Origin of the sequence: Micromonospora sp. HK10 (assembly GCF_000982955.1) — a bacterium.
In the GTDB taxonomy this organism is placed as follows: Bacteria; Actinomycetota; Actinomycetes; order Mycobacteriales; family Micromonosporaceae; genus Micromonospora.
In genome coordinates this window covers 1-82,264 of record NZ_KQ058830.1, presented here as the reverse complement: position 1 = coordinate 82,264, position 82,264 = coordinate 1, and the positions used below count along the sequence as shown (strand labels likewise).

Annotated in this window: 62 protein-coding genes, 2 pseudogenes and 1 riboswitch; of the genes and pseudogenes, 40 read left to right on the top strand and 24 right to left on the bottom strand. The window is 72.9% G+C overall.

What is annotated here, in order from left to right:
* Positions 1-99 precede the first annotated feature (99 nt).
* Positions 100-1,146, bottom strand: coding sequence for a FecCD family ABC transporter permease (locus LQ51_RS17210; protein ID WP_046566973.1), 1,047 nt, complete (start codon positions 1,144-1,146; stop codon positions 100-102).
* A gap of 124 nt (positions 1,147-1,270) precedes the next feature.
* On the opposite strand from LQ51_RS17210, the gene LQ51_RS17205 reads away from it, so the two are divergent.
* A complete protein-coding gene (locus tag LQ51_RS17205; RefSeq protein ID WP_046567003.1) occupies positions 1,271-2,203 on the top strand; it encodes a MerR family transcriptional regulator in 933 nt (310 codons plus the stop codon).
* 36 nt (positions 2,204-2,239) lie between these two features.
* Positions 2,240-2,599: a YciI family protein gene (locus LQ51_RS17200; RefSeq protein ID WP_046566971.1), complete on the top strand. Its 360-nt coding sequence runs from the start codon at positions 2,240-2,242 to the stop codon at positions 2,597-2,599.
* Positions 2,600-2,616: 17 nt separating this feature from the next.
* Here LQ51_RS17200 and LQ51_RS17195 read toward each other — a convergent pair whose 3' ends face one another.
* Positions 2,617-3,090 carry a cytidine deaminase family protein gene (locus LQ51_RS17195; RefSeq protein WP_046566969.1) on the bottom strand — a complete coding sequence of 158 codons (474 nt, stop codon included), beginning with the start codon at positions 3,088-3,090 and terminating at the stop codon, positions 2,617-2,619.
* A 161-nt stretch (positions 3,091-3,251) separates the two neighbouring features.
* Here LQ51_RS17195 and hrpA point away from each other — a divergent pair, with 161 nt between their 5' ends.
* Entirely contained in the window at positions 3,252-7,292 is a 4,041-nt protein-coding gene (gene hrpA, locus LQ51_RS17190) for an ATP-dependent RNA helicase HrpA (RefSeq protein ID WP_046566968.1), read from the top strand.
* 3 nt (positions 7,293-7,295) lie between these two features.
* Here hrpA and LQ51_RS17185 read toward each other — a convergent pair whose 3' ends face one another.
* Entirely contained in the window at positions 7,296-8,228 is a 933-nt protein-coding gene (locus LQ51_RS17185) for a LysR family transcriptional regulator (protein ID WP_046566967.1), read from the bottom strand.
* Between the two features lie 29 nt (positions 8,229-8,257).
* On the opposite strand from LQ51_RS17185, the gene LQ51_RS17180 reads away from it, so the two are divergent.
* The 6 genes from LQ51_RS17180 (at position 8,258) to LQ51_RS17155 (ending at position 15,582) form a co-directional block, all read left to right on the top strand.
* Positions 8,258-8,989: a succinate dehydrogenase cytochrome b subunit gene (locus tag LQ51_RS17180; RefSeq protein WP_197087808.1), complete on the top strand. Its 732-nt coding sequence runs from the start codon at positions 8,258-8,260 to the stop codon at positions 8,987-8,989.
* A gap of 1 nt (position 8,990) precedes the next feature.
* Positions 8,991-10,925 carry a fumarate reductase/succinate dehydrogenase flavoprotein subunit gene (locus LQ51_RS17175; protein ID WP_046566965.1) on the top strand — a complete coding sequence of 645 codons (1,935 nt, stop codon included), beginning with the start codon at positions 8,991-8,993 and terminating at the stop codon, positions 10,923-10,925.
* Positions 10,922-11,683: a succinate dehydrogenase/fumarate reductase iron-sulfur subunit gene (locus LQ51_RS17170; RefSeq protein WP_046566964.1), complete on the top strand. Its 762-nt coding sequence runs from the start codon at positions 10,922-10,924 to the stop codon at positions 11,681-11,683. The genes LQ51_RS17175 and LQ51_RS17170 overlap by 4 nt, the downstream gene beginning before the upstream one ends.
* Before the next feature lie 558 nt (positions 11,684-12,241).
* Positions 12,242-13,426, top strand: a complete 1,185-nt coding sequence (locus LQ51_RS17165; RefSeq protein WP_046566962.1) for a zinc-dependent alcohol dehydrogenase — start codon at positions 12,242-12,244, stop codon at positions 13,424-13,426.
* On the top strand, positions 13,423-14,367 hold the full coding sequence (locus LQ51_RS17160) for an SDR family NAD(P)-dependent oxidoreductase (RefSeq protein ID WP_046566960.1): 945 nt from the start codon (positions 13,423-13,425) through the stop codon (positions 14,365-14,367). The genes LQ51_RS17165 and LQ51_RS17160 overlap by 4 nt, the downstream gene beginning before the upstream one ends.
* Before the next feature lie 66 nt (positions 14,368-14,433).
* Positions 14,434-15,582, top strand: coding sequence for an MBL fold metallo-hydrolase (locus LQ51_RS17155; RefSeq protein ID WP_046566959.1), 1,149 nt, complete (start codon positions 14,434-14,436; stop codon positions 15,580-15,582).
* 14 nt (positions 15,583-15,596) lie between these two features.
* Here LQ51_RS17155 and LQ51_RS17150 read toward each other — a convergent pair whose 3' ends face one another.
* Entirely contained in the window at positions 15,597-17,108 is a 1,512-nt protein-coding gene (locus LQ51_RS17150) for a deoxyguanosinetriphosphate triphosphohydrolase family protein (protein ID WP_046567000.1), read from the bottom strand.
* Positions 17,109-17,262: 154 nt separating this feature from the next.
* Between LQ51_RS17150 and LQ51_RS17145 the strand changes: the two genes are divergently transcribed.
* The 8 genes from LQ51_RS17145 (at position 17,263) to LQ51_RS17110 (ending at position 28,016) form a co-directional block, all read left to right on the top strand.
* Positions 17,263-19,731: a Tex family protein gene (locus tag LQ51_RS17145; protein ID WP_046566958.1), complete on the top strand. Its 2,469-nt coding sequence runs from the start codon at positions 17,263-17,265 to the stop codon at positions 19,729-19,731.
* Between the two features lie 151 nt (positions 19,732-19,882).
* Positions 19,883-20,317 carry a hypothetical protein gene (locus LQ51_RS17140; RefSeq protein ID WP_197087807.1) on the top strand — a complete coding sequence of 145 codons (435 nt, stop codon included), beginning with the start codon at positions 19,883-19,885 and terminating at the stop codon, positions 20,315-20,317.
* 558 nt (positions 20,318-20,875) lie between these two features.
* Complete coding sequence (locus LQ51_RS17135; protein WP_046566955.1) at positions 20,876-22,792, top strand: nucleoside-diphosphate sugar epimerase/dehydratase; 1,917 nt, start codon at positions 20,876-20,878, stop codon at positions 22,790-22,792.
* Between the two features lie 258 nt (positions 22,793-23,050).
* On the top strand, positions 23,051-24,184 hold the full coding sequence (locus tag LQ51_RS17130; protein ID WP_046566953.1) for a DegT/DnrJ/EryC1/StrS family aminotransferase: 1,134 nt from the start codon (positions 23,051-23,053) through the stop codon (positions 24,182-24,184).
* Positions 24,181-25,233, top strand: coding sequence for a lipid II:glycine glycyltransferase FemX (locus tag LQ51_RS17125; RefSeq protein WP_046566951.1), 1,053 nt, complete (start codon positions 24,181-24,183; stop codon positions 25,231-25,233). Before LQ51_RS17130 ends, LQ51_RS17125 begins: the two co-directional genes overlap by 4 nt.
* A gap of 28 nt (positions 25,234-25,261) precedes the next feature.
* Positions 25,262-25,906, top strand: a complete 645-nt coding sequence (locus LQ51_RS17120) for a sugar transferase (RefSeq protein ID WP_046566950.1) — start codon at positions 25,262-25,264, stop codon at positions 25,904-25,906.
* A 215-nt stretch (positions 25,907-26,121) separates the two neighbouring features.
* Positions 26,122-26,697: a GNAT family N-acetyltransferase gene (locus tag LQ51_RS17115; RefSeq protein ID WP_197087806.1), complete on the top strand. Its 576-nt coding sequence runs from the start codon at positions 26,122-26,124 to the stop codon at positions 26,695-26,697.
* A gap of 20 nt (positions 26,698-26,717) precedes the next feature.
* Positions 26,718-28,016 carry a glycosyltransferase family 4 protein gene (locus tag LQ51_RS17110; RefSeq protein ID WP_197087805.1) on the top strand — a complete coding sequence of 433 codons (1,299 nt, stop codon included), beginning with the start codon at positions 26,718-26,720 and terminating at the stop codon, positions 28,014-28,016.
* Between the two features lie 85 nt (positions 28,017-28,101).
* On the opposite strand, the gene wecB (LQ51_RS17105) is transcribed toward LQ51_RS17110, so the two are convergent.
* On the bottom strand, positions 28,102-29,214 hold the full coding sequence (gene wecB / locus LQ51_RS17105; RefSeq protein WP_255352239.1) for a non-hydrolyzing UDP-N-acetylglucosamine 2-epimerase: 1,113 nt from the start codon (positions 29,212-29,214) through the stop codon (positions 28,102-28,104).
* A 230-nt stretch (positions 29,215-29,444) separates the two neighbouring features.
* On the opposite strand from wecB (LQ51_RS17105), the gene LQ51_RS17100 reads away from it, so the two are divergent.
* The 4 genes from LQ51_RS17100 to LQ51_RS33420 all read left to right on the top strand — a co-directional run bounded on the left by LQ51_RS17100 (position 29,445) and on the right by LQ51_RS33420 (position 34,232).
* Positions 29,445-30,491 carry a polysaccharide biosynthesis protein gene (locus LQ51_RS17100; protein WP_156313132.1) on the top strand — a complete coding sequence of 349 codons (1,047 nt, stop codon included), beginning with the start codon at positions 29,445-29,447 and terminating at the stop codon, positions 30,489-30,491.
* Between the two features lie 40 nt (positions 30,492-30,531).
* Positions 30,532-31,425, top strand: coding sequence for a dTDP-4-dehydrorhamnose reductase family protein (locus tag LQ51_RS17095; RefSeq protein WP_046566944.1), 894 nt, complete (start codon positions 30,532-30,534; stop codon positions 31,423-31,425).
* Positions 31,426-31,467: 42 nt separating this feature from the next.
* On the top strand, positions 31,468-32,868 hold the full coding sequence (locus tag LQ51_RS33425) for a hypothetical protein (protein WP_046566943.1): 1,401 nt from the start codon (positions 31,468-31,470) through the stop codon (positions 32,866-32,868).
* A 116-nt stretch (positions 32,869-32,984) separates the two neighbouring features.
* Positions 32,985-34,232 carry a lipopolysaccharide biosynthesis protein gene (locus LQ51_RS33420; RefSeq protein ID WP_197087804.1) on the top strand — a complete coding sequence of 416 codons (1,248 nt, stop codon included), beginning with the start codon at positions 32,985-32,987 and terminating at the stop codon, positions 34,230-34,232.
* 1 nt (position 34,233) lies between these two features.
* Here the strand turns inward: LQ51_RS33420 and LQ51_RS17080 are convergent, their stop codons facing one another.
* From LQ51_RS17080 to LQ51_RS34575, 3 genes and pseudogenes are all read right to left on the bottom strand, one after another.
* A complete protein-coding gene (locus LQ51_RS17080; RefSeq protein WP_082159491.1) occupies positions 34,234-35,613 on the bottom strand; it encodes a glycosyltransferase in 1,380 nt (459 codons plus the stop codon).
* A 95-nt stretch (positions 35,614-35,708) separates the two neighbouring features.
* Positions 35,709-36,587, bottom strand: a complete 879-nt coding sequence (locus LQ51_RS17075; RefSeq protein WP_082159490.1) for a D-glucuronyl C5-epimerase family protein — start codon at positions 36,585-36,587, stop codon at positions 35,709-35,711.
* A pseudogene (locus LQ51_RS34575) lies at positions 36,577-36,915 on the bottom strand (D-glucuronyl C5-epimerase family protein); the annotation flags it as partial. The gene LQ51_RS17075 and the pseudogene LQ51_RS34575, both read right to left, overlap by 11 nt.
* A gap of 589 nt (positions 36,916-37,504) precedes the next feature.
* Here LQ51_RS34575 and LQ51_RS17070 point away from each other — a divergent pair.
* Entirely contained in the window at positions 37,505-38,434 is a 930-nt protein-coding gene (locus tag LQ51_RS17070; RefSeq protein WP_046566940.1) for an NAD(+)/NADH kinase, read from the top strand.
* A gap of 156 nt (positions 38,435-38,590) precedes the next feature.
* Here LQ51_RS17070 and pgm read toward each other — a convergent pair whose 3' ends face one another.
* Together pgm and glgC are read right to left on the bottom strand one after the other, a co-directional pair.
* Positions 38,591-40,234 (bottom strand): phosphoglucomutase (alpha-D-glucose-1,6-bisphosphate-dependent), encoded by a 1,644-nt coding sequence (gene pgm / locus LQ51_RS17065; protein ID WP_046566939.1) that lies wholly within the window; start codon positions 40,232-40,234, stop codon positions 38,591-38,593.
* 31 nt (positions 40,235-40,265) lie between these two features.
* Entirely contained in the window at positions 40,266-41,498 is a 1,233-nt protein-coding gene (gene glgC / locus LQ51_RS17060; protein ID WP_046566937.1) for a glucose-1-phosphate adenylyltransferase, read from the bottom strand.
* 95 nt (positions 41,499-41,593) lie between these two features.
* On the opposite strand from glgC, the gene glgA reads away from it, so the two are divergent.
* The 5 genes from glgA (at position 41,594) to glgB (ending at position 48,487) form a co-directional block, all read left to right on the top strand.
* Positions 41,594-42,802 carry a glycogen synthase gene (gene glgA / locus LQ51_RS17055; protein WP_046566993.1) on the top strand — a complete coding sequence of 403 codons (1,209 nt, stop codon included), beginning with the start codon at positions 41,594-41,596 and terminating at the stop codon, positions 42,800-42,802.
* 60 nt (positions 42,803-42,862) lie between these two features.
* Entirely contained in the window at positions 42,863-43,417 is a 555-nt protein-coding gene (locus LQ51_RS17050; RefSeq protein WP_231605782.1) for a Uma2 family endonuclease, read from the top strand.
* 84 nt (positions 43,418-43,501) lie between these two features.
* On the top strand, positions 43,502-44,230 hold the full coding sequence (locus LQ51_RS17045) for a class I SAM-dependent methyltransferase (RefSeq protein ID WP_046566933.1): 729 nt from the start codon (positions 43,502-43,504) through the stop codon (positions 44,228-44,230).
* A gap of 70 nt (positions 44,231-44,300) precedes the next feature.
* A complete protein-coding gene (locus tag LQ51_RS17040) occupies positions 44,301-46,397 on the top strand; it encodes an alpha-1,4-glucan--maltose-1-phosphate maltosyltransferase (protein WP_046566931.1) in 2,097 nt (698 codons plus the stop codon).
* The gene (gene glgB / locus LQ51_RS17035) at positions 46,385-48,487 is read left to right on the top strand and encodes a 1,4-alpha-glucan branching protein GlgB (protein WP_046566930.1); all 2,103 of its coding nucleotides are present in this window, start codon (positions 46,385-46,387) and stop codon (positions 48,485-48,487) included. The genes LQ51_RS17040 and glgB overlap by 13 nt, the downstream gene beginning before the upstream one ends.
* A 342-nt stretch (positions 48,488-48,829) precedes the next feature.
* Here glgB and LQ51_RS17030 read toward each other — a convergent pair whose 3' ends face one another.
* Complete coding sequence (locus LQ51_RS17030; RefSeq protein ID WP_046566991.1) at positions 48,830-49,870, bottom strand: App1 family protein; 1,041 nt, start codon at positions 49,868-49,870, stop codon at positions 48,830-48,832.
* Positions 49,871-49,999: 129 nt separating this feature from the next.
* On the opposite strand from LQ51_RS17030, the gene LQ51_RS17025 reads away from it, so the two are divergent.
* The 4 genes from LQ51_RS17025 (at position 50,000) to LQ51_RS17010 (ending at position 54,524) form a co-directional block, all read left to right on the top strand.
* Positions 50,000-51,610 carry a hypothetical protein gene (locus LQ51_RS17025; protein WP_046566929.1) on the top strand — a complete coding sequence of 537 codons (1,611 nt, stop codon included), beginning with the start codon at positions 50,000-50,002 and terminating at the stop codon, positions 51,608-51,610.
* A gap of 21 nt (positions 51,611-51,631) precedes the next feature.
* Positions 51,632-52,429 (top strand): peroxide stress protein YaaA, encoded by a 798-nt coding sequence (gene yaaA / locus LQ51_RS17020; protein WP_046566989.1) that lies wholly within the window; start codon positions 51,632-51,634, stop codon positions 52,427-52,429.
* Positions 52,430-52,524: 95 nt separating this feature from the next.
* Positions 52,525-53,196 carry a hypothetical protein gene (locus LQ51_RS17015; protein WP_046566928.1) on the top strand — a complete coding sequence of 224 codons (672 nt, stop codon included), beginning with the start codon at positions 52,525-52,527 and terminating at the stop codon, positions 53,194-53,196.
* A gap of 356 nt (positions 53,197-53,552) precedes the next feature.
* Positions 53,553-54,524: a TAXI family TRAP transporter solute-binding subunit gene (locus LQ51_RS17010; RefSeq protein ID WP_046566926.1), complete on the top strand. Its 972-nt coding sequence runs from the start codon at positions 53,553-53,555 to the stop codon at positions 54,522-54,524.
* 259 nt (positions 54,525-54,783) lie between these two features.
* On the opposite strand, the pseudogene LQ51_RS17005 reads toward LQ51_RS17010, so the two are convergent.
* A pseudogene (locus tag LQ51_RS17005) lies at positions 54,784-56,145 on the bottom strand (sensor histidine kinase); the annotation flags it as partial.
* 10 nt (positions 56,146-56,155) lie between these two features.
* Entirely contained in the window at positions 56,156-56,824 is a 669-nt protein-coding gene (locus LQ51_RS17000) for a response regulator transcription factor (protein WP_197087802.1), read from the bottom strand.
* 108 nt (positions 56,825-56,932) lie between these two features.
* Here LQ51_RS17000 and LQ51_RS16995 point away from each other — a divergent pair, with 108 nt between their 5' ends.
* Both LQ51_RS16995 and LQ51_RS16990 read left to right on the top strand, forming a co-directional pair.
* Positions 56,933-57,271 carry a DUF952 domain-containing protein gene (locus tag LQ51_RS16995; RefSeq protein ID WP_046566925.1) on the top strand — a complete coding sequence of 113 codons (339 nt, stop codon included), beginning with the start codon at positions 56,933-56,935 and terminating at the stop codon, positions 57,269-57,271.
* A 153-nt stretch (positions 57,272-57,424) separates the two neighbouring features.
* Positions 57,425-57,976 carry an acyltransferase gene (locus LQ51_RS16990; RefSeq protein WP_046566924.1) on the top strand — a complete coding sequence of 184 codons (552 nt, stop codon included), beginning with the start codon at positions 57,425-57,427 and terminating at the stop codon, positions 57,974-57,976.
* A gap of 107 nt (positions 57,977-58,083) precedes the next feature.
* Here LQ51_RS16990 and LQ51_RS16985 read toward each other — a convergent pair whose 3' ends face one another.
* The 4 genes from LQ51_RS16985 to LQ51_RS16970 all read right to left on the bottom strand — a co-directional run bounded on the left by LQ51_RS16985 (position 58,084) and on the right by LQ51_RS16970 (position 64,308).
* Positions 58,084-59,367 (bottom strand): nucleotide sugar dehydrogenase, encoded by a 1,284-nt coding sequence (locus LQ51_RS16985; RefSeq protein WP_046566923.1) that lies wholly within the window; start codon positions 59,365-59,367, stop codon positions 58,084-58,086.
* A gap of 4 nt (positions 59,368-59,371) precedes the next feature.
* The gene (locus tag LQ51_RS16980; RefSeq protein ID WP_046566920.1) at positions 59,372-60,940 is read right to left on the bottom strand and encodes a glycosyltransferase family 2 protein; all 1,569 of its coding nucleotides are present in this window, start codon (positions 60,938-60,940) and stop codon (positions 59,372-59,374) included.
* Positions 60,937-62,508 (bottom strand): glycosyltransferase, encoded by a 1,572-nt coding sequence (locus LQ51_RS16975; RefSeq protein ID WP_046566983.1) that lies wholly within the window; start codon positions 62,506-62,508, stop codon positions 60,937-60,939. Before LQ51_RS16975 ends, LQ51_RS16980 begins: the two co-directional genes overlap by 4 nt.
* Before the next feature lie 180 nt (positions 62,509-62,688).
* Positions 62,689-64,308 carry a glycosyltransferase family 4 protein gene (locus LQ51_RS16970; protein ID WP_231605780.1) on the bottom strand — a complete coding sequence of 540 codons (1,620 nt, stop codon included), beginning with the start codon at positions 64,306-64,308 and terminating at the stop codon, positions 62,689-62,691.
* A 388-nt stretch (positions 64,309-64,696) separates the two neighbouring features.
* Here LQ51_RS16970 and wecB (LQ51_RS16965) point away from each other — a divergent pair, with 388 nt between their 5' ends.
* The 3 genes from wecB (LQ51_RS16965) to LQ51_RS16955 all read left to right on the top strand — a co-directional run bounded on the left by wecB (LQ51_RS16965) (position 64,697) and on the right by LQ51_RS16955 (position 67,783).
* Complete coding sequence (gene wecB, locus LQ51_RS16965; RefSeq protein WP_046566918.1) at positions 64,697-65,785, top strand: non-hydrolyzing UDP-N-acetylglucosamine 2-epimerase; 1,089 nt, start codon at positions 64,697-64,699, stop codon at positions 65,783-65,785.
* A gap of 190 nt (positions 65,786-65,975) precedes the next feature.
* Positions 65,976-67,220 carry a glycosyltransferase family 4 protein gene (locus tag LQ51_RS16960; protein ID WP_231605778.1) on the top strand — a complete coding sequence of 415 codons (1,245 nt, stop codon included), beginning with the start codon at positions 65,976-65,978 and terminating at the stop codon, positions 67,218-67,220.
* Positions 67,217-67,783: a hypothetical protein gene (locus tag LQ51_RS16955; protein ID WP_046566916.1), complete on the top strand. Its 567-nt coding sequence runs from the start codon at positions 67,217-67,219 to the stop codon at positions 67,781-67,783. The genes LQ51_RS16960 and LQ51_RS16955 overlap by 4 nt, the downstream gene beginning before the upstream one ends.
* Positions 67,784-67,856: 73 nt before the next feature.
* Here the strand turns inward: LQ51_RS16955 and LQ51_RS16950 are convergent, their stop codons facing one another.
* From LQ51_RS16950 to LQ51_RS16935, 4 genes are all read right to left on the bottom strand, one after another.
* Entirely contained in the window at positions 67,857-70,466 is a 2,610-nt protein-coding gene (locus LQ51_RS16950) for a glycosyltransferase family 4 protein (protein WP_046566914.1), read from the bottom strand.
* A gap of 85 nt (positions 70,467-70,551) precedes the next feature.
* Positions 70,552-71,598 (bottom strand): Gfo/Idh/MocA family protein, encoded by a 1,047-nt coding sequence (locus LQ51_RS16945; protein ID WP_046566912.1) that lies wholly within the window; start codon positions 71,596-71,598, stop codon positions 70,552-70,554.
* Positions 71,595-72,704, bottom strand: a complete 1,110-nt coding sequence (locus LQ51_RS16940; protein WP_046566910.1) for a DegT/DnrJ/EryC1/StrS family aminotransferase — start codon at positions 72,702-72,704, stop codon at positions 71,595-71,597. The genes LQ51_RS16945 and LQ51_RS16940 overlap by 4 nt, the downstream gene beginning before the upstream one ends.
* 85 nt (positions 72,705-72,789) lie before the next feature.
* Positions 72,790-73,425, bottom strand: a complete 636-nt coding sequence (locus tag LQ51_RS16935) for a TetR/AcrR family transcriptional regulator (RefSeq protein WP_197087809.1) — start codon at positions 73,423-73,425, stop codon at positions 72,790-72,792.
* Between the two features lie 192 nt (positions 73,426-73,617).
* Between LQ51_RS16935 and LQ51_RS16930 the strand changes: the two genes are divergently transcribed.
* From LQ51_RS16930 to LQ51_RS16915, 4 genes are all read left to right on the top strand, one after another.
* Positions 73,618-74,514, top strand: a complete 897-nt coding sequence (locus tag LQ51_RS16930) for an ABC transporter permease (RefSeq protein WP_046566906.1) — start codon at positions 73,618-73,620, stop codon at positions 74,512-74,514.
* A complete protein-coding gene (locus LQ51_RS16925; RefSeq protein ID WP_046566904.1) occupies positions 74,507-75,322 on the top strand; it encodes an ABC transporter ATP-binding protein in 816 nt (271 codons plus the stop codon). Before LQ51_RS16930 ends, LQ51_RS16925 begins: the two co-directional genes overlap by 8 nt.
* A gap of 100 nt (positions 75,323-75,422) precedes the next feature.
* Positions 75,423-76,958: a bifunctional cytidylyltransferase/SDR family oxidoreductase gene (locus tag LQ51_RS16920; protein WP_046566903.1), complete on the top strand. Its 1,536-nt coding sequence runs from the start codon at positions 75,423-75,425 to the stop codon at positions 76,956-76,958.
* A 26-nt stretch (positions 76,959-76,984) separates the two neighbouring features.
* Positions 76,985-78,694, top strand: a complete 1,710-nt coding sequence (locus LQ51_RS16915; protein ID WP_046566902.1) for a CDP-glycerol glycerophosphotransferase family protein — start codon at positions 76,985-76,987, stop codon at positions 78,692-78,694.
* Positions 78,695-78,710: 16 nt separating this feature from the next.
* On the opposite strand, the gene LQ51_RS16910 is transcribed toward LQ51_RS16915, so the two are convergent.
* The 3 genes from LQ51_RS16910 to LQ51_RS16900 form a co-directional block, all read right to left on the bottom strand.
* Complete coding sequence (locus tag LQ51_RS16910) at positions 78,711-79,463, bottom strand: alpha/beta fold hydrolase (RefSeq protein WP_046566901.1); 753 nt, start codon at positions 79,461-79,463, stop codon at positions 78,711-78,713.
* A gap of 157 nt (positions 79,464-79,620) precedes the next feature.
* The gene (locus tag LQ51_RS16905) at positions 79,621-80,466 is read right to left on the bottom strand and encodes a C39 family peptidase (RefSeq protein WP_197087800.1); all 846 of its coding nucleotides are present in this window, start codon (positions 80,464-80,466) and stop codon (positions 79,621-79,623) included.
* 198 nt (positions 80,467-80,664) lie between these two features.
* Positions 80,665-80,807, bottom strand: a riboswitch (cyclic di-AMP (ydaO/yuaA leader).
* 288 nt (positions 80,808-81,095) lie between these two features.
* Positions 81,096-81,869: a hypothetical protein gene (locus LQ51_RS16900; RefSeq protein ID WP_046566975.1), complete on the bottom strand. Its 774-nt coding sequence runs from the start codon at positions 81,867-81,869 to the stop codon at positions 81,096-81,098.
* Positions 81,870-82,264 lie beyond the last annotated feature (395 nt).

Sequence of the window (82,264 nt, the reverse complement as noted above, 5' to 3'; positions counted from 1 at the left end):
CCTGCCCGACCCGGCGACCGGGCCGGCGCGGCCCGCCCCGGGGCGCCGTCGCCCGATTGCCTCGGGCGGCACGCGCCCGCTCGCGGGGGCCGGCGGCGGTCACGCGGTCACCACCTTGGCGCGGCGGACCAGGAAGGCGAGCAGCGGCGCGCCGATCAGCGCGGTGATGATCCCGGCCGGGACCTCCCCCGGCGGGGCGACCAGCCGGCCGGCGATGTCGGCCGCGAGCAGCAGGGCCGGTCCGAGCAGCGCGGCGACCAGCAGGGTCCACCGGTGGTCCGCGCCGACCAGGGCACGGGCCAGGTGCGGCACGGCCAGCCCGACGAAGGCGATCGGCCCGGCGGCGGCCACCGCCGCGCCGGTGAGCAGCACGCCACCGAGGCCGGCGCCGAGGCGGACCAGCGCGGTCCGGTGGCCCAGCCCGGTGGCCACGTCGTCGCCGAGGGCGAGCGCGTCGAGCCCGCGGGCCACCAGGGCGGCCAGCAGGACCCCGGCGAGGACGAACGGGAGCACCTGGACGGCGACCCCGGTGTCCCGGCCGGTCAGCCCGCCGACCACCCAGAACCGGTACTCCTCGAAGGTGCGGGCGTCCATGGTGAGCAGCGCGTACACGACGGCGCCGAGGCTGGCGTCGAGGGCGGCGCCGATCAGCGCGAGGGTGACCGGGCTGGCCCCCTCGCGGGTGCGGTTGGCGACGGCGAAGACCAGCAGGCCGGCCAGCAGCGCCCCGGCCACGCCGAACCAGACGTACCCGGTGAGGGTGGTGACGCCGAACACGGCGATGGCCAGCACCACGCCGACGGACGCCCCGGCGCTCACGCCGAGGATGCGCGGTTCGGCGAGCGGGTTGCGGGTGACCGCCTGGAACAGCACTCCGGCCAGGGCGAGGGCCAGCCCGACCACCAGGCCCAGGGCGGTACGCGGCAGCCGCAGCTCGCGGACGATGGTGGTGGCGTCGCCGCCGTCCGGGGCGACCAGGGCGCCCCAGACCTGGCCGATGTCGAGCGGACGGCTGCCCAGCGCCAGGCTGGCGAGCAGCACGAGGAGGAGCACCAGCCCGGCCGTCAGGGCGACGGCGAGGCGGCGGCCGATACCTCGGCGGCTCGGCGTGCCGGCCCGCGCGGGCCGGACGGCGACGGTGGTCACGGGTCGGACGTCCCTCTCGAATTAGGTTCGCCTTACCTTATCCGAGCTGGTCAGGGTCGCCTAACCAGCGACCGTCGATCCCCGGGTTGCGCCTCCACCGAGGGGAGGCGCGAAGGTGGGCGGCATGAACGGTGAGACCCGCTACTCGATCGGTGACCTGGCCCGGCGGACCGGGCTGACCGTCAAGACCATCCGGTTCTACGCCGACCGGGGGATCGTGCCGCCGACCGGCCGCGACCCGAGCGGCCACCGGCGCTACGACGCGGCCGCCGCCGCCCGCCTCGACCTGGTGCGTACGCTGCGCGATCTGGGACTCGACCTGGCCACGATCCGCGCGGTGGTGGACCGGGAGGCGGACCTGCCCGAGGTCGCCGCGGCGCACGCCGACGCGCTGGCGGCGCAGATCCGGGTACTGCGGCTGCGGCGCGCGGTGCTCACCGTGCTGGCGCGGCGGGCGGCGACCCCGGAGCAGGCGGAACTCCTGCACCGGCTCGCCCGGCTCTCCGCCGAGGAGCGGCGGCGGCTGGTCGAGGAGTTCCTGGACGACACCCTCGGCGACCCGGCGGCCGACCCGGCGTTCGCCGGGATTCGGAACTCACTGACCCCCGAGCTGCCCGACGACCCCGAACCCGAGCAGGTCGAGGCGTGGCTGGAGCTGGCGGAGCTGACCCGCGACCCGGACTTCCGCGCCGGCCTGCGGCGGCTGGCGGAGCAGCACGCGGCCGACCGCGCCGGCCGTACGGGCGTCCACCGGGATGCCGTGGCGCTGGTCCGCGACGAGGCCGCACCGGCCCTGGCCGCGGGCGTCGACCCGGCCTCTCCGGCGGCCGATCCGGTCGTCGCCGCGGCCACCGCCCGGTACGCCCGGCTCTGCGGGCGGCCCGACGACGCCGACCTGCGGCGGCGGCTGCTGACCCGGCTGACCGCCGCGAACGACCCGCGCCGCGAGCGGTACCTGCACCTGCTCTGCGTGGTCAACGGCTGGTCGGTCGGCGAGAGCCTGGGCCCGGTGCTGGACTGGTCGATCCGCGCCCTGCGGGCCCGCACCGCCGGTTAGCCCTTGTGTGCCGGTTCGCGCCCCTACCCTGGCAGCATGCGATTCGACCAGCACACCGTGGTGCTCCTGGGTCGGCCGGACGATCCGCCCGAGCTGCCGCTGGACGCCGCCGACCGGATCCAGCAGGCGCACCTGGCCCACCAGGCCGGGCTCGTGGAGCAGGGCGCCGTCCTGGCCGCCGGCCCCTTCCTCGACGGCGACGACCCCCGGTTCACCGGCTTCGCCGTGCTCTCGGTGGACCCGCAGATGGCCCGTGAGCTCTACGCCAACGACCCGGCGGTGAGCGCCGGCCAGCTGGTTGCGCGGGTGCTGAGCTGGCAGGTGCCCGAGGGCGTGCTCCGGTTTGCGGAGGTGCCGGTGCCGACCGCCATGCTGGAGACCGCCTCCGGCGACTGACCGACGGCCGAGCGGGCTCAGTCCTCGGCGGCCTGCCGGCTGCCCGGCACCACCGGCATCGGCCACACCCCGGTACGCGGCGCCGCCGGCACCTCCACCTGGTGGTCGGACCAGACGTACGTCTCGGGCAGCAGGTCGGTCACCGGGACGGGGCGCAGCGCGTCCGGCGGCCCGACGATCACCTTGATCGACGGGAAGTAGTCGAGGAGCACCTGCCGGCACCGGCCGCACGGCGGGATGACGCCCCGACCCCGGTCGCCGACGGCGACGATCGCCTCCAGGTCGCCGGCGCCCGCCGTTGCCGCGGCGCCGATGGCGACCACCTCGGCGCACGGTCCGCCGGTGAAGTGGTAGACGTTCACCCCGCTGAAGACCCGCCCGTCGGTGGTGCGCGCGGCGGCCGCGACGGTGTGGTTGTCGCTGCGGCAGCGCAGCTTCGCGACGGCGGTGGCGGCCTGCACGAGCGCCCGGTCGATGTCCCGCATGCTCATCCCGTCCCCTCGTCGACCCCGGTCGGCCGAACTGTAGCCGGTCCGGCCCGCGACACCGCTCAACCGGGCCGGGCACGCCGCCCGTACGCCCGCATCCCGGGTCGGACCGCGCGGTAACCCACGGGCGGCGGGGCGGCCGGCTGCCTATCCTTGGCGACGACATGCAGAATCCAGCCGCACCCGCCGCCCCCGAGACCGCCCGCGACCTGCACCGCCGCCTCTCCCCGCTGATGTTCCGCGACCAGCGGCGGCTCCAGCGACGGCTGGACGGGGTGCGCAAGCTACGCGACCCGCAGCGCCGGGACGCGGCCCTGGCCGAGATCGCGGGCGAGGTGAGCCGGGCCGAGGCGCGGCTGGTGTCCCGGCGGGCCGCCGTCCCGGCCATCACCTACCCGCCGCAGCTGCCGGTCAGCGAGCGCAAGGACGACATCGCCGCCGCGATCCGCGACCACCAGGTGGTGATCGTCGCCGGCGAGACCGGTTCCGGCAAGACCACCCAGCTGCCCAAGATCTGCCTGGAGCTGGGGCGCGGCATCACCGGACTGATCGGGCACACCCAGCCCCGCCGGCTGGCCGCGCGGACGGTGGCCGACCGGATCGCCGAGGAGCTCGGCACCGAGCTGGGCGACGTGGTCGGCTACAAGGTGCGCTTCACCGACCAGGTGGGCGAGCACAGCCTGGTCAAGCTCATGACCGACGGCATCCTGCTGGCCGAGCTGCAGACCGACCGGATGCTGCGCCAGTACGACACGCTGATCATCGACGAGGCGCACGAGCGCAGCCTCAACATCGACTTCATCCTCGGCTACCTCAAGCAGCTCCTCCCCCGCCGGCCCGACCTGAAGGTGGTCATCACCTCGGCGACCATCGAGACCGACCGGTTCGCCAAGCACTTCGCCGATGCCGAGGGCAACCCGGCGCCGGTCGTCGAGGTGTCCGGCCGGACCTACCCGGTGGAGGTGCGCTACCGGCCGCTGGTCGAGGTCACCGGGGCCGACGAGGAGGACGAGGCCGACGAGGAGAACGTCCGGGACCAGATCCAGGCCATCGGCGACGCGGTCGAAGAGCTGGCCGCCGAAGGGCCGGGCGACATCCTGGTCTTCCTCAGCGGCGAGCGGGAGATCCGGGACACCGCCGACGCGCTGGGCAAGCTGGTGCAGTCCAAGCGGTCGCTGCTCGGCACCGAGATCCTGCCGCTGTACGCCCGGCTCTCCACCGCCGAGCAGCACCGGGTCTTCGCCGCGCACGCCAACCGCCGGGTGGTGCTCGCCACGAACGTGGCGGAGACCTCGCTGACCGTGCCCGGGATCAGGTACGTGGTGGACCCGGGCACCGCCCGCATCTCCCGCTACTCCAGCCGGCTCAAGGTGCAGCGGCTGCCCATCGAGCCGGTCTCCCAGGCGTCGGCCAACCAGCGCAAGGGGCGCTGCGGTCGTACCTCCGACGGCATCTGCATCCGCCTCTATGACGAGCAGGACTTCGAGAACCGCCCCGAGTTCACCGACCCGGAGATCCTGCGCACCAACCTGGCCTCGGTCATCCTCCAGATGACCTCGATCGGGCTCGGCGACATCGCCGCGTTCCCGTTCCTCGACCCGCCGGACCGGCGCAACATCACCGACGGCGTCAACCTGCTGCACGAGCTGGGCGCGCTCGACCCGGCCGAGAGCGACCCGGCGAAGCGGCTCACCCCGCTGGGCCGGCGGCTGGCGCAGCTCCCGGTCGACCCCCGGCTGGCCCGGATGGTCCTCGAGGGCGAGCGCAACGGCTGCGCCACCGAGGTGGTCGTGATCGCCGCCGCGCTCTCCATCCAGGACCCGCGCGAGCGCCCCGCCGACAAGCAGGCCCAGGCCGACCAGGCGCACGCCCGCTTCGCCGACAAGGAGTCCGACTTCGTCGCGTACCTCAACCTGTGGCGGTATCTGCGCGAGCAGCAGCGGGCGCTCTCCTCCAGCGCGTTCCGCCGGATGTGCAAGGCGGAATACCTGAACTACCTGCGGGTCCGCGAGTGGCAGGACATCGTCAGTCAGCTGCGCCAGGTGCTCCGTACCCCTGAGGCGGGCGACGGGCGGCGGGGCCGGCGCGGCGCGACCGACGCCGGCGGCGACGGCGGCCGGCGCGGTGCCGGCGCGGACCTGCCGGAGGAGATCGACACCCCGAAGGTGCACCAGTCGCTGCTGCCCGGGCTGCTGTCGCACCTGGGGCTCAAGGACGCCCAGAAGCACGAGTACCTGGGCGCGCGCGGCGCGAAGTTCGCGATCTTCCCCGGCTCGGCGCTGTTCAAGAAGCCGCCGCGCTGGGTGATGGCCGCCGAGCTGGTGGAGACCTCCCGCCTCTGGGGCCGGGTCGCCGGGCGGGTCGAGCCCGAATGGGTCGAACCGCTCGCCCAGCACCTGGTCAAGCGCAGCTACAGCGAGCCGCACTGGGAGAAGAAGCAGGCCGCGGTGATGGCCTACGAGAAGGTCACCCTGTACGGCATCCCGATCGTCACCTCCCGCAAGGTCAACTTCGGCCGGATCGACCCGGCGCTGAGCCGGGAACTGTTCATCCGGCACGCCCTGGTGGAGGGCGACTGGCAGACCCACCACCAGTTCTGGCGGGACAACCAGCGGCTGCTGACCGAGGTCGAGGAGCTGGAGAACCGGGCCCGGCGCCGGGACATCCTGGTCGACGACGAGACCATCTTCCAGTTCTACGACCAGCGGATCCCGGCCGACGTGGTCTCCGGCCGGCACTTCGACTCGTGGTGGAAGCAGACCCGCCGGGAGCGGCCGGAGCTGCTCACCTTCACCCGCGAGCTGCTGGTCAACGCCGGTCGGGGCGGGGTGGACGAGGCCGACTACCCGGACGAGTGGCGCGCCGAGGGGGTGACCCTGCCGCTGACGTACACCTTCGACCCGGGTACGCCGACCGACGGCGTCACCGTGGACATCCCGCTGCCGCTGCTCAACCAGGTGCCGGCGGAGAGCTTCGACTGGCAGGTGCCGGGGCTGCGCGAGGAACTGGTGATCGCGCTGATCCGGTCGCTGCCCAAGGCGATCCGGCGCAACTTCGTGCCGGTACCCGACTACGCCCGGGCGGCGCTCGCCCAGATCACCCCCGGCGAGGAGCCGCTACTCGACGCGCTCACCCGGCAGCTGCGCCGGATGACGGGGGTGACCGTCCCGCCGGACGCGTGGGACGTCGGCAAGCTGCCGCCCCACCTGCGGGTCACCTTCCGGGTGCTCGGCGAGGACGACAAGCCGGTCGCCGAGGGCAAGGACCTGCCCGCGCTGCAACGCGAGCTGCGCCAGGAGGTACGCCAGGTCGTCGCCGCCGCCGCACCGGACGTGGCCCGGACGGGCCTGCGTGACTGGAGCATCGACGTTCTTCCTCGCACCATCGAGCAGGTACGCGCCGGTTACGCGGTGACCGCGTACCCGGCCCTGGTGGACGAGGGCGCCACCGTCGGGGTGAAGGTCTTCGACTCCCCGGGCGAGCAGGAGGCGGCGCACTGGGCGGGCACCCGCCGACTGCTCCGGCTCACCGTGGCCTCCCCGGCGAAGTTCCTGCAGGGACGGCTGAGCAACGAGGCCAAGCTGGCGCTGAGCCGCAACCCGCACGGCGGGGTCCAGGCGTTGATCGAGGACGCCACCGGCGCGGCGATCGACAAGCTGATGGCCGAGGCGGGCGGCCCGGCCTGGGACGCCGAGGGCTTCGCCGCGCTGCGCGACCGGGTCCGCGCCGACCTGGTCGACACCGTGGTCGAGGTGATGAACCGGGTCCGGCAGGTGCTCGCCGCCGCGCACGCGGTGGAGCAGCGGCTCGGCGCGACGAGGAACCTGGCCGTGGTGGCCGCGCTGGCCGACATCCGCAACCAGCTCGGCGGCCTGGTGCACGCCGGCTTCGTCACCGAGGCCGGCTACGCCCGCCTGCCCGACCTGCTGCGCTACCTGACCGCGATCGAGCGCCGGCTGGACCGGCTGCCGGGCAACCCGCAGCGGGACAAGTCTCAGCAGGACCGGATCGCCGTGGTGCAGAAGGAGTACCAGGACCTGCTGGCCGCGCTGCCGCCCGCGAAGCGGCAGTCCGCGGCGGCCCGGCAGATCCGCTGGATGATCGAGGAGCTGCGGGTGAACGTCTTCGCCCAGGCGCTCGGCACCCCGTACCCGGTTTCCGAGCAGCGCATCTACCGGGCCATGGACGACGCCGAGGGGCGCTGAGGGTCAGAGCGGCTCGACGCCGGCGGGGAGCTGGTCGGTGGTGGTGGCGTCGTGGACGTACTCCAGCAGGATGCGGCGCAGCTCGCGGCCGGCGTGGGTGGGGACCACGTCGCGGCGGCGGGCCACCGCGATGGTCCGGCGGACGCCGGGCGGGACGAGTCGGGTGACCCGGATGCCGGCCCGGCGGGCCACCACGATGCCGGGGACCAGCGCCACGCCCAGTCCCGCCTCGACGAAGCTGAGCACGGCGTCCATCTCCCCGCCGTCCACCGACAGGGTCGGTTCGAAGCCGGCCGCCCGGCAGGCCTGCAGCGTGGCGTCGCGCAGGTCGTAGCCCTCCCGGAACATCACCAGGGGCTGATCGCGCAGGTCGGTGATGCGCAGTTCGCCGTCGCGCGCCCCGGGCAGCGGGTCGACCGAGGCGACCACGAGGCTCTCCCGCAGGATCGGGTCGGCGCGCAGCCCGGGGTCGGTGCCGGCGGACGGTTCGATGATCAGGGCCAGGTCGAGGTCGCCGCGGAGCAGGTCGCGGACCAGGTCCTGGGAGCCGCCCTCCTCCACCCGCAGGTCGACGGTGGGGTGGGCGTCGCGGAACCGGCGCAGCACCGGGGGCGCCAGCGAAGTGGCCAGGCTGGGCGTGGCGCCGAGCCGGACCCGGCCCCGGCGCAGGCCGACCAGTTCCTGCACCTCCCGGGTGGCGGTCTCCACGTCGGCGAGGATCCGCTTGGCCAGTGGGAGCAGCACCTCTCCCGCGGCGGTGAGGGTGATGTTGCCTCTTACCCGCTCGAAGAGCGGGGCCCCGAGGTCGGTCTCCAGGGCGTGAATTTGCTTACTCAACGATGGCTGGGTGATGCCCACCAGATCGGCAGCTTGGGTGAAATGTCGTACTTCTGCGACCGCGACGAAGTACCGGAGCTGATGGAGCTGCATCTCTATAGCTTATAGCTATCAAGACTGCGAAGTCGATGCATTGGACGCCTGATCGAACTGCTCCTAGCGTCGGTCAGGTGGTAATCACGAAAACTCGGTCGCCCATCCGCTCCAACGTCGGCCTCAAGGTCGTCATGGCGGTGACGGGCATCATCCTGGTGCTGTTCCTGGTCGCGCACATGCTCGGCAACCTCAAGATCTTCACGGGCGAGACCTCGTTCGACCACTACGCGCACTGGCTGCGCGAGATCGGCACGCCGCTGCTGCCGTCGACCTGGTACCTCTGGATCCAGCGCGCGGTCCTCACTGTGGCCGTGCTGGCGCACATCGCCTCGGCCACCGTGCTCGCCGTGCGGGCCCGGGCCGCCCGCCCGGTGGCGTACGCGCACCGCAGGAAGATCCACGTGAACTACGCGGCGCGCACCATGCGCTGGGGCGGCGTGATCATCCTGCTCTTCGTGATCTACCACATCCTGGACCTGACCAGCGGCCACCTGAACCCGCAGGGCGACCCGGCCAACCCGTACGGCAACGTGGTCGCCGACTTCGCGCCGGAACGCTGGTACGTCACGCTCTTCTACACCCTCGCCCTGGTGACCCTCGGTTTCCACCTGCGCCACGGCGCGTTCAGCGCGTTCCGCAGCCTCGGCCAGCAGACCCCGGCGGGCGAGCGCCGGGCCCGCGCCGCCGCACTGGTCTTCGCCGTCGTGCTCGTCGGCGGCTACCTGGTGGTCCCGTTCGCCGTACTCACCGGATTGGTGGCCTGACATGGATCTCTACACCGACGGCGACCCGATCGCCGACACCCGGGCCCCGGACGGCCCCATCGAGACCCGGTGGGAGCGCCACCGGTTCGAGATGAAGCTGGTCAACCCGGCCAACCGGCGGAAGCTCACGGTCATCGTGGTGGGCACCGGCCTGGCCGGCGGCTCCGCCGCCGCGACCCTCGCCGAGCAGGGCTACCAGGTCAAGTCCTACTGCTACCAGGACAGCCCGCGGCGGGCCCACTCGATCGCGGCGCAGGGCGGCATCAACGCCGCCAAGAACTACCGCAACGACGGCGACTCGGTGCACCGGCTCTTCTACGACACGGTCAAGGGCGGCGACTTCCGCTCCCGGGAGTCGAACGTGCACCGGCTGGCCGAGGTCTCGGTCAACATCATCGACCAGTGCGTGGCGCAGGGCGTCCCGTTCGCCCGCGAGTACGGCGGCCTGCTCGACACCCGCTCCTTCGGCGGCGCGCAGGTGCAGCGCACCTTCTACGCCCGGGGCCAGACGGGCCAGCAGTTGCTGCTCGGCGCGTACCAGGCGCTGGAGCGGCAGATCGGCCTGGGCAACGTGGAGATGAACGCCCGCCACGAGATGCTGGAACTGGTCGTCGTCGACGGCCGGGCCCGCGGCATCGTGGTGCGTGACCTGGTCACCGGTGAGATCAGCACCGAGATGGCCGACGCGGTCGTGCTCGCCTCCGGCGGCTACGGCAACGTCTTCTACCTCTCCACCAACGCCAAGGGCTGCAATGTCACCGCCTCCTGGCGGGCGCACCGCAAGGGCGCGTACTTCGCCAACCCCTGCTACACGCAGATCCACCCGACCTGCATCCCGGTCTCCGGCGACCATCAGTCGAAGCTGACCCTGATGAGCGAGTCGCTGCGCAACGACGGCCGGGTGTGGGTGCCCAAGGCCAAGGGCGACCAGCGCAGTCCCCGGGACATCCCGGAGGACGAGCGGGACTACTACCTGGAGCGGATCTACCCGTCCTTCGGCAACCTGGTGCCCCGGGACATCGCGTCGCGGGCCGCCAAGAACGTCTGCGACGAAGGGCGCGGCGTCGGCCCGGGCGGGCTCGGCGTCTACCTGGACTTCGCCGACGCGATCAACCGACTCGGCCGCAAGGCCATCGAGGCCAAGTACGGCAACCTCTTCGAGATGTACGAGCGGATCACCGGCGAGGACCCGTACGAGGTCCCGATGCGGATCTACCCCGCGGTGCACTACACGATGGGCGGCCTCTGGGTCGACTACGACCTCCAGTCGACCATCCCCGGCCTGTTCGTGATCGGGGAGGCCAACTTCTCCGACCACGGCGCCAACCGGCTCGGCGCCTCGGCTCTGATGCAGGGCCTCGCGGACGGCTACTTCGTGCTGCCCAACACCGTTGCCAACTACCTGGCGGGCGCCGGCGCGTTCGAGAAGATCGACGCCAGCCATCCGGAGGCGGTGGCGGCGCGGACGGCCGTCGAGCAGCGGATCCAGCAGCTGCTGGCGATCAACGGTGACCGGACGGTGGACTCGTTCCACCGCGAGCTGGGCCAGATCATGTGGGAGCACTGCGGCATGGAGCGCTCCGAGGCCGGGCTGCGCAAGGCGATCGACGAGATCCGGACGCTGCGCGACGAGTTCTGGCAGCGGGTCCGGGTCCTCGGCGACGGCGAGGGGCTCAACCAGTCGCTGGAGAAGGCCGGCCGGGTGGCCGACTTCTTCGAGCTGGCCGAGCTCATGTGCATCGACGCCCTGCACCGCGAGGAGTCCTGCGGCGGCCACTTCCGGGCCGAGCACCAGACCCCCGACGGCGAGGCGCAGCGCGACGACGACCGGTTCGCGTACGTGGCGGCCTGGGAGTACACCGGCGACCAGCCCGTGCTGCACAAGGAAGACCTGACCTTCGAATACGTCCACCCCACGCAGCGGAGCTACAAGTGAATCTGACCCTGCGCATCTGGCGCCAGCGGGGCCCTCAGGACAAGGGCCGGATGGTGACCTACCCAATCCAGGACGTCTCCCCGGACATGTCCTTCCTGGAGATGCTCGACGTGCTCAACGAGCGGCTGATCCTCTCCGGCGAGGAGCCGGTCGCGTTCGACCACGACTGCCGCGAGGGCATCTGCGGCATGTGCAGCCTCATGATCAACGGTGAGGCGCACGGCCCGCAGCGCGGCACCACCGCCTGCCAGCTGCACATGCGGCAGTTCTCCGACGGCGACACCATCGACATCGAGCCGTGGCGGGCCCGGGCCTTCCCGGTCGTCAAGGACCTGGTGGTCAACCGGAACGCCTTCGACAAGATCATCGCGGCCGGCGGGTACATCACCGCGCCGACCGGCAGCGCCCCCGAGGCGCACTCGGTCCCGGTGGCCAAGAACAACGCCGACGCCGCGTTCGAGTCGGCCGCCTGCATCGGCTGCGGCGCCTGCGTGGCCGCCTGCCCGAACGGCTCCGGCATGCTGTTCACCGCTGCCAAGATCACCCAGCTCTCGCTGCTGCCGCAGGGCCAGCCCGAGCGGTACACCCGGGTGATCGGCATGGTCGACGCGCACGACGAGGCCGGCTTCGGGGGCTGCACCAACATCGGCGAGTGCGCGGCGGCCTGCCCGAAGGGCATTCCGCTGAACACCATCGGCCGGCTCAACCGGGACTACCTCAAGGCGACCGCCAAGCGCGCCGGCACCCCGGGCTCCTGAGCCCCGCGGCGGGCCGCCCGCCGCCCGACCACCCGACCGCCGCGCCCCGCACCAGGGCGCGGCGGTCGCCCTTTCCCGAGGTAGGCGGGCAGCTTTCTCGGACACGCGGGCAGCGCCGGCCGGCCGATGCCTTCGGTCTCGCTACCGACTTGATGACGTGAGCGATTCGGCCATGCCTCGGGGCTCCCGACCTGACGACGCGAGCGCGACTCGGCCATGCCTCCGATCTCACTACCGACTTGATGACGTGAGCGATTCGGCCTCGCCAGGGCGGGGGGCGACCGGGGCGCCCCGGTTGAGTCGCCTGCGTCCTTGATGACGTGAGCGATTCGGCCTCGCCAGGGCGGCGACGAGCAGGCCTGCCCGGGTTGAGTCGCCTGCGTCATCAAGTCGGTAGCGTCGGAAAAGTCCTCTACCGGGTCGACCGTCCGAGCGACACCGTCGGGCAGGGACATGCGCACTCCGACCATGCGGCCAGCGGGCCGACCGCCCCCCGGTTCAAGCCCTTCCTCGCGGGTAGCAGTCCGATGGACGGCACCGGAGAGGGGACATACAGGCATGAAGGCACTGACCTGGCACGGCAAGCGGGACGTCCGCGTCGAGGACGTCCCGGACCCCCGGATCGAGGAGCCCACCGACGCGATCGTCCGGATCACCTCGACCGCCATCTGCGGCTCCGACCTGCACCTGTACGAGGTGCTCGGCCCCTACCTGAAGCCCGGCGACGTGCTCGGGCACGAACCGATGGGCATCGTCGAGGAGGTCGGCCCCGGGGTGACCCGGCTCAAGCCCGGCGACCGGGTGGTCATCCCGTTCAACATCTCCTGCGGGCACTGCTGGATGTGTGCGCGCCAGCTCTACGCCCAGTGCGAGACGACCCAGGTGACGAGCGAGGGCAAGGGCGCCTCCCTGTTCGGCTACACGTCGCTGTACGGATCGGTCCCCGGCGGGCAGGCCGAGTACCTGCGCGTCCCCCAGGCGCAGTTCGGCCCGATCAAGATCCCGGAGACCGGCCCGGACGAGCGCTGGCTCTACCTCTCCGACATCCTGCCCACCGCCTGGCAGGCGGTGAAGTACGCGGACACCCCGCCCGGCGGCACCCTCGCCGTGTTCGGTCTCGGCCCGGTCGGCCAGTTCTGCGCCCGCATCGGCCGGCACCTCGGCGCCGGCCGGGTGATCGGGCTCGACCTGGTCCCCGAGCGGCTGGAGATGGCCCGCCGGCACGGCATCGAGGTGCTCGACGTCAGCGAACTGGACGACGTGCCCGGCACGCTGATCGACCTGGTCGACGGGCGCGGGCCGGACGCCGTGATCGACGCGGTCGGCATGGAGGCGCACGGCGCGCCGCTGGGCAAGGTCGCCCAGACCGCCGCCGGGCTGCTTCCGGACAAGCTGGCCCAGACCATGACCGACAAGGTCGGCGTGGACCGGCTGGTCGTGCTGCACGCCGCGATCAAGGCGGTCCGGCGCGGCGGCACCGTCTCCGTCTCCGGGGTCTACGGCGGCGAACAGGACCCGATGCCGCTGATGGAGATGTTCGACCGGGGCATCCAGCTGCGCATGGGCCAGTGCCACGTGAAGCGCTGGGTCGACGAGATCGTGCCACTGCTCGCCGGCGGCGACGACCCGCTGGGCGTCGAGGACCTGCGGACCCACCGGCTGCCGCTGGCCCAGGCGCCGCAGGCGTACGAGATGTTCCAGAAGAAGCAGGACGGCTGCGTCAAGGTCGTGCTCGAACCGTGACCCGGACGGTGGTGCTCACGGGCGCGACCAGCGGGATCGGCCGGGCGGCGGCCCGGGAGTTCGCCGGCCGCGGGGACCGTCTGGTCCTCGCGGCCCGCTCCCCCGCCAGCCTGGCCGAGCTACGCGACGAGTGCCGGGCCGCCGGCGCCGACGTGCTGGTCGTACCCCTGGACATCACCTCGCCCGGCGCGGTGGCCGCGCTGGCCGGCGCGGCCGAGACGGAGTTCGGCCGGATCGACGCCTGGGTGCACACCGCCGCCGTGATGGCCTACGGCCGCTTCGACGAGACCCCCGCCGAGGTCTTCGACCAGGTGGTCCGCACCGACCTGCTGGCCGCAGCCGAGGTGGCCCGGGTGGCGCTGCGCCGTTTCCGGGCCGCCGGTGGCGGCACGCTCGTGCTCACCGGCTCGGTGCTGGGGCACATCACCGCGCCCTACATGAGCGGCTACATCGCGGCCAAGTGGGGTCTGCAGGGGCTGGCCCGGGCGCTGCAGCAGGAGGCCCGGGACACCCCCGGCGTGCGGATCTGCCTGGTCAACCCGGGCAGCGTCGACACGCCGATCTACCGGCGGGCGGGTAACTACCTGGGCCGGCCCGGCCGGCCCCCGCCGCCGGTCACCGCCCCGGAGCGGGTGGCCCGGGCCATCGCGCACTGCGTCGACCGGCCCCGCCGCGAGGTCTCCGTGGGCCGGCTCAACGTGGTCATGCGGTTCGGCTTCACCGTGCTGCCCGGCATCTACGACGTGCTGGTCGGGCCGCTGATGCGGCTCGCCGGGCTGTCCCGGCAGCCGGTCGCGCCGCACGACGGTGTCCTGTTCGCTCCGGACCCGGACAGCGCGGCGGTCCGCGGCGGCTGGCTGCCCGACCTGCCCCAGGTGGTCCGCTCGGTCGGCGGCGCGACGGCGGCGGTCGGCTCCGCGGTGCTGCGCCGGCTGCGCTGAGCGCGGAAGCGGAGCGGGTCCCGGGTGGCTACGGTGTACTGCGGGAGACGGCGGAGGGACAGGACCATGCGGGAACCAGCGGACCGGGAGATCGAGCGGGCCCTCGGCGGGCGGCTGTGGCGGATGGCCGGCCTGGCCGCGGTGACCGGCCTGGCCTGGGCGGCCCGGGACGTGCCCGCCCAGCTCGGCGGCCGGCTGGCCGGCGCCCGCGCGGAGCGGGCGGCCCGCTCGCCGCGCTTCCGCGACGGCACCTTCCACAATCCGGCGGGCACCCGGGCGACGGTCGCCGATCCCGGCCGCAACCTGCTCAAGGAGCTGCTCTTCGGCAAGCAGAAGCGCCGGCCCACCGCGGCGGTCCCGCTGCTGCGCCCCGACGAGCGACAGCTCAGCGGCGACGCCGCGCACACCGAACTCGCCGTCGTCTGGTACGGCCACGCCTCCACCCTGGTCGAGATCGAGGGGCACCGGGTGCTGCTGGACCCGGTGTGGAGCGACCGCTGCTCCCCCTCGGCGCTGGTCGGCCCGCGCCGCATCCATCAGCCGCCGGTCCGCCTGGCGGAGCTGCCCGAGCTCGACGCCATCGTCATCTCGCACGACCACTACGACCATCTCGACCTGGCGACCGTACGCGGGCTGCTCGCCCACCAGTCCGCGCCGTTCGTGGTGCCGCTCGGCGTCGGCGCCCACCTGGACCGGTGGGGCGTACCCGAGGAGCGGATCGTCGAACTGGACTGGGCGGAGAGCCACGAGCTGGGCGCGCTGACCCTCACCGCCACCCCCGCCCAGCACTTCTCCGGCCGGGGCCTGCGCCGCGACGGCACGCTCTGGAGTTCCTGGGTGATCGCCGGGGCGCACCGCAAGGTCTTCTACACCGGCGACTCCGGCTACTTCGACGGCTACGCCCAGATCGGCGCCGAGCACGGCCCGTTCGACGTCACGCTCATGCAGATCGGCGCGTACGACCGGGCCTGGCCGAGCATCCACATGTTCCCCGAGGAAGCCGTCACCGCCCACCTGGACCTGCGCGGCGGGCTGTTCATCCCGGTGCACTGGGCCACCTTCAACCTGGCCCTGCACGACTGGTCCGAGCCGGTGGACCGGCTCTGGGCCGAGGCGAAGGCGCGGGACATCCGGCTGGCGGTGCCGCGCCCGGGTGAGCGGGTGGTGGTGGACGACCCGCCGACGGTCGACGGCTGGTGGCAGGCGGTCGCCTGAGCACCGCCCGGCGGTCAGAGCACGAAGGCGTCCGTCCAGAGGGCGCCGGAGCGGCCGGAGAGCGCGTCCAGCATGGCCACCGCCTGACCGTCGGTGAGCTGCGCGACGAAGTCGACGATGGCCCGGCCCCGGGCCCGCCCGATCCGGTCCGGGGTGCGCGGGTGCAGCTCCGCCTCGGCCAGCTCGACCAGGTCGTGCAGGCGGCGGGGCAGCCGGGACTCCTCGTCCGGGTCCAGCAGCCACTCCCAGAGCGCCTCCACCAGGGTGCCGAGCAGCCGTGCCTGGCCGCGCTGGTGCAGGGCCAGGTCCGGGCGGGCCAGCACGAACCGGTGGTGGACGAACTTCAACACCTGCACCTCGTGCCACTGCGCCTTGGCCAGCAGCACGTAGCCGGAGCGGACGTCCGGGTCCGGGGTCACCGTGATCGCGTCGACGAAGCGGGTGGACCAGCGGGCGGAGAACCGGGCCACGTACTGCTCGGCCTCGATCGAGCCGTCGAAGGGCAGCGCCAGCAGCCCCTCCACCAGTTCCTCCCGGACGTGCTCGACGGCGGCGGCGAACGCCTCGTCGTCGGCGATCCAGCCGTCCTTGCGATGCAGTTGGCGGCGCAGCCGCTCGATCGCCGCCCCGGGCCGCCGGCCGGCCGCCTCCAGCGCCGAGGCGGTGATCGACCGCAGGTGCCCGTACTCGCGCTGCCAGGCCATCAGTTCGGCGGCCACCGCCCCCTGCTGGAGCACCCCCACCCGGTAGAAGTCCTCCACGTCGTGGATGGCGTACGCGATGTCGTCGGCGGTGTCCATCACCGACGCCTCCGGGGTCTGCTGCCAGTCCGGCATCCGACCGGCGAACGGCTCGCGGGCCTGCCGCAGGTCGTCCAGCTCGGTCCGGTACGCGCCGAACTTCACCGACCCGCTCTCCGGGTCGTCCGGCGGCGGCGCCGCGCCCCGGGGCGCCGGGTCGAGGTGCCGTGGATGCGGGTCCGGGTGGTCCAGCCGCGTCCACGGGTACTTCAGCATCGCCGCGCGGACGGCGGCGGTCAGGTCGAGCCCGGTGGTCGCCGCGCCACGGATCTCGGTGCTGGTCACGATCCGGTACGACTGGGCGTTGCCCTCGAAGCCGTCGGCCAGCCCGAGCCGCTGCCGGGCCAGCCGGTCCAGCACCCGCTCCCCCAGATGCCCGAACGGCGGGTGACCGAGGTCGTGGGCGAGCGCCGCGGCCTCCACCACGTCCGGGTCGCAACCGCCCAGCTTCTCCAGCAGGTCCCGGTGGACCGGGTCGGCGGTCAGCCGCTCGGCGATCGCCCGTGCCACCTGCGCCACCTTGAGGCTGTGGGTGAGCCGGTTGTGCACCAGCAGCCCCGAGCCACCCGGGCTGATCACCTGGGTGACGCCGTTGAGCCGGGCGAAGAACGGCGAGCCGACGATCCGGTCCCGATCGGCCCGGAACGGGCTGGCGGCCAGGTCGCCGAGCGCCCGGGCGCTGCCCCCGAAGAGCCGCCGGGCCCGCGGATCCGCAGCTTGTTCCATGATCGCCACGCTAGCGCAGCGCGCCACGGGTCGTGCTGCGCCTGCCCCCAGGCGGGACCGGGGTGGCCGGACCGGGCGGGCGGGTGCGGCGCGGCCGGCGATGGCCCGACCGGCACAATGACTGCCGAACCCACCCGAGAAGGCGGATCAGATCGTGACCCAGTCTGTGCACCAGCGGATCGCCGAGGAGCTCGGCGTCGCCGAACGGCAGGTGCGGGCGGCCGTGGAGCTGCTCGACGGCGGCGCCACCGTGCCGTTCATCGCCCGCTACCGCAAGGAGGCCACCGGCCTGCTCGACGACGCGCAACTGCGCACCCTGGAGGAGCGGCTGCGCTACCTGCGCGAACTCGACGAGCGGCGCGCCGCGGTGCTGGAGTCCATCCGCGGCCAGGGCAAGCTCGACGAGGCCCTGGAAGCGCAGATCATGGCCGCCGACTCGAAGTCGCGCCTGGAGGACATCTACCTGCCCTACAAGCCGAAGCGGCGGACCCGGGCGCAGATCGCCCGCGAGGCCGGGCTGGAGCCCCTGGCCGACACGCTGCTCGACGACCCGGCGCAGGAGCCCCGGGACATCGCCGCCGGCTTCGTCGACGCCGAAAAGGGGGTGGCCGACGCCGCCGCGGCGTTGGACGGCGCGCGGGCCATCCTCGTCGAGCGCTTCGCCGAGGACGCCGACCTGATCGGCACGCTCCGCGAGCAGATGTGGTCGCAGGGCCGGCTGGTCTCCCGGGTACGCGAGGGCCAGGAGACGGCCGGCGCCAAGTTCGCCGACTACTTCGACTTCGCCGAGCCGTTCGCCAAGCTCCCCTCGCACCGGATCCTCGCCATGTTCCGGGGCGAGAAGGAGGGCGTGCTCGACCTGACCATGGACCCGGAGGCCGACGGCGACTCCGACGCCGTGGTCACCGGCCCCACCCGGTACGAGGCGGCCATCGCCGGCCGGTTCGGGGTCAGCGACCGGGGCCGGCCCGCCGACCGGTGGCTCACCGACACGGTGCGCTGGGCCTGGCGTACCCGGATCCTCATCCACCTCGGCGCCGACCTGCGGATGCGGCTCTGGCAGGCGGCCGAGGAGGAGGCCGTCCGGGTCTTCGCCACCAACCTGCGCGACCTGCTGCTCGCCGCGCCGGCCGGCACCCGCCCGACCATGGGCCTGGACCCGGGCCTGCGCACCGGCGTGAAGGTGGCCGTGGTCGACGCCACCGGCAAGGTGGTGGCCACCGACACCATCTACCCGCACGAGCCGCGGCGGCAGTGGGACGCCTCGCTGGCCACCCTGGCCCGCCTGGCCGCCGCGCACGGCGTCGAGCTGATCGCGATCGGCAACGGCACCGCCAGCCGGGAGACCGACAAGCTCGCCGGTGACCTGATCAAGCGGCACCCGGAGCTGAAGCTGACCAAGGTGGTGGTCTCCGAGGCCGGCGCGTCGGTCTACTCCGCCTCCGCGTACGCCTCGCAGGAGCTGCCCGGGCTCGACGTGTCGCTGCGCGGCGCGGTCTCCATCGCGCGCCGCCTCCAGGACCCCCTCGCCGAGCTGGTGAAGATCGACCCGCGCTCGATCGGCGTCGGGCAGTACCAGCACGACCTGTCCGAGGTGAAGCTGTCCCGCTCGCTCGACGCGGTGGTCGAGGACTGCGTCAACGCGGTCGGGGTCGACGTCAACACCGCCTCGGCGCCGCTGCTCACCCGGGTCTCCGGCATCGGCGCCGGGCTGGCCGAGAACATCGTGCTGCACCGGGACGCCAACGGGCCGTTCCGCACCCGGGCCGAGCTGAAGAAGGTGCCCCGGCTCGGGCCGAAGGCGTTCGAGCAGTGCGCCGGCTTCCTGCGCATCCCCGGCGGCGACGACCCGCTCGACTCCTCCAGCGTGCACCCCGAGGCGTACCCGGTGGTCCGGCGGATCCTCGCCCACACCGGGCAGGACCTGCGCGCGCTGATCGGGAAGTCGGCCATCCTGCGCGGCCTGCGGGCCACCGAGTTCGTGGACGACACGTTCGGCCTGCCCACCGTCACCGACATCCTCGCCGAGCTGGAGAAGCCGGGCCGCGACCCGCGACCGGAGTTCCGGACGGCCACCTTCGTCGAGGGCGTCGAGAAGATCAGCGACCTGACGCCGGGGATGGTGCTGGAGGGCGTCGTCACCAACGTGGCCGCCTTCGGTGCGTTCGTCGACGTGGGCGTGCACCAGGACGGCCTGGTCCACGTCTCCGCCATGTCGCACACGTTCGTGAAGGACCCGCGCGACGTGGTGAAGTCCGGCGACGTGGTCCGGGTCCGGGTGCTCGACGTCGACGTGCCCCGCAAGCGGATCTCGCTGACGCTGCGGCTGGACGACGAGGCCCCGGGCGGCGACGGGCGCCGGGACCGCGGCGGCCAGGGCGGCGGATCACGCGGCGGCCGGGACGACCGGGGTGGTCAGCGCGGCGCCGGTCAGGGCGGCCGTGGCCAGGGGACCGGCGGCCCGCGCGGCGGCCAGGGCGCCACTGGTCAGGGCGGCGGCGCGCGTGGTGACCGGGGCGGCTCGCGGGGCGGGCCGCAGCAGCGGCAGGGGCGCGGCGGCGGGGCTCCGGCACCGGAGAACAGCGCCATGCTGGACGCGTTGCGCCGCGCCGGCCTGGCCTGAGCCGGGGTCCGGCCTCCGCCGCCCGCCGAGCCTGGCGGCGGAGGCCGGACGCCCCGGGAAGCGTCGACCGCCCTCGCTGCCCAGCGCATAGACCGTCGAGCCCGGGGCCAGCGTCCGACGCTGGGCGAGGCTGGCGCGTACCCTCGCGGGCGTGGGTGGGGACGACGGCCTCCAGTGGCGGGAGCGGCAGCGCCGCGCGGTGCGGGCGCACGCGGCGGCCGACGCCCGGCAGCGGGCCGCCGAGCAGGGGCAGGCCGCGGCGCTGGTGGCCCGGTTCGCGGCCGAGGCGCTGCGGCGCGGGCTGCACACCGAGCGGCTGATGGCCGCCGGTTACGACGGACGGGGCCGCTACCGGACCCGGATCACCGGGTGGTACGTGGACCGGGCGCGCAGCCGGGCGGTGGACACCGAGGGCCGCTTCTACCTGCTCGCCGTGCCGCCCAGCCTGCGGTCGCGGCTGTTCGGGGCGGAGGTCGAGCCCGCCCCGCCGCCGCTGGTGGTCGGGCGGGGCGGCCGGGACGGCGAGTCGGTTCCGCTGGCGACGCTGCTCGACCTGCGTCTCGAGGCGGGCGACGACTGGCGCTGACCCGGTCATCGGCGCCGCAGCAGGGTGACCTGCCCTAACCGGTGCCGCCCGGCTTTTCCATCGCCCGAACGGTCGTCGAGATCGCTACTTCCCGTCCGGTCGCTGCCGCGCCCGGCGCCGAATGCGGCATGGCCGTGTCCTCGACCTCCTGTCCGAGGTTGTTCCGACTGGTCTGGTGCGTACTACGTCGAATCGACTCCGGTGAGCTCAATGTCTGATAAAAACCTTTTGGAAGGTTTCGATCGTTTCTCCGTGGAGGGGTGGGACGTACCGCAGCCTGATCCGTTGCGCGACCACCACGAGTGACGGTCGGATCCGGCAGCGACGATCAGTGCGGGACAACTCAGCATTGATCGATTGACCTGGCTGCTCCTATCCGGCCGGCGGCAGTGCCCCGCGGTGCGTTCGCCGGCAGCCGCGGCAGCCGCCGGTCAGGCAGATCACCCTCACGGTCCTCGACGTCAGCCACCGCCACGCACCGGACAGCTCGTCATGCACATACAAGCGGTTCGTCTCCGGGGCCACAGGGACCGGGATGGACAGGGGACAGGAGCACACATGCCGCCGGAAACAGCGAGCAACGGACACACCGACCAGCGCGCCCGCCGGGCCAGGGCCCGCCGACGGGCGGCTGCGTTCCTCGCCACCGACGCGACGGCCTGGATCGGCGGATTCGTCGCCGCGGCGTGGACGCGGTTCGAGTTCCAGCTGCCGGCGGGCCAGCTCAGCAGGGCGGCCACCGCCGGCGTACTGGCCGCGGTGTTGTACGTCTCGGTGACCGCGGTACGTCGCCTCCACTCCGGACGGCATCCGCTCGGCAGCCTCCAGGAGGTCCGGGGCATCGCCGGCACCACTGTCACGGCGGCGGCGATCATGCTCCTCGGCCTGCAGCCCATCGCGGACCGGCCGGTGCCGGCGAGCACCCCCCTGGTCGGCGGTGCGCTGGCTCTGCTGTTCATGCTCGGTGCGCGGATCGCGTACCGGCATCGACGCGACCTCGCCATGCGGCCGGACGTCCGGTCGTCGACCCCGGTGCTGCTGTTCGGGATGGGAGACGCCGGCCAGGGGCTGGTGCGAGCGATGCTGAGCGACCCGCGCGGCCGGTATCTACCGGTGGGCGCCCTCGACGACGACCCCGACAAGCGCAACCTGCGAGTCGCCGGCGTCCGCGTGCTCGGCGGCCAGGCCGACATCGCTTCCGCGGTCCGACGCACGGGCGCGGCCACCGTGATCTTCTCGGTCGCCAACGCCGACGCGGCCCTGATCCGTCAGATCCGGGAGGCCACCCTGCAGACCGGCGCGGCGTTCAAGGTGCTGCCCCCGGTACGGGACCTGGTCGATCACCGGATCACCGTCACCGACGTCCGCGACGTGCGGATCAGCGACCTCCTCGGGCGCCGCCAGGTCGTCGGTGATCTTCCGCTGAGCACCAACAGCCTGACCGGACGGCGCATCCTGGTCACCGGCGCCGGCGGATCGATCGGCTCGGAGCTGTGCCGCCAGTTGATGCAGGCCGACCCCGGCGAGCTGATGATGCTGGACCGGGACGAGTCCGCCCTGCACGGCCTCCAGATGTCGCTCTCCGGGCGGGCCATGCTGGACGGTCCGGAGCTGATCCTCGCCGACCTGCGGGACGAAGAAGGCATCCGGCGGGTCATCCGGAACCGCCGCCCGGACATCATCTTCCACGCCGCGGCGCTCAAGCATCTGACGCTGCTTCAGCGCCACCCGGGCGAGGCCGTCATGACCAACGTCCTCGGCACGCTGTCGGTGCTGGAGGCCTGCCAGGACGTGGCCAAGTTCGTCAACATCTCCACCGACAAGGCCGCCGACCCGGTCAGCGTGCTCGGCTACACGAAGCGGATCACCGAGCGGCTGACCGCGCACGCCGCGTCCGCGATGCCCGGGACCTTTCTCAGCGTCCGGTTCGGCAACGTGCTGAGCAGTCGGGGATCGGTCGTGACGGCGTTCCAGCGGCAGATCGAGGCCGGGAAGCCGCTGACCGTGACCCACCCGGACGTGACCCGCTACCTGATGACGATCCAGGAGGCCGTCCAGCTCGTGTTGCAGGCCGCGGAGATCGGCCGGGACGGCGAGGCCCTGGTGCTGGACATGGGTGAGCCCGTCCGGATCGCCGACCTCGCCCGGCGGATGGCCGAGCAGGCCTCCAGCTCGGTACCGATCGTCTACACCGGGCTGCGCCCCGGTGAGAAGCTCCACGAGGACCTGTTCGGCACCGGGGAGACCGACCTTCGACCGCTGCACCCACTGATCTCCCATGTGTCGGTGCCGCCGCTGCACCCCATGGAGGTCGACGGCCTCGACCCGTACGAGGAACCGGAGAAGATCGTCTCGCGACTCGCCCTCCTCTGCGACGCGGCCGGCCCCTCCGGTGCCGCGACGGTGACGGCCAGCCAGCGTGCGGCCTCGGGCGTTCGCCCGGGTCCGCAGTTCGGTGTCGTCCCGCTCAGCTGAGGCCGCCCGGCGCCTTCGCACCGACCGCCAACCGAGTCGTCGGCCCACAGATCAGCCCCTGCGTCGGGCTGGCCTGGTGGCGCGAGGACTCGCCGGCCGCACCGGTCCTCCTCGCCGGTTGGCCGCCGAGCCGTGTCCCCCAGCCCGCCGCGGAGGTTGTTCATCAGGATCGGTCCTGTGCGGTTTGATGAGTTTCCTTCTATTGCCAGCCGATACACGCGTTTCGTCCCGAGTTGATCGACTACGTTGGTGGCATTCATGACGAGCGAGACCATCCACCTCTCCCCACCCGACGTCGGCTCCCTCGAGGAGCAGTACGTGCTGTCGGCGATCAGGTCGGGTTGGGTGGCGCCGCTCGGTCCGGAGGTCGACGCCTTCGAGTCGGACGTGGCCCGCCGGTTGGGCAGGGCGTACGCCGTGGCAACCAACTCCGGGACGGCCGCGCTGCACCTGGGACTTCTGACGCTCGGCGCCGGACCGGACCGGGTGGTGATCGTGCCGACGCTCACCTTCGCGGCGACCGCAAACGCGGTCGTCTACACCGGCGCCCGCCCCTTCTTCGTCGACTGCGACCCGTTGACGGGGAACATCGACGTCGGCCTGCTCCACGAGGTGCTCGCCCGGCTGCACCGTGAGGGTCGGCAGGTGGCCGCGGTGATCCCGGTGGACATGTTCGGCCGGTGCGCGGACTACGAGCGGCTCCTTCCCGTCTGTGCCGCGGCCGGCGTGCCCGTCCTGGAGGACGCGGCGGAGGCGCTCGGTGCGTCCCGGACGGGACAGGCGGCGGGCTCCTTCGGGCACGCCAGCGTCCTGTCCTTCAACGGCAACAAGATCATCACCACCTCGGGCGGGGGGATGCTCCTCACCGACGACGCCGCTCTGGCAACCCGGGTCCGCTACCTGGCGACCCAGGCCCGGCTGCCGGTGGCCCACTACGAGCACACCGACATCGGCTACAACTATCGGTTGAGCAACATCCTGGCGGCGATCGGCAGGGCGCAGCTACAGCGTCTCGATGCGATGATCGGCCGCCGGCGGGACCTGCGGGAGCTGTACGCCAAGAGCTTCGCGTCCGTACCGGGAGTCCGGCTGCTCGGCGAGGGCGATCCGGGTGACAACTTCTGGTTGACCGTCATCGTGGTCAACCCCCACGAGGCGGGATGGTCCGCCGGTGAGCTGGCCTGCTATCTGCGCGATCGGCACATCGAGACCCGGCCGGTCTGGATGCCGATGCACCTGCAACCGGTTCACGCCGGTGTCGAGGCCGCGGTAACCGGGGCCGCCGAGCGGCTCTTCGCTACCGGTCTGACCCTGCCCAGCGGCTCGGCGATGAACGAGGCCCAGCGGGCGCGCGTGGTGCACGCGATCGACAGCTTCCTGGCGAGCCGATGAGGGCGTTCGCGACGGGTGGCGCCAACGGTGACTCCGGCCTGCTCGACGCCGACTGCCCGGACGTGTACTTCACCTCGGCGTACGGCGCGGCGACAGCGGTGGTGGATTCCGGCACCTGGCAGGTCGTTCATGAACAGGACCGGTTGATCCTGCCCTACGTGTCGCGTCCGGCGAGCGAGATCGACGTGGACGCGGCCACCCCCTACGGATACGCCGGCGTCCACGTCGATGCCGGCTGCTCGACCGCCGACGTGGCCCGGTTCTGGAGCCGCACGGTCGAGCACTGGCGGCAGACCCGCACCGTCGCCGTTTTCCTGCGCTTCTCCCCACTGGATCCCGCGTCGGTGGACGCGGTCCGGGCACTCGGACAGGTGCAGCTGACCCGGCGGCAGGACACGATCACCGTCCGGGTCTCCGAGGGTCCCGACCGGGTGTGGGACGGCATGGAGGGGCGGTCCCGCACGGCGATCCGAAAGGCCCGCAATGCGGGACTGGACGCCACCATCCGACCGGCTGCTCCTGTTGACCTCGCCGCGGGTGCTCCGTTCCGCCGGCTGTACGAGTCGACAATGATCCGGCTGGAGAGCCAGCCCTGGTATCTGTTTCCCGACGTCTACTACCAGGCACTGGCCGACGGGCTGGGCAAGGCGCTGTACCTGGCGGAGGTTCGCGATACCGGCGGCGCCGTCGTGGCCTGCGCGCTCGTCCTTCGGCACCGGGACCGGGCCCACTATCACCTCGCCGGATCGGACCTGTCAGCCGGCCGGGTCGGCGCCAACAACCTTCTCGTCTGGACGATCCTCGCCTGGGCCGCGGAGCACGGATGCCACCTCGTCCACCTCGGTGGCGGCCTGCGACCCGACGACGGGCTGTTCCGGTTCAAACGCTCCTTCGGAGGCTTCCGGACCCAGTTCTGGACGGGGTCCGTCGTGGTCGATCCCGAGCGATACGCGGCACTGGTGGACGGGCGAGCACGCCAACTCGGCGTCTCCCCCCATGACCTGCTGTCAACCGGCTTCTTCCCGGCCTACCGAGCCACCACCCACTGAAGTCCACTGACCTGTGGAGTGCAACCGCATGGAGATCGCAAGAAACACCAGGGGCCGGCTCGCCAAGCGGATGCTGGACATCGCCGTCAGCGTCGTGCTGCTCGCCCTCTCCGCTCCCCTGCTGATGATCGTGGCGGCGCTGCTCCGCCTTCAGATCGGCGGGCCGACACTGTTTCGGCAGCACCGCACCGGCCAGGGGGGCCGGCAGTTCACCATCATCAAGCTCCGCACGATGACGGACGGCCGGGATGCCCGGGGCAACCTCCTTCCGGACGGTCAACGCTGCTCCGGGCTCGGCCTCCTGGTCCGCCGGGCGAGTATTGACGAGCTACCGCAACTGATCAACGTCCTGCGGGGTGACCTGAGTCTGGTCGGCCCCCGTCCGCTGCTACCGCGGTACGACCCCTGGTACACCGACCGGGAACGCCTCCGTTTCGCGGTGCCGCCGGGCATCACCGGACTGGCCCAGATCAACGGACGCAACGGTCTGGCCTGGAACGAACGCCTCGACCTCGACGTGCGATACGTGGAGCGCTGGTCGTTCGGCCTCGACCTGTGGATCCTCGCCCGCACCGTACACAAGGTGTTCGTCGGCAGTGACGTGGCGGCGGATCCCTCAGCCGTCATGCGCGATCTCGACGAGGAGCGGATGACGACGTGGGTGCGGGTGTGACGATCGCCGGCCCACGTCGGGCGGCAACCGCCGCCCGGGTGCGGTCGCTGGAGAATCCGACTGACTCCGATACCGCGGCAGTCGTCGCGCTGCTCCGCGAGGCGGTTCCCACCGCCTGCGCCGGTCTGGTGCCCTACCACGCCGCAGGATTCGGTTCCTACCTGACGGCGGCCCTGACGCCGCCGGTTCCGCGCCGAACGGTCTTCATCCGGTATGTGCGTGCCGGCCGCGACATCTGCGCGGTCGCGGACTGGCGGTTGCTCGGGACCTGCCTGTTCCTCAACGGAATCGCCGTGGCGACGCAGGAGAGGGGCCAACGGCACGGCAGCCGGCTGATCGAGGACGGCGAGCGGCTGGGTCGCCTCCTCGGCTGCGACACGCTCGCACTCGACGTCTCCACCAGCAACCCGGCTGCCCGCCGGCTGTACGAGCGACACGGGTTCGTCGAACACACCTACGCGGAATGGCTCCGCGTGCACCCGCAGGCAGCCGAGCAGGCCGAGGTACGCCTGCTGGACTGGCCGTCGTTCTCGGCCCACCACTCGGCGTACGGGTTCGGTGACGTCCGAGTCGTCCACCGGAACCGCGACCACGTCGTACGCGTGCTCGGCAGCGCGCTACGGGTGCCGGCGGACGAGGACGGTCCGGTGCTCGCCGCCGTCCTGTCGGTCAGCGTCGGCGCCGATCAGGCCTTCGCCGTCCAGCCAACCAGCGCGGGTAGCCCCTCGTCCGGCGCGTTCGTCCACTTCGCCCGGATGACCCGAACGCTGACGGCCGGTACCGCCGGTTGATGGAGGATGGGAGAACGTTCATGGATGACAAAGCCGGAAAGCAGCTGTCAGCGGATGCGGCGACGCCTCGGGTCGCGTTCATCAGCCAGTGGTTCCCACCGGAGCCGGCACCCATCGCCCTCGGGATCACTCGCTCCCTGCGGGCCCGCGGCCTCGATGTCGAGGTCCTGACCGGCATTCCCAACTATCCGGCCGGCCGCGTCTATGACCGGTACTCGGCGGCGCGCCGGACGGTGGAGGTGAGCGACGGGCTGCGGGTGGTGCGCACTCCGCTCTATCCCAGCCACGATCGCCGCGCGCTGGGGCGGGCCGCCAACTACCTCAGTTGGGCCGGCAGTTCGGCAGTCCTGGGAGCGTCCGTGTTGCGCGCGGCGGACGTGTCGCTCGTGTACGCCTCCCCGATCACGGCGGCAGTGCCCGCGATCACTGCCCGGCTACGCCGACGCACACCGTATGTGCTGATGGTGATGGATCTGTGGCCGGACTCCGTCTTCGCGACCGGCTTCCTGACGAAGGGCGCCCCCCGCCGGGTCGCCGAGGCCGCCCTGACGTCGTTCACCGAGCGGGCTTACCGCTGGGCCGACCACATCACGGTCCCGTCCCCCGGTCTCCGGGAAACGATCATCCGCCGCGGGGTACGGCCCGACAAGGTCTCCGTCGTCTACAACTGGACCGACGAGAAGGTGATGCAGCCCGCCGACCCGGATCTCCGCTTCCGGGCACGACTCGGGTTGGCGCCGGAGGACTTCGTCCTGATGTACGCCGGCAACCAGGGGCCGGCTCAACGCCTCGATGCCGTGATCGATGCCATGGCGCGCCTGGTTGACCTGCCGGACGTGCACCTGGTGCTCATCGGCGACGGCCTGGAAAAGCGGGACCTCCGCGCTCAGGCGGATCAGCTGGGACTCCGGAGCGTGCACTTCCTCGACGCGGTTGAGCCCGAGTCCCTTCCCGCCATCATGGCCACGGCGGACCTGCACCTCGTGTCCCTCGCGGACGAGCCGCTGTTCCACATCACCCTGCCGAGCAAGGTCCAGGCGCTTCTCGCCTGCGGTCTACCGCTGTTGGTGTGCGCTCCGGGTGACGCCGCGCGGATCGTGACCGACGCCGGGGCCGGGTTCGCCGCACCGCCGGAGGACCCGGTGGGGCTGTCGGAGGCGATCCGGCGCGCCCGGGCCACGCCTCGCGTCCGGCTGCGCGCGATGGGACGGTGCGGCCGCGCGCACTACCGCACCCACATGAGCGAGGATGTCAACGCTCAGGTGCTGACGGACGTCCTGACGGCGGCGGCCCGGCACCGCCGGCGTCCCGTCCGGTGAGTGCGCCCCGGTCAGGTGGTTCAGCCGCCGACGCGGCCCGACCGGCGCCGGCGGGGGCCGGGTACCCGACCCCCGCAACGGCCGCTCAGCGCCGAATCCCCGCCCAGTCGTGGTGTCGCCGAACGGTCGAGAGGATGAAGTTGACCACCAGGCGAGAGGTGTCCCGGACCTGGTAGTCCAGCGGACACGGGACACCGTTCGCAGCGGCCTCGTCGACCACCACCCGGATCGCCTCGACCACCCCGGACGGCTCCAGACCGGTCATGATGATGGCCCCGGTGTCCAGCGCCTCCGGTCGCTCCATGGAATCCCGCAGCGTCACCGCGGGGAAGCCCAGGATGGCCGCCTCCTCGCTGATGGTGCCGCTGTCGGAGAGCACGCACCGCGCCTGGGTCTGCAGCCGCACGTAGTCGAACAGACCGAACGGCTCGTGAAAGGTGATGCCATCGAGATCGATGGCCGCGTCGGCGAGCGACTCCAGGCGTTTGCGGGTACGTGGATGCGTGGAGACCAGCACGGGCAGCGACCATTCCCGCCGGACGGCGCGCAGACAGTCGAGAAGACGGCGCAGCCGGGTCGGCTCGTCCACGTTCTCCTCGCGGTGGGCGCTCACCAGGAAGTACTCACCCGGATCGAGGTGGAGGTGGTCGAGGACCGGCGAGGCGTCGATCTGCGGCCGGTAGTGCTCCAGCACCTCCCGCATCGGTGAACCGGTGTGCAGGATCCGGCGCGGGTGCAGGCCCTCGGCCAGCAGGTTGCGCCGGGCATGCTCGGTATAGACCAGGTTGAAGTCGGCGACATGGTCCACCAGCCGGCGGTTGGTCTCCTCCGGCACGTTCAGATCGAAACAACGGTTTCCGGCTTCCATGTGGTAGACGGGCACCCGCATCCGCCGGGCGATCACCGCCGCGATGGCGCTGTTGGTGTCCCCGAGCACCAGCAGCGCGTCGGGCCGTACGTCGCGAATGGTTTCCTCCACACCGATCAGCACGCCACCGAGCACCCGACCCAACGAAGACGTGTCGACCTTCAGGAAGCGGTCCGGTTCACGCATTCGCAGTTCGGCGAAGAAGACATCGGAAAGGGATCGGTCCCAGTTCTGGCCGGTGTGCACGAGGACGTGTTCGACCGTCCGGTCGAGCCTGTCCGTCACCCGGGACAGCCTAATGATCTCCGGCCTCGTCCCCACCACCGTCATAACCCGTGTCATCGCTCCACCCTCCGAATGTCAGGTCTCCGCAGCGGTCGGCGTAAGACCTGTGCCTCAACGATCCGAGCCGGTCCCCGGTCACGCCACCGTCACCATCTGCCCAACATCTTCCAGAATCCGCAATTGCCGTCCGTCAACGCCCATGGGGTTGTACTGTCCGGTGGGCACGAGAATCGACAACTCCCCCGCAAGGCGATCCGGGGAGAACAGGGGAAAATGTGGAATCCTCACTATTGGACCGGCGTTTTCTGATCACCGGCGGCACTGGATCATTTGGTCAGACGATGGTCTGCCGGCTGCTCGAGGCCGGCGCTCGTGAGGTGCGCGTTCTCAGCCGCGACGAGTCCAAGCAGGACATCATGCGGCACCGGATCCGCGATGACCGGGTGCGCTACTACGTGGGCGACGTCCGGGATCTGGACAGCCTCGTCAAGGCGAGCCGCGGAGTGGAGTACGTATTTCACGCGGCCGCACTCAAGCAGGTGCCGTCCTGCGAGTTCTTCCCGCTCGAGGCAGTACGGACCAACGTGCTGGGAAGCGCCAACGTGGTGGACGCCTGCGAACGCAACGGTGTGGAGACACTGGTGCTGCTCAGTACGGACAAGGCGGTTTACCCGGTCAACGCGATGGGGATGACGAAGGCCCTCATGGAAAAGGTCGGCCAGGCCCACGCCCGCAACAATCCCTCCGCCCGCACCCGGGTCTGCTGCGTCCGCTATGGCAACGTCATGTACTCCCGGGGCTCGGTGATCCCCCTTTTCATCGACCAGATCCGAAACGGTGTCGCACCGACCGTGACGGATCCGACAATGACCCGGTTCCTCATGTCCCTCGGCCAGTCGGTCGAACTCGTCGAACATGCCTTTCAACATGGTCGACCGGGCGACATCTTCATCCGCAAGGCCGACGCCTGCACGATCGGCGATCTGGCCACCGCCCTGTGCAACCTGTTCGGCGTTCCCCCCAAGTTCGACATCCTCGGCGTCCGGCACGGCGAGAAGCTGTACGAGACACTGGCCAGTCGCGAGGATCTCGCTCGCGCCGAGGACTTCGGCGACTTCCTGCGGGTCCCGATCGACAGCCGCGACCTGAACTACGCCCTCTACTTCGACGAGGGGGATGTCGGCCGCGACCACATCGTCGACTACCACTCACACAACGCACGGCGGCTGGACGTACCGGAGATCATGTCCGTGCTCCTCACGCTGCCCGAGATCCGCGCCGAGCTCGAAGCCGCCCAGGCCGCGTCGGTGGTGCCCGCGTGAGGGTGTGGATCGCTGGCGCGAGCCGTGCCGAGGCGCGGCCATGACTCGACGTGTCCTTGTTCTCGGCGCCACCGGCATGCTCGGACACACTCTCCTGCGCGAGCTTCAGTGCTCGCCGGACCTGGACGTGCGCGGTACCGCCCGGTCACTCACCGGCCGGGCCGGCTGGTTCCCCGACGAGCTGGCCGCCCGGATCACCACCGGGGTCGAGGCACTCGACGTGCCACGGATCCGCCGTCTGCTCCGCGAGCAGCGGCCGGACGCGGTGGTCAACTGCATCGGGGTCATCAAGCAGCGGCCCGGCGTCGAGGATCCGGTGCCGACGATCGCCATCAACGCTCTCCTGCCGCATCAACTCGCCGAGGCCTGTGCGGAGGTCGGCGCCCGCCTGATCCAGGTCAGCACGGACTGCGTCTTCTCCGGTGACCGGGGTGGCTACACGGAAACGGACCTGCCGGACCCCACCGATCTCTACGGCCGATCGAAGCTGTTGGGCGAGACCACAGGTGAGGGCACCCTGACGCTACGCACGTCGATAGTCGGGCACGAGCTCGGCACCGCACGGTCACTGGTCGACTGGTTCCTCGGTCAGACGGCCGTGAAGGGGTACACCAAGGCGATCTACAGCGGCGTGACGACCGTGGAATTCGCCCGGCTCCTCCGCACGGTCATCCTGCCCGACCAGGCCCTGACCGGCTTGTTCCACGTCGCCGCCGCGCCCATCGCGAAGTACGACCTGCTACGGCTGGTCGCCGCGACGTACGGCTGGACCGGTGACATCACGCCCTTCGACGGCTTCGTCTGCGACCGGTCACTGTCCGCAGAGGCGCTGGCCCGCACCACCGGGTACCGTCCTCCGGCCTGGCCCGAAATGATCTCCAAACTCCACGCGGCACGCTCCCGATGGGCAGCCGGCCGGCCGTCAACCCGATGAGCCCTATTCGCGACCCTCACCGCAAGCGGAGCTGAGCGTTCGATGACCACCCTGTTCCTGCCTGTCCTGGCCCTGGCAGTGCTGCACTACGCGGTCGCCATCCGGCAGTACGGGATACTGACTCCAGACGGCTTGTTCGTGGTCTGTCAACTGCTGATGCTCTACGGCACGGTGCGTCTGGTCGACTTCGACTCACCGGTGGAGACGTTCTACGCGCAGCTGATGGCCGCCGCTGCCGCCCTCTACCTCCTCGCCAGCCTGACAACCTGCATCGCGATGCAGCACCGGCGACCGGACCGCTCGGGCAGGCCCAACTTCTCCAACTACTCGGTCTCCCTCGTGGCTCCGAGCGGTCCGATACTCGCGCTCGTCGCGCTCTCGATCGTGGTGACCGTCGGGTACTTCGCCGCCGTCGGCTACAGCGCCTTCCTGGTCGGCCTACAGGGTCAGCTTGGCGGGTCACCGGCCGACATCGCCACCCTTCGGCTGGAGTCGTACGCGGGCGACCGGTACCTCTTCCCCGGCTTCGTCAACCAGTTCAAGAACGCGATACTGCCCGCGCTGGCGGTCATTCTCACGGTGTGGTCGTTCGCGAAGGGCGGGTTCTTCGCCCGGGTGGGCTCGGTCCTCCTCCTGGCGCTGTCCGCGCTTGCCCTCATGGCCACCGCGCAGCGAGGCGCCATGGTGCTGTTTCTGACCACCGCCCTGGTCTACGCGTTTCTGCACCGTCGGCGGCACCTGTCCTGGGGCTTTGTCCTACCACTGCTGCTGGGACTGCCGCTCCTCGTGCTGTCGACGTACGTGCTGGCGCGGAGCCCGGACAGCGCCAGTTCCCCCTTGCAGGCGGCCGCGGAGGATCTGAGCAACCGATTCCTCCACGACAACCAGGCCTCCGGCCTCGCCGCGTTCAACTACACCTCCTCACTGCCGGTCAGCAACGGTGGCGACTGGCTTCAGGGCCTGCTCAGCGTGCTGCCGAGCCACCGGGGAAGCACCCTGAGTTCGGACGTCTTCTACACCCTCTACGGCTCGACCCGCGGCACCTCACCACCGTCGTTGTGGGGCTCGATCCACTACAACTTCGACACCCTGGGTCTGCTCTTCATGGCTGCCCTCTTCGGCGTGCTGTTTCAGGTACTCACCCAGCGATCCCTGCGCCGTGGTCACTACAACTCGCTTCAGCTGATCGGTTTCGCCGGCGTCACCGTCGTCCTCGGCACCTGGGTGGCCGGCGGCATCGAGACGCCGTTGAACATCGGTCTCGTCAGCTATCTCCTGCTCTGGTACTGGGGCGGTCGGATCGGCAACACCGGACGTCGCCGGGCCCTCCACCACGCCGGACCGGGCCGGCAGCCTCCGGTCCCCACGGTCGGGATGCGGCCAACCGGCGCACCACCCGGGCAGTCGGAGGGGTCGCCGCGACATCTCGTCGGGCGGCACTGACCTTGGTGCGGCTGGACACCCGCACGGCCGGCGACCACCCGGGACGGCACCGGCGGTGGCTGACCGGCAGCCGACGGGGTGTGCTCAGTATCGCGGCGGGAAGCGCCGGCGGCCAGGTGCTCCTCCTGCTCTCGGCACCGGTCCTCGCCCGGCTGTACAGCCCGGCGGATTTCGGGGTCTTCGCTGTGCTCGCCACGCTCGCCGCAGCCGTCGGTGCGGTTGCCGCCGGCCGATTTGAACTCGCGGTACCGCTCCCGGAACGCGATCGCGAGGCGCACGACCTGGTTGCCCTCGGTCTCGTGGTGGCACTGGGCACCGCACTCGCGGGTACGGTGCTGGTGGCGCTGGCCGGAGAGCGCATCGCGACGCTGTTCGACCAGCCGGCACTGGCGTCCTGGCTGTGGTTGGTGCCCTGGACAGCCGCGGCGATGGCGATCCTTCAGGTTTTGAACCAGCTGGCGATCCGGTACCGCCGCTACGCCGCGATCGGTCGGCGCAATCTGCTCCAGACCTGCGCGACCCTGCTCGCCCAGTTCGGTGCCGGTGCCGTCGGTCTCCGGGCCGGTGGACTGATGCTGGGGCTGGGCGCAGGCCAGGCCGTGGCAGCACTCAGCCTCCTGCCTGGCCTTCGTCGAAGGGTGGCCGGCGAGGAACGTGCGACGCCCCGACGACTGTGGCAGACAGCCGCCCGCCATCGCCGATTCCCGCTGCTGCTCGCCCCGTCCGGGCTGCTGAACGTGCTCGGCCTTCAGCTTCCCGTCCTGCTGTTCGCGTACTACTACGGGGCCGATGTGGCCGGCTGGTTCGGCTTCACCCAGCGGATGCTCGCCGCGCCCGCCGCGTTGCTCGGCCTGGCCGTCGCCCAGGTGTACCTGGCCGAGCTGTCGCGAGTTGCCCGTACCGACGCCGCCCGAGCCGTGGCGGTCTTTCTGCGGGCGAGCCGTCAACTCGCCATGGTTGCCGCCGTAGGCGGACTCGTCGTCGCGCTCAGCGCTCCGGCGGCCTTCGCGCTGGCGTTCGGCCCGAAGTGGGCAACCAGCGGTGCGTACGCCCGAGCGCTCGCGCTCTTCCTGGCAGCTCAGTTCGTCGGCTCGCCACTTTCCCAGTCCCTGGTGGTCTTCGGCCGGCACGGCCTCCAACTGACCTGGGACGCGGGACGGATGCTCCTGACCACGGCGGCGGTGGTCGTCCCCTCCCTCGTCGGCGCGCCGGCCCTGACCGCGGTGTGGGCCTTCGGCATCTCCGCCGCTGCCGCGTACGGGGCGTCCTGGGTGCTCTCGCTGCACATCTTGCGGCGCGCGACCCGGCTCCCACCGGAGTCGGTACCCGAAACGGTGGCGCCGGAGGTCGCGGAACAGCGGTAGGTCAGCAGTCCGGCACGTGCCCGGCCGCCACGTCGGCGAGCACCTCGAGGTACCGCTCCAACTGGTCCTCCCGATAGAGACCGTCAAGAGCGGAGGCGGGCAGCTCCGGGATCCGACCGGCGCGGTCCTTTTCGGCCAGCCACTCCCGCAGCTGCTCCGCGATCTGCCGGGGGTCGCTGAGGACGACACCGGCATGGCGCGACCGGATGATGCCCGCCACGATCCCCTCCGGGTGCCCGATCATCAGGATCGGACGACGTGCACGCAGGTAGTCGAAGAACTTCCCGGGCACCGTTCCGGCGTCACGGGGGTCGTTCCACATCACCAGGACCAGCACATCGGCCTCGGTCTGCACATGCCACGACTTCTCGGCCGACACCTCACCGAGGTTCGTCACCGAGTCGGCGACCCCGGCGCGATCCACGGCGGCCTGCGCCACACCGTTGTCCTCACCAGCGAAGACGACGTTGACGCGCCGGGCATCCGAGCCGAGCAGTGCCACCGCGTCCAGCAGCGGCGAGGGATCGCGCTTGCCGGGAACGAGCCGGCCCGTGTGCGCCAGCGTCAACGTCGAGGGTCCTGGAACGGGCCGCGATGCGGGCCGCTCCGCCGGGAGGTTCCTGGGCCGGTCGATGCCGTTCATCACGACCTTCGCGTCGACGTCGAACGTCGAACGCAGGATCTCGGCCAGCGGTTCGGAGATCGTCACGCAACACGCCGCGGAGCGCAGCAGCCAGCGCTCCATGCGACGGTCGAGAACGCGACGGATCCGGGACTGGCCGTACGGCCAGTAGTCGTTGCCGACTGTCCAGAGGTCCCGGTAGTCCGCCACCCAGGGCACGTTCAGGCGAGACGCCAGCCTGGCGGCGACCAGGTACGCCGACGCCGGTGGACCGGTCACCATGATCACATCGGGACGCCAGTTCTGCCGCCTCCGCATGAACTGCCGGGCAGCCGGAGCCACCCAGGTGACACACCCGTCCGGGATCATGACTTCGCGCCCGAGCGTGCCGAGGAGCGTCAGCGGCCGCCGCCGGCCCGTCCGGGCCGCTGCCTCTGCCCTGCGGATCGAACCGACGAGGGGAGTCGAGCGGGGCACCGGAGCGACGCGGAAGATGTGGCTCTCCGGGAGGCCGTCGGCGGCTGCCCGCAGATCCGCCGGGGTCGAGGTGAGCACGCGGACGTCCCAGCCCTGTCGGGCCGCGAACGCGGCCAGTTCGGCGGGGCGGCGGGCGCCGACCGACTCCGACGGCGGAAAGCCATAGGCAATGATCAGCAGTCGCGGTCGCATGTCATCGAACTCGTTTCTCTTCGAGCGCGGCGTCGGCCGGCGGGCACACCGGAGCGTCGGCGGCCGGGTAGCCACCCAGCCCGCCGCCATTCGGCTAACGAATCAGCTGATCTCGGGGTTATGTCCGGCTCGCACCGATCCGTGGCGACACCCGCTCCGGCCTACCGGTGCCGGCGTTGCTCAGCTCACGCCGGATTCAGGCCCTCCACCGCGGGTAGCCAGAGCCCTGCGTACGCGCCGGCGGTGATCCGGTAGCAGAGCCGCCCGTTGACCCAGGCCGTCGCATCGAAAGGAGCCGCAGACGCCCGGGGGAAGGTGTACGTCCGGCTCTCGGCGACCGTCCAGGCGGGACCGTACCGGTAGCCCGGGTAGGTACCGGGGCTGAACAGCAGCGTCCGTTGCGGCGCATAGGTGTGCAGGGCCACCGCACCGAGCAGCACCCGCGTTCCGGGTTCCTCGGCGACGAAGTATCCGGCCAGCGCACCGTTGTGGATCTGGTAGTACACGCCCCGGCCGCGTACCCGGATCCGCTGGTCGGCGTTCGCATTCGACTGGCGGGACAGGGTCAGCGGCTTCTGCTCGAGAATCGAACCCGTGGCGCTGAAGGTGTACCCGATGTGGGTGCCACCGGCGAAGACGACGGTGCCGGTGACCGCCGGGGGCGGATAGTCGTCCCGAAGCAGGTCGGCCAGACCCGCGAAGACCGCTGTCCGGGACATCTCGTACACCTTCAGCAGTTGCTGGATGTGCAAGGCGTGGTAGCCGATGTACGCGTTGGGGCAGCCGACCGCGTACCGGCTGACCCACTCCGGCATGCGCAGTGCCGTCGGCACGTAGTGGCGCAGGCTGGTGGCGGCACCGTCGAAGATCGCGACAGCCCGCGGGTCGGCGGTCAGCCGCCAGTAGTCGTACACGCCGTAGAGCGCGAAGATGTGGCCGTTCAGCACCCGTTCCCCGGTCACACCGGGCGTCACCGGGTACTCCTCCAGCCACAGGTACCCGGCGTCGTCGACCCAACTCGCCCACGGCAGCCCTGGTGCGGGGGGGAAGAAGCAGGCTGGCAAAGGTCAGATCTGCGGCCTCCCGCCACTTCTGGTCCCCCGTCACCTGGTGGAGCCGCACGAACAGGCTGAGCAGTTGGCCCTGCGACATCGCGCTGTACCACGGGGCCCGGATCACCGGCAGCTGTCCGCAAGCGGGAAGGTCGAACTCATAGGGATACCACCACGCACCGCGGGACTCGACCTTTCGATCCAGGTTCCGCTGCGCCTGCGCGACCGCCCGGTCGAGGTAGGACCGATCGTGATTGACCAGGTAGGTGCGCAGGTTGCTGAGCCCCCACTGCGCCTGCGCCACGGGGTGGTCATAGATCTCGTCGTTGTACCGGAACATCCGCACGCCCTGATCGTCGTGCAGCCCGGGGTCCACGCGCGGCGCCAGCGGAGTGTCCTGGTACGGAAGCGCGGCGTCCGGCATGGTCTGTGGGCGGACGCCGCTGCGGGCGTAGTCGGTCACGCTCGTGGCCGGCCTGTCGGTGCCCGCCACCGTGGCCGCGAACGCCGAGTCCACCGGCGTCGGCGCGGCCAACGCGAGCAGCAGCGCGGCCGGTAGGGCACCGGCCCTCGATCGCCATCTGGCTACGTAACTACCCACCTGCCAAAAATATGCACTAAAGGGCACCGGACCCTCCGATGGTCTGATATGCGACATTCCCGTTGTTCCCCCCGCGATCCGCAGGCCCGGATTGCGCCATCCCGTGCCAACCGCGCGACCCATAGGCCCGGATTGCGCTATCCCGTGGTCACCGTCTGACCGGTTCGCGCGGATTGCGCCGTCCCGTGGTCACCGCCTGAGCGGTTGGCGCGGATTGCGCCATCCCGTGGTCACCGCCCGGCGGCGGCGCATCGGGACAGGGCACGCCGGGGTGGCGGCAGCGACGCAAAGCCCGCCGGGGCGGCGGCGAATGTGGTGAGCTGGGCACATGGATCGGATCCGCCTCGGGCTGGTGCTGCACCCCACCCGGGACGTCTCCGAGGTGGTCGACATCATCGTGGACTGGGTGGCCCGGCACCGGATGAGCCTGGCGGTACGGGCCGAGGACCGGCACCGGGTGCCATCGACGGTGGAACCGCTCCCGGCCGAGGCGGTGGCGTCGTCCTGCGACGCGTTGATCAGCATCGGCGGGGACGGGACCATGCTGGGTGCGCTGCGGATGGCGGTGGCTGACCCGAAGCCGGTGCTCGGCGTGCACCTGGGCCGGCTCGGCTTCCTGGTGGAGGTCGAGCCGCCGGACCTGCCGGACGCGCTGAGCCGGCTTGCGGCGAAGGATTTCACCGTCGAGTCGCACGCCTGCCTGGCCTGCGACGTGTGCGGCGACGACGTGGTCGCCTTCAACGACATCGCGCTGCTCCGCCAGCCCGGCTCCGGGTTCGTCACGGCCACCCTCGCGGTGAACGGCCAGCGGTACGGCTACTACCGCTGCGACGCGCTGGTGGTGAGCACCCCGACCGGCTCGACCGCGTACAGCTACGCGGCGGGCGGGCCGCTCATCTCACCGGCGGCCGACGCGGTGGTGGTGACCCCGTCGGCGCCGATGGCCGGCATCTCCCGGTCGGTGGTGCTGGCCCCGGAGGAGGGCATCCGGCTGGACCTCCAGCCCCACTCGGCGGCCGTCGCCGTCGAGATGGACGGGCTGGTGATCAAGGAGGCGGCGCGGGAGGGGGCGGTGCAGATCCGCTACCGCCGCGACGCCGGCCGGGTGGTCCGCTTCGACCCGAAGCGCTACCAGGAGCGCAACCAGCTCAAGTTGAGCCTGCTGGACCTGCCGTTCCTTCCCGACCAGCTGCGCGAGCTTCTCCCGGAGGAGCTGCGCCGGGAGCGCGACCAGCGGGAGCTGGAACCGCCCTGCTGACCCCGCGGACACCCGGGGTCAGCGCGGGGAGCGCACACCGGAGACCAGCACCGGTCACACGCGGAAGCACGCCGAAGACCAACGCCGGTCACACGCGGAAGCACGCCGGAGACCAACGCCGGTCACAGGCGGAAGCCCGCCGGAGGCCGGCACCGGTCAGGCGCGGGAGAGTACGTCGGAGACCAGCGCCTTCGCCTCCTCCTGGATCCGGGCGAGGTGCTCCGGCCCGCGGAAGGACTCGGCGTAGATCTTGTAGACGTCCTCGGTGCCGGACGGCCGGGCGGCGAACCAGCCGGACTCGGTGGTCACCTTCAGCCCGCCGATCGCCGCGCCGTTGCCGGGGGCGGTGGTGAGCGTGGCGGTGATCGGCTCGCCGGCGAGCTCGGTGGCCGACACCTGATCGGGTGACAGCTTGGCGAGTACAGCCTTCTCCTCCCGGGTGGCCGGCGCGTCGATCCGGGCGTACGCGGGCGCGCCGAAGCGCTCGGCGAGGTCCGCGAAGTGTTCGCTCGGGGTCCGCCCGGTCACCCCGATGATCTCCGCGGCGAGCAGGCAGAGCAGGATGCCGTCCTTGTCGGTGGTCCAGGTGCCACCGTCGCGGCGCAGGAACGACGCGCCCGCGCTCTCCTCGCCGCCGAAGCCGACCGCCCCGTCGAGCAGGCCGGGGACGAACCACTTGAAGCCGACCGGCACCTCCAGCAGCGGGCGGCCCAGGTCGGCGGCGACCCGGTCGATCATCGAGGAGGAGACCAGCGTCTTGCCGACGGCGGCCGCCGGACCCCACTCCTGCCGGGTGCGGAAGAGGTGGCCGATCGCCACCGCCAGGTAGTGGTTCGGGTTCATCAGGCCGCCGTCGGGGGTGACGATGCCGTGCCGGTCGGCGTCGGCGTCGTTGCCGGTGGAGACCTGGTAGTCGGAGCGGGCGGCGATCAGCGACGCCATCGCGTTCGGCGACGAGCAGTCCATCCGGATCTTGCCGTCGCCGTCCAGCGTCATGAACCGCCAGGTCGGGTCGACGGTCGGATTGATCACGGTGAGGTCCAGCCGGTGCCGCTCGGCGATCTCCCCCCAGTACGCCACGCTGGCCCCGCCCAACGGGTCGGCGCCGATCCGGACCCCGGCGTCGCGGATCGCGGCGATGTCCAGTGCGGCGGGCAGGTCGTCGACGTACCGGCCGAGGAAGTCGTACCCGCCGGTGGTGTCGGCGGCGCGGGCCCGTGCGTACGGGATGCGCTTCACCTCCTTGAGCCCGGCGGCGAGGATGGCGTTCGCGCGGTCCTGGATCCAGCGGGTGACGTCGGTGTCGGCGGGCCCCCCGTGGGTGGGGTTGTACTTGAAGCCGCCGTCGTCCGGCGGGTTGTGCGACGGGGTGATCACGATCCCGTCGGCCAGGCCGCTGGTGCGCCCACGGTTGTGGGTCAGAATGGCGTGCGACAGCGCGGGGGTGGGGGTGTAGCCGTCGCGGCTGTCCCGCAGCACGGTGACGTCGTTGGCGGCGAGCACCTCCAGCGCGCTGGCCTCGGCGGGCGCGGAGAGCGCGTGGGTGTCCCGGGCCAGGAAGAGCGGACCGTCCAGGCCCTGTTCCCGGCGGTAGTCGCAGAGCGCCTGGGTGACCGCGAGGATGTGGTCCTCGTTGAAGGCGTTGCGCAGGCTCGACCCGCGGTGCCCGGACGTGCCGAAGGAGACCTGCTGCGCCGGGTCGGCCGGGTCCGGGTGCTCGGCGTAGTAGGCGGTGAGCAGCCGGGGCACGTCGACCAGGTCGGCGGGCTGGGCGGGCTGGCCGGCACGGGGGTGCGCCACGGTGGAAACCTCCTGAGCTGGTGCGGGTGGATCAGGGCTCGACGCGCTGGCCCTTGCCGATGACGACGATGCCGTTGTCGGAGACGGTGTAGCGCTGCCGGTCCTTCTCCAGGTCGACGCCGATCTCGGCGCCCTCCGGGACGTAGACGTTCTTGTCCAGGATGGCCCGGCGGACCACCGCGTGCCGGCCGATCTCGACACCCTCCATGAGCACCGCGCCGTCCACGTGCGCCCAGGAGTGGACCTTCACCTTGGGCGCGACGATCGAGTTCTCCACGAGCGAGCCGGAGATCACCGCGCCGGGCGAGACCATCGAGGCGACCGCCCGGCCGACCCGCTCCCCCCACTGGTGGACGAACTTGGCGGGTGGGAAGGGCGGCTGCTCGGTGTAGATCGGCCAGTCGAAGTTGTAGAGGTTGAAGACCGGGTGCACGTTGATCAGGTCCATGTGGGCGTCGTAGAAGGAGTCGAGGGTCCCCACGTCCCGCCAGTAGCCGCGGTCCCGGTCGGTGCTGCCGGGCACCTCGTTGTCCTTGAAGTCGTAGACGTTGGCCTCGCCCCGCTCGACCAGCATCGGGATGATGCTGCCGCCCATGTCGTGCTTGCTGCTCTTGTCCTCGGCGTCGCGCTCGACCGCCTCACAGAGCGCCTTCGTGCTGAACACGTAGTTGCCCATCGAGGCGTAGATCTGGTCCGGCGCGTCGGGCAGCCCGACCGCGTCGGTCGGCTTCTCCCGGAACGCGCGGATCCGGCGGCCGTCCTCGCCCACCTCGATCACCCCGAACTGGTCGGCCGTCGACAGCGGCTGGCGGATGCCGGCCACGGTCACCGCGGCGCCGGAGGCGATGTGGTCGTCGACCATCTGGCGCGGGTCCATCCGGTAGATGTGGTCGGCGCCGAAGACGATCACGTAGTCGGGCTGCTCGTCGTTGATCAGGTTGAAGCTCTGGTAGATCGCGTCGGCCGAGCCGGCGAACCACCACGGGCCGCGGCGTTGCTGGGCCGGCACCGGGGTGACGTAGTTGCCGAGCAGGGTCGACATCCGCCACGTCTTGGTGATGTGCCGGTCCAGCGAGTGGGACTTGTACTGGGTGAGCACGACGATCTTGAGGAAGCCGGCGTTCGCCAGGTTGGAGAGGACGAAGTCGACCATGCGGTACATCCCGCCGAAGGGGACGGCGGGCTTCGCCCGGTCCGTGGTGAGGGGCATCAGGCGCTTGCCCTCCCCGCCGGCCAGGACGATCGCGAGCACCTTGGCAGCCATGCCCAGACGCTATCCATCCGACCCCGACTTCACCACTCGTACGGGCACAGTTCCGCAGCCGGTGCGGGGTGGCGAACTGCACTAGGGTGCCGGTCATGACGTCTTCGGCACGGCTGCGCGTGGACCTGCTCACCCGGGAGTACCCACCGGAGGTCTACGGCGGCGCCGGGGTGCACGTCGAGTACCTGGCGCGCGAGCTGCGCCGGCTCGCCGAGGTGCGGGTGCACTGCTTCGGCGCGCCCCGCGCCGAGCCGGGCGTCACCGCGTACCCCGAGCCGGCCGCGCTGGCCGGCGCGAACGCCGCGCTGCGCACCATGGGCGTGGACCTGGAGATGGCCGCGGGGGCCGCCGGCACCGACGTGGTGCACAGCCACACCTGGTACGCCAACCTGGCCGGGCACACCGCGAAGCTGCTGCACGGGGTGCCGCACGTGGTGACCGCGCACAGCCTGGAGCCGCTGCGCCCGTGGAAGGCCGAGCAGCTCGGCGGCGGCTACGCCCTCTCATCCTGGTGCGAGCGGACCGCGTTCGAGGCCGCCGACGCGGTCATCGCGGTCAGCGCCGGGATGGCCCGCGACGTGCTGTCCGCGTACCCGGCGATCGACCCGGACCGGGTGCGGGTGGTCTACAACGGCATCGACACCGCGCAGTACGCCCCGGACCCGGGCACCGACGTGCTGGACCGGCTCGGCATCGACCCGGCCCGCCCGAGCGTGGTCTACGTGGGCCGGATCACCCGGCAGAAGGGCCTGCCGTACCTGCTGCGCGCGGCCCGCGAGCTGCCCGCCGACACCCAGCTCGTGCTGCTGGCCGGCGCCCCCGACACCCCGGAGATCGCCGCCGAGGTGGAGGGCCTGGTCGCCGAGTTGCGGGCGAACCGCTCCGGGGTGGTGTGGATCGCCGAGATGCTGCCCAAGCCCGAGGTGATCCAGGTGCTCGCCCACGCCACGATCTTCGTCTGCCCGTCGGTGTACGAGCCGATGGGCATCGTCAACCTGGAGGCGATGGCCTGCGAGACGGCCGTGGTGGCCACCGCCACCGGCGGCATCCCCGAGGTGGTCGCCGACGGCGAGACCGGCCTGCTGGTGCCGATCGAGCAGGCCGGCGACGGCTCCGGCACCCCGCTGGACCCGGCGCGATTCGTGACCGACCTGGCCGCGCGCATGAACGACCTGCTGGCCGACCCGAAGCGGACCGAGGAGTTCGGGCTCGCCGGCCGCCGCCGGGCGGTCGAGCACTTCTCCTGGGACACCATCGCGCAGCGCACGATGGACGTGTACCGGTCGGTGGGCGCGGCCGGCTGACCGCACTCCGACGCGTGTCCGTCCCGGCCGTCGACGTGCCGGGGCCGGTACGATGCGCGCATGAGCGCAGAGGCGGTTGGCAGGTCGATGCCGCCGATCGTGTCGCTCGACGACCTGGCCGCGATGATGGCCGCGGACGAGCACCATCGGTACGAGATCAGCCCTGAGGGAGTTCTCTCGATCATGCCGCCGCCGGGATACGCCCATGCGATCATCGCGACCCGGCTCATGGTCTGGCTCGCCCAGGGAGGCGTCCCGGCGGATCATGTCGCCCAGGCGGTCGGGCTGCGCATCCCCGGGCGGCACGGCGGTGTCGGTGGACGGATCCCCGACCTCGTGGTGTGGAGCAAGACGCAGGCCGACGGCGTGTGGCTGCCGCCCGGCGACGTCCTTCTCGTGGTCGAGATCGTCTCGCCCGGCTCCGAGGGCATCGACACGGTGACCAAGCGCGGCGAGTACGCCGCAGCGGGCATCCCGCGGTACTGGGTCGTGGAGCAGGACCAGGCCCAGACCGTCACGATGCACCGGCTGGACGGCGAGCACTACGGCGTACGGGCCACCATGCCGCTCGCCTGGGTCCTCAACACCACGCCGGCCGAGCACGACCTCGGCTGACCGGAACCGCGACGGGGCACCCCGAGGACCTTACGCCTCGGGCGCGATCAGGGTCAGTCCAGGAAGGTTGGGTACGGTCCCCGGATGCCTGATGCGATCTTCGCCCATCCGCGCCTCGCACCGGTCTACGACACCTTCGACGGGCACCGTGACGACCTGGCCGCCTACCTGGCGATCGCCGGTGAGTTCCGCGCGAACACGGTGCTTGACGTGGGCTGCGGGACCGGATCCCTGGCGATTCTGCTCGCGCAGAACGGTCACCCGGTCGTGGGCGTCGACCCGGCCGAGGCGTCACTCGAGGTCGCGAGGTCGAAAGATCAGGCGGGCCGGGTCCGCTGGGTCCACGGCGACGTCACGGCGCTGCCAGCGCTCGCCGTCGACCTGGCCACGATGACCGGGAACGTGGCCCAGGTCTTCCTCACCGACACCGACTGGGCGCATGCCCTCCAGAGCATCCGCGCCGCGCTCCGCCCGGGCGGTCACCTCGTCTTCGAGACCAGGCGCCCCGAGCGTCGCGCCTGGGAGGAGTGGGCGGCGGAGGCGGGTCCGGTCACCCGCGACGTGCCGGGCGTCGGGCCGGTGGAGCAGCGTCTTGAGGTCACCGCGATCAACCTGCCGCTGGTCTCTTTCCGGCACACGTACCGGTTCCTGGCCGACGGCGCGGTGCTCACGTCGGACTCCACCCTCCGGTTCCGTGACCGCGACGAGGTCGAGGTGAGCCTGGCCGCCGCCGGTTACCGGACGGTCGACGTGCGGGAGGCGCCCGACCGGCCCGGGCGGGAGTTCGTGTTCATCGCGCGCCGGGCGTGCTGACGGAGGTCCGGTGGGGTGCATCCGGGGTCGCACCCGAGCGCGAGAGGATCTCGCGCAGTAGGTTGAACCGGTGACTGGACGGTTCCCGATCGAAGACGTCTCTCCTGTCGTCGCCTGCGGTCGCTACCCGGCCAAGGCGGTGGTCGGCGAGCCGGTGCCCGTGTCGGCCCGCGCCTACCGCGAGGGGCACGACGCGCTCGGCTGCAACGTGGTCTGGCTCGGACCGGACGGCGCGGCCCGCCCGTTCACCCGGATGCGCCCCGGCGAGCCCGGCCAGGACCGCTGGCACGCCACCATCCGCCCGGACGCCGTCGGGACGTGGCGGTTCGCCGTGGAGGCGTTCCAGGACCCGTACCTGACCTGGCAGAACGCGGTCACCAAGAAGGTCGCCGCCGGCCAGGGCCCGGCCGAGCTGGCCAACGACCTGGCCGAGGGGGGCCGGGTGCTGACGGCGGCCCTCGACCTCGTCGAGCCGGCCGACCGGGAGCGGATCCGGGCGGCGCTGGTGGCGCTGGGCGACACCGACCTCGACCTGCCCCGCCGGGTCGGCCCCGCGCTCGACCTGGCCGCGCTGCTCTGGGAGCACCCGGTCCGCGAACTGGTCACCACCGGCGACGAGCACCAGCTCTGGGTGGACCGCCCCCGGGCGCTCTTCTCCGCCTGGTACGAGTTCTTCCCCCGCTCCGAGGGCGCGATCCCGGCCACCGTGGACGCGCCCGCCCGGTCCGGCACCTTCGCCACCGCGATGGAGCGCCTTCCCGGCGTCGCGGCGATGGGCTTCGACGTGCTCTACCTGCCGCCGATCCACCCCATCGGGCGGGTCAACCGCAAGGGCCGCAACAACGCCCTCACCGCCGGGCCGGACGACGTCGGCTCGCCGTGGGCGATCGGCGCCGCCGAGGGCGGCCACGACGCCATCCACCCCGAGCTGGGTACGCCGGAGGACTTCCGCGACTTCGTCGCCGCCGCCGCCGAGCAGGGCCTTGAGGTGGCGATGGACCTGGCGTTGCAGTGCGCCCCCGACCACCCGTGGGTGACCGCGCATCCGGAGTGGTTCACCACCCGGGCCGACGGCAGCATCGCGTACGCGGAGAACCCGCCGAAGAAGTACCAGGACATCTACCCGCTGAACTTCGACAACGACCCCGAGGGCATCCGGGCGGAGATCCTGCGGGTGGTGCTGCACTGGGTCGGCGAGGGCATCAAGATCTTCCGGGTCGACAACCCGCACACCAAGCCGTTCGACTTCTGGCACTGGCTGATCGGGGAGGTCAAGAAGGTCGACCCGGACGTGCTCTTCTTGGCCGAGGCGTTCACCCGCCCGGCGATCATGCACGGGCTCGGCAAGATCGGCTTCACCCAGTCGTACACCTATTTCACCTGGCGCACGACGGCGGCCGAGATGCGGGAGTACTGCGCGGAGCTGGTCGCGGCGGCCGACCACATGCGGCCCAACTTCTGGCCCAACACCCCGGACATCCTGCACGAGTCGTTGCAGCACGGCGGCCCGCCGATGTTCAAGATCCGGGCGGTGCTGGCCGCGCTGCTCTCCCCTTCCTGGGGCATGTACGCCGGCTACGAGCTGTTCGAGCACGTCGCCCGGCCGGGCGCCGAGGAGTATCTGGACAACGAGAAGTACGAGCTGCGCCCCCGCGACTGGGCCGGGGCGCAGGAGCAGGGCCGCTCCCTCGCCCCGTTCATCACCACCCTGAACCGGGTCCGCCGCGACAACCCCGCCCTGCACCGGCTGCGCAACCTGCACTTCCACGAGATCGACAACCCGGCGCTGCTCTGCTGGTCCAAACACGACCCGGACACCGGCAACACGGTCATCGTGGTCTGCTCGTTCGACTCGCGCGCCGTGCAGTGGGGCAACACCACGCTGGACATGCCGGCCCTCGGCTTCGACTGGCACGAGCGGTTCACCGTGCACGACGAGCTGACCGGGACCGGCTACGACTGGGGTCAGCGCAACGCCGTCCGGCTCGACCCCTACCTGCAACCCGCGCACGTGCTCACCGTGCGGCGGCCGACCCCACCCGCCGTCGCCGAGGCGCCGCCCCCGGCCGCGCCCGACCTGACCGTCGAAGACGTACCCGCCGACCTCTCCGGCGGCACCGCACCGACCGCACCGGCCGCGAAGGACGACGCACGATGGACCAGCTGATCGCCGGCGAGGCGCACGACCCGCACGCGGTGCTCGGCGCGCACCCCGCCGACGGGCACACCACCATCCGGACCCTGCGCCGGGGCGCGGCCGACGTGGCCGTGCTGGTCGACGGCGACCGGCACCCGATGAAGCGGGTGCACGACATCGGCATCTTCGAGGCCGCCCTGCCCGGCGAGGTGCTCGACTACCGGATCGAGGTCGACGGCGCCCCGCACGACGACCCCTACCGCTACCCGCCCACCCTGGGCGAGCTGGACCTGCACCTGATCGGCGAGGGCCGGCACGAGCGGCTCTGGGAGGCGCTCGGCGCCCGGGTCTTCGACGAGGGCGTGGCGTTCAGCGTCTGGGCGCCCAACGCCCGCGGCGTGCGCGTGGTCGGTGACTTCACCGGCTGGGGGCCCGACGACGGCTGGCCGATGCGCTCGCTCGGCTCCAGCGGGGTGTGGGAGATCTTCGTGCCGGGCGCGTCGGTCGGCAGCCGGTACAAGTACCGGGTCCTCGGCGCCGACGGGCACTGGCGGGACAAGGCCGACCCGCTCGCCACCCGGACCGAGCTGCCGCCGGCCACCGCGTCGGTGGTGCACCATTCGGCGTACGAGTGGCACGACGGCGACTGGCTCGCGCGGCGGGCCGGCCGCCAGGCGCACCAGGAGCCGATGAGCGTGTACGAGGTGCACCTCGGCTCCTGGCGGCCCGGCCTCGGCTACCGGGACCTCGCCGAGCAGCTCACCGCGTACGTCACCGAGCTGGGCTTCACCCACGTGGAGTTCCTGCCGGTGATGGAGCACCCGTTCGGCGGCTCCTGGGGCTACCAGGTCACCGGCTACTACGCCCCGACCGCGCGGTTCGGCGACCCCGACGACTTCCGCTATCTGGTCGACCGGCTGCACTCCGCCGGCATCGGGGTGCTCCTGGACTGGGTGCCGGCGCACTTCCCCAAGGACGAGTGGGCCCTCGCCCGCTTCGACGGCACCCCCCTCTACGAGCACCCCGACCCGCGCCGCGGCGAGCACCCCGACTGGGGCACCTACGTCTTCGACTTCGGCCGTCGGGAGGTGCGCAACTTCCTGGTCGCCAACGCGCTCTACTGGCTCGACCAGTTCCACATCGACGGGCTGCGGGTGGACGCGGTCGCCTCGATGCTCTACCTGGACTACTCCCGCCAGGAGGGGCAGTGGGCGCCCAACGTGCACGGCGGCCGGGAGAACCTGGAGGCCATCGCGCTGCTCCAGGAGGTCAACGCCACCGTCTACCGGCACCACCCGGGCGTGGTCATGGTGGCCGAGGAGTCCACCGCCTGGCCGGGCGTGACCAAGCCGACCAGCTCCGGCGGGCTCGGCTTCGGCTTCAAGTGGAACATGGGCTGGATGCACGACACCCTGCTCTACACCTCGAAGGACCCGATCTACCGGCAGCACCACCACCACCAGCTCACCTTCTCCCTGGCGTACGCCTGGAGCGAGAACTACGTGCTGCCGATCAGCCACGACGAGGTGGTGCACGGCAAGGGCTCCCTGGCAGGCAAGATGCCCGGCGACACCTGGCAGCGGCTGGCCACCGTGCGGGCGCTGCTCGCGTACATGTGGGCGCACCCCGGCAAGCAGCTGCTCTTCATGGGCTGCGAGCTGGCCGACGACCGGGAGTGGAGCGAAGAGCGCGGCCTCGACTGGTACCTGGTGCACGACCCGGCCCGGGCCGGGGTGCAACGCCTGGTCGGCGACCTGAACCGGATCTACCGGGCCACCCCGGCGCTCTGGGCGCAGGACACCGAGCCGGCCGGTTTCCGCTGGATCGCCGGCGACGACGTCGCCAACAACACCGTCTCGTTCATCCGGATCGCCCCGGACGGCGCGACCCTGGTCTGCGTGGCGAACTTCTCCGCCCTCCCGCTGGAGGGCTACCGGGTCGGCCTGCCGGCCGGCGGCACCTGGACCGAGCTGCTCAACACCGACGCCCACCACTACGGCGGCTCCGGGGTGGGCAACCTCGGCGCGGTACACGCCGAGGACGTCCCCTGGCACGGCATGCCGGCGTCGGCGGCGTTGCGGGTGCCGCCGCTCGGCGTGCTCTGGCTCCGCCGCGACTGACGCCACACCGACGGACCCGGCCGCACACCCCTTTCCGCCGCGCACCGCGCACGGCCGCACACCGCACCTCGGCTCGTGCCGCGCGCCGCACCCCCGCCGTGCGCCGCACCCCGCCATGCGCCGCACCCCGCCGCGCGCCGCACCCCGCCGCTCGCCGCACCCCGGCGTGGCCCGGGCCAGGCGGAGGTAGGACTTCTAGCCGATATGCCGCTGAGTCATATTCATGCCTCAGCGGCATATCGCTCTCACCTGTCCTGCCCAGCGACCGGCGCTACCCTCCGTCACAGACCCCGGTCGCGGGCGCGCCGGAGGGCCACAGCGTGCCGGAAGGGCCCGTCCGGCTCAGACCAGCCCGGCTTCGCGCAGCAGTTTCCAGAGGCCGGCGCCGTCCGGGGCGGCGAGCCACTTCTGCCCCACCGGGCCGGCGGACGGGCGGTCCGGCGGGGTGGGCAGGCTGCCGGCCAGCACCGACTGGGTGGGCGAGAGCCGACGGATCGCCACCCCGGCCACGTTGTCCGGGTGGGCGGCCGCGAACTCCCGGTAGATCTCCTGGTCGTGCTGCCCGTCGTCGCCGATCAGCAGCCACCGCACGTCGGGAAACTCCCGGGCCAGCCGGGCCAGGGTGGCCCGCTTGTGCTCCCGGCCGCTGCGGAACCACCGGTCGGCGGTCGGCCCCCAGTCGGTGAGCAGCAGCGGCCCGGCCGGGTAGAGGTGCCGGGAGAGGAACCGGGTCAGCGTCGGCGCCACGTTCCAGGCGCCGGTGGAGAGGTAGAAGACGGGCGCGCCGGGGTGGGCGGTGACCAGCCGCTCGTACAGCACGGCCATGCCGGGCACGGCGGCCCGGGCGTGCTCGTCGAGGACGAAGGTGTTCCACGCGGCGAGCAGCGGCCGGGGCAGCGCGGTCACCATCACCGTGTCGTCGATGTCGGAGAGGATGCCGAACCGGACATCCGGGTCGAGGATCCGGACCAGGGCGTCCACCGGCTCCGCGTCGGGGACGCTCAGGCGTACGCAGCCCCAGCCCGGGGTGAAGTCGGCCTCGATGACGGTGTCGACGAAGCCGCTGCGGTCGGCGGTCGCCTCCCGGCGTACGCCGCCGGCCTCGATGGTGACGGTCGCGTACTTGGCCGGCAGGGTGGCGAAGCTGCGCCAGCCCCGGACCTTCTCCAGCCGGCCGCGCTGGCGGGTGTCGGGGCGGCCGAGCAGCACCCGGCAGAGCACCCGCGCCCAGCCCGGTGCGCCGTAGCCGGCGTACGCGATGATGTTGGCCTGCCATCCGGTGCGGCGCAGCCGGCGCTCCACCAGGCCGTGCACGGCGTCCTCGATCCGCGCCGCCCGGTGCAGCTGCGGCACGGCCAGTTGGTCCGGTGGTGTCGGTGGCACGCTGCCACCCTGCCACAACCCGGGGGACCCGGCCACGCGAGTGGGGCCGGGCGGAGTGCGCGGATCCACCCCGCCGCCGCCCGGCGCCGTGAAAAACTGCGGTCGCAGGCGACGACGGGGGCGTTGGTCGTGTCGACACCAGTGCGGGACCCGAGGCGACGGCGTCCGACGCTCGACCGGCCGGCGCTGGTGGCGCTGCTGCTCGGCGTGGCCGGGGTCGGTTACCGGCTGGTCCTGACGCTGCTGACCCTGCCCACCTCGAACAGCGACGAGGCGACCTTCGGCCTGGCCGCCCTGCACATCGCCACCGGCCACGAGCGGCCCGTCTTCCTGTACGGCCAGCGCTACATGGGCATGCTGGAGTCCTACCTGGCGGCCCCGCTGCTCGCGCTGACCGGCCCCAGCTGGCCGGTGCTGCGGCTGCCGCTGCTGGTGCTCTACGCGGTGTTCCTCTGGCTGACGTACCGGCTGACCCGCCGGCTCCTCTCCCCCTGGCTGGCCACCTTCGTGGTGGGCCTGCTCGCGCTCGGCTCGGAGCGGGTGGTGCGGGACCAGCTCACCGTGGTGGGCGGGCGGCCGGAGGTGAAGCCGGCGGTCCTGGCCATGCTGCTGATCGCGCTGGCCCTGGCCGACGACCGGGTCCGGCACCGCTGGCTGGCCACCGGGGCGTTCGGGCTGCTCGCCGGGGTGGCGCTCTGGTCCGACTGGCTGATCGCGCCCTACCTGGCGGTGGCGGCGCTGGTGCTGGTCTGGGCGGTGCCCCGGGAGCTGGTCGGCTGGCCGGGCGTGCTGCTGCTGGGCGGGTTCCTGATCGGCCTGGCCCCGATGATCAAGGACAATCTGATCGCCCCGGACGGGCAGGACTCGCTGTCGGTGTTCCGGGAGATCAGCACCAAGGACGGGCTGGCCCCGACGCTCACCGAGCGGCTGCACGGCGGGCTGCTGGAGGGCGTGCCGCTGGCGACCGGCCTCTGCCCGATGGACGGCTGTGCCCGCTGGGCGGGCTGGTTCGGGCTGCTCCTTCCGCCGCTGCTGCTGGCCGCCGCCGGGCTCGGGCTGGTCGCCTACCGGCGGGCCGCGGACCCGGCCGCGCGGGTCCGGGCCGTGGCCATCCTCGCGCTGGTCGTCGGCGCGGTGCTCACCCTGCTCGGGTACGTCCGCAGCCCGCTGTCGGCCACCGACCCGCTGGGCAACGCCCGCTACCTGTCGGTGCTGCAACTCTCGCTGCCGGTGGTGCTCTGGCCGCTCTGGCTGGCCGCCGGGTACGCCTGGCGGGGCGCGGCCGGGATGCTGGCCCGACTCGGCGGCGCCCTGGCCACCCTGGTGCTGGTCGCGTTGGCCGCCGGCACGCTCGCCGGCACCGTGGCGTTCGTCGCCGACGCGCCGGCGCTGCGCGCCGAGGAACGGCGGGCCCGCGAGTTGGCCGACGCGGTCCGCCGGGCCGGCCTGCACGAGGTCTACTCGGACTACTGGACCTGCAACCGGCTGATCTTCAACACCGGCGAGCGGGTGGTCTGCGCGGTGCTGGACGGCAACCTGACCCCGGGACAGAACCGCTACCCGGCGTACTGGAAGCGGGTCGGGCGGGCGCCCCGGCCCGGGTACGTGGTGCCGCTGGGCTCGTCGGCGGAGCGCGGGCTGCGCCGGCTGCTCGGCGACCGGGCCGACGCCGCCGTGGTGGCCGAGGCCGGCGGCTATCGCGTGTACCACCCGGAGAGCGCCGTGCGACCGTGGCGCTGAGCCGGGCCGTAATCTGTGCCGGTGCTCATCCTGCTGCCCCCGTCCGAGGGGAAGGTCGAGGCCGGCGCCGGCCGGCGGCTGGACCTGTCCCGGCTGGCCCTGCCGGAGCTGACCCCGGCCCGGGACGAGGTGCTGACCGCCCTCGTCGCGCTCTGCGCCGGGCCGGACGAGGCGGCGGCCCGGGCCGCCCTGGGCCTCAGCGCGGGCCAGCGCGGCGACCTGCGCCGCAACGCCCGGCTGCGGCAGGCCGCCACCGCGCCGGCCGCGAAGGTCTACACCGGGGTGCTGTACGAGGCGCTCGACCTGGCCTCGTTGCCGCCCGCGGCCGACCGGCTGGCCCGCCGCAGCGTGCTGATCAGCTCCGGTCTGTGGGGCGCGGTCCGGCTCACCGACCGGATCCCGCCGTACCGCTGCCCGATCGGGGCGAAGCTGCCGGGGATCGGGGCGCTGTCGGCGTACTGGCGGCGGGCCCTCGCCCCGGCGATGACGGCGGCCGCCGGCGCCGGGCCGGTGCTGGACCTGCGGTCCGGGGCGTACGCGGCCACCTGGGCGCCCCGCGGCGTGCTGGCCGAACGCACCGTCACCGTGCGGGTGCTGCACGAGCGCGAGGTCGACGGGGTGCCGACCCGCTCGGTGGTCAGCCACTTCAACAAGGCCACCAAGGGCCGGCTGGTCCGGGACCTGCTGACCGCCGGGGCCCGGCCCCGCACCGCCGCCGCCCTGGTCGGGGCGCTGCGCGAGCTCAAGTACCAGGTCGAGGAGCAACCGTCGGTGGCCGGCCGGCCGCGCCAGGTCGACGTCGTGGTGACCGAGCTGTAGCCGCAATTTTTGCTCAAGGCTCGGGCGCAGCGGTTCCGCCCCGGCAGCGACGGGGCCACCGTAGGGGGACCCCGACGTCGACAAGGAGCACTGCGATGGCCCCCGAGCCCGTGACCCTGCTCGACCGGCCCCGCCCGCCGTCGACCCTGCCCCCGCTGGACTGGCCGACCGTGGCCGACGCGTTCGAGGTCGCCTGCCTGCTGCGCTGCACTCCGCCGCCGGCCACCGACCTGCGCCGTCCGGGCACCGGCACGTACCGGGGCGGGGTCGCCGAGTTCAACCGGGAGGACGCGGCCCGCCGCCTGCGGCAGTTGCTCGGCCGCCTCGCCGTGCCGGTCGAGCACGAGCTGGCCACCGGCGGGTTGCGCCGCCGCTACGAGGTGCACCGGCTGTCCGTGCCGCGCGAGCACCGGCCGGCGTACGCGACGCTGGTGGAGGCAGCCTGGCGGCAGGGCCGGCGGGAGCTGCTCGGCGGCCCGGTGCCCGGCGCCTCACCGGCTCGGCGGGTGTGGCGGCCACGGCTGGCCGCCGCCGCCTGGCGGGCGGCGCTGCTGGCCGGCGGGCGGCACGTCCGCCGGCACAGTCTCGGCATCCGGCTGGCCGACCGGGACCTGGCCGCCGTGCTGGTGCGCGGCGCGGCCCTGCTGGACGTCCCGGCGATGCTGCGGCCGGGCGCCGGCTGTTTCCTGGTGAGCGTCGCCAACGGTCCGCACCGGACCCGGATCCTGGCCAGCGCGACGCTCGCCCCGCCCGTGACCGCCTACTGAACCGCGCCCGGCGGCCACCCGCGACCGCGCCGCCGGGGCGCACCCCCTCTGCTCCGGGTGGGCGGGGCCCCCACCGGGACCGGGGCTCCGCTCCCCCGGCCACCTGCCGGTACGCCGGCGCCGACCGGCGTCCTCGGCGGCGGCGACCGGGCCGGCGCCGCGGTCACGGTGCCGGAAGGGGTCCGTGGCTACCGGGCCGGCGCTGCGGTCACAGTGCCGGAGGGGGCGGCCGTGGCTACCGGGCCGGCGCCGCGGTCACGCTGCCGGAGGGGGCAGCCGTGGCGCGGCTGCGGTGTGGTTCGTGCCGCCCGTCACACCCGGCCCGGGCTTGCGCCGCGGGCCGTGCGCGGCGCACAGTGCAGCGCGTGAGCCGACACTGGTCCGTGCCCGGACGACGCCGGGTCGCCGCGCCGCTCGCGCTGCTCATCCTGCTCGGGTCGGCCCTGGCCGCGCTGGCCAGTTGCCGGGACGAGCCGACCGAGCCGGTCCCGATCCGGATCGCCACGGGCAGCCCGACCGCCGTCTACCACGCCTTCGGCCAGTCGCTGGCCGCCATCCTCAACCGGGAGCTGCCGGGGGTACGCGCCAGCGTGGAGGTCACCGCCGCGTCGGCGCAGAACGTCCGGCTGGTCGGCACGGGCGCGGCGGAGCTGGGGTTCACCCAGGCCGACGTGCTGCCTCCGCGCGCCCCCGAGCACCCCGCCGTGCTCGCCGTGGCCCGCGTCTACGACGACCTGCTGCACCTGGTCACCACGGCCGGCGGCCCGGTACGCACGCTCGCCGACCTGCGCGGCCGGCGGGTCTCGGTGGGCGCCGACGGTTCCGGCACCGAGGTCACCGTGAAGCGGCTGCTCGCGGTGGCCCAGCTCGGCGGCGACCGGGTCCACCAGGAGCACCTCGGCCTGGACGACTCGGTGGCCGCGCTGCGGGCCGGCCAGATCGACGCGTTCTTCTTCTCCGGTGGGCTGCCGGTGCGCGGCGTCGCCGAGCTGGCCGGCCGGACCAGCGTGCGGATGGTCGACCTGGGCGAGTGGACCGAGCCGCTGCGCCGCGCCTACGGACAGGTCTACGTGACGCGGGACATCCCGCACTCGGTGTACCGCACCGATCCGGTCAGCACGGTGGCGAACCCGAACTACCTGATCGTCCGGGCGAACCTGCCGGAGTCCCTGGTGCGGGACGTGACCCGGCTGCTGATGGAACGCCGGGAGGAGTTGGCCGCCGCGCATCCGGCCGCCGGCCGGATGAGTCCCCGCGCCGCGATCGTCACCGCTCCCCTGCCGCTGCATCCCGGCGCGGCCGACTGGTACCGCGCCAACAAACCCTGACCCCGGCGCTCCCAGCCGGTGCCGACCGGCGCCCTCAGCCGGTGCCGACCGGCGCCCGCGGCGGGCCGGTCGGCGGGGTCTGCTCCCCGTCTGCCGCAGGGCTGTCCGGGGCCGGCCCGTCCGGCGCCGGTCCGTCCGGGCCTGATCCGTCCCGGGCTGGTGCGTCCTGGCCTGGCCCGTCCGGGCCTGATCCGTCCCGAGCTGGTGTGTCCAGGCCTGGCTCGTTCGGGGCTGGTCCGTGGAGGGCAGGTGCGTCCGGGGCGGGGAACCACAGCTCGGCGACCAGCCCGCGCGGCTCGGCCTGACGCATCACCAGCCGCCCGTCGGAGGCGTCGACCAGCACCGCCACGATGGTCAGGCCCAGCCCGACCCCGTCCACGTTCTGCGCGTCGGGTGCCCGCCAGAACCGCTCGGTGGCCTGGTCGAGCTGGCTGGTCGTCATGCTGGGGCCGGTGTCCCGCACCGCCAGCGCGACCCCGCCGTCGGCCGCCCGCACGGTCACCGTCACCTCGCCCCCGGCCCCGCTGAACTTGACCGCATTGTCGATCAACGCGTCGAGGGCCTGGTCGATGGCGGTCGGCACGGTCCGGGCGTACGCGGGGGCGGTGGTGGTGTCAAGCCGCAGCGCGACCGAGCGGTGCCGGGCCAGCGGCAGCCAGGCCGCCACCCGGGAGGCGGCCACCTCGGCGGCGTCGACGGTGACCCGCTGGTTCTCCTCGCGTTCCGCCCGGGCCAGGGTGAGCAGCGCGTCCAGCACGGTGGCCAGCCGGTCGGTCTCCTCCAGGGCCAGCCGGTGCTCGGCACGCCCGTCGGCGTCGGTCAGGCTCAACCCCAGCTCCTCGACCCGCAGCCGCAGCGCGGTCAACGGATTGCGCAGCTGGTGGCTGGCGTGCGCGACGAAGGCCCGCTGCCGGTCCATCACGTCGGAGACCGCGTCGGCCATGTGGTTGAAGCTGGTCGCGAGCCGGCGCAGCTCGGGCGGGCCGAGCCGGGGACGCACCCGCGCGGTCCGGCGCCCCTCGGCGATCTCGTGGGTGACCGCGTCCAGCTCGGTCACCGGGCGCAGCACCCAGCCGGCCAGCCCGAACGCGGTGGAGACGCAGGCCAGCACAGCGAGCAGGCCGATGCCGGCGAGCAGCAGCCACCAGGCGGCGATGGTACGGCGTACCGAGCTGGCCGGGGTGGCGGTGACCACGGCGCCCAGCACCTCGCCGCCGTCGTTGATCGGGACGGCCACCACCAGCGGCCCGTCCCCCCACGGCCACACCGAATCCGGCCCGCTGGCCTGCTGCCCGGCCAGCGCGGTGTCCAGCGCCTCGTCGGCGCGCGGGCCGAACTGCCAGCTCGCCGAGGCGGCCACGGTACGCCGGTCCCGGTCGACCACCGCCGCGCCGATGCCGTACAGCCCGTCGTAGGCGGCCAGCTCCCCGTCGAGCGGGCCAGGCCCGCCGCCGCGCAGCGCCGGACCGGCCAGCGAGGCGAACCGGTTGGCGTCGGCGAGCCGGTCGGCGCGGACCCGGTCGGTCTCCCGGGTGGCGAGGGTGGCGGCCAGCGGCGTCTCCAGGGCGAGCAGCACGAGCACCATCAGCAGCAGGTAGCTGATCACCAGCCGGCGTCGCACCGGGGGCTCCTCACTCGCCGCGGAGCCGGTAGCCGACCCCGCGTACGGTCTCCACCAGCGTCGGGTCGCCGAGCTTGCCGCGCAGCGAGCCGACGTGCACCTCCACCGTGTGCCGGTCGGCCCAGGTGGTGCCCCAGACGTCGAGCAGGATGCGTTCCCGGGGCACCGCGACGCCGGGCTGCCGGGCCAGGGAGAGCAGGATGTCGAACTCCTTGCGGGTCAGCGTCACGCCCCGGCCGGCGACGCTGACCGTCCGCCCGGCCACGTCGATGCGGACCGGGCCGGCCTCGATCAGGTTGCGCTCCGGCGCGGTGTGCGCGGCCCGGCGCAGCACCGCCTCGATCCGGGCCTGCAACTCCACCATCGAGAAGGGCTTCACCACGTAGTCGTCGGCGCCCAGCCGCAGGCCGAGCACCCGGTCGCGTTCCTCGCCGCGGGCGGTCACCGCGATGATGCCGAGCTGGCTGCTGCGCCGGCGCAGCTCCCGGCACACGTCGGTGCCGTCCCCGTCGGGCAGGGTCAGGTCGAGCAGCACCAGGTCGCAGGGGGCGGCGGAGAGGGCCGCCTCGACGGTGGCCGCGTGCTCGACCTGGTAGCCGCGCCGGGTCAGCGCCGACGAGAGGGCGGCCGCCACCCGCCGATCGTCCTCGACCAGGAGGATCCGCACCCGTGCCCCCATCCGCTCGACGTGTCGCCCTGGAATGGTGGCAGACGCGGCGGCGCGACGGGAGGGCCGGTTGCCGGTGAGCGGGCGCATTCCACCGAGCTGCCGGACTAGGCTGCGGAAATGATCTACAAGATCCTCTCCTCCAGCGAGTGGGAGCAGGCCCGGGCGGCCGGCCGGTTCACCGGCACGGAGTTGGACCGGCAGGACGGCTTCATCCACCTCTCCGCCGCCGACCAGGTGGTGCGGACGGCCCGGCGGTACTTCGCCGGGGCCACCGGCCTCACCGTGCTCGCGGTGGACCCCGACCGGCTCGGCGACGCGCTGCGCTGGGAGGTCTCCCGGGATGGGGCGCTCTTTCCGCACCTGTACGCGCCGCTGCCGGTCGAGGCGGTGGTGACCGCGCACCCGCTGCCGGCGGACCGGCCGGCCGCCGACGCGGTGGCCGAACTGCTGCCCTGACGGCTCGCTATGCTGCGTCAGCCCGCGCCGACACGGGGACGCCTCCCGGGCGGCCGGGCGGTCCTGGCCCGGGCGGGGCCGCGCCGACCGACCGGCACGGTCCACCCGGCACCCGACGGCGCGACGGCGCGCCCGCGACGATGCGAGTAGACAATGACTGACACCAACGACCGGTCCGCCTCCGTGTTCGTCCACCCGACGGCCGACGTGGAGGCCGGCGCCCAGGTCGGCGACGGCACCAAGGTCTGGCACCTGGCCCACATCCGGTCGAGCGCGCAGGTCGGCGCCGGCTGCGTCATCGGCCGCAACGTGTACGTCGACGCGAACGTCTCGGTCGGCGACCGCGTGAAGATCCAGAACAACGTCTCGGTCTACCAGGGCGTGACCATCGAGGACGAGGTCTTCGTGGGCCCGTGCGCGGTGTTCACCAACGACTTCCGGCCGCGCGCCCAGAACCCGGACTGGACGATCACCCCGACCCTGGTCCGCCGGGGCGCCTCGATCGGCGCCAACGCCACCCTGGTCTGCGGCATCGAGGTCGGCGAGTACGCGATGATCGCCGCCGGCTCGGTGGTGACCAAGGACGTCAAGCCGTACCAGCTGGTGGCCGGCAACCCGGCCCGGCCGAAGGGCTGGGTCGACGAGAAGGGCGAGGTCGTCTCGCGCGACGCCGACACCCCGCCGACCGGGCTGACCCAGGGCTGACCGGGCCGCCGTACCGGCCACGGCCGGGCTGCTCGCTCCCCCGGCCGGCCACTGACACACCGCGGGCCCTGACCGATCCGGTCAGGGCCCGCGTCCGTGCGGCGGGGTCAGCCGCCGATGACCACCCGGCGCACACCGGTCCAGCGGGCCGGGTCGGTGACCCGGCGGCCGTCGACCAGCACCGTCACGCCCGGCAGGTCGGCCGGGGCGAGGGTGCGGTATTCGGCGTGGTCGGCCTGGATGACCGCCGCGCCGACCGGCTCACCGTCGTAGCCGGGCAGGCCGTGCGCGGCCAGCTCCTCGTTGGTGTACATCGGGTCGGAGACGTACGGGACGGCGCCCCGCTGGCGCAGCGCCTCGACGGTCGGGAAGACCCCGGAGAAGGCGGTCTCCTTCACCCCGCCCCGGTAGGCCGCCCCGAGCACCAGCACGCCCACGCCGGTCAGGTCGCCGTACGCGGCGGCGAGCAGGTCGACCGCGTAGTCCGGCATGGCGGCGTTGGCCTCGCGGGCCGAGCGCACCACGGTGGCGGCCGGGTCGTTCCAGAGGTACATCCGCGGGTAGATCGGGATGCAGTGCCCGCCGACCGCGATGCCCGGCTGGTGGATGTGGCTGTACGGCTGGGTGTTGCAGGCCTCGATCACCTTGGTGACGTCGACACCGACCGTGTCGGCGAACCGGGCGAACTGGTTCGCCAGGCCGATGTTGACGTCCCGGTAGGTGGTCTCGGCGAGCTTGGCCAGCTCGGACGCCTCGGCCGAGCCGAGATCCCAGACGCCGTTGGCCCGGTTGAGGTCGCCCCGCTCGTCGAAGTCCAGCACCGCCTCGTAGAAGCGGACCCCGTGCTCGGCGGACGCCTCGTCGATGCCGCCGACCAGCTTCGGGTAGCGGCGCAGGTCGGCGAAGACCCGGCCGGTGAGCACCCGCTCCGGGCTGAAGACCAGGTGGAAGTCCGTGCCGGCGGTCAGGCCGGAGCCCTCCTCCAGCATCGGCGCCCAGCGGTTGCGGGTGGTGCCGACCGGCAGGGTGGTCTCGTAGCTGACCAGGGTGCCCGGGCGCAGCCCACGGGCGATGGCCCGGGTGGCGTCGTCCATCCAGCCGAAGTCCGGCACGCCGTCGGCGTCCACGAACAGCGGCACGACCACGACCACCGCCTCGGCCTCGGCCACCGCGGCGGCCGTGTCGGTGGTGGCGGTGAGCAGCCCGGCGGAGACCGCCTCCTTGAGCTTGGTGTCCAGGTCGGTCTCGCCGGGGAACGGCACCGCGCCGTCGTTGACCAGCGTGACGACCCGCTCGGAGACGTCCGCTCCGATGACCCGGTGCCCCTTCGACGCGAACTGCACGGCGAGCGGCAGTCCGATCTTGCCGAGGGCGACGACGCAGATGTTCATGCTTCTACTTTCCTCCTAGTGGGAGCCGGCGCTGCAGGCGGGCCATCAGCCTGCGCGGCGTCACAGGTGCTACGGCGATCACGAGCTGACCCTTGTGGTTCGTGGTGGTGGTGATGACGTGCAGTCGGGCGCCGTGGCGCACCACGGACCGTACCGGCACCGGCCGGCGGGGCCCGCGCAGCGCCGCCGACCCGGTGGCGCCGAGGGCGGTCACCTGGGCGGAGACGACGCGCAGCTCGCCACCGGGGGCGACGGTGGCCAGCACCCGGCCCAACGGTATCCGGGCCCGGACGGTGGTGCCGGTGGCGTCGGCGTCGACCGCGAACGTGACACCGGCGACGTCCCCGGCGCAGAGCCGGAGGTCCGAGGCGCGTTCCGTGAGGTCGGGTCGAGGGCTGCGGGCGGTCACCAGCAGCGCGCGGGCGCCGGCCCGGCCTCCCTCGAAGGTGGCCGAGACGGTGTCGAACCGGGCCAGCCAGTCGGCGACCGTGTCGGTGATCTCGAACCACGGGTCCGGGACGGCCAGCCGGGGATCCCGGAACCCCGGATAGCCGGCGTACCAGCGGTCGCCGTCCAGCACGGCCGGCGGGATGCCCAGCTCGGCGTCCTGCCGGATCACCGCCAGCAGGTCGTCGAGGTCGCCGTGCCGGGCCGCGCCGAGCCGGACCCGGGCCTCGATGGGGAGCCGGTCCCGGATGTCGTCGGTGAGGTACTGCCGGGCCAGCTCCCGGACCCCGGCGCGCACCTGCTCCTGGACGTCCCGCGTCAGCAGCAGGAAGTCGTTCTCCAGGAGCTTGGCGACCTCCCAGGTGAAGTGCCGCAGCAGCACCGCGTCGCGCCGCTTGCCGGGCTCGATCAGGTCGGCCACGAACCGGACGAGCTGCTCGGCGCAGCGCAGCCGCTCCAGGTGCCGGCTCTTGTAGGTGATGTTGCGGGCGTTCAGCCGGCGCACCGCGTAGTAGTAGTCGTAGTCGGCGAGCACCGAGATCCGCCGGGCCCGGAAGCACGCCTCGATGGTGAACGGCTGGTCGCTGCCGACCGGCATGTCCTCCGGGTAGCGCAGCCCGTGGCGTTCGATCAGCTCGCGCCGGAACAGCTTGGTGTTCGACAGCGACCACGGCAGGGCGGAGTCGAACAGGTCCACGTCCGGGTCCGTGGCCGCGAAGATCGCCTGGTGGATGTAGCGGCTGTTGACCCCGACGGTACGGCCGAGCACGACGTCCGAGCCGTACCGGTCGGCGGCGTCCACCAGCCGCTCCAGCGCCTGCGGCCCGAGGTAGTCGTCCGAGCCGATGAAGAAGACGTACCGGCCGGTGGCGTGCTCCAGCCCGACGTTGCTGGGCTGCGCCGGCCCGCCCGAGTTGGCCTGGTGGATGACCTTGACGGTGCCGGGGTGCAGGCGCGCGAAGCGGTCCAGCTCCCGGCCGCTGCCGTCGGTGGAGCCGTCGTCCACCGCCACCACCTCCAGCCGGTCCCGCCCGATGCTCTGCTCGACCAGCGAGGTCAGGCAGCGGGTCAGGTACGGCATGGTGTTGTAGACGGCGGTGATGACGGTGACGTCCGGCTGGGTCACGTGCCGGCTCCGACCGCCGGCTGCACCTCGTCCGCCAGCCCGGCCGCCCCGCCGGCCGGCCCGGCCGGTGCCCGGCCCGGCAGCAGCCGGCGGTACACCGCGTCCAGCACCTCGGCCTGGGCCTCCCAGGTCCAGCTCTCCAACAGCCCCGGCCGGTCGTACGCGGCCCGGTAGCGGTCGGGGTCGGCCAGCACCGCCCGGACCGCCCGCACGTAGTCCGCGACGTCCTCGGCCCGGAACACCTCGCCCTGGCCGGTGTCGCGCACCGTGCCGGCCATCGTCTTCACGTCGCTGACCACCAGGGGCAGCCGGGCGTGCGAGTACTCGAAGAACTTGGTGATCAGCGCGATCTCGTGGTTGGGCCAGTGGTGGATCGGGATCACCCCGGCGTCCGCCGCCGACAGGAACGGCACCACCTGCCAGTGCGACACGTACGGCAGCGCGTGCACCCGGTCGGCGACGCCGAGCCGGGCCGCCCGGGCCAGCACCTCGACCAGGTACGGGCCGTCCGGCTTGTTGACCACCAGCGCGACGTGCACGCCCGGCAGCTGCGGCAGGGCGGCGACCATGGTGTCCAGGCCGCGCTGCGGGCCGGCGGCGCCGCTGTAGACGAGCAGCGGCACGTCCGGGCCGATTCCACACCGGGCCCGCAGGTCGGGTGCCGGAGCCGCGGGGTCGAGATCCACCGACCGGGCGGCCGGCGCGTTGAGCACCACCTCGGGCGGCTGGGCCAGCCCGTGCTCGCGCTGGAGCAGCTCGGCCAGGCCGTCGGAGACGGTCACCACCGCGTCGGCGTACGGCGCGTACTCCCGCTCGTGCGCCTGGTTGGCGGGCCGCCAGCGGGCGTTGTCGTGCCAGGGCCGGACACCGGGCAGGAACTCGTGCGCGTCCCAGACCAGTTTGATCTCGCGCCCGTCGAGCGCCGCGCGGATCTTGGCTCGCGCGCCGACGCCGAGCATCCGGAAGTCGTGGGCGTGGATCAGGTCGGGACGCAGCTCGTCGATGACCGGCCCGAAGGCCAACTCGTAGTCCCACAGCCCCGGCTCCAGGCGCCGCCAGGCGCCGTCGCCCTTGACCGTCTGCCAGAACCGAGTGTACGCGCGGTCCCAGGGGCTGCGGAGCTTGCGCCCGGTCCGGGCCCGGGTCAGCTGCCAGTACCGGAACGACACCCACCGGCGCAGCGTCTGGGCGGCCAACTGCTCACCGCGCAGCAGCTGCCACCGCCAGGCCGGCACCCGCTGACCGGCCCGGGCGGCGAGGGTCAGGGTGGCCCGGCGCAGCCGCAGGTCCGCCAGCCAGGCCTTGGCCTGCTGGGCACGGTGCGCGGCGATGCCGTTCGGCGGGTACGCCAACGGCCACCGCAGCCACGCCCGGCGGAACTCGTGCCGACGCCGGGCGAGCGGGTCCGGCATGTCCACCAGCCGCACCTCGGCCCGCCCGAGCCGCCACGTCTGCGGCGGTCCGCCCGGCGACCGGCCCAGCAGGATGACCTCCCACCCGGCCTCCGCCGCCGACTGGGCCGCCTTCTGCACCCGGGAATCGCCGTGCACGCCGTTGTCGACCAGCATGACGACCCGTCCACCGGCCTCCGGCGCCACGACAGCACCGTCGCCCCTCATTCTCTGCCCCTCCGCTGAGCCGGCCCGCTGAAGCCGGCGCCCGGCGCACCTACCACGCCCTGTGTCGGCACAATTCTCCACCCGGGCCCCGGGCGGTCCGCCCGCGGCACCCCGCGTGGTCAGAACCGGTCAGGCGGGGACCTCCACCGGGCTCTCGTCCGCCCGCGCGGCGGCCGGCGGCTGCTGCTGCGGAAGCAACCGGCGGTAGACCTCGTCGAGGACCTTCGCCTGCGTCTCCCAGGTCCACTCCTCAAGCATGCCCGGGCGGTCGTAGGCGGCACGGTACCGGGCCGGATCGGCGAGCACGGCGCGGACCGCCCGGACGTAGTCGTCGACGTCCTTGGCCCGGAACACCTCGCCCTGCCCGGTGGTGCGCACCATCTCGGCCATGGTCTTGGTGTCGCTGACCACGATCGGCAGCCGGGCGTGGGAGTACTCGAAGAACTTGTTGCTGAGCGCGATCTCGTGGTTGGGCAGGTGGTGCAGCGGGCTCACGGCGGCGTCAGCGGCCGAGAGGAACTGCGCGACCTGGTGGTGGGACACGTACGGCAGGACATGCACCCGGTCCGCGACGCCCAGCTCCGCGGCCCGGGCCAGCAGGCCGTCGATGTACGGCGTGGAGGGCCGACCCGGCGGAAGCGACACCAGGGCGATGTGCACCTCCGGAAGCTGGGGCAGCCCCTCGACCATGATGTCCACCCCCCGGACCGGCGCGATGCCACCCGAGTAGGCGAGCAACGGGGTGTCCGCGTCGATCCCGCAGCGGGCGCGCAGATCGAGGACCTCGCCGCGCCCGGTCTCGTCCGCGCCGCCGATGCTCGGGGCGTTCATCACCACCGCGGGCCGCTCGGCCAGCGAGTGGTGCTGCTGGAGCAGGTCGGCCAGCGCCTCCGAGACGGTGACCACCGCGTCGGCGACCGGCGCGTACTCCCGCTCATGGGCGCACTGTGCCCGCAGCCAGGCACCCTTGGCCAGCGCCGGGTTGAGGCCGGGGAGGAACTCGTGGGCGTCCCAGACGAGCTTGACGTGCCGGCCCGCGCCCCGTGCCCGGATCGTGGCGCGGGCGCCCACACCGAGCATCTTGTAGTCGTTCGCGTGGATCAGGTCGGGGCGCAACTCGTCGATGACCGGCCCGAAGGCCAGCTCGAAGTCCCACAGCCCCGGCTCCAGCCGACGCCACGCGCCGTCGCCCTTGACCGCCTCCCAGAACCACGTCGACAGGCGGGTCACCGGGCCCAGCCGGTTACGCCGGGCCTTCTGCCCCTGCGTCAGCTGCCAGTAGCGGAACGAGACCCACTTCTGCGTGAGCCCGGCCGCGGTGCGCTCCATCCGCAGCATCTGCTGCTGCCACCGCAGTCGCTGCACGTCGCCGCCGGAGGCCGCGGCGAGCCGGAGCTGATCCTCCCGGACCTGCAGATCCGTCCGCCACGCCTTCATCTGCTGCGCCCGGTACGGCGCGACGCCGTTCGGCGGGTAGGCCAGCGGGCCGCGCTGCCACACCCGGCGCAGCTCCCGCCGGTGCTTCGCCAGCGGCGCCGCCATCGGCACCAGCCGTACCTCGGCCTGCCCGAGCTTCCAGCTTTCCGGCTGCCCGGGACGACCACGGCCGAGCAGGATGACCTCCCAGCCCGCGTCGGCCGCCGACCGGGCCGCCTTCTGCACCCGGGAGTCGCCCTTGACGGCGTTGTCGACCAGCATCACCACCCGACCCCGCCCGCCGCGTGAACCGACAGCGTCGTCAAAGCTCATGATGGTCGCACTTCCTCTCGCTCAGGCAGTTGCCGGAAACCCCGGCGAGTGTACGGCAGTAGTCGCGAATGCCCCGGAGCGCGCACTGGTTCACAAACCTCGGGCGACGCCGGCTGGTCGACCCGCGTGCACCGGCATCCGGCGACGCCAAGCGTATCTGGCGCCCGCGGACGCCCGGTCGGACCGACCCGTCCCCCGGCGGATACCCGGTCGGACCGACCCGTCCTCCGGCGGCCGCGCGGCGGGAGCCGGCACGGCGGAGGGCGCAAGGTGACGTATCGTGTGTTTCGCCGAGCCGCCCGATGGGTCGCCGACCTGGCGTTCTCTCTCCACACCATCGGTGCCGGGTGCCACTCGTTCCGCGTCCGAGAGTGCAGGAGTCAGAGCAGTGAAGGTTGTCAGCGTAGTCGGAGCACGTCCGCAGTTGGTCAAACTGGCACCGATCGCGGCTGCCTTCGCGGAGACCGATCATGAGCACGTCATCGTGCACACCGGCCAGCATTACGACGCCAACCTCTCCGACGTGTTCTTCACCGGGCTCGGGATCCCCGACCCGGACGTCCACCTGGGCATCGGTTCCGGATCGCACGGCGTGCAGACCGGCGGGGTGCTCGCCGCCATCGACCCGGTCCTCGCCGAGCAGGCGCCCGACTGGGTGCTCGTCTACGGCGACACCAACTCGACCCTGGCCGGCGCCCTGTCCGCGGTGAAGCAGCACATCAAGGTCGCCCACCTGGAGGCGGGGCTGCGGTCGTTCAACCGCCGGATGCCGGAGGAGCACAACCGGGTGCTCACCGACCACTGCGCCGACGTGCTGCTGGCCCCCACCGAGCAGGCCGTGCGGCACCTCGCCACCGAAGGGCTGGCAGACCGTACGGTGCTCGCCGGTGACGTGATGGTCGACGTGTGCCTGCGGGTCCGCGACGCCGTGCTGAGCGGGCAGCACCCCCGGCCCACCCTCCCCGAGGGCATCGATCCGGACGCCCCGTACCTGATCGCCACGCTGCACCGGGCCGAGAACACCGACGACCCCGCGCGGCTGGCCGCGCTGCTGGCCGCGCTCGCCGAGCTGCCGGTGCCGGTCGCCCTGCTGGCGCACCCCCGACTGCTGGCCAAGGCCGACCAGTACGGCCTGAAGATCGGCCAGGGTGCGGTGCACGTCGGGCAGCCGCTGGGCTACGCGGGCCTGATCGCGGCCGTGCTCGGCTCGGCCGGCGTGGTGACCGACTCCGGCGGCCTGCAGAAGGAGGCCTACCTGCTGGGCCGGCCCTGCACCACGCTGCGCTCGGAGACCGAGTGGGTGGAGACCCTCGACGGCGGCTGGAACCACCTGGTGCCGGACCCGGGTGCGCTCGGCCCGGGCGACTGGATCGCCACGGCCACCCGCCCGACGCCGCAGGCCGAGCGGGGCACGCCGTACGGCGATGGTCAGGCCGCGCGGCGCGTCGTACAGATTCTGGCCGAGCGGCTCGGCTGACCTCGTCCCGACGGGCCACCGGCGGGTGGCGCGTCCCGGCCTGACCCGGTGGGTCGGGGGTCCACGCGGCCGCCGACCCACCGTCCCGGTTCCGGGTTGCTCCGCCGGCCCGACCGGGGCCTATCGACAGCGGCCCCGCCGGTGGTAGCGTCTGCCCGCCAACGGTGCACCCGGGGGGAAAAAGCCGCACGTGGACACGAGTTTCGCCAGCGACGTCGCGATCGTCACGCCGTGGTATCCGAGCCGCCACCGGCCCTTCCTGGGCGCCTTCGTCGAGGCGACGGTCCAGGCGACCGCACCGCGGCAGGGCAGCATGCTGGTGTACCACTGCGACGAGTGGGCCGGCCCCTACCCGGCCGCCGACGACGCCGCGATGACCCGGGCGCACCACGCGCTGCTGCCCCGCACCCTGCGCCCCCGTCCCGTCGCCGGTGGCGCCGCACTCCTGCACGTGCCGGTCCTGCTGCCCCTCGGTCTGAGCTACGCGGAGATCGCCGACCGGCACGCCGAAACCCTCCGGGCCGCGCTCTCCGGGGGCACCCTCGACGCACCCGTCGTGCACGCCCACGTCGGGCTGCCGGGCGGTTGGGCCGCGCTGCGCAACGCCCGGCCCGGCGCGCGGGTCTTCGTGACCGAGCACGCCACCTTCCTGGACGCGGTGCTCGCCCAGCCCGAGGCCCGGCGCCGGTACGACGAACTGCTGCACCGGTGCGCCGGCTTCTTCGCCGTCGGCCGGGCCGTGCGGGACCCGCTGGTCGAGGCCTTCCCGCACCACGCCGAACGCATCTCGATCATGCCCAATCCGGTCTCCTTCCGCACCGAACGGGCGACGCCGGTGACCGAGCTGCGGCGGTGGCTCTTCGTCGGCGGGCTCATCCCCCGCAAGGGCGTCCGGCGGCTGCTGGAGGCGTTCGCGCTCTGTCACCGGGAGGACCCCACGCTCACCCTCACCATGGTGGGCGAGGGCGCGTTGCTGCGGCCCCTCCAGGCCCGCAGCGCGGAGCTGGGCCTGGCCGACGCGGTGCGCTTCACCGGGGCGGTCGCGCCCGAGGAGGCGCTGCGGCTGATGCGCGAACACGACCTGTTGGTCCATCCGAGCCAGTTCGAGACGTTCGGGATGACCGTGGTCGAGGCGGTGGCCGCCGGCATGCCGGTGCTGGTGACCCGGTGCCACGGCCCGGAGGAGACCCTCGCCGGGATCGAGGCCGCCACCGCCGAATTCGTCGCCGTCGAGGACGACCCGTCCTCCCTCGCCGAGGGCTTCCGCCGGCTGCGGGCCCGGTTCCGGGACGGTCTCGCCCTGGCCGAGGCCCGGCGCTCGCTCGAGGGCCGCTACGGTTACGACGCCGTGGCCGCCGCGCACCACCGCGCCTGGTATCCCGAGGCCGGCACCACCGCACCCGTCCAGGAAGGCACGGCGCAGCCAGTACCATGACCGGCAGAAACGTACTCTTCCTCGCGCTCGGTGGGGACCGGCAGCGGGTGGTCATCCAGGACGCGGCCCGGGTGGTCGCCGAGGGCGGCCGCGCCGTCGTGGTCATCGACGACGTCTCCGTCTGGCCCACCCCACGGCGGTTCTCCTCCCGGGTACGGGTCCTCGAACTGGCCGCGCTGCAGGAGGCGGCGATGCCGGCGAAGGTGGCGCGGAAGGTGTTGTACCGCCTCCCCCGCCGGCTCTTCGGGCTGGCCGGCCGGCTTCCCCTGCTGTCCTGGTCGGCACGGGTCGGCACGGCGTACGAGAAGCGGGTCGCGCAGGTGATCGACGAGCGCCTGTTCACGCCCACCTACCGCTGGTTGCGGGGCGACAACCGGCACCGGCTGGTGCGCCGTCTCGTGCTCCGCAAGACGGCCTTCGACGTGGTGGTGGTCTGCGATCCGCCGTCGATCCCGCTGGCCGCCCGGCTGGCCGAACGACGGTCGGTCGCCGAGCGGATCACCTACGACCTGGCCGGGCACCGACCGCTCGACGACGAACCGGCCGCGGCCCCGCACCGCTGACCGTCCCGCCCGCACGGCGCGGCGGCGCCACCGGAATCCGGTGGCGCCGCGGGGCCGTCCGCTCCGGGCGTGCTCAGCGCAGGAACTCGGCGAAGGCGCTGGCGGTACGCCGCCCGTCGTGCACCTCGCGGGCGTACGCCACCGACTCCGCGCCGATCTTGGCGGCCCGGTCCCGGTCGTCGAGGAGCGACTCCAGCGCCTCGCGGAGCGTGCCCGGAGTGGCGTTCACGACCGGCGGGTTCGCGCCGAAGCGCAGGTGCAGGCTCTCGTCGATGGACGCGACCACCGGCCGGCCGGCCGCCATCGCCTCCACCGCGAAGGTGCCGTACGCGCCGGTCGCGAACTGGTCGAGCACAATGTCCGCCGACTTCACCAGCTCGCGCACCTCGGCCCACGGGGTGTTCTCGATCAGCCGCAGCTCGATCGCGCCCTGCTCGTGCAGTTCGGTGACGACCGGCAGGATCCGGTCGGTGCCCTTGGTCCATCGGCTCGACGGCGCGTGCAGCACCACCGGCCGCTTGCGCCGCATCACCGGCTCGTCGCTGGCCCAGGAGTGCACGTCGACCACCTGCGGCGCCCAGACCGCGCCCGGCAGGTCGGCGAGCAGGTCCGGGGTGGTGACGAAGAGCGGCAGGCCGGTCTCCTCGGCGATCCGCAGGTTGCGCTCCACCCGCGCGGTCAACCGGGCCACGGTCCCCTCCGGCGCGTCCCGGAAGAGCGAGAACTCGTGCCGCTCCAGGTGCCGGCCGGGGTGGCGCACCTCGCTGCCGTGGCCCAGCACGGCAACCTTGATCTTCGCCCGGTTGAGGGCCGGCAGGTCCCCCTCGATGGTGTCGCCGTTGAGGAAACCGAACACCGGCATGAAGGCGTCGACGATGAGGTGGGTGTACCGGCCGATCACCCGCTCAAGCTGCTCGGTCTGCACCGCGAGGTCGCCGAGCCGGTCGACGTCCAGGTAGACGTCGGCCGGGAACGGGAAGCTGGAGGCCTGCAGGCGCATCACCACCTCGGCCGAGACGTCCTCGTTGTCCCGGCAGATGGCCTGGGCGAACGCCGCCGCCTGCCCGGCGTAGTTGGCGGGGCCGAGCCCCAACCGCACCCGGGTCTGCCCGAGCGGCCGCCAGCCGTCCAGCGGCCGCAGGTCCGCCGGCTTCGCCGGGGCCGGGGCGGCGTACTCCTCGACGCTCCACGGGACCTCGGCCGCCGGCGCCGCCGGGGTCAGCCCCGACACCGTGCGGTAGAGCGCCATCAGGCCGGCGCTCTGCTCCTCCCAGGACAGGTCCCGCAGGATCTCCTCGGTGATCCCGGCCGCCAGTTCGTCGCGTCGCGCGGTCGCCCGCTTGACGGCCTCGACGAAGCTCGCCGAGTCGTCGGAGCGGAACGTCTCCCCCACGCCGTGACCCGACACGTACTCGCCGAGGGTCTTCACGTCGCTGGCGATGACCGGGAGCCGGGCGTGCAGGTACTCGGCGAGCTTGGTGGGCAGCGAGAGCTCGTAGTTGAGGGTGCGCTTCGAACAGATCAGGCCGAGGTCGGCCGAGGAGAGGTAGTCCGGTACCGCGTGCTGCGGCACGTACGGCACCACGTGGATCCGCTCCCGCACCCCGAGCTCCTCGGCCCGGCCCAGCAGGAACTCCAGCTCCGGGCTGGTCCGGCCGGAGACGATCGCGAGGTGGTGCTCCGGCAGCTGGGGCAGGGCGTTCACGGCCGTGCCGAGGCCCCGCTCGGCGGAGAGCCAGCCGGAGTAGACCAGCAGCGGGGTCTCCGGTCCGAGCCCGGCGGCCGCCCGCACCGACGGCGGGGCCGCCGCGGCGCCCACCGACTCGCGGATAGGCGTGTTGCGCACCACCAACGGCAGCTCGGGCAGGCGGTAGTCGCCCCGCAGCCGCTCGGCGATCTCGGGTGAGACGGTGACCACCGCGTCGGCACGCCGGATGAACATCCGCTCCACCGCGGGGAAGGCGCTGTCCATGGCCGGCTTCGGCCAGTCGACGCCCGGCACGTACTCGTGCGCGTCGTAGATCCAGGAGACCCGCTCGCCGCGGGCCCGCATCCGGGCCACGCTGAGGGCGGCCGTGTTGATCATGGTGACGTCGTTGGCGTGGATCAGGTCGGGCTTGAGCTCCTCGAGCACCGGCCCGACGGCGAGGTCGAGATCCAGCAGGTGCGGCCAGTCCCGGCGCCAGTCACCGGTCGGCCTGGCCTTCGCCTGCTGCGCCTGCTCCCAGCCGAAGGCGCGCTCCCGGAAGCGGTGGGCGGCGCGGCCGAACCGCACCACCGCCCCCAGCGCCCGACTCGGCGGCAGCCCGAGCATCCGGCGGACGCCGGACTGGTCCGGCTCGCCGCGCAGCCAGCCCACCTGCGCGCTGACCTGCCGGACCCACGCCTGGTGGGCGGCCCGCCGGCGGGCCAGCGCCTGCTTGTCGGTGATGCCGAACTGGGTGACCCGGCGGCGCAGCCGGTGCGGCGTGAGCTGCTGCCGCATGTGGGTCCGGACCGGGACCCGGATCACCTCGATCGGCCCCATCCTGGTCCGCTTGACGCGGTCCCCGCCCACGCCGATCAGGGTGACGTCCCACCCGTCCCGCGCCGCAGCGATGGCGATCTTCTGCACTCGTGAGTCACCGGTGATGCCGTTGGCGACGATCACCGCGAGCTTGGGCCGGGGGGCGGGCGGTGCCATGCTGCTAGATCCTCCAGTGATTGGGCTGAGGCTGATACCGGCCGCGCTACGGCTCCGCCGCCGGGAGGTCCAGGAACCCGCCGAGCTACGCTCGCGCCTGCTCCGAGTCCGGCGCGGGAAGGGAACTCCCGGGCCGGCTCGCGACGTCGATCGTGCTGCCGTCGCCGGCCGACCGGAGCAGCGCGGACGCGACCTGCACGGTACGCAGGCCCTGGCGCAGCGTGACGATGTCACTCTCCTTGCCCTCGACCGCGTCGCGGAACCGCTCGTGCTCCACCAGCAGCGGCTCCCGCTTCGGGATCGCGTACCGGACCATGTCGCCCTCGGCGACGCCGCGGAACGCGCGCAGCGCCTCCCACTCGGTGTCGATGGCGGCGTTGGCGTAGAAGGTCAGGTCGGCGGTGAGCGTGTCGGCCACGAAGCAGCCCTTGTCGCCGGTGACGACGGTGGACCGCTCCTTGAGCGGGCTCAGCCAGTTGACCAGGTGGTTGACCATCGTGCCGTCGGCGAGCTGGCCCACCACGGCGACCATGTCCTCGTGCAGCCGGCCGCTGCGCGACACCGTCCGGGCCGAGACCGACGTGTACGCCTGCCCGGTCACCCAGCTGGTCAGGTCGATGTCGTGGGTGGCCAGGTCCATCACCACGCCGACGTCGGCGATCCGGTGCGGGAACGGGCCCTGCCGACGGGTGACGACCTGGAACACCTCGCCCAGCTCCCCCGCCTCCAGCCGCAGCCGCAGGTTCTGCAGGGCGGGGTTGTACCGCTCGATGTGGCCGACGCCGGCGACCAGGCCGGCGGTCTCGAAGGCCTCGACCAGCCGGCTGGCCGCCTCGACGGACTGCGCGAGCGGCTTCTCGATCAGCGCGCTGACGCCGTTGCGGGCCAGTTCCAGACCGATCGGCTCGTGCAGCGCGGTCGGGCAGGCCACCACCGCGTAGTCGATGCCCAGCGCGAGCAGCTCGCTCAGCTCGGGCACGACCGGCGCGCGCAGCGTGCCGGTGACGTCACCGGCCGGGTCGACGATGCCGACCAGCTCGACGCCGTCCAGGTTGGACAGCACCCGGGCGTGGTTGCGACCCATGGCCCCCAGGCCGATCAGGCCGGCACGCAGCTTGCGTCCCTCGCTCATCGGGCACCCCCGGCGAGGTTCGCGCCCTCGGCGATGCGCTCGAGGTCGGCCTGGCTCAGCGACGGGTGCACCGGCAGCGAGATCACCTCGGCGGCGGCCCGCTCGGTCTCCGGCAGGTCCCACGGGCCGGGCTTGCCGTTCTCGTCCAGGTACGGCTTGAGCCGGTGGATCGGGGTCGGGTAGTAGACCGCGTTGCCGATGCCCAGCTCGGTGAGGCGCCGCTGGGCGGCGTCCCGGTTGCCCTCGGCCCGGACGGTGTACTGGTGGTAGACGTGCTTCGCGCTGTCGGCGACCGGCGGGGTCACCAGGCCGGTGATGTTGGAGTCGAGGAACTTGGCGTTGGTCCGCCGCTGCTCGGTCCAGTCGGGAAGCTGGCGCAGCTGCACCCGGCCGATCGCGGCGGCCACGTCGGTCATCCGCATGTTGGCGCCGACGATCTCGTTGGCGTACCGCTGCTCCATGCCCTGGTTGCGCAGCAGACGCAGCGTACGGGCGAGCTGCGGGTCGGCGGTGGTGACCATGCCGCCCTCGAGCGAGTGCATGTTCTTGGTCGGGTAGAAGCTGAAGCAGCCCGCGGTGCCGAACGAGCCCACCGGCCGGCCGCCCAGCGCCGCGCCGTGCGCCTGCGCGGCGTCCTCGACCACGGCGAGGCCGTGCCGCTCGGCGATCTCCATGAGCTGGTCCATGGCGGCCGGGTGCCCGTACAGGTGGACCGGCATGATCGCCACGGTGCGCGGGGTGACCGCGGCCGCGACCGCCGCCGGGTCCACGCAGAAGCTGCCCGGCTCGATGTCGACGAAGACCGGCTCGGCGCCGACCAGGCGGACGGCGTTCGCGCTGGCGGCGAAGGAGAACGACGGAACGATCACCTCGTCGCCCGGGCCGAAGCCCAGCGCCATGAGGGTGAGCTGGAGCGCGGAGGTGCCGGAGTTCACCGCCACGCAGTGCCGGCCGGCGACCAGCTCGCCGAACTCCTCCTCGAACGCCTTGACCTCGGGGCCCTGTACCACCAGGCCGCTGCGCAGCACCCGGACAGCCGCCTCGATCTCGGCCTCACCGATCACCGGCCGGGCTGGGGGGATGAATTCTGCGTTCAGCCCAGACATGGGCTTCCTCCTGTCGACAGGGTGCTCGTTCGGGACGCGATGCTAGCCGGTCCGATCGGGACCGGACGTGGGGGTGCGGAACGGGTCACGACCGGATCGGATCGATGGTCGCGGTGATGGGGGATACGTGTACGTCCGGTTCCGTCCGGACTGCCGGTTGGCATGCTACCTCCAGTGCGGTGGCGACAACCGCCGCCAGTCGGGGCAGGTCCTCCACGGACAACGGGGTCCGGGAGACGGCGAGCCGCCAGTACAGCGGGCCCACGATGAGGTCGACCGCGAGGTCGACATCGAGGTCGGGGGCGAGTTCGCCGCGCCTGATCGCGCGGTCGATGAGCTGGCCGCCGATCTCGCGCTGATTGGCCTGCAGGGCCTGTTCCAGGGTCTGTGCGATGCGTGGGTTGCGGGCGGCCTCGGCGAGCAGGTCGGGGATGATCTGCACCGCCACCGGGTGGCGGAGCGCCTTGGTCATGATCAGGAAAAGCATCCCCAGGTCGCCGCGGAGATCGCCGGTGTCGGGCAGCGGCAGGCGCTGGCCCGCCACCCCCGAGACGATCTCCAGCACCAGCTCCAGCTTCGAGCGCCAGCGCCGGTAGATGGCGGTCTTGCTGACGCCGGCCCGGCGGGCCACCGCCTCGATGGAGAGCCTGCCGTAGCCGACCGCGGCAAGTTCCTGCAGAACGGCGCCGCGGATGGCCGTGGTGATCTCACCACGGAGCACCGCCGCTCCGGCCGGCGCACGCCTCTTCTCGGTCGTCACGTGGGACAATGTACCGCAGCGACGGTACGGTTGCGTCCCGACGTGTTTGTGAACTACCGTCCACGCGGCGACGGAGCGGCGGCCCCCACTGTGGTGGCCCCCTTCGCCGCCGTGGATGATCTTCTACCGGACAAGAGATCGGAGCGCCTACCCATGGCCAACACGGCGGTGGCCGACGCCGGCTCAGGGCTCAGCCGGGCGGAACTCGCCGCGCGGCACGGCCTGACCGTCGCCGGCGCGAGGCCGACCCTGGCCGCGTACGTGAAGCAGGTGTGGTCCTACCGGCACTTCATCACCACGTACGCCAACGCCAAGGCGGTCTCCGCGTTCAGTCAGGCCCGGCTGGGTCAGGCGTGGCAGGTGCTGACCCCGCTGACCAACGCGGCCGTCTACTTCCTGATCTTCGGCGTCATCCTGAACACGAAGCGCAACGTGCCGAACTTCATCGCGTACCTCTGCGTCGGCGTCTTCGTGTTCACCTTCACCCAGGCCGCGGTGATGGGCGGCACCCGGGCGATCAGCGGCAACCTCGGGCTGATCCGGGCGCTGCACTTCCCCCGGGCCAGCCTGCCCATCGCCACGACGCTCACCCAGTTCCGCAACCTGCTCTACGCGATGGCGGTGCTGGTGGTGATCGTGCTGGCCACCGGCGAGCCGATCAACCTGGAGTGGCTGCTGGTGGTGCCGGCGATCCTGCTGATGACGGTCTTCAACGCCGGCCTGGCGATGATCCTGGCCCGACTCGGCTCGAAGCTGACCGACATGAAGCAGATCATGCCGTTCGTGATGCGTACCTGGATGTACGGCTCCGGCGTGCTCTACAGCGTCAAGGTGTTCGAGGAGAACCTGCCGGCGCTCGTGGCCCAGCTGGTCCACATCAACCCGCTGCTGGTCTACATCGAGCTGGTCCGGCACGCGATGCTGGAGAACACCCCGCTCACCTCGTCGGCACCCGTGCTCTGGCTGTTGGCGATCGCCTGGGCGGTCGTGGTGGGCCTGGGCGGTTTCATCTACTTCTGGCGCGGCGAACAGGAGTACGGTCGTGGCTGAGCTGAACTCTCCCGCCGACGCGGCCACCACGGCCGTCGGCGAGCGGATCCCCACGGTGATCGTGGACGACGCCCACCTCATCTACCGGGTGTACGGCGGCGGCAACGGCAGCGCCGCCTCCCCGGCGGCCGCGCTGCGGCGGATCGTCCGCCGGCAGCCGGCCCGGCAGACCCTGCGCGAGGTGCACGCGGTCAAGGGGGTGAGCTTCACCGCGTACCGGGGTGAGGCGATCGGCCTGATCGGCAGCAACGGCTCCGGCAAGTCGACCCTGCTGCGCGCCATCGCCGGCCTGATGCCGGTCAACCGGGGCGCGATCTACACCCAGGGGCAGCCGTCCCTGCTCGGGGTCAACGCGGCGCTGCTCGGCGACCTCTCCGGCGAGCGCAACGTGGAGCTGGGCTGCCTGGCCATGGGCATGAGCCCGGAGGAGGTGAAGAAGGTGGCGCCGGAGATCCTCTCCTTCTCCGGGATCAACGAGCGCGGCGACTTCGCCTCGCTGCCGATGCGCACCTACTCCTCCGGCATGGGGGCCCGGCTGCGCTTCGCGATCTCCGCGGCCAAGCGACACGACGTGCTGCTGATCGACGAGGCCCTGGCCACCGGCGACGCCCGGTTCCGCCGGCGCAGCGAGCAGCGCATCCGCCAGCTGCGCGAGGACGCGGGTACGGTGTTCCTGGTCAGTCACTCGATCGGCTCGATCCGCGACACCTGCGAGCGGTCGATCTGGCTGGAGTCGGGGCTCATCCGGATGGACGGGCCCACCGACGAGGTGGCCCAGGCGTACGAGGACTACATGGCCAACCGCTGAGCCGACGGTCGGTGCCGACGGCCGGGCGCCCCGCGCGACCCGGCCGTCGGCACGCCGTACCCGGCGAACGGCACCAGCTCGTGGACCAGTGAGGATCGCAATGACGCAGGACCGGACCCCGGCACCGGAGACCGCACCGCACGAGCCCGCGCCGTGGCGGCCGGCCCGTACGGTGGCGGTGGTGCTGGCCGGCGGGACCGGCGCCCGGCTCGGGCTGGGCATCCCGAAGCAGCTGCTGAAGATCGCCGGCAAGCCGATCATCGAGCACACGCTGGCCGTCTTCGAGGCCGCGCCGGAGATCGACGAGATCATCGTGCTGATGGCCGCCGGGCACGTGCCCGACGCGGAGCGGATCGTCGCGGGTGCCGGCTTCCGCAAGGTCAGCAAGATCATCGAGGGTGGCGAGACCCGCAACGACACCACCCGGATCGCGCTCGACGCCCTCGGCGACGGCGACGTCAACGTGCTCTTCCACGACGCGGTCCGGCCCCTGGTCAGCGCCCGGATCGTCCGCGAGTGCGTGAACGCCCTCTGGAGCTACGCCGCGGTCGACGTGGCCATCCCGTCCGCAGACACGATCATCCAGGTCGACGGGGACGACTGCATCGTCGACATCCCGGTCCGCGCGACCCTGCGCCGCGGCCAGACCCCGCAGGCGTTCCGCTCCGGCACCATCCGGGAGGCGTACCGGCGGGCCGAGGGCGACCCGGACTTCGCCGCCACCGACGACTGCGGGGTGGTGCTGCGCTACCTGCCCGGCACGCCGATCAAGGTGATCGACGGGTCGGACGAGAACATCAAGGTCACCCACCCGGTCGACGTGCACCTGGCGGACAAGCTCTTCCAGCTCGCCGCCGCGCAGGCGCCCCGGGTCAGCGACCACCGCAGCTACACCGAGGAGCTGGCCGGCCGGACCGTCGTGGTCTTCGGCGGCAGCTACGGCATCGGCCACGAGCTGGCCGAGCTGGCCCGCCGCTACGGCGCCCAGGTCTTCCCGTTCAGCCGCACCACCACCGGCACCCACGTGGAGCGGGCCGGGGACGTCGCCGCCGCGCTGCGTACCGCCTTCGAGGCGACCGGCCGCATCGACCACGTGGTGGTCACCGCCGGCATCCTGGAGCGGGGCGCGCTCGCCGAGATGGACGAGCAGACCATGGACCGGCTCCTCCAGGTCAACTTCGTCGGGCCGGTCACCGTCGCCCGGCAGTCCCTGCCCTACCTCCAGCAGACCAAGGGCCAACTGCTGCTCTACACCTCCAGCTCGTACACCCGGGGGCGGGCCCGGTACGCGCTCTACTCGGCCACCAAGGCGGCGCTGGTCAACCTGACCCAGGCGCTCGCCGACGAGTGGGCCGAGTTCGGCGTACGGGTCAACTGCGTCAACCCGGAGCGCACCGCGACGCCGATGCGCACCCGCGCCTTCGGCGAGGAGCCCGAGCACACCCTGCTCTCCGCCGAGGCGGTCGCCCAGGCCTCGCTGGATGTGCTGATCTCCGACCTGACCGGCCAGGTGATCGACGTACGCCGGGCGCCCGGCGAGCAGGTCGCGGCGGTGCCCACCCAGCCCGGCCCGCACCGCTCCGACGCCGCCGACCTGGCGCTGTCGCCGCGACTGCCGGCCGGCCCGCAGGCCTGAGCCGAGGAACGGACGGGACGATCGAGATGCGTGGTGACCTGGTCCGGAAGCTGCTCGCCCGGGTGCTGACCACCGGGCTGGCGGTGCTGGCCTTCGTTGTCGTGGCGCTCACCGGCGCGACCGGCTGGGGCCTGGCGGTCGCGGCGGCCGCGCTGCTCGCCGCCGCCGTGGAGCGGCGGGTCCGGCCGAACGCCGACGCCGTCGCCGAGTCGGCGCTGGTCGCCGCCGGGGTGCTGGTCGGGTACGCCCGCCGCCTGGACGGCGGCTTCGATCCGGCGCTGGCGCTGACCGCCCTGGTCCTGCTCGGCCTGGTGCTGCTGGTGGGGCCGCTGCGGGACGCCGGCGCGCTGGAGATCCGGGCGGCGAACCTGCCGGTCCGGTCGTGGACCCCGCTGGTCGCCGCCCGGCTCGGCGACGCGCTGCTCGGGCTGCTCGCCGTGCTGGCGCTGGCCGCCGCCCTGGTGCTGCCGGCCTGGCTGGCGCTGGTGGCCACGCTGCTGGTCGCGGTGGGCTGCGGCGCGGTCGGGCTGGACCTGGCCCGGCGCCGGTTCCGCCCGCCGGCCGGGGGTGGCCCGGTGGGCCGGGCGCTGCGCCGGCACCAGCCCGAGTTCCTGCTGCACTTCTCCGCCCCGCCCGGCTCCGAGTACCAGGTCACCATGTGGCTGCCGTACCTGGAGCGGATCGGCCGGCCGTTCCTGGTGGTGGTGCGGGAGCCGGAGTTCCTGCGGACCGTCGCCGCGGCCACCCGGGCGCCGGTGGTCTACTGCCCCACCCACCAGAGTCTGGACGAGGCGCTGGTGCCGAGCCTGCGGGTGGCCTTCTACGTCAACCACGGCGCGAAGAACAGCCACTGCATCCGGTTCCACCAGCTCACCCACGTGCAGCTGCACCACGGCGACAGCGACAAGGCGCCCAGCGCCAACCCGGTCTCGGCCATCTTCGACAGGATCTTCGTGGCCGGCCAGGCCGCGATCGACCGGTACGCCCGGGCCGGCGTGGAGATCCCGGCCGAGAAGTTCGTCGTGGTGGGCCGCCCCCAGGTCGAGGCCATCGAGGTACGCCGGGGGCCGGTGCCGGCCGACCCGACCGTGCTCTACACCCCCACCTGGCGCGGGCACCACGCCGACGCCAACTACTGCTCGCTGCCGGTGGCCGAGACGGTGTTGCGCCGGCTGCTGGACCGGGACGCCACGGTGATCCTGCGGGCCCACCCGTACACCAACCAGGACCCGGCCTCGGCGCGGCAGCTGGCCCGGCTCACCGAACTGCTCGCCGCCGACCGGGCGAAGACCGGCCGGGCACACCGGTGGGGCGCCGCCGCGAGCCGCGAGTTGAGCCTCACCGAGTGCGTGAACCGGGCCGACGCGCTGGTCTCGGACGTGTCCGGGGTCATCTCCGACTGGCTCTACTCGGGCAAGCCGTACGCGGTCACCGACATGGGCGCGGACGGCGACCGGTTCGTCGAGCGGTTCCCGCTGGCCGGGTCGGGCTACCTGCTGCGCCGGGACATGTCCAACGTGGACGAGGTGCTCACCGACCTGCTGGAGACCGACCCGAAGGCGGCGGCCCGCTGGGCGACCCGGAGCCGCTACCTGGGCGACTTCCCCGCCGAGTCGTACGCCGAGGCGTTCCTCGAGGCGGCCCGCCGGGAGCTCGACCAGCGCGGGCAGCCGCCCGCGCCGCGCGCCGCCGACCCGGTGGCCCCGGACGGCGCGCCGCTGCACCCGGCCGGCTGACCGGCCCGCCCGCCGCTCAGCCGTACGGGTCGAGCAGGGCGAGCACCGCCGCCGGGTCCTCGACGTGTGCGTTGTGGCCGAGCCCTGGCAGGGTGGCCACCGGCACGCCCAGCTCCTTGAGCTGGGCGTCGGAGACCATCGGGTCCTGTTCGCCCCGGGCCAGCAGGACCGGCACGTCGGTCGCCGCGAGCAGCTCCGGCAGGCGGGGCTCCCCCACCGCGAAGGCGGCCGGATCCATGGCCAGCCGCCAGCGGCCGTCCTCCTGCCGCAGCCCGGCGTCGACGACCGGATGGTCCGGGGCGAAGAGCCCGGTCAGGCCGGCCACCCGCAGGTAGCGGCGGGCCGCCTCGTCCCGGCTGCTGAAATAGGTCACCGGCCGCTCGGCCAGCTCGCGGGCCTTGTCCAGCTCGGCCGGGGACCAGGTCACCTTGATGCCCAGCCCGACCACGGCGTCCACCGGCAGCCGGCGGGCCCGGGCGGCGAGGGCCAGCGCCACCACCCCGCCCAGCGAGTGGCCCAGCACGACGAGCCGGTCCCGGGGGCCGAGCCGCTCGGCGACCGGACCCAGCCCTTCCATCAGCCGCTGGGCGAGGGCGCCGAAGGAGTACGCCGGCAGCGGCGGGGACCAGCCGTGCCCGGCCAGGTCGGGGGCGAGCCAGCGACCCGCCCAGCGGCCCTCCAGCAGCGGCGCCCAGGGCAGCCAGACCGCCCCGGTGGCGCCCATGCCGTGCAGCAACAGCAGGTGGCGGGTACCCGTCGCGTCGCCCATAGGGCGCAGTGTGCCACCGGACGGACGCGACGCGCGAGAGGCCGCCCGGGCCCGTCGACGCGGACCGCCGGGTGCCCGTCGGGCTCCGGCGTGGCCGGCGCAACGGCGGCGGGCCCCGGCGAAGCGCCGGGGCCCGCCGTCGGGGGCACGGGAGCGATCAGGCCGAGTAGCCCCGGCTGGCCGCCCAGTTCGCCAGGTCGATCGTGCTCAGCCAGTACTCGGGCAGCGCCGGGTTCGCCGAGTCGGCGATCCGCACGGTGCGGCCGTCATTGCGGTAGCCGATCACCGCGACGTAGTGGCCGCCGGGGAACGAGTGCCAGCCGCCGTCGGTGTCGACGGCGTCGCCGGCCACGTTGACCACCACGCCCCGACCGTCGGTGACGGCCTTGACCACGTCCGCCTGGAGCTGGTCCATCTCGGCGGGGCTCGCCGCGCCGCCGAACATGTGGGTCCGGTACGGGTTGCCCTTGACCATCTGGTTCAAGCCGCGGGTGGTGTCCTCGGCGGAGTTGGTGCCGCCCTCGGTGGTGCCCAGCGGACCGGCCAGGGCCTCCTGGGTGGTCTCGACGCCGCTCGCGCTGAGCGCGTTGCGCACCGCGGCCGGACCGCAGTTCCAGTAGGTGGTCTGCGCCTGGTACCGGTACTTCAGGATCTTGGTCGACGGGGGCTTCGGCTTCGCCGCCCGGGTGGTGAGGTCCGGGTCGGCCGGGGCCGCGCTCTTCGCCCGGGCCGAGGGCGACGGCGACGTGCTCGGCGAGGTGGACGGGGACGGGATGGCGACCCGGGCCTCGCCGCGGGTGGCGACGTCATCGAGCCGGGACTCGAGTTCGGCGACCGCGGCGCGGTGCTCCTGGCGGGCCGGGGCGTCGTCGGTGGTGGCGAGGGCGGCGGTGCCGCCGGCCAGCACCAGCGCGGCGGCCGAGCCGGCGATGATCTGGTACGGGCGTTCGGTCGCCAGCCGGCGCAGCTGACGCTTCACATGGTGCTTCAAGGTTTCCTCCACGGAGCCGGAGCGGCACGCGCCGGCCCGACGCGCGGAGGAACTCACGCGCGTTGCGGGGCGGGATGCCGCGGGACGGGGGGCGCCCGGTGAGCCGGGCTTGGGGGGTGGGCCGGACGGTCTCGCGGGTCAGGCGAGCGGCGGCACCGCGACGCCGTGGAGGCGCGGGGAGGATCGGGGGGTGTTGGGCACGAGGATTGGAACTCCTTCCGTGACCGCCTACCGGGTTAGCTGACGGATTCGGGCGGGAAGTACGCCCTACCGCGGGCCGTGGCGCGCGGATTCACCCCGGTGTTGCCTGTGGGTCCCCGGTTCGTGCGAGCACGATTAGGCGGGTCGGCACGGCGTCGCCACTCGCGATCGAAAACCGCACCGGACGCGCCGACATTACCGACAGGTACGCCCCATGCCAAGCGCCCCCACCTGCCTAAACGTCGAGCATCATGACGCTGAGCGGAACAGTTCGACACTGACGTCACTCAATGGGACGAGCGGTCCGGTCGGAGCCGACGGGCGACAACCGGACATCCGGTGCCGGCCGGCCCGCAATCACGGCGCCCGAACGCGCCGCCTGGGTCGCATTGACCGATTCCGGGCCGCGGTGACCGGGCTCACCAAAATCCGGTAACAATTCAGCCCACCCGCGCCGGGCGCCAACGGGCGGCCCGCCCGACGGCCGCCGGCACCGCGGCCGGACCCGGCGTCCCCCGCGCCGCGGAACGTACCGGGGCGGGCCGCAGCGCCTCGGCGGCCGCGTACGCCTCCCCGGCCAGGGCCCGCGCGGCGTCGGCGGCCAGCTCGGCGTCCCGCCACGCCTGCCGCTCCCGCTCGCCGGCCGCCCGCCAGCGGGCCAGCCGGCCGTCCCGGACCACCCGGGCCAGGACGATCTCCTGCTCGGCCGGGTGCCGGCGCGGATCCCAGCCGTTGCGGCCGGCCAGCGCGTCGGCGAGCTGCCGGGCGCTCAGGTCACCCCGCCAGTGCGCCGCCATCGCGGCGCGGTGCAGCCAACGCTCCCGGACCGCGTACTCGGCCGGCGTGCGGGGCGTGCAGGGCTCGGCCAGCACCGCGGCGCCGGCGAGCCGCCGGGCAGCCGCCTCGGCCTCGTCGTACGCCCGCCAGGCCCGGTCGGCGTCCTGGTGGGCGGCCAGCCACCGGGCGCGCCGCCGGCGGCTCGTCCGGGCCGCCCCGGCGGCGGCCACCGCCACCTCGTCGGCGTACCGGCGCAGGTCGGCGAGGCGGGTCGCCGCCTCGGCGGCCGGGTCGGGGACCGGCTCGTCCGGGCCGTCCCGCTCGGGGCGGGCCACCAGCGCGGCGAGCACCCCGAGCGCGAGCACGAGCAGGGCGGTCCAGATGGCGGCGGCCTCCGGGACCTCGGTCAGGAAGTGGTAGAGGACGGTCTGCTCCATGATCGGCACCTCACGGACGGTCGTGGTGGAGAGGGCCGCACCGCCGACAGGGCGGGCGCCACCGGGGGCGCCACCAGCCGGCCGTCGGGCAGGTGCGGGGCGAGGTTCGCAGGGGGTACGGCAGGCGCGGGCCGGCGGCCCGCACAGCGGTCAGCCGGCGGGCGGGGCCCGAGGGCCGGCGGGTCTTCGTCAGATCCCGGCCGGAGCCGCCTGCCGCTCGGCCGGCCGCGGCACCGCCCGCCCGGCCGGCGCCGGCACCGGAGCCCCGACCGGCAGGTCGGCGACGGCAGCGCCGTCGACGGACGGGCCGCCGGCGCCAGCCGAGCGGGCCAGAGCCGGAGCGGTGGACGGACCGCCGGCAGCAACCGGGCGAGCCAGAGCCGGAGCGGTGGACG

Bases quoted from the DNA above. Each gene is read 5' to 3' on its own strand.
- LQ51_RS17205 (WP_046567003.1), top strand. From the start codon at position 1,271: ATGAACGGTGAGACCCGCTACTCGATCGGTGACCTGGCCCGGCGGACC.
- LQ51_RS17200 (WP_046566971.1), top strand. From the start codon at position 2,240: ATGCGATTCGACCAGCACACCGTGGTGCTCCTGGGTCGGCCGGACGAT.
- LQ51_RS17195 (WP_046566969.1), bottom strand. From the start codon at position 3,090: ATGAGCATGCGGGACATCGACCGGGCGCTCGTGCAGGCCGCCACCGCC.
- hrpA (WP_046566968.1), top strand. From the start codon at position 3,252: ATGCAGAATCCAGCCGCACCCGCCGCCCCCGAGACCGCCCGCGACCTG.
- LQ51_RS17180 (WP_197087808.1), top strand. From the start codon at position 8,258: ATGCATTGGACGCCTGATCGAACTGCTCCTAGCGTCGGTCAGGTGGTA.
- LQ51_RS17175 (WP_046566965.1), top strand. From the start codon at position 8,991: ATGGATCTCTACACCGACGGCGACCCGATCGCCGACACCCGGGCCCCG.
- LQ51_RS17165 (WP_046566962.1), top strand. From the start codon at position 12,242: ATGAAGGCACTGACCTGGCACGGCAAGCGGGACGTCCGCGTCGAGGAC.
- LQ51_RS17155 (WP_046566959.1), top strand. From the start codon at position 14,434: ATGCGGGAACCAGCGGACCGGGAGATCGAGCGGGCCCTCGGCGGGCGG.
- LQ51_RS17150 (WP_046567000.1), bottom strand. From the start codon at position 17,108: ATGGAACAAGCTGCGGATCCGCGGGCCCGGCGGCTCTTCGGGGGCAGC.
- LQ51_RS17135 (WP_046566955.1), top strand. From the start codon at position 20,876: ATGCCGCCGGAAACAGCGAGCAACGGACACACCGACCAGCGCGCCCGC.
- LQ51_RS17130 (WP_046566953.1), top strand. From the start codon at position 23,051: ATGACGAGCGAGACCATCCACCTCTCCCCACCCGACGTCGGCTCCCTC.
- LQ51_RS17125 (WP_046566951.1), top strand. From the start codon at position 24,181: ATGAGGGCGTTCGCGACGGGTGGCGCCAACGGTGACTCCGGCCTGCTC.
- LQ51_RS17120 (WP_046566950.1), top strand. From the start codon at position 25,262: ATGGAGATCGCAAGAAACACCAGGGGCCGGCTCGCCAAGCGGATGCTG.
- LQ51_RS17110 (WP_197087805.1), top strand. From the start codon at position 26,718: ATGGATGACAAAGCCGGAAAGCAGCTGTCAGCGGATGCGGCGACGCCT.
- wecB (WP_255352239.1), bottom strand. From the start codon at position 29,214: ATGACGGTGGTGGGGACGAGGCCGGAGATCATTAGGCTGTCCCGGGTG.
- LQ51_RS17095 (WP_046566944.1), top strand. From the start codon at position 30,532: ATGACTCGACGTGTCCTTGTTCTCGGCGCCACCGGCATGCTCGGACAC.
- LQ51_RS33425 (WP_046566943.1), top strand. From the start codon at position 31,468: ATGACCACCCTGTTCCTGCCTGTCCTGGCCCTGGCAGTGCTGCACTAC.
- LQ51_RS17080 (WP_082159491.1), bottom strand. From the start codon at position 35,613: ATGGCGGCGGGCTGGGTGGCTACCCGGCCGCCGACGCTCCGGTGTGCC.
- LQ51_RS17070 (WP_046566940.1), top strand. From the start codon at position 37,505: ATGGATCGGATCCGCCTCGGGCTGGTGCTGCACCCCACCCGGGACGTC.
- glgC (WP_046566937.1), bottom strand. From the start codon at position 41,498: ATGGCTGCCAAGGTGCTCGCGATCGTCCTGGCCGGCGGGGAGGGCAAG.
- glgA (WP_046566993.1), top strand. From the start codon at position 41,594: ATGACGTCTTCGGCACGGCTGCGCGTGGACCTGCTCACCCGGGAGTAC.
- LQ51_RS17050 (WP_231605782.1), top strand. From the start codon at position 42,863: ATGAGCGCAGAGGCGGTTGGCAGGTCGATGCCGCCGATCGTGTCGCTC.
- LQ51_RS17045 (WP_046566933.1), top strand. From the start codon at position 43,502: ATGCCTGATGCGATCTTCGCCCATCCGCGCCTCGCACCGGTCTACGAC.
- glgB (WP_046566930.1), top strand. From the start codon at position 46,385: ATGGACCAGCTGATCGCCGGCGAGGCGCACGACCCGCACGCGGTGCTC.
- LQ51_RS17015 (WP_046566928.1), top strand. From the start codon at position 52,525: ATGGCCCCCGAGCCCGTGACCCTGCTCGACCGGCCCCGCCCGCCGTCG.
- LQ51_RS17000 (WP_197087802.1), bottom strand. From the start codon at position 56,824: ATGGGGGCACGGGTGCGGATCCTCCTGGTCGAGGACGATCGGCGGGTG.
- LQ51_RS16995 (WP_046566925.1), top strand. From the start codon at position 56,933: ATGATCTACAAGATCCTCTCCTCCAGCGAGTGGGAGCAGGCCCGGGCG.
- LQ51_RS16990 (WP_046566924.1), top strand. From the start codon at position 57,425: ATGACTGACACCAACGACCGGTCCGCCTCCGTGTTCGTCCACCCGACG.
- LQ51_RS16985 (WP_046566923.1), bottom strand. From the start codon at position 59,367: ATGAACATCTGCGTCGTCGCCCTCGGCAAGATCGGACTGCCGCTCGCC.
- LQ51_RS16975 (WP_046566983.1), bottom strand. From the start codon at position 62,508: ATGCTGGTCGACAACGGCGTGCACGGCGATTCCCGGGTGCAGAAGGCG.
- LQ51_RS16970 (WP_231605780.1), bottom strand. From the start codon at position 64,308: ATGAGCTTTGACGACGCTGTCGGTTCACGCGGCGGGCGGGGTCGGGTG.
- LQ51_RS16955 (WP_046566916.1), top strand. From the start codon at position 67,217: ATGACCGGCAGAAACGTACTCTTCCTCGCGCTCGGTGGGGACCGGCAG.
- LQ51_RS16950 (WP_046566914.1), bottom strand. From the start codon at position 70,466: ATGGCACCGCCCGCCCCCCGGCCCAAGCTCGCGGTGATCGTCGCCAAC.
- LQ51_RS16945 (WP_046566912.1), bottom strand. From the start codon at position 71,598: ATGAGCGAGGGACGCAAGCTGCGTGCCGGCCTGATCGGCCTGGGGGCC.
- LQ51_RS16940 (WP_046566910.1), bottom strand. From the start codon at position 72,704: ATGTCTGGGCTGAACGCAGAATTCATCCCCCCAGCCCGGCCGGTGATC.
- LQ51_RS16930 (WP_046566906.1), top strand. From the start codon at position 73,618: ATGGCCAACACGGCGGTGGCCGACGCCGGCTCAGGGCTCAGCCGGGCG.
- LQ51_RS16920 (WP_046566903.1), top strand. From the start codon at position 75,423: ATGACGCAGGACCGGACCCCGGCACCGGAGACCGCACCGCACGAGCCC.
- LQ51_RS16915 (WP_046566902.1), top strand. From the start codon at position 76,985: ATGCGTGGTGACCTGGTCCGGAAGCTGCTCGCCCGGGTGCTGACCACC.
- LQ51_RS16910 (WP_046566901.1), bottom strand. From the start codon at position 79,463: ATGGGCGACGCGACGGGTACCCGCCACCTGCTGTTGCTGCACGGCATG.
- LQ51_RS16900 (WP_046566975.1), bottom strand. From the start codon at position 81,869: ATGGAGCAGACCGTCCTCTACCACTTCCTGACCGAGGTCCCGGAGGCC.